The sequence below is a fragment of the Methyloprofundus sedimenti genome (assembly GCF_002072955.1).
GTDB lineage: Bacteria > Pseudomonadota > Gammaproteobacteria > Methylococcales > Methylomonadaceae > Methyloprofundus > Methyloprofundus sedimenti.
The window spans coordinates 1,363,772-1,479,114 of sequence record NZ_LPUF01000001.1; the positions used below are offsets into that span (position 1 = coordinate 1,363,772).

At 41.3% G+C, this 115,343-nt stretch carries 108 protein-coding genes, 1 tRNA gene, 2 pseudogenes and 1 CRISPR repeat array (2 of these 112 running past the window's edge); of the genes and pseudogenes, 63 read left to right on the plus strand and 48 right to left on the minus strand.

All coding sequences use genetic code 11. From position 1 onward, the window contains the following. The 4 genes in view from AU255_RS06040 to AU255_RS06055 are tightly spaced (at most 6 nt apart) and all read left to right on the plus strand, a layout consistent with a single transcriptional unit that may run on beyond the window. Window positions 1-1,278, plus strand: the 3' portion of a protein-coding gene (locus tag AU255_RS06040) for a RimK family protein (protein WP_080522032.1). Its footprint begins 183 nt before the window's first position; 1,278 of the gene's 1,461 nt are visible here — the last part of the coding sequence; its start codon lies off the left edge, out of view; its stop codon occupies window positions 1,276-1,278. A gap of 6 nt (window positions 1,279-1,284) precedes the next feature. Then, a complete protein-coding gene (locus AU255_RS06045; RefSeq protein WP_080522033.1) occupies window positions 1,285-2,358 on the plus strand; it encodes a DUF2817 domain-containing protein in 1,074 nt (357 codons plus the stop codon). After that, a complete protein-coding gene (locus AU255_RS06050; protein ID WP_080522034.1) occupies window positions 2,351-3,460 on the plus strand; it encodes a GNAT family N-acetyltransferase/peptidase C39 family protein in 1,110 nt (369 codons plus the stop codon). Before AU255_RS06045 ends, AU255_RS06050 begins: the two co-directional genes overlap by 8 nt. Then, window positions 3,457-4,248, plus strand: a complete 792-nt coding sequence (locus AU255_RS06055) for an RMD1 family protein (protein ID WP_080522035.1) — start codon at window positions 3,457-3,459, stop codon at window positions 4,246-4,248. Before AU255_RS06050 ends, AU255_RS06055 begins: the two co-directional genes overlap by 4 nt. Window positions 4,249-4,425: 177 nt before the next feature. Here the strand turns inward: AU255_RS06055 and AU255_RS06060 are convergent, their stop codons facing one another. The 6 genes from AU255_RS06060 to AU255_RS06085 all read right to left on the minus strand — a co-directional run bounded on the left by AU255_RS06060 (window position 4,426) and on the right by AU255_RS06085 (window position 13,040). Continuing rightward, entirely contained in the window at window positions 4,426-5,511 is a 1,086-nt protein-coding gene (locus tag AU255_RS06060; RefSeq protein WP_080522036.1) for a lipocalin family protein, read from the minus strand. A gap of 606 nt (window positions 5,512-6,117) precedes the next feature. After that, window positions 6,118-7,413 (minus strand): alginate export family protein, encoded by a 1,296-nt coding sequence (locus AU255_RS06065; RefSeq protein ID WP_080522037.1) that lies wholly within the window; start codon window positions 7,411-7,413, stop codon window positions 6,118-6,120. 27 nt (window positions 7,414-7,440) lie between these two features. Continuing rightward, window positions 7,441-9,183: an ABC transporter ATP-binding protein gene (locus AU255_RS06070; protein WP_080522038.1), complete on the minus strand. Its 1,743-nt coding sequence runs from the start codon at window positions 9,181-9,183 to the stop codon at window positions 7,441-7,443. A 12-nt stretch (window positions 9,184-9,195) separates the two neighbouring features. Further along, window positions 9,196-10,215 (minus strand): ABC transporter permease, encoded by a 1,020-nt coding sequence (locus tag AU255_RS06075; protein ID WP_080522039.1) that lies wholly within the window; start codon window positions 10,213-10,215, stop codon window positions 9,196-9,198. A 149-nt stretch (window positions 10,216-10,364) separates the two neighbouring features. Further along, on the minus strand, window positions 10,365-11,765 hold the full coding sequence (locus AU255_RS06080) for a CmpA/NrtA family ABC transporter substrate-binding protein (RefSeq protein WP_080522040.1): 1,401 nt from the start codon (window positions 11,763-11,765) through the stop codon (window positions 10,365-10,367). A gap of 351 nt (window positions 11,766-12,116) precedes the next feature. Further along, window positions 12,117-13,040, minus strand: a complete 924-nt coding sequence (locus AU255_RS06085) for a GAF domain-containing protein (protein ID WP_080522041.1) — start codon at window positions 13,038-13,040, stop codon at window positions 12,117-12,119. A 758-nt stretch (window positions 13,041-13,798) separates the two neighbouring features. Between AU255_RS06085 and AU255_RS06090 the strand changes: the two genes are divergently transcribed. The 7 genes from AU255_RS06090 to AU255_RS06120 all read left to right on the plus strand — a co-directional run bounded on the left by AU255_RS06090 (window position 13,799) and on the right by AU255_RS06120 (window position 20,472). Beyond that, complete coding sequence (locus AU255_RS06090; protein ID WP_233144567.1) at window positions 13,799-14,776, plus strand: PDC sensor domain-containing protein; 978 nt, start codon at window positions 13,799-13,801, stop codon at window positions 14,774-14,776. 69 nt (window positions 14,777-14,845) lie between these two features. Then, the gene (locus AU255_RS06095; RefSeq protein WP_080522042.1) at window positions 14,846-16,006 is read left to right on the plus strand and encodes an EAL domain-containing protein; all 1,161 of its coding nucleotides are present in this window, start codon (window positions 14,846-14,848) and stop codon (window positions 16,004-16,006) included. A gap of 47 nt (window positions 16,007-16,053) precedes the next feature. Continuing rightward, window positions 16,054-16,446, plus strand: a complete 393-nt coding sequence (locus AU255_RS06100; RefSeq protein WP_080522043.1) for a DUF2721 domain-containing protein — start codon at window positions 16,054-16,056, stop codon at window positions 16,444-16,446. Further along, window positions 16,418-17,260, plus strand: coding sequence for an HAD-IIB family hydrolase (locus AU255_RS06105; protein ID WP_143735864.1), 843 nt, complete (start codon window positions 16,418-16,420; stop codon window positions 17,258-17,260). The genes AU255_RS06100 and AU255_RS06105 overlap by 29 nt, the downstream gene beginning before the upstream one ends. Then, window positions 17,253-18,464, plus strand: a complete 1,212-nt coding sequence (locus AU255_RS06110; RefSeq protein WP_080522045.1) for a glycosyltransferase family protein — start codon at window positions 17,253-17,255, stop codon at window positions 18,462-18,464. The genes AU255_RS06105 and AU255_RS06110 overlap by 8 nt, the downstream gene beginning before the upstream one ends. Before the next feature lie 210 nt (window positions 18,465-18,674). Then, entirely contained in the window at window positions 18,675-19,193 is a 519-nt protein-coding gene (locus tag AU255_RS06115; protein WP_080522046.1) for a lipocalin family protein, read from the plus strand. A gap of 658 nt (window positions 19,194-19,851) precedes the next feature. Further along, complete coding sequence (locus AU255_RS06120; protein ID WP_269844799.1) at window positions 19,852-20,472, plus strand: EAL domain-containing protein; 621 nt, start codon at window positions 19,852-19,854, stop codon at window positions 20,470-20,472. Window positions 20,473-20,915: 443 nt separating this feature from the next. On the opposite strand, the gene AU255_RS06125 is transcribed toward AU255_RS06120, so the two are convergent. Together AU255_RS06125 and AU255_RS06130 are read right to left on the minus strand one after the other, a co-directional pair. Then, window positions 20,916-22,676 carry an alpha-amylase family glycosyl hydrolase gene (locus AU255_RS06125; RefSeq protein ID WP_080522048.1) on the minus strand — a complete coding sequence of 587 codons (1,761 nt, stop codon included), beginning with the start codon at window positions 22,674-22,676 and terminating at the stop codon, window positions 20,916-20,918. 98 nt (window positions 22,677-22,774) lie between these two features. After that, window positions 22,775-23,356: an ANTAR domain-containing response regulator gene (locus tag AU255_RS06130; protein WP_080522049.1), complete on the minus strand. Its 582-nt coding sequence runs from the start codon at window positions 23,354-23,356 to the stop codon at window positions 22,775-22,777. 449 nt (window positions 23,357-23,805) lie between these two features. Between AU255_RS06130 and AU255_RS06135 the strand changes: the two genes are divergently transcribed. Continuing rightward, complete coding sequence (locus AU255_RS06135) at window positions 23,806-25,284, plus strand: NarK family nitrate/nitrite MFS transporter (protein ID WP_080522050.1); 1,479 nt, start codon at window positions 23,806-23,808, stop codon at window positions 25,282-25,284. 461 nt (window positions 25,285-25,745) lie between these two features. Then, on the plus strand, window positions 25,746-27,479 hold the full coding sequence (locus AU255_RS06140) for a bifunctional protein-serine/threonine kinase/phosphatase (protein WP_080522051.1): 1,734 nt from the start codon (window positions 25,746-25,748) through the stop codon (window positions 27,477-27,479). Window positions 27,480-27,523: 44 nt separating this feature from the next. Here AU255_RS06140 and AU255_RS06145 read toward each other — a convergent pair whose 3' ends face one another. Further along, window positions 27,524-27,727: a hypothetical protein gene (locus AU255_RS06145; RefSeq protein WP_080522052.1), complete on the minus strand. Its 204-nt coding sequence runs from the start codon at window positions 27,725-27,727 to the stop codon at window positions 27,524-27,526. Between the two features lie 641 nt (window positions 27,728-28,368). Here AU255_RS06145 and AU255_RS06150 point away from each other — a divergent pair. Continuing rightward, window positions 28,369-30,444, plus strand: coding sequence for a DNA topoisomerase III (locus AU255_RS06150; protein WP_080522053.1), 2,076 nt, complete (start codon window positions 28,369-28,371; stop codon window positions 30,442-30,444). 294 nt (window positions 30,445-30,738) lie between these two features. Here AU255_RS06150 and AU255_RS06155 read toward each other — a convergent pair whose 3' ends face one another. Further along, window positions 30,739-31,134 (minus strand): ATP-binding domain-containing protein, encoded by a 396-nt coding sequence (locus AU255_RS06155; protein WP_198942547.1) that lies wholly within the window; start codon window positions 31,132-31,134, stop codon window positions 30,739-30,741. 347 nt (window positions 31,135-31,481) lie between these two features. Here AU255_RS06155 and AU255_RS06160 point away from each other — a divergent pair, with 347 nt between their 5' ends. The 3 genes from AU255_RS06160 (at window position 31,482) to AU255_RS06170 (ending at window position 33,568) form a co-directional block, all read left to right on the plus strand. Further along, window positions 31,482-32,087: a 3'-5' exonuclease gene (locus AU255_RS06160; RefSeq protein WP_198942548.1), complete on the plus strand. Its 606-nt coding sequence runs from the start codon at window positions 31,482-31,484 to the stop codon at window positions 32,085-32,087. Between the two features lie 102 nt (window positions 32,088-32,189). After that, entirely contained in the window at window positions 32,190-32,657 is a 468-nt protein-coding gene (locus AU255_RS06165) for a ribonuclease HI (protein ID WP_198942549.1), read from the plus strand. Window positions 32,658-32,761: 104 nt separating this feature from the next. Beyond that, window positions 32,762-33,568 (plus strand): hypothetical protein, encoded by an 807-nt coding sequence (locus AU255_RS06170; RefSeq protein WP_080522057.1) that lies wholly within the window; start codon window positions 32,762-32,764, stop codon window positions 33,566-33,568. A 681-nt stretch (window positions 33,569-34,249) separates the two neighbouring features. Here AU255_RS06170 and AU255_RS06175 read toward each other — a convergent pair. The 5 genes and pseudogenes from AU255_RS06175 to AU255_RS21325 all read right to left on the minus strand — a co-directional run. Next, window positions 34,250-34,528 (minus strand): PqqD family protein, encoded by a 279-nt coding sequence (locus AU255_RS06175; RefSeq protein WP_080522058.1) that lies wholly within the window; start codon window positions 34,526-34,528, stop codon window positions 34,250-34,252. A gap of 87 nt (window positions 34,529-34,615) precedes the next feature. Beyond that, window positions 34,616-34,846 (minus strand): glycerol-3-phosphate acyltransferase, encoded by a 231-nt coding sequence (locus AU255_RS21320; RefSeq protein WP_408606472.1) that lies wholly within the window; start codon window positions 34,844-34,846, stop codon window positions 34,616-34,618. Next, entirely contained in the window at window positions 34,847-35,464 is a 618-nt protein-coding gene (locus AU255_RS06185; RefSeq protein ID WP_332889048.1) for an IS630 family transposase, read from the minus strand. Continuing rightward, on the minus strand, window positions 35,427-35,798 hold the full coding sequence (locus AU255_RS06190; RefSeq protein ID WP_158083035.1) for a helix-turn-helix domain-containing protein: 372 nt from the start codon (window positions 35,796-35,798) through the stop codon (window positions 35,427-35,429). The genes AU255_RS06185 and AU255_RS06190 overlap by 38 nt, the downstream gene beginning before the upstream one ends. Before the next feature lie 76 nt (window positions 35,799-35,874). After that, window positions 35,875-36,188 (minus strand): annotated as a pseudogene (locus AU255_RS21325) (glycerol-3-phosphate acyltransferase); the annotation flags it as partial. A 540-nt stretch (window positions 36,189-36,728) separates the two neighbouring features. On the opposite strand from AU255_RS21325, the gene AU255_RS06200 reads away from it, so the two are divergent. Together AU255_RS06200 and AU255_RS06205 are read left to right on the plus strand one after the other, a co-directional pair. Further along, window positions 36,729-37,076, plus strand: a complete 348-nt coding sequence (locus tag AU255_RS06200; RefSeq protein WP_080522061.1) for an IPTL-CTERM sorting domain-containing protein — start codon at window positions 36,729-36,731, stop codon at window positions 37,074-37,076. Window positions 37,077-37,185: 109 nt separating this feature from the next. After that, window positions 37,186-38,328, plus strand: a complete 1,143-nt coding sequence (locus tag AU255_RS06205) for a glycosyltransferase family 2 protein (protein WP_080522062.1) — start codon at window positions 37,186-37,188, stop codon at window positions 38,326-38,328. A gap of 18 nt (window positions 38,329-38,346) precedes the next feature. Here AU255_RS06205 and AU255_RS06210 read toward each other — a convergent pair whose 3' ends face one another. Together AU255_RS06210 and AU255_RS06215 are read right to left on the minus strand one after the other, a co-directional pair. Next, window positions 38,347-39,093 (minus strand): glycosyltransferase family protein, encoded by a 747-nt coding sequence (locus tag AU255_RS06210; protein WP_080522063.1) that lies wholly within the window; start codon window positions 39,091-39,093, stop codon window positions 38,347-38,349. Continuing rightward, entirely contained in the window at window positions 39,090-40,178 is a 1,089-nt protein-coding gene (locus tag AU255_RS06215) for a glycosyltransferase (protein ID WP_080522064.1), read from the minus strand. The genes AU255_RS06210 and AU255_RS06215 overlap by 4 nt, the downstream gene beginning before the upstream one ends. A gap of 52 nt (window positions 40,179-40,230) precedes the next feature. Between AU255_RS06215 and AU255_RS06220 the strand changes: the two genes are divergently transcribed. Further along, window positions 40,231-41,514 (plus strand): glycosyltransferase, encoded by a 1,284-nt coding sequence (locus AU255_RS06220; protein ID WP_080522065.1) that lies wholly within the window; start codon window positions 40,231-40,233, stop codon window positions 41,512-41,514. Here the strand turns inward: AU255_RS06220 and AU255_RS06225 are convergent. Beyond that, window positions 41,511-42,650: a glycosyltransferase family protein gene (locus AU255_RS06225; protein ID WP_080522066.1), complete on the minus strand. Its 1,140-nt coding sequence runs from the start codon at window positions 42,648-42,650 to the stop codon at window positions 41,511-41,513. The two genes, AU255_RS06220 and AU255_RS06225, sit on opposite strands and share 4 nt — an antisense overlap. Before the next feature lie 640 nt (window positions 42,651-43,290). Here AU255_RS06225 and AU255_RS06230 point away from each other — a divergent pair. The 5 genes from AU255_RS06230 to AU255_RS06250 all read left to right on the plus strand — a co-directional run bounded on the left by AU255_RS06230 (window position 43,291) and on the right by AU255_RS06250 (window position 50,664). After that, window positions 43,291-43,560 carry a hypothetical protein gene (locus AU255_RS06230; RefSeq protein WP_143735866.1) on the plus strand — a complete coding sequence of 90 codons (270 nt, stop codon included), beginning with the start codon at window positions 43,291-43,293 and terminating at the stop codon, window positions 43,558-43,560. Between the two features lie 281 nt (window positions 43,561-43,841). Beyond that, entirely contained in the window at window positions 43,842-44,201 is a 360-nt protein-coding gene (locus tag AU255_RS06235; protein WP_080522068.1) for a nuclear transport factor 2 family protein, read from the plus strand. Window positions 44,202-44,464: 263 nt separating this feature from the next. Further along, a complete protein-coding gene (locus AU255_RS06240) occupies window positions 44,465-46,588 on the plus strand; it encodes a molybdopterin-containing oxidoreductase family protein (RefSeq protein ID WP_080522069.1) in 2,124 nt (707 codons plus the stop codon). Window positions 46,589-47,039: 451 nt separating this feature from the next. Continuing rightward, window positions 47,040-47,489 carry an HMA2 domain-containing protein gene (locus AU255_RS06245; protein ID WP_080522070.1) on the plus strand — a complete coding sequence of 150 codons (450 nt, stop codon included), beginning with the start codon at window positions 47,040-47,042 and terminating at the stop codon, window positions 47,487-47,489. A gap of 595 nt (window positions 47,490-48,084) precedes the next feature. Next, a complete protein-coding gene (locus tag AU255_RS06250) occupies window positions 48,085-50,664 on the plus strand; it encodes a PKD domain-containing protein (protein WP_080522071.1) in 2,580 nt (859 codons plus the stop codon). A gap of 188 nt (window positions 50,665-50,852) precedes the next feature. Here AU255_RS06250 and AU255_RS06255 read toward each other — a convergent pair whose 3' ends face one another. Beyond that, window positions 50,853-51,086: a hypothetical protein gene (locus AU255_RS06255; protein ID WP_143735867.1), complete on the minus strand. Its 234-nt coding sequence runs from the start codon at window positions 51,084-51,086 to the stop codon at window positions 50,853-50,855. 382 nt (window positions 51,087-51,468) lie between these two features. Here AU255_RS06255 and AU255_RS06260 point away from each other — a divergent pair, with 382 nt between their 5' ends. Continuing rightward, complete coding sequence (locus AU255_RS06260; protein WP_080522073.1) at window positions 51,469-52,743, plus strand: alpha/beta hydrolase; 1,275 nt, start codon at window positions 51,469-51,471, stop codon at window positions 52,741-52,743. On the opposite strand, the gene AU255_RS06265 is transcribed toward AU255_RS06260, so the two are convergent. Further along, entirely contained in the window at window positions 52,722-53,342 is a 621-nt protein-coding gene (locus AU255_RS06265; RefSeq protein ID WP_080522074.1) for a TetR/AcrR family transcriptional regulator, read from the minus strand. The two genes, AU255_RS06260 and AU255_RS06265, sit on opposite strands and share 22 nt — an antisense overlap. Window positions 53,343-53,384: 42 nt before the next feature. Beyond that, entirely contained in the window at window positions 53,385-53,768 is a 384-nt protein-coding gene (locus AU255_RS19705; protein ID WP_143735868.1) for a hypothetical protein, read from the minus strand. A 98-nt stretch (window positions 53,769-53,866) separates the two neighbouring features. Here AU255_RS19705 and AU255_RS06275 point away from each other — a divergent pair, with 98 nt between their 5' ends. From AU255_RS06275 to AU255_RS06310, 9 genes are all read left to right on the plus strand, one after another. Beyond that, the gene (locus AU255_RS06275) at window positions 53,867-55,447 is read left to right on the plus strand and encodes an IS66 family transposase (protein ID WP_080522076.1); all 1,581 of its coding nucleotides are present in this window, start codon (window positions 53,867-53,869) and stop codon (window positions 55,445-55,447) included. Between the two features lie 303 nt (window positions 55,448-55,750). Then, complete coding sequence (locus AU255_RS20295; RefSeq protein ID WP_198942550.1) at window positions 55,751-55,912, plus strand: SRPBCC family protein; 162 nt, start codon at window positions 55,751-55,753, stop codon at window positions 55,910-55,912. A gap of 50 nt (window positions 55,913-55,962) precedes the next feature. Further along, a complete protein-coding gene (locus tag AU255_RS20300) occupies window positions 55,963-56,172 on the plus strand; it encodes an SRPBCC family protein (protein ID WP_198942551.1) in 210 nt (69 codons plus the stop codon). 4 nt (window positions 56,173-56,176) lie between these two features. Further along, on the plus strand, window positions 56,177-56,581 hold the full coding sequence (locus AU255_RS06285) for a hypothetical protein (RefSeq protein ID WP_080522077.1): 405 nt from the start codon (window positions 56,177-56,179) through the stop codon (window positions 56,579-56,581). A 255-nt stretch (window positions 56,582-56,836) separates the two neighbouring features. Next, window positions 56,837-58,477, plus strand: coding sequence for an acetolactate synthase large subunit (locus AU255_RS06290; protein WP_080522078.1), 1,641 nt, complete (start codon window positions 56,837-56,839; stop codon window positions 58,475-58,477). 15 nt (window positions 58,478-58,492) lie between these two features. Next, complete coding sequence (locus tag AU255_RS06295) at window positions 58,493-59,923, plus strand: aldehyde dehydrogenase family protein (RefSeq protein WP_080522079.1); 1,431 nt, start codon at window positions 58,493-58,495, stop codon at window positions 59,921-59,923. A 57-nt stretch (window positions 59,924-59,980) separates the two neighbouring features. Then, entirely contained in the window at window positions 59,981-60,355 is a 375-nt protein-coding gene (locus AU255_RS06300) for a DUF3179 domain-containing (seleno)protein (RefSeq protein ID WP_080522080.1), read from the plus strand. A 113-nt stretch (window positions 60,356-60,468) separates the two neighbouring features. After that, window positions 60,469-61,356 (plus strand): DMT family transporter, encoded by an 888-nt coding sequence (locus AU255_RS06305; RefSeq protein WP_080522081.1) that lies wholly within the window; start codon window positions 60,469-60,471, stop codon window positions 61,354-61,356. A gap of 102 nt (window positions 61,357-61,458) precedes the next feature. Beyond that, window positions 61,459-61,806, plus strand: coding sequence for a methyltransferase domain-containing protein (locus AU255_RS06310; protein ID WP_080522082.1), 348 nt, complete (start codon window positions 61,459-61,461; stop codon window positions 61,804-61,806). Window positions 61,807-61,875: 69 nt separating this feature from the next. Here the strand turns inward: AU255_RS06310 and AU255_RS06315 are convergent, their stop codons facing one another. Continuing rightward, a complete protein-coding gene (locus AU255_RS06315; protein ID WP_158083066.1) occupies window positions 61,876-63,618 on the minus strand; it encodes a reprolysin-like metallopeptidase in 1,743 nt (580 codons plus the stop codon). Between the two features lie 204 nt (window positions 63,619-63,822). Between AU255_RS06315 and tnpA the strand changes: the two are divergent. Both tnpA and AU255_RS21330 read left to right on the plus strand, forming a co-directional pair. Continuing rightward, window positions 63,823-64,098 (plus strand): annotated as a pseudogene (tnpA, locus tag AU255_RS06320) (IS200/IS605 family transposase); the annotation flags it as partial. Next, window positions 64,031-64,225, plus strand: a complete 195-nt coding sequence (locus tag AU255_RS21330; protein WP_408606473.1) for a hypothetical protein — start codon at window positions 64,031-64,033, stop codon at window positions 64,223-64,225. The pseudogene tnpA and the gene AU255_RS21330, both read left to right, overlap by 68 nt. Before the next feature lie 136 nt (window positions 64,226-64,361). Here AU255_RS21330 and AU255_RS06325 read toward each other — a convergent pair whose 3' ends face one another. From AU255_RS06325 to AU255_RS06345, 4 genes are all read right to left on the minus strand, one after another. Next, window positions 64,362-65,912 carry an FMN-binding glutamate synthase family protein gene (locus AU255_RS06325; protein WP_198942552.1) on the minus strand — a complete coding sequence of 517 codons (1,551 nt, stop codon included), beginning with the start codon at window positions 65,910-65,912 and terminating at the stop codon, window positions 64,362-64,364. Between the two features lie 572 nt (window positions 65,913-66,484). Next, window positions 66,485-66,724: a hypothetical protein gene (locus AU255_RS06335; protein WP_080522086.1), complete on the minus strand. Its 240-nt coding sequence runs from the start codon at window positions 66,722-66,724 to the stop codon at window positions 66,485-66,487. A 69-nt stretch (window positions 66,725-66,793) separates the two neighbouring features. Beyond that, a complete protein-coding gene (locus AU255_RS06340) occupies window positions 66,794-67,228 on the minus strand; it encodes a hypothetical protein (RefSeq protein ID WP_080522087.1) in 435 nt (144 codons plus the stop codon). 66 nt (window positions 67,229-67,294) lie between these two features. Beyond that, the gene (locus tag AU255_RS06345) at window positions 67,295-67,741 is read right to left on the minus strand and encodes a DUF6789 family protein (protein WP_080522088.1); all 447 of its coding nucleotides are present in this window, start codon (window positions 67,739-67,741) and stop codon (window positions 67,295-67,297) included. A gap of 193 nt (window positions 67,742-67,934) precedes the next feature. On the opposite strand from AU255_RS06345, the gene AU255_RS06350 reads away from it, so the two are divergent. The 10 genes from AU255_RS06350 (at window position 67,935) to AU255_RS21060 (ending at window position 76,132) form a co-directional block, all read left to right on the plus strand. Further along, window positions 67,935-69,071 carry an ABC transporter permease gene (locus AU255_RS06350; RefSeq protein WP_080522089.1) on the plus strand — a complete coding sequence of 379 codons (1,137 nt, stop codon included), beginning with the start codon at window positions 67,935-67,937 and terminating at the stop codon, window positions 69,069-69,071. Continuing rightward, complete coding sequence (locus AU255_RS06355; protein ID WP_080522090.1) at window positions 69,068-69,850, plus strand: ABC transporter ATP-binding protein; 783 nt, start codon at window positions 69,068-69,070, stop codon at window positions 69,848-69,850. The genes AU255_RS06350 and AU255_RS06355 overlap by 4 nt, the downstream gene beginning before the upstream one ends. Beyond that, entirely contained in the window at window positions 69,843-70,769 is a 927-nt protein-coding gene (locus tag AU255_RS06360) for an MlaD family protein (protein ID WP_158083068.1), read from the plus strand. The genes AU255_RS06355 and AU255_RS06360 overlap by 8 nt, the downstream gene beginning before the upstream one ends. Beyond that, on the plus strand, window positions 70,766-71,323 hold the full coding sequence (locus tag AU255_RS06365; RefSeq protein ID WP_080522092.1) for an ABC-type transport auxiliary lipoprotein family protein: 558 nt from the start codon (window positions 70,766-70,768) through the stop codon (window positions 71,321-71,323). Before AU255_RS06360 ends, AU255_RS06365 begins: the two co-directional genes overlap by 4 nt. Before the next feature lie 124 nt (window positions 71,324-71,447). Then, on the plus strand, window positions 71,448-72,191 hold the full coding sequence (locus AU255_RS06370) for a DUF547 domain-containing protein (protein ID WP_080522093.1): 744 nt from the start codon (window positions 71,448-71,450) through the stop codon (window positions 72,189-72,191). Between the two features lie 60 nt (window positions 72,192-72,251). Beyond that, complete coding sequence (locus AU255_RS21205; protein ID WP_332889030.1) at window positions 72,252-72,935, plus strand: TVP38/TMEM64 family protein; 684 nt, start codon at window positions 72,252-72,254, stop codon at window positions 72,933-72,935. After that, complete coding sequence (locus AU255_RS06375; RefSeq protein WP_332889031.1) at window positions 72,928-74,400, plus strand: dihydrolipoyl dehydrogenase family protein; 1,473 nt, start codon at window positions 72,928-72,930, stop codon at window positions 74,398-74,400. The genes AU255_RS21205 and AU255_RS06375 overlap by 8 nt, the downstream gene beginning before the upstream one ends. Window positions 74,401-74,478: 78 nt before the next feature. After that, window positions 74,479-75,048 carry a sigma-70 family RNA polymerase sigma factor gene (locus AU255_RS06380; protein WP_158083069.1) on the plus strand — a complete coding sequence of 190 codons (570 nt, stop codon included), beginning with the start codon at window positions 74,479-74,481 and terminating at the stop codon, window positions 75,046-75,048. 3 nt (window positions 75,049-75,051) lie between these two features. After that, on the plus strand, window positions 75,052-75,306 hold the full coding sequence (locus tag AU255_RS06385; protein WP_080522095.1) for an anti-sigma factor family protein: 255 nt from the start codon (window positions 75,052-75,054) through the stop codon (window positions 75,304-75,306). 430 nt (window positions 75,307-75,736) lie between these two features. After that, window positions 75,737-76,132, plus strand: a complete 396-nt coding sequence (locus AU255_RS21060) for an IS1/IS1595 family N-terminal zinc-binding domain-containing protein (RefSeq protein ID WP_080522096.1) — start codon at window positions 75,737-75,739, stop codon at window positions 76,130-76,132. A gap of 460 nt (window positions 76,133-76,592) precedes the next feature. Here the strand turns inward: AU255_RS21060 and AU255_RS06395 are convergent, their stop codons facing one another. The 4 genes from AU255_RS06395 to AU255_RS06410 all read right to left on the minus strand — a co-directional run bounded on the left by AU255_RS06395 (window position 76,593) and on the right by AU255_RS06410 (window position 79,511). Further along, window positions 76,593-77,651 (minus strand): type II toxin-antitoxin system HipA family toxin, encoded by a 1,059-nt coding sequence (locus AU255_RS06395; protein ID WP_080522097.1) that lies wholly within the window; start codon window positions 77,649-77,651, stop codon window positions 76,593-76,595. Window positions 77,652-77,669: 18 nt separating this feature from the next. Further along, the gene (locus tag AU255_RS06400; protein WP_080522098.1) at window positions 77,670-78,671 is read right to left on the minus strand and encodes an IS110 family RNA-guided transposase; all 1,002 of its coding nucleotides are present in this window, start codon (window positions 78,669-78,671) and stop codon (window positions 77,670-77,672) included. Between the two features lie 247 nt (window positions 78,672-78,918). Beyond that, the gene (locus AU255_RS06405; protein ID WP_080522099.1) at window positions 78,919-79,185 is read right to left on the minus strand and encodes a hypothetical protein; all 267 of its coding nucleotides are present in this window, start codon (window positions 79,183-79,185) and stop codon (window positions 78,919-78,921) included. Beyond that, window positions 79,182-79,511: a helix-turn-helix transcriptional regulator gene (locus tag AU255_RS06410; RefSeq protein WP_080522100.1), complete on the minus strand. Its 330-nt coding sequence runs from the start codon at window positions 79,509-79,511 to the stop codon at window positions 79,182-79,184. Before AU255_RS06410 ends, AU255_RS06405 begins: the two co-directional genes overlap by 4 nt. A gap of 531 nt (window positions 79,512-80,042) precedes the next feature. Here AU255_RS06410 and mtgA point away from each other — a divergent pair. Together mtgA and AU255_RS06420 are read left to right on the plus strand one after the other, a co-directional pair. Continuing rightward, the gene (gene mtgA, locus AU255_RS06415; protein WP_080522101.1) at window positions 80,043-80,741 is read left to right on the plus strand and encodes a monofunctional biosynthetic peptidoglycan transglycosylase; all 699 of its coding nucleotides are present in this window, start codon (window positions 80,043-80,045) and stop codon (window positions 80,739-80,741) included. A 117-nt stretch (window positions 80,742-80,858) separates the two neighbouring features. Beyond that, the gene (locus AU255_RS06420; RefSeq protein ID WP_080522102.1) at window positions 80,859-81,617 is read left to right on the plus strand and encodes an IS1 family transposase; all 759 of its coding nucleotides are present in this window, start codon (window positions 80,859-80,861) and stop codon (window positions 81,615-81,617) included. A 417-nt stretch (window positions 81,618-82,034) separates the two neighbouring features. On the opposite strand, the gene AU255_RS06425 is transcribed toward AU255_RS06420, so the two are convergent. After that, window positions 82,035-82,110: transfer RNA gene (locus tag AU255_RS06425), tRNA-Phe, on the minus strand. A 363-nt stretch (window positions 82,111-82,473) separates the two neighbouring features. Between AU255_RS06425 and AU255_RS06430 the strand changes: the two genes are divergently transcribed. Together AU255_RS06430 and AU255_RS06435 are read left to right on the plus strand one after the other, a co-directional pair. Beyond that, window positions 82,474-83,685 (plus strand): argininosuccinate synthase, encoded by a 1,212-nt coding sequence (locus AU255_RS06430; protein ID WP_080522103.1) that lies wholly within the window; start codon window positions 82,474-82,476, stop codon window positions 83,683-83,685. Between the two features lie 106 nt (window positions 83,686-83,791). Continuing rightward, window positions 83,792-84,421, plus strand: coding sequence for a hypothetical protein (locus AU255_RS06435; protein ID WP_080522104.1), 630 nt, complete (start codon window positions 83,792-83,794; stop codon window positions 84,419-84,421). 121 nt (window positions 84,422-84,542) lie between these two features. Here AU255_RS06435 and AU255_RS06440 read toward each other — a convergent pair whose 3' ends face one another. Then, entirely contained in the window at window positions 84,543-84,878 is a 336-nt protein-coding gene (locus AU255_RS06440) for a cytochrome c (RefSeq protein ID WP_080523294.1), read from the minus strand. Between the two features lie 207 nt (window positions 84,879-85,085). Next, window positions 85,086-86,492 carry a siroheme synthase CysG gene (gene cysG / locus AU255_RS06445; RefSeq protein ID WP_080522105.1) on the minus strand — a complete coding sequence of 469 codons (1,407 nt, stop codon included), beginning with the start codon at window positions 86,490-86,492 and terminating at the stop codon, window positions 85,086-85,088. 100 nt (window positions 86,493-86,592) lie between these two features. On the opposite strand from cysG, the gene AU255_RS06450 reads away from it, so the two are divergent. From AU255_RS06450 to AU255_RS06460, 3 genes are all read left to right on the plus strand, one after another. Then, window positions 86,593-86,823: a sulfurtransferase TusA family protein gene (locus AU255_RS06450; protein ID WP_080522106.1), complete on the plus strand. Its 231-nt coding sequence runs from the start codon at window positions 86,593-86,595 to the stop codon at window positions 86,821-86,823. Between the two features lie 251 nt (window positions 86,824-87,074). After that, window positions 87,075-88,817, plus strand: a complete 1,743-nt coding sequence (locus AU255_RS06455; RefSeq protein WP_080522107.1) for an ABC transporter ATP-binding protein — start codon at window positions 87,075-87,077, stop codon at window positions 88,815-88,817. Between the two features lie 161 nt (window positions 88,818-88,978). Continuing rightward, window positions 88,979-89,548 carry a heme-binding beta-barrel domain-containing protein gene (locus AU255_RS06460; RefSeq protein WP_080522108.1) on the plus strand — a complete coding sequence of 190 codons (570 nt, stop codon included), beginning with the start codon at window positions 88,979-88,981 and terminating at the stop codon, window positions 89,546-89,548. A 65-nt stretch (window positions 89,549-89,613) separates the two neighbouring features. Here AU255_RS06460 and AU255_RS06465 read toward each other — a convergent pair whose 3' ends face one another. The 3 genes from AU255_RS06465 to AU255_RS06475 all read right to left on the minus strand — a co-directional run bounded on the left by AU255_RS06465 (window position 89,614) and on the right by AU255_RS06475 (window position 92,407). Then, window positions 89,614-90,396 carry a ceramidase domain-containing protein gene (locus AU255_RS06465; protein WP_080522109.1) on the minus strand — a complete coding sequence of 261 codons (783 nt, stop codon included), beginning with the start codon at window positions 90,394-90,396 and terminating at the stop codon, window positions 89,614-89,616. A gap of 138 nt (window positions 90,397-90,534) precedes the next feature. Further along, complete coding sequence (locus tag AU255_RS06470; RefSeq protein WP_080522110.1) at window positions 90,535-91,383, minus strand: hypothetical protein; 849 nt, start codon at window positions 91,381-91,383, stop codon at window positions 90,535-90,537. Between the two features lie 7 nt (window positions 91,384-91,390). Next, entirely contained in the window at window positions 91,391-92,407 is a 1,017-nt protein-coding gene (locus AU255_RS06475) for a hypothetical protein (RefSeq protein ID WP_080522111.1), read from the minus strand. A gap of 433 nt (window positions 92,408-92,840) precedes the next feature. Here AU255_RS06475 and AU255_RS06480 point away from each other — a divergent pair, with 433 nt between their 5' ends. Next, window positions 92,841-95,201, plus strand: a complete 2,361-nt coding sequence (locus tag AU255_RS06480; protein WP_080522112.1) for a thioredoxin domain-containing protein — start codon at window positions 92,841-92,843, stop codon at window positions 95,199-95,201. A gap of 65 nt (window positions 95,202-95,266) precedes the next feature. Beyond that, a complete protein-coding gene (gene dbpA, locus AU255_RS06485) occupies window positions 95,267-96,658 on the plus strand; it encodes an ATP-dependent RNA helicase DbpA (protein WP_080522113.1) in 1,392 nt (463 codons plus the stop codon). A 367-nt stretch (window positions 96,659-97,025) separates the two neighbouring features. Here dbpA and AU255_RS20305 read toward each other — a convergent pair whose 3' ends face one another. The 11 genes from AU255_RS20305 to AU255_RS06530 all read right to left on the minus strand — a co-directional run bounded on the left by AU255_RS20305 (window position 97,026) and on the right by AU255_RS06530 (window position 110,133). Beyond that, on the minus strand, window positions 97,026-97,193 hold the full coding sequence (locus AU255_RS20305; protein ID WP_198942554.1) for a hypothetical protein: 168 nt from the start codon (window positions 97,191-97,193) through the stop codon (window positions 97,026-97,028). Window positions 97,194-97,420: 227 nt separating this feature from the next. Next, window positions 97,421-100,832: a CRISPR direct-repeat array (repeat unit 32 nt; unit sequence GTTTCAATCCACGCGCCCACGCGGGACGCGAC). Between the two features lie 175 nt (window positions 100,833-101,007). Further along, a complete protein-coding gene (gene cas2 / locus AU255_RS06490; RefSeq protein WP_080522114.1) occupies window positions 101,008-101,298 on the minus strand; it encodes a CRISPR-associated endonuclease Cas2 in 291 nt (96 codons plus the stop codon). Between the two features lie 12 nt (window positions 101,299-101,310). Then, window positions 101,311-102,345 (minus strand): type I-C CRISPR-associated endonuclease Cas1c, encoded by a 1,035-nt coding sequence (gene cas1c, locus AU255_RS06495; RefSeq protein WP_080522115.1) that lies wholly within the window; start codon window positions 102,343-102,345, stop codon window positions 101,311-101,313. 2 nt (window positions 102,346-102,347) lie between these two features. After that, a complete protein-coding gene (gene cas4 / locus AU255_RS06500; RefSeq protein ID WP_143735869.1) occupies window positions 102,348-102,974 on the minus strand; it encodes a CRISPR-associated protein Cas4 in 627 nt (208 codons plus the stop codon). Next, complete coding sequence (gene cas7c / locus AU255_RS06505) at window positions 102,961-103,833, minus strand: type I-C CRISPR-associated protein Cas7/Csd2 (protein ID WP_080522117.1); 873 nt, start codon at window positions 103,831-103,833, stop codon at window positions 102,961-102,963. The genes cas4 and cas7c overlap by 14 nt, the downstream gene beginning before the upstream one ends. A gap of 28 nt (window positions 103,834-103,861) precedes the next feature. Further along, window positions 103,862-105,769 carry a type I-C CRISPR-associated protein Cas8c/Csd1 gene (cas8c, locus tag AU255_RS06510; protein WP_080522118.1) on the minus strand — a complete coding sequence of 636 codons (1,908 nt, stop codon included), beginning with the start codon at window positions 105,767-105,769 and terminating at the stop codon, window positions 103,862-103,864. Beyond that, window positions 105,766-106,440, minus strand: a complete 675-nt coding sequence (gene cas5c, locus AU255_RS06515; protein ID WP_080522119.1) for a type I-C CRISPR-associated protein Cas5c — start codon at window positions 106,438-106,440, stop codon at window positions 105,766-105,768. Before cas5c ends, cas8c begins: the two co-directional genes overlap by 4 nt. A 282-nt stretch (window positions 106,441-106,722) precedes the next feature. Then, window positions 106,723-109,029 carry a CRISPR-associated helicase Cas3' gene (gene cas3, locus AU255_RS06520; protein ID WP_233144571.1) on the minus strand — a complete coding sequence of 769 codons (2,307 nt, stop codon included), beginning with the start codon at window positions 109,027-109,029 and terminating at the stop codon, window positions 106,723-106,725. A 14-nt stretch (window positions 109,030-109,043) separates the two neighbouring features. Further along, a complete protein-coding gene (locus AU255_RS21335) occupies window positions 109,044-109,145 on the minus strand; it encodes a hypothetical protein (RefSeq protein ID WP_143735946.1) in 102 nt (33 codons plus the stop codon). Between the two features lie 508 nt (window positions 109,146-109,653). Further along, entirely contained in the window at window positions 109,654-109,803 is a 150-nt protein-coding gene (locus tag AU255_RS20710) for a WGR domain-containing protein (RefSeq protein WP_233144572.1), read from the minus strand. Next, window positions 109,804-110,133 carry a tyrosine-type recombinase/integrase gene (locus AU255_RS06530; RefSeq protein ID WP_233144573.1) on the minus strand — a complete coding sequence of 110 codons (330 nt, stop codon included), beginning with the start codon at window positions 110,131-110,133 and terminating at the stop codon, window positions 109,804-109,806. A 252-nt stretch (window positions 110,134-110,385) separates the two neighbouring features. On the opposite strand from AU255_RS06530, the gene AU255_RS20050 reads away from it, so the two are divergent. The 3 genes from AU255_RS20050 to AU255_RS21210 are packed head-to-tail and all read left to right on the plus strand — an operon-like array spanning window position 110,386 to window position 111,241. Further along, window positions 110,386-110,532, plus strand: coding sequence for a hypothetical protein (locus AU255_RS20050; RefSeq protein ID WP_158083070.1), 147 nt, complete (start codon window positions 110,386-110,388; stop codon window positions 110,530-110,532). Between the two features lie 45 nt (window positions 110,533-110,577). Further along, window positions 110,578-110,964, plus strand: coding sequence for a hypothetical protein (locus AU255_RS06535; RefSeq protein WP_080522120.1), 387 nt, complete (start codon window positions 110,578-110,580; stop codon window positions 110,962-110,964). A gap of 43 nt (window positions 110,965-111,007) precedes the next feature. Then, window positions 111,008-111,241: a DUF6794 domain-containing protein gene (locus AU255_RS21210; protein ID WP_332889049.1), complete on the plus strand. Its 234-nt coding sequence runs from the start codon at window positions 111,008-111,010 to the stop codon at window positions 111,239-111,241. On the opposite strand, the gene AU255_RS06545 is transcribed toward AU255_RS21210, so the two are convergent. Beyond that, complete coding sequence (locus AU255_RS06545; protein WP_080522122.1) at window positions 111,224-111,685, minus strand: hypothetical protein; 462 nt, start codon at window positions 111,683-111,685, stop codon at window positions 111,224-111,226. The two genes, AU255_RS21210 and AU255_RS06545, sit on opposite strands and share 18 nt — an antisense overlap. Window positions 111,686-111,921: 236 nt before the next feature. On the opposite strand from AU255_RS06545, the gene dusA reads away from it, so the two are divergent. The 4 genes from dusA to AU255_RS06565 all read left to right on the plus strand — a co-directional run. Further along, window positions 111,922-112,908, plus strand: coding sequence for a tRNA dihydrouridine(20/20a) synthase DusA (gene dusA / locus AU255_RS06550; protein WP_080522123.1), 987 nt, complete (start codon window positions 111,922-111,924; stop codon window positions 112,906-112,908). A gap of 37 nt (window positions 112,909-112,945) precedes the next feature. Continuing rightward, a complete protein-coding gene (folE, locus tag AU255_RS06555) occupies window positions 112,946-113,488 on the plus strand; it encodes a GTP cyclohydrolase I FolE (protein WP_080522124.1) in 543 nt (180 codons plus the stop codon). Between the two features lie 15 nt (window positions 113,489-113,503). Continuing rightward, window positions 113,504-114,478: a ferrochelatase gene (gene hemH, locus AU255_RS06560; RefSeq protein ID WP_080522125.1), complete on the plus strand. Its 975-nt coding sequence runs from the start codon at window positions 113,504-113,506 to the stop codon at window positions 114,476-114,478. Between the two features lie 118 nt (window positions 114,479-114,596). Further along, window positions 114,597-115,343 carry the 5' end (the start) of a MutS-related protein gene (locus AU255_RS06565; protein WP_143735870.1) on the plus strand. It continues 831 nt past the right edge of the window, so only the first 747 of its 1,578 coding nucleotides appear in the window; its start codon is at window positions 114,597-114,599; its stop codon lies off the right edge, out of view.

Below are 115,343 nucleotides of genomic sequence, written 5' to 3' on the forward strand. Positions count from 1 at the left end.
GCAGAAGCCAGAGGGCAGCGAGTCATTCCCTCAATACGCAGTATCACCGATTTGAGTAATCATCACTTTTATCAACTATATGATGAGATGGATGAACCTTTAAATAAGTATTTACAACAGGATAATCATGCCTTGATGACCAAAATATTTTTTGGTCAAACGAGCATTCCGGCACTGGAAAAAATTGCCCGGCAATTATTTGAATTATATCCCTGCCCAATTCTTGAAGTCAGTTTTGCGCATCCTGTCAAATGGCAAATTGAGACTATTATGCCTGGTAGTCTGGTACAGTTAAATGAAGCCGAGCAAAGCGAGTTTGCTTCGGCAATTGATCAGTACAGCCGTCAAATATGGCGTAAACCCCGGTCAAAAAAACGCTATCGTTTCGAGTTGGCCATATTATGTAATTCTCAGGAAAAATTACCGCCGAGTGACAATAAAGCGATTAAAAACTTTATCCGTGCCGGTAATGAATTAGGGATTGATGTTGATTTGATTGATGCCAATGATTATGCGCGTTTACTGGAATATGATGCTTTATTTATCCGCGAGACCACAGCAATAGATCACCATACATACCGCTTTGCAAAACGTGCCGAAAGCAAAGGTCTGGTAGTATTGGATGATCCCGATTCTATTTTAAAATGTACCAATAAAGTCTTTCTCGCGGATTTGCTTAATGCCAATGGTGTACCTACACCAAAAACTGAATTACTGCTCAGAGATAGTGAGTTTGATTATGCCTATTTAGAACAGCAAATCAGCTACCCTGGTGTGCTGAAAATTCCTGATGGTTCATTTTCTATCGGGGTGGTTAAAGTAGCGAGTCGTGAAGAATTACAGCAGCAATGCGCAGAACTATTTAAAAAATCCGCAATTTTACTTTATCAGGAATATGTAAAAACAGATTTTGACTGGCGCATCGGCTTTTTAAATAACAAGCCAATTTATGCCTGTAAATACTTTATGGCGCGTGATCACTGGCAAATTTATAACCATGGCAATACCGGTACCAGTAAAAGCGGAGGCTTTGAGTCCATGCCTGTGCACCAGGTACCTAAAGAAGTGATCAAGGTTGCCAGTAAAGCCGTTAAATTGATTGGTGATGGCCTGTATGGCGTTGATTTGAAGCAATTACCTGATCGAAATGTGATTATTGAAGTAAATGATAATCCCAGCGTAGATAGCGGTGTTGAGGACCAGTATATGGGCTATGATTTGTATTTAACCATTATGGGGGAATTTTTACGTCGACTTGAGCGTCAGCACATAGCGTGAGGATTTATGTATATTCCAGTTGATTGTTTTGCAAAAAAGTACACAGAAGCCAGAGACAAGTTTTTAGGCGCGTGTCAGGCAATAAAGGGTGAGTTGTTATCGTATGAAAACAACATTGACGATGTTAACCGCGCCTTGGTGACGGATATTTTCTACTTAGGTTCTAAAAAGGCGCGTAATCTATTAGTGCTTATAAGTGGTACGCACGGTGTTGAAGGTTATTGTGGCTCGGCGGCACAAGTTGATTTTTTGCGTTATGTACCGAAAATGGACGCTGATAGTGCTGTGCTTTTAATCCATGCCTTGAATCCCTATGGTTTTGCTTTTGACCGTCGCGTTAATGAAGATAATATCGATTTAAATCGTAATTGTGTCGATTTTGCAAACAAGCCGATCAATAAAGATTATCAGACTTTAATGCCGGATTTAAATCTGCAGGACTTAGATGATGATAGTTTGGCGCATAGCCAGAAAAAATTAGAGCATTATCGTCTGGAATGGGGAGACAGGGTATATGAGCAGGCAGTGAGTGGTGGTCAATATACTGATGCAACCGGTCTGTTTTATGGTGGCAAAGGCCCTAGCTGGTCCCATCAGCTTACTCAGCAATTGATTGATGAATACACTGTTTCTGAGCGGCAAAAAGTTATCGTGCTGGATATTCATTCCGGGTTAGGGCCTTATGGCTATGGTGAAGTGATTAGTGATCACCCACCCGAGAGTGAAGGTGCAAAATGGGCACGGCATTGTTTTGCTGTTAATATGACCGAGCCGGCTGCAGGGACCTCGAGTTCAGTACCGAAGCACGGGTTGATGGATTATTTATGGCATATGCATTTACCCGACAAAGGTTGTTATGTCACGCTGGAGTTTGGTACCTTTGCCGTGGATAAAATGTTTGCATTATTACAACAGGAAAATTATTGCTGGCATAATCCTGTTGCCCTGGAAAAAAGACTGGTGATACAACAGCAATTACGTGAATATTTCTATCCCGAGTATCAGGATTGGCAGGAAATGGTGTTATTTCGTTGTCAGCAGATTATTGCTATGTCCTTGCAAAAATTAGCCCATGAGTAACTCTGACGTCAATTTTCGTTTGGCCACTAAAGCCGATATAAGTCAGTTGGTACTGATTGAAAACAGCTGTTTTACGCAGGATAAAATGACGCAGCGCAATTTTTTATGGATGCTGGATAAAGCACATGCGGATCTTATTCTGCTGGAAGTTGATGGGAAAATAACCGGCTATGGTTTGCTGTTATACAGGCGCGGTACTTCTCTGGTCAGACTTTATTCACTGGCAATTTTACCTGATCAGCAAAGTAGCGGATTGGGTAAGGCCCTGATGCTGGCACTGGAAAAAGCGGCACAACAACGCGATTGTGTTTATTTGCGGCTAGAAGTCAGGCGAGATAACGAGCGCGCTATAGCACTCTACCAGCGTTTGAATTATCGCCAGTTTGACCGTAAGCTGGATTATTATGAAGATCACAGCGAAGCCTTGTGTTTTGAAAAGCGGATTATCTATCCACAGCCGGAAACGCGCCTGCAAGTCCCTTATTATCCACAAACAACTGAATTTACCTGTGGTCCGGCATCATTGATTATGGCCATGTCGGCCATAGATAGTCGGATTGAACAATCTATGGCGCATGAATTGCAATTATGGCGTGAATCGACCACTATTTTTATGACAGCAGGTCATGGTGGTTGCGGTCCGCATGGTCTAGCTCTTGCAGCCTGGCGACGCGGGTTTCTGGTGGATATGTATCTTAGTCAGCAAGATACATTATTTTTCAATACCGTCAGAAGTAAAGAAAAACAGGCTATTATTTCTCTGGTACAACAGGATTTTCTGCGCCAACTGGAGCCAACATCTGTCAGCATACATTATCAAAATATAGAAATGGATGCATTGATCGCACAGCTAGATGCTGGGAATATTCCTTTAATTCTTATTAGTACTTATCGGATTAATCGCAACAAAGCGCCGCACTGGGTGGTTTTAACTGCACATGATGAGCACTTTATTTACTTGCATGATCCTGATGTCGATGATGAAAAACATGCCAGTGTGACAGACAATTTTTTTGTGCCTGTGCCTAAATCAGATTTTCAAACCATGGCAAAATTTGGCCGTAGCCAACTACAAGCCGCATTAATAATAGCAAAACCATGACCGATAAAACGCTCCACTGTATTACGCTTTGCTTGGCTAACTCTTTTGATTTTCCAACCCTTTGTAAAAATTTTCTTGCTAATAATCGAGCTGTCTTATTAAAGGATGTTTTGCTCATTGAACATAATCAAGCTTATTCGGTGATCTTTCCCTATGGCGTCGTTGTTCATTGGAACGTTACATTAGATGAACGGCGCAAGTTACACACTCAACTGTGTAGATTTGCAATTGGGATTCATGAGGAAATTCAGGAAGATGATTTTCGCTACATAACTAATGCCCTGGAGAACCGTATTAAGTTTGACTGTATTGAAATCAAAGCGGGCGATGACACTAATAACCTGATTGCTGTTGCTCATGCTATGGCCCAGTCTATTAATCTTTCTTCATTTGAACAACATGCACAGGAAACTATTGAAAAGACCAAACATTTACCTGAATCATTAGCTAAAACGGGGCACATTAATTTATCTAAAAAAGCACTGGCAAAAATTCGTGGTCAACTATTTCTGACCAATAGCGATATAGTGCTGAAGTTTGATTTACTGGATATTCCAGAGTTTTTTTGGGAGCATCCAGAGTATCAGGCTTTATATATGCAAATGGCTAATTATCTGGAGTTGCAACAGCGCACAGATATATTATCCAAAAAACTGGACACCATTCATGATTTGTTAGGGATGCTGGCTGACGAACAAAAACATCAGCATTCATCTACGCTGGAATGGATCATTATTGTTTTGATTATGGTGGAAATTGTGATTACTCTGGTTGAGAAACTGATGTAACTTTGCTTTCTACTGAAACCGTTGCAAGAGGGATATATGCAAGGGGAATTAAGTGTATTTCCTGTGTTTTTGAATTGCCGAACGAATAAGGATTGATTGTGTGAGCAAGAAGCAAGGCATCTTGGCAAAGCTCTATTTTGCGCAGAATGGCTAACAAGCTGCTTTCAGTAATATATATTATTTATTTGCAGAACCATAGCCCTGTAATTCCATAAAACCCTGACCAGTATGGCTTCCTTCAACATTCACAGCTCCTTCCCAGTAAGTAAGGTAAGTGGTTAATCTGGCATCAACTTCACTGTCGTTAATAATACTGCTAATATTTAAATCAATTTTTTTGCCGGGTATTTTTAACTTCCAAAATATAGGATAACTGTTGCCTGTTTTTTTACTGTGCCATTCTCGACCGGGTGTCAGGGTAAATTCTGCTTGATCTAATATTTCTGTGGTTCCATTTTTGGCAACAGTAACAAAATAACGTACTGGATTCCCTTGTTTATCACGCATCTGGTAGATCATTAGGTCAACGCCATTATCGAGTTGCAGGCTAAACCAGTCCCAGGATAATTTAGCGGGTAAAAAATCTCCCCATTGGTGGTCAAACCATGAAATGCCAGTAACATGTTCTTTTATACCAGCAACTTCGAGTGTTCCAGTTACATTCATTCGGGTACGGGAATAGTAATAGCTGTCTCCAGCAATATCTAAAGAAATAATGCCATCTACGCCATGATTTACAACAGGTTCCAGGTCTTCTAATTGCAGATCAAATGCAAACTGATCATTGGCTACTTTGAGTTGGTCATGACCATTTTCACCGTGCATAAACCAGTTCTGATATTTAAACAGGAAGCTATTTTTTACGCCGACCGATGGATTGCCGGCGGTTCTACTTTGGTCGGTATAATGCCGCTTTTTCGTGTGATCACCTAAAGAGCTGTGGAATACGGTGTGGGTCATTAAGTTATTAACGAGAAAGGTTGTAAAATGAAAACTATACTCTTTTCCACTCTCTGTTATTAAGCGGCCATTGTAATACCACCACTCCATTGTATTAGCATGGTAGCCATCGTCTCTGGGTAATATAATATTTTGCTTGGCCTTTGCCCGGCTATCAAACCATTGTGTTGCCACTTTTGGTTTAGTGAGTTCATAAAACGCCCAGCTACTAACAGCCAGGGTAAAAATAACCACCACCAAAATCATGATGTAATTTTTACTTTTCTTTTTATATTTTTTTTTTACCCGAACTTTGGTCTTCATAATGATTGCTTGTTACTGTAATCTGAATGTATTGTTTTTTGTCAGTTGAAGGATTTTGCTGTAATGGCGCTCAGACAGTTAACAATATACACAAACAGGCAACAGTAAAAAAGCTTTAGTTTTTTCTAGTGAAATTAACAGGTAAAGCTATCCGGTTCCTTTATTGTTAAAGGCGGGTTATGAATGAGTATTTATGGCAATATTACCAGGTGAAATGTAAATTCAGGAGATACTGTGCAGCCGCTGTAATATTGAAACGCATTTTGGGTATCGGTGAGTAGTTTCTTTTCCTGAAACTGCTGTAGTTCTTTAGCTTATTTACGCGGGTTGTGATGCCTCAGTAAGATAATGCTTGGCGCGGCCACATATGCGGTTTTCTAGCGGCCGATTTTAGCCGATAGCCGCGTGTTGCTGAAACAGTTGCGTAGCTTGAGCTTGCTATGCGTCTGTTTCAGCGCCTTGCTCTGAACTAAAATCAACTCGCTATACAACCGTATCCGTGACCGTGCGCAGTATAGTATGAAAGAGAGAAATAGGTAGATTAATGGCGCACAGATAATAATCGCAGAGACAAGAAAACTTCTGTCTCTGGAAGATTTAAAGACCTTAGAAGATGATGCTGCCTTGTAGCCAGAACTTGTTGGTATCTTTAGTTAATGCCGGGTCATATGCCACGTTGCCATTTACATCGGCTGCATCATAAAAAGCATATTTGGCGAGTAGTTGATAATGTTTGCCAAATTTTTTGGTGATTAAGAAATCATATTCATTACCATAGTTGATACTGTTAGTGACACTCTGGAAATTATGATAAACAAACGCCATTTTGATGCCCAGAGGTTCGGCACCCAATGTTGTATTAATATCACGTACACCATCTTTAGGCGTGACCAGGAACTTATCTGCCCAGCCCTGGAATTTATGATTGGTACCAAAAGGCGTCTGGAAAGCACTGATACCATTGGCGCCTAGCTCTTCTACAGCGCCTTTGAGGGTAACCCCCATAAAGCTGGCTCCTCCCATAATACTGTAACGCCCCAAAGTAAAGCTATTCGGGTTATTGGCTAAATTAGTCTGGAAACTGTATTCAGCCCGGTAATGCAGTTTTATATCTTTGGTAATTTTGGGTGAGCCAGTTACACTTAGGCCATATGACTGAGCTGATCGGGCAGCTTGTCCCTTATCATAATCTGAAATCCAAAAACCATAACCAGTCACACTGGCAATGTCTTTAAATTTATAGTTAGCGTTAGCAAACGGGAATTGAACTTTATCTTTTTGAGACCAGATATTTAGTACCTGACCAATATAGCCAGTTTTCAAGGTCAAATTGTCTATAGATTTATTGGTGACGAAAACTGAGTCATAGGTTTGCTCCATTTGACGCCAACCAACATTACCGATGAAACGTGAGTCGTCAATAATGATTCGCTGTCTACCACCAATAATTGCTGTATCTGGAATACCTTTATAGCTTACCCATAACTGATTTAATTCACTTGCCTGAGGATCAGCAACAACTTCACGGTTCGGATCAAAGCTAGGACTTGCAAGGGGGGCAAAGTAATCTTTTTGTAAGGCAAGGTCGCCTTCAAATTCAGCAAAAGCTTGAAAACTTTTGAATGCAGGCGTCAAATAACCAAGGCGTAAACGTATTGTATTGGCATACGCTGTCTCCCGGCCATTGTCGGCAACATCGGCCAATTCAAAACGGTAGCGTAAATCAACTTTAAACTGGCCGTATTTTGCATCATCCTGATTAAGTTTTAAGGCACTTTCGACAGATTTATCGAAATCATAAGCAACAGCAGGTTGTATATCAAGGGCTGCCAGGATGACAGAGGACAAAGCTGTTTGAATTAAACGCTTAGGTTTCAGGGTATTGTTTAGTTGTGCAGGCATAAGAGTACTCTCCTAAGGTAATTAAAATCAATGTGCTTTATCGCATTCAGCCAGGAAGGTTAATAAACTTTCTCGGTATTTATAATAATCTGGATGCGCTAATAAATTTTTTCGTGTTCTGGGTCTAGGTAAATCAATTTCTTCGATTTTACCGACTTTGGCATTAGGTCCATTACTCATCATGACCACGCGGTCGGCTAATAAGATAGCTTCATCGACATCATGAGTGACCATAATCGCAGTCACCCGGGTGCGTTGCCACACTTCCATTAACACTTCCTGTAATTCCCAGCGCGTTAATGAGTCAAGCATGCCAAAGGGTTCATCGAGTAATAATAATTTTGGTGACAGGGCAAAGGCACGTGCAATCCCGACGCGTTGACGCATGCCATTAGATAGTTCGCCAGCTTTTTTAAATAAAGAATCACCTAATCCCACACGGGTAATATAGTATTCGACGATATCATTGCGTTCTGATTTGGTCGCATGGGGATAGACTTTGTCTACACCTAATAAAACGTTTTCAAAAGCCGTCAGCCAGGGGAACAAACTGGGGGCTTGAAAAACTACACCACGGTCAGGACCTGCGCCAGAGACTTCTTTATTGTCCAGAATAATCCCGCCCTCGGAGACCTCATTTAAACCTGCTGTCATAGAGAGTACAGTCGATTTTCCACAACCTGAATGGCCAATAATAGAAATAAACTCGCCTTTTTTTATGCTGAGTTCAAAACCATCGACTACTTTAACGGTGCTGTTGCCATCGGGGGTAGGGTATATTTTCGATAACTGGGAAAATTCCAGGTATTTAGGCTTGCCGATATCATCTTTTGTAGGTTTTAGTGCTGAATGATCATGCTGCCAGTCATTACTGGTATTGGGACGGACATTAGGCAGAATAATTTTATCACCACCTTCCTGACTGGATTTTTCAATCCCGATATCCATCAAGTATTTAGTAATTTCAGCACGTAGACGTTTAAATTCTTCGTTGTGATTCAGTGCCGTTCTGTCTCTAGGACGTGGAAGATTAATATGGAAATCAGGCCCCAGTGTTGCGTCAGGTCCAGGGTTTAACGGTATAACGCGATCCGCCATATAAATAGCTTCATCGACATCATTAGTTATTAAAACAACAGTTTTCTTTTCTTTTTCCCAGATACTGATGATTTCATCTTGCAAATTACCTCGGGTTAAGGCATCCAGGGCACTGAGAGGTTCATCTAATAATAAAATATCAGGGTTTGCCGCCAGGGCGCGTGCCACGTTAACTCGTTGACGCATACCACCTGACAGTTCAGCAGGCTTTTTATCCATGGCATGGCCTAAGCTGACCATTTCTATGTATTTTTTGCTATGCGTGGCACGTTTTTCAGATGACCAATGTTTAAAAATTTCGTCGACAGCCAGAGCGACATTTTCAAAAACAGTCAGCCAGGGCATGAGTGAGTAATTTTGAAAAACCACACCTCTGTCAGGGCCTGGAGAGGTGATAGGCTCTCCATGTTTTAATAAATCTCCCGTGCTCGGTTGAATGAGTCCGGCAATGGCAGAAATCAATGTGGTTTTGCCGCTACCGGAAAAACCAACAATGGCGATAAATTCTCCGTCTCTAACATCTAAATTAATGTTTTTTAAGATAGATGTTTTTGCTTTGCCTTCACCATAGGATTTACAAACATTTTTTAATTCTAATAAGGGTTTGACTGCATCATTTGATGCAATTAGTTTTGCGTTGTCGCGCATAATATCTTTTTCTAGTGCTGACATATTTGACTCCGATTAGAGATTGTTACCATCAAAAGAAAAGATATTTTGTAAAGACTGCATAATGCGGTCCAGAATAAAACCGATAATACCGATGGTGAACACAGCCACCATAATTCTACCCAGGGAATGCGAGCTGCCATTCTGAAATTCATCCCAGACGAATTTACCTAAGCCCGGGTTTTGCGCCAGCATTTCGGCTGCAATTAAAACCATCCAGCCCACACCTAATGACAAGCGCATACCAGTGAAAATATAGGGCAGGGCAGAAGGCAAAATGATTTTTCTGATTTGTGTGTACCAGTTAAGGCGTAACACTTTACCAACGTTAACCAGATCCTTATCAATGGAAGCAACACCGACCGCAGTATTAATTAAAGTTGGCCATAAAGAGCATAAGGTCACAGTGATTGCCGAGGTTAAAAATGATTTTTCAAACCAGGAATCATCGGTGGTGACGTAAAGCGCACTGACAATCAAGGTAACAATAGGCAGCCAGGCTAGCGGGGAAACCGGTTTAAAAATCTGTATTAAAGGGTTAATAGCAGTATTAAACAGTGGACTCATGCCGCAAATAATACCGACGGGTACAGCAATAATAGTGGCAATAAAAAAACCGGCAAATACAGTATATAAGCTGGTAATAATCTGATCCCAGTAAGTTGCTTTTCCTGTATAAGGACGCTTTTTTATTTCAGCGTCAGGGTTTTTGGCTAACTTCTTTGCATTGCGGGCTTCCTGGCGCTGGTGAAAAGCGACTTCTTTTAGGCGTTCTTCCTTATGATCAGCTACTAAACCGCCTACTTCATGCCAAACAGCGGAGGGGCCAGGGATTGTTCCTAAGCTGGTATGAATTTGCGTTGCGGAGGCACTCCACAATCCGAGGAATATGATAAAGGCTATAATGGGCACGCCCATGATTAACCAGAGTTGCTTGACTTGCTGTGTCGGGTTTTCGCCGGCAGCTATTTTAACGAAAGGTACAAACCACGTAAGTCCCGTTATATTAAAGAATTTGATCAGTTGATTGGTCATTGTTGGATACCTGTTTTGCGGCATTGCATAAATAATCGATTGTCTTTATATTTTTTTAACAAGAGAGATACATCCTTGTATCAAAAAACTTCCTTATTAAAAGTAGCTTACAACTATCCTACATAGGGGGAAGGAAGGCTTGGCTCAAGTTAGTCTATGATTTTTCCACCCACAACTTTTTGATTACCTTTTAGACCAATCGAGAATTTGGATAAATAGGCATTAGGGTGTGAGCCATCGTAGATAATATTATCGATAAAGTCTTTTTGTGGTGGTTTGAAGCCTGATTCGTTATCAAGCGGGAAATCAATTGCATTGGCTTTGCCCTCAGCAATCAATTCTTTAGCTGCTTTCATATAGATGTCTGGACGGTAAACTTTTTTCGCAATTTCCATAAACCAGGCATCTGATTTAGGTTCGTTGATTTGTCCCCAGCGACGCATTTGTGTCAAATACCAGATGGCGTCGCTGTAATACGGGTAAGTCGCTTTGTTTCTAAAGAATGTATTAAAATCAGGCATCGGGCGTTTGTCGCCTTTTTCATACTCAAAAGTACCGGTCATGCTATTCGCGATAACATCGTAGTCAGCGCCTACATATTTACTTTCAGATAAGATCTTGACTGCTTCCGGACGGTTTTTGTTATTGTCCGCATCGAGCCAGATTGCCGCACGAATAAGCGCTTTAATAACAGCAAGGTGAGTATTTGGATTTTTATCTGCCCAGGCTTTACTGACACCAAAAACTTTTTCAGGATTATCTTTCCAGATTTCATAATCGGTAATAACGGGAACACCGATCCCCTTAAATACAGCTTGTTGATTCCATGGCTCACCTACACAATATCCATAAATAGTATCTGCTTCCATCGTTGCAGGCATTTGTGGTGGAGGCGTAACTGACAACAGGACATCTGCATCAATTTTTCCGCTGGTATCTTGTGGTGGTGCATAATAACCAGGGTTAAGACCGCCAGCCGCTAGCCAGTAGCGTAATTCGTAATTATGTGTAGATACAGGGAATACCATGCCCATATTAAACGGCTTACCTTCACTTTTATATTTTTCGACGACTGGCTTTAATGAACTGGCTTTAATAGGATGGATCGGTTTACTAGCTTCCATAGGGACATGAGCTTTCATTTGAGCCCAGATGTTATTGGAAACGGTAATTGCATTGCCGTTTAAATCCATGCTGAAAGCCGTGATAATATCGGCTTTAGTTCCAAAACCAATGGTCGCTCCCAGCGGCTGACCAGCGAGCATGTGTGCACCATCAAGTTCGCCGTTAATAACGCGGTCTAATAATACTTTCCAGTTGGCTTGTGCTTCTACCTGGACAAATAAGCCTTCATCTTCGAAGTAACCCTTTTCGTAGGCAATGGCTAAAGGTGCCATATCGGTTAATTTAATAAAACCAAATTTAAGGTCTTCTTTTTCAAGGTTTTCAACTGCATTAGCAGCAGAACAAATTGTCAGAGTTGTTGCTGTCAAAGCAACTGATAGTGCTGAGGTTAATTTTCTTAAAGTAAACATAGTCGTTTCTTTCATGGATATCCTCGGTGAGAACAATAATTTTTTACAAAAAAAAAGCGTCTACAAACTGAATGCATAACTGGGGGGGGAAATGCATTCCGATTGAAGACGCCTTTGTCTGGTTGGCTCAGCTTTGAGCCCTTATTTAAACCCCGCCGTTGGAGTTATATGTTTATGTCTATGCATTTGGCATGCCAAAATGTAAGGGTAAAAATATATTACTTAAAAAATCGTTTTAATTCAGTTGTTTATGTTGTTATATTTCAATTAGACAAGCTGGTGGCAGTTGTTTTAACGAGATCATATTGCACTAAAACAGGGCTTTATTTCGTACTTGCGCACAAAAAAGAGAGCGTGGAGCATATTTTAAAAAAGAAAAGTGACGACAGCTGTGAGTGCACCTTTATCAATCACAGGCACTGCAAGCAAAGAGCTAATGGCTGCCGGGTCGGATGTTGCACCATTGATATTGCTTTTACCAATAACGGGAACCCCGGTAAGCCAGGCTCGACCAACTGAACCTTCGCCTTTAGCGATGGTTTTACTTTCAAAGATACTGGCCAAGGCGTTATTTTCTTTTCCGTAAGCCGTCTGGCAGAGTAATTTTTTATGTTCTTTATCTGGTAACCATATTTGCATACGCTTGGCTATGGGGGTGGATTTGGCTGATAAGAAAGTCATGATGTAGACTTGCTCCTGATGGATGGCAACGGGTATGCCGATGCCTTTGGTGATTTCTGCCTTTTTGGCATCCCTGCTTCTAATAAACACAGGGCTGTTGCCTATATCTTCCATGATAATAGGGCACTCTTTTTCCCAGACAATGCCGGGTAAGCCACTGCCTTTTAGCAATGTGGTTTTACGGGAAATTTTTTCAAAATAGTCTAAGGTTCCGTAGTACCCATCTATGACATTGAGCTCATTATTGTGCTCAGGAGTGTTGGCCCAGACTTCGATTGCGCCCATATGATTTTCATCCCCTCCGCATAGAAACACAATGACAGCCATTAAAAACTCGCCTGCCATGACTGGCATACCTATTGCGCAGGTTAGTCCCGCTTTTTGCGCGGCCTCTGTTCGTTCATAATATGGGCTTTCTAATTCGGTAATAATAATAGGATGTCCTGCTGCCCAGACATTGCCAGGGAGGCCCTGTTGATAGGCAAATTGTTTGCGCGCACTGATTTCGCCAAATTCCTTGAACTTTCCATAAATACCATCGGCTAATTCAAGATGAGTGCGTTGTTTATTAGGAATCCAGATTTCAGTAATTTTAATAAATGTTTTCATCAAGTTAATTTTGTTTATGGTTCTATGCTCGATATACAACTATAGAAAGCATTAATAGTCATTTCCAGTCTTGCTGACTTTATACAGAATATAGGCTTTGTTACTCAATGGAATTCTAGCTAAGTGGGCTGCTATATTCTAGTCTGATGGCTGCATATTATTTCCTGATTACCCATAACCCTCAGCCATATTCAAGCTCGCTCGTCATTCCTGCATGTTGTTAGCAGGAATCTATAGGCCTAAGCAATAGATTCCCGATAAAAGACTTCAGGAATGACGAAGTCGGTTTTTTATAAAAAACTGATATTAAGGCTTTTTTCATAATGGTTGAGCCTTGTACGTAATCAAGTATTATTTTATAACGCTTATTTGAGGCATCAAGATGCTGTTATATGCATACATTATACCGGTGATAAAACAATACAAAAATAATTGGCATTTGTCGTGCCAAGCTGCTTGAAATCTTTTATTTATTGAGTAATTTATCTATATTTCAATAGGATATGTATACCATTCTGGTTTTGTGCAATAAATAATATTTACCATGTTGAGTTACGCGCATTGAGATGGTGCGTATGTGTTGGCATATGCGCTATTATGGTGATTACGGTGTGTAGTAGGCGAATCCTCTGTCGCTAAGTGATTGATTATCCATTTGCCCGCGCTTAGGATATTTTACTTTTAGGGTCAGGCTAGATTTTAAAGTGGTATAAAACCTGCTTGATAATATATGACTATTTATATAAGGAAAAAATAATATGTCCAAAATGAGTCATATCAGTGTTATTGAAAAGTATGATGAGCACCATAATGAAATTCATAGCATGCTATCTTCTATTTTGACCTGTTTCTCCGATGAAAAAGTGTTTGAACTAAATCAAAAAGACTTAAAAGAGATGCTTAATTCTTTATGTAGCTATTATCCTTTTATTAGCCTGTTGTACCTACTGGATGAATCTGGCAAGCAAATAAGTATGAATGTTCCGGGGATGAATTTTAAAAATCAGCCCAAAATCGGGCGTGGTTTAGATAGAAGTAAACGTCCTTATTATTTATTAGCAATGAAGTCTGATTCGGTTGCTGTCACAGAGCCATATTTATCCAGTATCAAAAGGGAGCTATGCCTTTCAACCAGTATTAAAGTGTGTGATAACAGTGGACAGCTTCTCGGTTTTATCGTCCTGGATATTGATTTGTCGGCAATCTTGTCCTTTTTAACCGGGGATAGTAAGCGTAAACATTTTGAGCCCTATTTTAAAGCAATGTACTCGTTGATTGTTCTCGGCCTATTTGCTGTTTCACTGATTTTATTGTATGCGGCACTGAGGGAATGTATGCAAGTGCTACATATTTTAATATATCAACCCGGTGAGATTGTTATGCCATTTGGTGTAGTAATTTATTTAACCCTGGCACTGGCCATTTTTGATTTAGCCAAGACCACTCTGGAAGAAGAGGTACTCTTATATAAGGATATATTGCGCCATAGTTCAACTCGGCGAACGATTACCCGTTTTGTTGCAGCGATTATTATTGCAGTCTCAATTGAAGCATTATTAATGATTTTTAAATCTGCCTTACATGATGGCGAGCATATGCTGGATGCAGTCTGGGTAATGTTGGCATCGGCCATGCTACTACTGGCGCTGGGAGTTTATATCTATCTCGGTAGTAAGGCGGAAGTCATGTTGGTTAAGGGGCGCAATAAAGTAAATACAGGCGACAGAAGTGGATAATTGATTTTTATTAGCAGAATAAAGATACAAAATAATAATTAATCTATACACAGGATTTTACACAGACAAATGCAAACAGTTTTTCCATATTTTCAACCTATCATCAGCGTCGCAAGCGGGAGAATTGTCGGTTATGAAGTAATAGCAAGACACATTGATAATCAGCCGCCGCTTGTTTCTGAAGCAGCAATTGCAGTACAAAGCACAGCTTCAGAGGAGCAGGCGAGGGAGCTTGACCGACAGGTACGTTGGCTGGCGTTGCAAAAATTCTCAGCATTGGAGGATAAAACCAGTTACTTAACACTTAATATATCGGCGACGAACATTGATTGTCTAAATAATGTCAAACAATTGCCTACGATTGAGATGCTGGAGAAATTAAAGATAGATAGAAGCCGGGTGATTATAGAGATTACTGATGGCGCGGCTGAAATAGCTAAATTGAAAGAGGCAGTTAAATTATATCGCCGACAGGGCTTGAGAGTAGCAGTGGATCATTACGGTTCGGGCTATTCACAGCTGGATCGAGTCATTGCGCTTAATCCTGATATTATCAAAATTGATATGCGTTTATTCAAGCAGGCGGCAAAAGGAGGGGCTGCTAGTGAGGCCGTGCAACTGCTGACTCGCTTTGGTAAGCGTCAGGGCTATCAAATTATTTGCGAAGGCGTCGAGAGCATGCATGAATTTTTCTTTGGTCTGAGTTGCGGAGCGCAATATATGCAAGGCCGTTTGTTCTCAGCTGCAGAGCTGGAGTTTAAATCTCCCGATTATTATCAACAACATATCTCATCCTTGAGAAATAAGTTCTTGATAAGAAATCTGGCGGATGAACAGAAAAAACTTGATAGATTCAATAAAGTTGAATGTTTAGCCTACAAATTAAAAGAGGCTTTGCAGGATGATTTTAATTTGAATGAATTATCCAGCTGGGGTTTTGAGGATCTTGGCGTGCTTAAGTTTTATTTATGCAATTGCAGTGGTGAGCAAATTTCCCCAGACTTTAACTTCAAGAACAAGCACTGGTACAGCGATGCAAAAAAAATAGGCCACAATTGGTCGTGGCGGTCCTATTGCTATGAAACAATTGCTCTGAATAATTGTGGCATAAATAATCAAGTAGTGATTTCTGACAGTTACCGGGATTATGAAAGTGGCGTTTTGTGCCAGACTTTATCTTTGTATCTGGACAGTGAGAGAATGTTAATGATCGATATGAAATTGAGGTAAATTACATCGACCCCTTATTAGTAAATACAATACCCGTCGGAACATATATGCAAATAAGTATTACCACGCCGGCATTACTGTTTCCAGCTATTTCGGTCTTATTTCTAGCTTATGCAAACCGCTATTTAGCTATTTCGAAAAGAACCCGAGAGTTGCATGGCTTATATAATAAAACACAAAGTTTTTATGCAAAGAAACAGGTTGAAAGCTTAAGAAAGCGCATTCGCCTGATAATTATTATGCAGCTGTTGGCAGTGATGGGTATTATTAGTTGTGTGCTCACCATGGGCCTGATTTTTTTCGGTTTACAAAAAATCGCCAACTACTGTTTTTTAACGGGGATGATCTTGATTGTTTTTTCTTTATTGGTGTCCATGTGGGAATTATTGATTTCAACCCAGGCATTGAATATTGAACTACAGAAAATTGAAGGAGAATGAATTGAATAGCTGGATGATCTTTACTGATCTGGATGGAACTTTACTGGATCATGATGATTACAGTTTTACTCAGGCATTGCCGGCATTAGAAAAAATCAGGCAATTGCAAATTCCTTTGATTATCAACTCCAGCAAAACCTATGCAGAAATAAAAGACATACGTAGAGAACTGGATAATCACTGGGCATTTGCTGTAGAAAATGGCGCTGCTGTTTTTTTGCCTCAGGGCAATTTATCAGGCTATGACAATAACATGCAGCAGATCATTTTAGGTTCACCTCTTGAAGACATTTTGAAAGTCATCAATAGCCTACGTGAACAATATGGATTTTTATTTAAAGGATTTTCTGATTACAGTGTGCAGGCCTTAATGCTTGAAACGGGGTTGACTGAAATTCAGGCGCAGCAGGCAAAGCAGCGATTAGCCAGTGAGCCGGTGAAATGGCTGGATACTCAGGAAAATTTAAACCTGTTTAAACAGGCTTTGCAAAAGCAGGGCTTACAATTAATTAAGGGTGGACGTTTTCAGCATGTGATAGGACAAAATGACAAAAGCCAGGCGATGGCCTGGATGATAAATAAGTTTAGGCTACACCATGTTCATACTATTGCTTTGGGTGATAGTATGAATGATTCCAGAATGTTGGATCTCGCTGATTATGCAGTGGTTATCAGTCAATTAGATGGTAAGCATCTGCAATTGAATAAACGTTCACAGCGGGTTATTTATACGCAACATCCTGCCCCGCTAGGATGGCAGGAGGCAATGACTCAATTAATTACTAATACAATTTTAGGAGAAAGGAATGAGTGATTTTTTTCAGAATGGTACGATTACTACGTTGCATAAATTGAATAAAGATCGGGTAACTGATATGGAAGCCGAACTACAATCATTTGCTGAGCAAAGGCCAATGGGCCTAGTGTTACCTTCCTTATTCTCAGAACTAGAAGGGCCGGCACTGGAATCAATTATTAAAGAGATCAGTCAGGTTCCTTATTTGAATGAAATCATTATTGGGCTTGATAATGCCAATGCTAATGAATTTGCTTATGCCCGGGAATTTTTTAGTGCCTTACCGCAACGGCATAGAATCTTATGGAATGAAGGACCTAGATTACGCAAACTGAATGTGCAATTGATAGAAAAAGGCATAGCGCCCAAAGAGTTGGGTAAGGGGCGTAATGTCTGGTACTGCTATGGATATGCAATTGCTTCAGGACGTTCTGAGGCGATAGCAATACATGATTGCGATATCCTGACCTATAACCGGGGTATGTTAGCGAGTCTGTTTTACCCGGTTGCTAATCCGGCATTTAATTTTGAATTCTGCAAAGGCTATTATTATCGCATGGCAGACGCCAAAATAAATGGCCGCGTTTGCCGTTTGCTAGTGACTCCTTTGCTAAGAACGCTTAAAAAAATATTAGGCCCAATGGATTATCTGGATTATCTGGATAGTTTTCGCTATGCACTGTCGGGTGAATTTGCTACACGCATGGATACTATCAAGGAAATTCGGATTCCCAGTGATTGGGGGCTGGAAATCGGTGTGTTATCCGAAATGTATCGCAATCAATCACGCAAACATATTTGTCAGGTAGAAATAGCCGATGCCTATGATCATAAGCATCAGGAATTATCCCCTGAATATGTAGATGCCGGACTATCCAAGATGAGTATTGATATTGCCAAATCAATTTTTCGCAAGCTGGCAACCGAGGGTGTGGTTTTAAGTAAGGAGGTTTTTAGAACAGTGAAGGCGACATATTATCGTGAAGCACTGGATACAGTTGAAGCCTATTATAATGATGCCTGTTTTAATGGCTTAACATTTGACCGGCATCAGGAAGAAAAAACTGTGGAATTATTTTCTCAGAATATTATTCGAGCGGGTGATACTTTTCTGGAACGACCAAGTGAAACGCCTTTTATTCCCAGCTGGAATCGAGTAGTCAGCGCCATACCGGATATTCTGGATCGGTTGCAGGATGCAGTTGAAGAGGATAATGCGTAGAGCAGGGACTATATCCGGATAGAGTGCCATGGACGGCATTATTTACATCCATCTGTCTGGATTCATGTTGTGCATCCCCCGCACATCCCCTTTCAGGTAAATGCTAATCTACTCCCGGCAGATTAGTCCGGCCTTTCTGCCAAATCGTTAAAAATGTTCTCATATTGATGAGATATAATGCAAATTGTTGTTAGTTTGTAGGGGAATTTTGTGAAAGTTATCTTGATGATCTTGGCCGCTGTTATGAGTACGAGTTGTGCAACTACAGAATTTTCAAAAACAGTTGATTATGTCGATATAAATCGCTTCATGAAAAAATGGTATGTGATCGCAGGTCGATTAACTTTTATGGAGTCAGGTGCATACAACGCTGTTGAGGTATACACTTGGAACAATCAAGAAGATCGAATTGATATTGATTTCACTCTGATTAAAGACTCTTTTGAGGGAAAGAAAAAATCTATTCCTCAAAAAGGATGGATTGAAAATACTCAAACGAATGCGCACTGGAAGGTAAGTCCCTTTTGGCCTTTGAAGTTTAATTACCTCGTTATTGACTTGGCAGAGGATTATTCATGGACTGTCATTGGTGTTCCAGGACAAGAGTGGATATGGATCATGTCAGCAGATTGGAAAATGAATGATGAAACATTGAATATGATAATTAAGCGGGTCTCTGAGATGGGCTATTCTGTAGAGAATATTAAGCGAGTTCCTCAACAGTGGTAGACATAGGGACTCACATACGCTCAACCGGAATGCAGTTAAAATACTACTTTATTTTTCAGCTTTCCGGCCCACGCCGGTTAGCTCTAGGTTATTCCTGTTACTTTTGACTGACGGCAGTGGGCCGGTTACCGATCATTGAGCATAGCCCTATAATTAGCTTAAAACTACGAATCTGGATGGGAGCTTGTCAGCCAACTACGGTCATTCAAAAAACAGCTAGAGTTTATATATTTAAAGATTATTTTTAGTAGATAAACTTTGCTTAAGAATAACAACTTGTTTGGAAATTCAAACATTGAATGTTATCTATATCTGGTTATCTTGCATAAAATACATATTACCTCGTTAAGAGTTACAAGCCTTAAGTATTTTCAATGACGTAGAAATAGCGCTAGAGTGTAAAATAGCCAGACCGAGACAATATAACTTGTTGAAACGTTCTATTTAGCAGGGAGAAGCAGATGAAAACACTATCAATAGTAAACCAGCGCCAGCCACCATTTTCAGCGTGAGCATCGTATGATAAGTATTGATGATATGCGAGCGGGCAGCATGGACAAGGGGGAGTTTTTACTGGAGTACCTGCCTACTATTTCCCTGTCTGACGGCCGTTGTATAGGCGCGGAAGCACTCATCCGGTGGAGGCCGGGAGGCATGTATCGTTCAGCCCGATGACTTTATCCCAGTGATGGAGAACACCCCGCTTTCCGGTCTGCTCACATACTGGGTGATCGAAACGTTGGCGGACGAAATAATAGACTGGTTACGTGCCAACCCAGAGGCCCACATCAGCTTCAATGTACCGCCAGAAATATTGGGTCGCGGCGGTTTGGAGCATGTGGCAAAAAAGTCCGGTTTATTCGAGCTGGCCTCTCAAATCATTATGGAGGTCACTGAGCGGGGAGTGCCAGACTTACTTGGACTCGAGTCGATCAACAACGCCTGGAGGCTGGGCGTCCGGGTCGCTTTAGACGATGTTGCTCTCGTTGGCGGGACCAATCTTGCAATACTGGCACGGTGCAATTTTGACATAACTAAACTCGATAAATCCTTGGCGAACCAGATCAGCCCGCAATGCCCCTCTCCGGAATGGCTCGGAGGTATTACAGCGTTGTTAGGATCGTCGCAGCTGGTGGTAATAGCCGAAGGTGTTGAGACGGAACAGCAGTTAATTGCACTTCGGTCGGCGAACATACAGGCGGCACAAGGTTTCTACTTCTCGCGTCCAATCCCTGCGGAAGATTTTTTTGTTTATTATAAAAGGACAAGATCCATTTAATTTAACCATTGATTATTAAAGCACACAAAACGGCATAGCTGATTTGCGGATAATGGCTCAGAGCCCTTTATACTTTGTACAGTCATAAAACAAGGCGCTCGTTCGGATGAAAACTACGCTACGCTTCGTTTGCACCGCACAGCTTGGTCGTTAAACCTTTTGGAGTGAAAACATTTGGTTATTATTTCTTCGATACTTAATTTTAATCTGACCTCTGACCCCTGACCCAAAATATTGGGGTCTGTTTTTTTTTGTACAATCTGGATAGGAACAAAAAGGGGTCGTAGCCGTTTACAGAAAATAATTTACAGCCTCTTTACTGAGAAAATTCAACGGCAGCTATGGGTCGATAACGGCCTATCTAATGATATTAAACAGACTGGTGCCATATAACTTATGTTACTACCCAGGTTCTACGTTACCAGCGTATTGCAACTACCGTATTAATCCAGTGCCTCCAGCCATGTACATTGGTAAGGGTATAATTTGATCTCTTGAGTACTTTTACTTAGAGCAGTACGCTCAATTAAATCCCGCCAGACACCGGAGTCTGCAATCGTGGGATGAGCGGGTAGAGGTATTGTTTGTGTCTCGTTACTGATATTACTGATAACCAGAATGCGCTGATGCTGGTCGAGGCTAGTCCGCCAAAATGCAAATACTTTATCATTTAATGAAAGTGTTTCCTGATCTGCATTAGGATGAAATGCAGCTTGCTTGCTACGTATATTTAATAGCCGTTTTAATTCATGAAAAATGTCTGCGTGCGGGAGCTCGGGATTGTTTAGTAACTCGAGTAATTCATCATATTGCCATTTACGACGGTTAATTGAACGGGTACGACCCGATTGTTCTACGCCATGATGATCATTCATTGTTGCTGTCAGGCTGTGAATATACAATGCCGGAATACCTTGCAGCGCTATCATAATGGCATGCGCACAGATAAATCTTGATGCCTGATAGTTATCAAGGCCTTGATTGGTGCCTTTGAGTGCATCAAACAGCGCGATATTAATTTCGTAGGGTGATTCCTTGCCGAACTGGTCGGTACGCATACTGACATAGCCATTATATTCATGCATGGCATCGACTAATGTTTGTACTTCTTGTTGTGGCAAAATCCCTTCAGCAGGTCGCAAACCGATACCGTCATGAGATGCCAGAAAATTCAGGTAGGTACAGTTTTTGGGCGAGCGTGGGGTGTCTTTGGTCCACTTGCTTAAATAATGGCTGTTACCATGATGCAGTGCATGCAGTAATAAAGGTGGCAGGGTAAATTGATAGACCATATGCGCTTCATCACTGTTACCGAAATAACTAATGTTTTCACCATTAGGCACATTGGTTTCGGTAATCAGTATCGTTCCTGGCGCAATCACATCGACAATATCTCGGAGTAGTTTCACCACTTCATGCGTTTCACGTAAATTGATACAGCGAGTCCCTGATTTTTTCCATAAAAAGGCTACTGCGTCAAGGCGTATAAAGCGTGAACCTTTAGAAATATACAATAATAAAATATCAATAAATTCAAATAATACATCAGGATTGGCAAAGTTGACATCGATCTGGTCTTCGCCGAATGTTGCCCAGACATGCTTTACACCGTCGAGGGTGCGCACAGGCATTAATACAGGCGTGCTTCGCGGACGTACTACCATTGAGGTATCAGTCTCTTCAGGTTTCTCGATAAAGTAATCACTGCCAGGTTGTTGCTTGCTCAGGTATTGAATAAACCAGAGATTGTCGCGGGACACATGATTAATGACCAGATCAGTCATTAAGCAAAAGTCCTTATCAATGCGCTCTATATCGGACCAGTCTCCAAGAGCCGGATTTACGGTTTTATAATCAATAACTGAAAACCCGTCGTCTGAGCTATACGGAAAGTAGGGCAGTATATGTACGCTATTAATGCTGCCTCTTAAATGCAGGGAGAGAAACTCATACAGAGTTTGCAATGGCCTTTCATTCGCCTGTTGAATACTATCGCCATAAGTAATAAGGATAATATCCTTCTCACTCCAGAGATTTCCAGTGTGTGTTTCAGGATTTTTGGCTTGTTCAATTTTCAAACGGCTGATCAGGCGTTCCATTAACTGTTCAACCAGATGTTCACCATAGAGTAAGTGTAAGCGAGATTCTGCCTTCTGGGTAAACCAGTGGGGCAATTCGTTTTGCTCTGATTTTATTTTAGACATGAATTATATTCCTGATCATTGGGCACTCAGTCGTTAGAAAATAGGTATAAGGTATATCTTCAGCTATATCTGGTCATTTGCTGGTGTTAGCAGCAAATTTAGAGTTCAAGTAATTCAGACATTGCAATAACATTTTTTGCCATTTCTGCTAATGCGATATTTCTATCCATCGCTAATTTGCGAATTGTGTGGTATGCCTCGTCTTCTGAAAATCCGCGTGTTTTAATTAAAATTCCCTTGGCGCGATCAACCAGTTTTCGCTCTTCCAGTTTATCCCTGGTTTTTTCCAGTTCAGCTTTCAGTTGTTGCTGTTCTTTAAAGCGTGCTGCAGCAATGTCAATAATGTTTTTGATACGCTTGCTTTCCAATCCGTTAACGATGTAGGCGCTGATTCCGGCTTGTATTACTTTATTTACCGACTTGCTATCAGAGTCTTCTGAAAAAAGAATAGTGGGGCGAGCATAAACCAGATTCAGTTCTTTAATAAACTGGATCATCTTATCAGTGACTTTTTCACTGTTGAATACTATGACTTCAGGCATTATTTCATTAGAAATTTTATTGATATCAAGTGATTCAGAAAACAGGGTAATGGCCTGAAAATCTAGTTTATTTAGCATCGTTTCAAGTTCTTTACTTTTAGAAAGATACTCAATAACTAAAATTTTGTAAGGGCTCATTATTATGGCTAGGTTGTTTATTCAAAAAGTGTCATTGCAAGTTTATTCGTAATAATAATGAAAAGCATAAAATATGCCATTATATATATCTATTGATAATTAGTGAACAGCATAAAAACTGCAAGTTAGCTGCAATCTTCGAGGATTACTACGCTGTTAAAACTACATTTTGGAAGATCTCATTCCCATGGTCAACGTGGAAATGCGTACGGAAAGCTCATCTTCTCGTGATGCAAAGCGCAGGAGCGATTGGCAATGCACTGTTTTAGTGCTTTTAAATTTTAAGTAACGCACTGAAAGTGGTCGTTTGGCTGCACATCGTTGTCCAAAATTGTAAATTTGAATATTTAAAAGGAAAATGCAAAAAAAAATCATATAAATCAATATGATAACTTTATGGCATGTGTTGTGCTATTGCTATAGTCAATATTACTATTTTGGATTTGATTATGAGCGCACAAGCATTAAACTTTTTTTCATTTTCGGGCAGGATGAAGATTCTGCATACGACCTGGATTGCATTTTTTATCTCATTTGTCGTCTGGTTTAGTCATGCGCCCTTAATGCTGGTGATTGCAGATTCATTAGGTATGAGCAAAGCTGAAATCAAGACTATCCTGATTTTAAATGTCGCTCTGACTATTCCTGCAAGAATAATTATTGGGATTTTAGTTGATAAATTTGGTCCTAAGCGGACGTATTCTATTTTATTGGCTTTGGGTAGTTTGCCTACCTTTATGTTTGCTTTTGCAAATAGCTTTGAGCAACTCGCATTAGCACGATTTTTATCGGGTTTTGTAGGCGCAGGGTTTGTGATTGGCATACGCATGGTAGGCGAGTGGTTCCCTGCTAAACAAGTTGGCATTGCCGAAGGTATCTATGGTGGTTGGGGGAACTTTGGTTCATCTGCAGCAGCGATGACCTTACCCACTTTGGCACTGGTATTTGGTGGACCTGATGGCTGGCGTTATGCGATTGCCACTACCGGTTTGATTGCTTTGGTTTATTCGCTTATTTATTTTTTCAGTGTTAGCGACACACCGAAAGGATCTACCTATTTTAAACCGAAAAAAGCAGGTGCAATGGAAGTCACCAGTATAAGGGACTTATTTTTCTATATTCTAATGACCATTCCCTTATATGCAACGCTGACTTTATTAACCTGGAAATTATCGCCTGCAGGTGTCAGTTTATTAAGCGATTTTTCTGCCTTATTAATTTATATCGGTATCTGGCTATTATTCATTTATAACGTGTATAAAATTGTTCATGTGAATGAAGATCACCTTGCCCAACCCATAGACGACATTCATAAATATAAGTTTAAGCAAGTAGCTATTTTAGATTTAGCTTATTTGATTACCTTCGGTTCGGAATTGGCGATTGTCTCAATGCTACCGATATTCTTTTATGAAACATTTCATGAATCACAAGGGATTACACTGGTGCAAGCGGGTCTTTCTGCATCGGGATTTGCATTTATGAATTTAATTGCACGTCCTGGCGGCGGCTGGATCAGTGATAAGTTTGGGCGTAAATTATCCTTATCAATTTTTATTATTGGTTTGACGTTCGGCTATTATGTCATGTCATTAATTACCCCCGACTGGCCTATATATGCGGTTATTATTTTAACCATGTGTTGTTCATTCTTTGTTCAGGCAGGTGAGGGTGCTGTGTTTGCCATGGTTCCGTTAATTAAACGTCGTATGACGGGACAGATAGCCGGTATGGTTGGTGCTTATGGTAATGTGGGGGCCGTATTATTTTTAACGGTACTCTCGTTTGTTTCTCCATCTATATTCTTTTTAGTCATTGCTAGCGGTGCTTTGATTGTTCTGGTCGCAGTACAGTTTATTGAAGAACCTAAAGGCCATATGGTTGAAGTTCAGGAAGATGGTTCGGTTGAAATGATTGAACTGGATTAGGTTTGTACAATTCAAAGGGTGGGCAGCGCCTTTATTACCCACCGATCATTAGCGTATTTGGCTATTTTTATTTTGCATTCATAAGGTTAGAACCTTAGCCTTTTAGGCGAACAGATTTATCTCGCATAGTCATTATGAGAAATAGAAACTTGTAGGATAGGCAAAGGGCTTTTTCGTGCCCATCTTTTACGGTATTAGTGATGGGCACGGGATAAAGCCCCTTTGCCCATCCTACGGCTGCTCAAGTTTAAGTAGTAAGCTTACATAGTAAGTACTAAATATAGGCAACAGGGCTATTGGCTTTGTATCACCACTTCCAGTCGTCAAACTTTCTAACCCCTCCGTCTTTTAGTGGGTGGTTGTTTAGTTTGTCGGGCAAAAAAAACGCTGCCTACCTTGCATTCTATATGTAAACTGGAAAAATACAGGATGGCTGAAGATCAGCATAAACAAAAGCAATTATGACCGGACAAACACTTAAAATATCTATAGCTTCAGCGAGTGACAAAGGAATTAAAGCCAGGAATGAAGATTTTTTAGGGGCCACAATTCCCGCAGGTGCGCAACTCACACATAAAGGTATTGCCGTCGCCATCGCTGATGGTATGAGTGGCAGTGATGCAGGCCATGAGGCTAGCCATTGTTGCGTAGACAGTTTCTTAAGTGATTATTACAGTACGCCCGATTCCTGGTCTGTTAAACAGGCAGGGCAGAAAATTCTTTCCGCTACCAATTCCTGGCTATATAGCCAGGGTCAACAACGCTACGATTCTGTTAAAGGAATGGTCAGTACCTTAAGTATATTGGTGCTTAAGTCCAACACCGCACATATTTTTCATATAGGTGACTCCAGAATATACCGTCTACGTAAGGGTAATTTAGAGCAGATGACGCGAGATCATCGTGTCTGGATCTCCGATAAAAAAAATTATTTAAATCGCGCTATGGGAATAGAGCCTCGTTTAGAAGTCGACTACAAGGCGTTTCCGCTGGAACAAGGTGATCTGTTTTTTACCAGCACTGATGGCGTGCATGATTTTATTGCCGAAAAAGCGCTTAAGTCATTGTTACAATCCGGGGATGATTTAGAGCACATTGCACAGCGTATTGTGCACCAGGCAAGTGATAATAAAAGTGATGATAACCTAAGCTGTCAGGTGCTTAGGGTAGATGAGATACCGCTTGCTAAAGAAGATGAGGTATTGCGCCGCTATGCAAATTTGCCTTTTCCACCGCCCTTAGACGTGGGCATGGTATTAGATGGTTATAAAATTCAAGCAGAATTGCATGCCAGTAAACGTACTCAGATTTATCGTGCGTTAGACACAAAAACAGGCACACAGGTTATTTTAAAAACACCGTCTGTTTTATATGAAGATGATACTTTCTATATAGAACATTTCTTGCATGAAGAATGGGCCGGGAAACGTATTAACCATGAAAATGTATTAAAAGTATTGGGTACAGACAGGGTGAAAACGTGTATCTATTATGCAACTGAATTTATTGATGGAATAACGCTAAGAGAATGGATTGATAATCATCCGAAGCCCTATATACGAGAAGTGAGGCAAATAGTTGAACAGATTGCCAAAGGCTTGCGAGCATTTCATCGTATGGAAATGTTACATCAGGATTTAAAGCCGGAGAATATCATGCTTGATAAGCAGGGCACGGTAAAAATTATTGATTTTGGGTCAGTAAAAATAGCAGGGATTGCTGAAATGACCCCGTTCGAGAATCAAGAAAATGAGAATGTCTTAGGTACACTTAATTATACAGCGCCTGAATATCATTTGGGTCAGCGCGGTACTGTAAAATCTGATCTCTATTCTTTAGGCGTGATTAGCTATGAAATGATCAATGGCGCTCTGCCTTTTGGTGTCGATATGCCGGAAAAGCCCAATAAAATTAACCTGGCAAAACTCGCTTATGTGCCGAGTTTTCATAAAAATGCTATGGTGCCTATATGGATAGATGGCGCTTTAAAAAAAGCGACGTCTATTTATTCGCAAGTGCGCTATGAGGAAGTCTCTGAATTTATTTATGATTTGTCGACCCCCAATCCGCTGTTTTTAAAAGAGGCAGAGAGGAGTAAGCCGCTTATAGAACGTAACCCGATTACTTTCTGGAAAGTCCTGAGCAGCATATTGTTGCTAATAAATCTGGTTTTGTTTTATTTTGTTTTAAAATGAAAGGTGGTTTTACAAGGCAATCTTAATATTCATAAGCATGCTTTTTATAGCTCTTCCTCATCAATATCCTGTTCTGCAAAATCCGGCAATAAATGCTGCATTCTCACAGGCCAATCCGACCGTTCTTTGATCGTCAAGAAAATCCTGACTTCTTCGGGAGTAAGGCCCAGTTGTGCAAAGGAATGCATGCCAACTATCGCTAAACGTGAGCTAATCAAGGTGGCGCTAAGGGAGTTAGTTTGATTCATGGGTTCGGTTTTAAATTTAAAGGTTCTCAGATAATAAATTTCTATTTTAAATCTTTATAGCCCTTATGACTCTGATAGTTTGTTTGGCTGTGGAAGTTACTTACGCATAGGTAGCCTATCTGAAAATCTATTGCTCCTGCGCTATGACAAAGTGAAATCACTGGGATCTTTAAACCGAGGAACCGCAGTTGACCGCTATAAAACATTATAAGTGATTGAATATAAAATATAATGATCGTAAAGGCTTGTCACCTGTTGGGTAACTATACACTGCTTCACGGTTTTGTGGATAAATCTGCGCACGAAATACTGCGTTATAGCTCTTGCCAAGGGCTACGGCCATTGCCTGCGAGCCGTGCCTTATCTTTCACACTCAGATTTTGCAGAAAATTCGTGCTCAACTGTGGTTTCTAGGTTTAATACTTCCATTGTAAATTTTTACATATTTCAGTCTGTCGATATTAGACAGCTCCTCTGAAATTAGCTGAACCTTTTTAACATTAATTGCCTTGGATATTTTTTCTTTGCAGATCATAGCAAGCACTGGTATCACAGAAGGGGTTCGTAAAAAAGGTATAATAACTGATTAAATAAACACCTCAAGGCGAGTCAGCCTTGATCACTTTCGAGATCATTCTACCTTGGTTAAAAGAGCAAACAACACATTTGAACTTTACCTTTGTGAAAAGCCCTCACAAGGGCGTGATATCGCACGTATTCTGGGTGCTAATCAACGTAATGATGGCTATCTTCAGGGCGATAAAGTGGTTGTTAGCTGGTGTATTGGCCATTTGCTGGAAATGATTCCACCCGATGAATACGATCCCAAGTATAAGCGCTGGTCATTAGACACTTTGCCGATTTTGCCTCAGGACTGGAAAATGTCGGCAAAAAAGTCGACGAGCAAACAATTAACGGTTTTAAAAAAGCTGTTAAAACGTAGCCATAGTGTGGTGATTGCAACCGATGCGGATCGTGAAGGGGAAACGATTGCCCGAGAGGTCCTGGATTATTTTAAATATACCGGTGCAACGCGTCGCTTATGGTTATCGGCTCTGGATACAGTGAGTGTGCAACGTGCACTGAAAGCGATCAGGCCGAGTATAGAAACCGAACCTTTATATCATTCAGGCTTGGCTAGAGGGCGTGCTGACTGGTTAATCGGCATGAATCTCACCCGGGCTTTTACGCTGTTAGTGAATGATCGACAAGTGCGATCAGTCGGTCGAGTGCAAACGCCTACATTAGCATTGATAGTCAATCGGGGTCGTGAAATCTCAAATTTCAAACCAGTCCCTTATTATGAAATTTCAGCTTATTTTAAAACCCATAATGGGATAGCGGGTGAATTGCTGGAAACAAAATGGCAGTTTCCAGAACAAATATCAACAGGGCAGGGCGACGAGCAAAAAAGATGTCTGGACAAGCATGTTGCACAGTCTGTTATTGATCGATGTCAAAATCAACAAGGCCTTGTCACAACTGCAACAACCGCAAGAAAGAAACAGCCACCACCCTTACTTTATAATTTGTCAGGATTGCAGCAAGAGGCTTCGCGTCGCTGGGGATATGGAGCTCTGGAAGTACTGAATCTAGCACAATCTCTTTATGAAACTCATAAACTGACTTCATACCCTAGAAGTGATTGTGAATATTTGCCGCTCAGTCAATTTAATGATGTCAGTACCATATTGCAAGCGCTGTGTAAAAATGATGCGAGTCTTTGTGATCTCATTGCACAGGCTAATAAAGCACAGAAATCCCGAGTCTGGAATGATAAAAAAGTCACGGCTCACCATGCCATTATTCCCACGCAGGCGACACCTGGTATTACTCGTCTCAATGTCAAAGAGTTGAATATCTACAATTTAATTCGACGCCGTTATATTGCGCAGTTTTTTGCTGATTTTGAATACGATCAAAGCACCATCATCGTCACGATTGATACAGACCAGTTTCAAACCAGCGGGCGTATAGCTCGCGTTAAAGGCTGGAAGCAAGCAATTGAAACAGAGAGCAGACAGAGTTTTTCTAAGCCAGCTGGAGAAGATAATAAGCAGGAACTTCCAGCGGTAACAAAAGGCGAACAACTACTTTGTGATCATCTCAAACTGTTAGATAAATTAACCCAGCCACCCAAGCATTATACCGAAGGCACATTGATAAAATCCATGGAAACGATTGGTACTCAGGTGACCGATAAGGTCATGAAAAAGATATTGAGAGAAACAGCGGGATTGGGAACGCAGGCCACCCGAGCCAATATTATTCAAACACTGTTCCAGCGTAAATTTATTATTGCAGAAAAGAAATTGCTCAAAGCAACACAGCTTGGATTTGATTTGATAGATGCGGTCCCTGACACGATCAAAGACCCAGTATTAACCGCGCAATGGGAACAGCAGTTAGATGATATTGCCAATAACAAGGGGCAGGATATTAATGGTTTTTTGCAGCAACAAATTTTGTTGCTCAATGCTATTGTTACGCAGGTTAAAAAGCCACAAACAAAGTATCAATCATCGCCTGTTTCTTCTAACAGCGTAACACCAGCAAGTGCTCATCCAGCCAAACAATACCAGGCAGGTGACCCTTGTCCAGAATGCAGTCATACACTTGAAGTGCGTACTGCTATCCGAGGCAAGAAAATTGGCCAGAATTATATAGGCTGCAGTCATTTTCCAGACTGCCGGTTTTATGCGTGGCCTAGCCTTTAATCAAGGTAAGTCGCAAAATAATAATATAACGCCTAGTTCCCATGCTCTGCGTGGGAATTCATACAGGAACGCTCTGCGTTCCGTGACGCAGAGCGTCACAAACTGCATTCCCACGCAGAGCATGGGAACGAGGTTTTTTTGGGAGGGAGATTTTTGCGAGTTACCTTAATATTATTGCCAGCATATATTTTCCGACGATCTTCTGAGGTAAAGGCGTGCTTCAAATTTATTGTGCCGGACAGGCTCTTATCCAGCCAAACAATACCAGGCAGGTGATTCTTGCCCAGAATGCAGTCATACACTTGAAGTGCGTACTGCTATTCGAGGCAAAAAAAATTGGCCAGAATTATATAGGCTGTAGTCATTTTCCAGACTGCCGGTTCTATGCGTGGTCTGACCTTTAATCAAGAGTTTTACAGTAGTCTGTCTCTGACTAACATTCTGTTGCTGTATGGCCATAGATAAGGCTCTTCTAGCGCCCACAAAAACCGCCAGATCTTTTGCCCGGGTTAATCCCGTATAAATCAGATTACGATACAGCATCTTGAAATGCTGGGTAAGAATAGGAATAATCACCGCCTTAACTGCACTACCCTGAGACTTATATATGGTAATTGCATAAGCCAGATCGAGCTCCATAATATTTTCTTGCTTATAATGCACTTCTCGGTTATCTGGGTAAAAAGACACCAAATATGAGGTTTAGGCTTTGTTATTCTTCATACAAAAATATACCTGACATTGTGCGATTGATATTGTTCTTTTACAATCTATTGTTTGGTTATCATTTTAACACGGGACATATTGAAAACTGTAGGGCGCGGCTTCAGCCCGCCAATGCCAAAGATCATTTAAAGGCGGGCTGAAGCCGCGCCCTACAAGTCTATTGAATGTCCCGTCTTAAGTTTGTAGCCTATTATTTCATGCATTATTCTAAATAAGGGATAATCAGTAAAAAACAGCAATGATTAAAATCCGTGAGCATCTTCTGCAAAATAGAAAATTTGAAAAGGAATGAGGGACATCTATAAATGTCTATGGCAAATACTGTAATAATTCTGGATTTTGAAACTACTGGGCTCTCACCTGATATGGGAGACCGTGCTATTGAAATAGGCGCGGTGTGTATTGAGAATGGGGAAATAAAAGATCATTTCCAGGCGCTGATGAACCCTGGTCGACGTATTGACAGTTTTATTGAAGGATATACGGGGATTACTAATAAAATGCTGGCGGATGCTCCACCCTGCGAGGAAGTAATGCTTGAATTTGCTGACTTCATGGGTGATTATAACCTTGTGGCGCATAACGCTTCATTTGATAAGCGTTTTCTGGATGCAGAGTTAGCCAGAATATCAAGACCATACTCAGGTAAATTCGCCTGTTCAATGCTTGTGTCACGAAGAATTTATCAAGATGCGCCAAATCATAAGTTAGGAACCTTGATCAAGCATGCAAATATTCCTGTCGATGGCGTTTTTCATAGAGCATTATATGACTACCAAATGACCACAAAACTATGGATGGCAATGCTAGGCAATATAAATCAACATTATGATATACATGATATTCCATTTAATTTGCTGCAGAAGCTGGCTAAAACCCCAAAAAAGCATGTACGCAACTTTCTGCAGAATTGGTGAATGCCGATTCACCCGCAAATAAGGTGTTGCAGTCGATACCGTATATTGACCAGCAAACACCTTGTCAACTAGCTTAGGGCTTAGTTATTTATGGATGAACTCATGTTGTTTACAGATGGAAGTGTGAATACCCGATCAAAAATTGGCTATGGAGCTTACCTCGCTGTGTCTGATCCAGATTTAGCACTGGAATCGTTGCGCAAAAACATAAAAGTGCAGCGATTTGAAAATACGTCTTCAACGAAACTGGAATTACAAACTTTACTCTGGGCGTTAAGCGATATCCAGAATACAGGACGTAATGTGCTTGTCTATACGGACTCGCAAAATATTATAGGCTTACCCGATAGGCGGGAGCGTTTAGAGAAAAGTGATTATTACTCGAAGAATAATAAGCGTCTTAACAATTACGAGCTGTATAAGGATTTTTACAGAATAACAGATCAAATTGATGTTGAACTGGTAAAAGTACGTGGACATCAAGCGACCAGGCACAAAGATGAAATTGATAGGCTTTTTACACTGGTAGATAGAGCCTCAAGGAATGCGCTAAGAAATGAAAATGGCTAATCTATTTGTTCCAAAAAAATTACAGATGCGCCTCTTCCTTGACAGAAGTTTGACGCTGGAGAGTAAACTATACAATTCTGATACAAATAAGGCAAAAAACACGAATGAGTAATGAAGTAATAAACCAGGCACCCTCAGTAGAACGGGCTAAAGAATTAGAGCAGCAAGCAAAAGAGGGCCTGAATCAGTTAAAGGCAGGGCAGGATAAGGCAATCATTGCCTGCCATAAAATGCGAGATACCAAAGCATACAGCGCTCTGGGGTTTGATTCCTACTATGCCTGGGGAGAAAGCACGCTTAATTTGAAAAAATCCAGACTAAATGAGCTTGCCCTGGCCGGTGAAGTTCAGCAGGAATTATTAACGGGAGTTGCTGCTACAGTAAAACTTCCTGATACACCGGATTCATTTGGAAACCCCAATACATCAGAAAACAATGCACCTGATATTACTTTTACAGACTCTGAATCAGAAGAGGAAGTAAATCAAAAAAAAGCTTCAGATAGTTTAAGTCATCAACCCGTTAAACCTGTCTTTAGCTCTTCTGATTTATCCGATATTAGTACCCCTCAATTAGTCGCCTTAGCAAAGGCCCCGAAAGGAGAGCGATTAGCCGTACTGGATAAAGCGGCAGTTGAGGCTAAAGCAGAAGATAAACCAATCACAACAAGTACCATTAAAGAGGCTGTAAAGGCTTTGGCTAAACCCGTTGAGCTATCTATTGACGAGCAAGCCGCAGCCATTAAAAAACACCATATATCAGCAATGGGCAAGGCTAGTAAATTAGGCGAGACATTAAGAGGGCTCGATACTACACATATTAGCAGCGAGGAAGTAATCAGCTGGAAGGCCTACCTGGATGATGTTAAAGAATCTATTCAGGTACTTGAAAAGGAGCTTGGTTATGAATGAGCTGGTAGCATCTTGATGATTTGTATTAGTCGGAACTTGATCAAACAGACACTGCCAAACTTGATAAAAACTAATGACCGGTATTCCTTAAAGAGCAGTCAGCCGTGAATAGGATAATGACAGGTAGGTTAAGACCCATAAGAGACATAAGAGACATAGGATAAATTATTTATGACACAGAATATCATTTAAATAACCAGCTTTTCTGATTGATTATTTTATTAATATAAAATAAGGGAAAGACTATCTTAGCTATTTAAGGAATTGGTCTGGACGATGGGGAGCATCATATTATTTGGTTATGGCGGGTGCGACACTTCATGAGGCGGCAGATTTTAGAGCACAAATCTGAACAAACCACGAAACGTTAAGCTCATCTAAGTACAAATCATTAAATCAGTATTAGCTGAGCGTGTAATGAGTCAAGTATTTAACGGGTAAGTTATAATTCAAATTAACCCGTCCAGGCTTGGCGGCTGAAATTAAGAATTCATCCCCCTTATTAACTGGTTCCACTCAGGAATGATGACACATAGAATGGCGTGTTTATGAGTAATGATTTAGAAAAATATAATGGAGTAGAAGAGTTTACATTATCTGATTGGTTCCTTCAGTTTAAGCAGAAGGATTGGTTTTAAAACCTTTCTTAAAACGTTATGCTTACAGCCCCTAGAAGCCTTATTAGGCGCTAGTAGTAACGTTCAATACTATCAATCCCTCATCAACGAATTGATTGAGTAGTGCGTCGACATCATCTATAGGTGCTTCGGGTAAATCATATTGTTGTTGCAATAATTTAGGAATATCCTCATTAGAGTTTTTACCATCACACAACAATAAAACCAACGTTGCGATATGGTTCAAATAATGTACTCGATCAGTATCTTGAAAATAAATCAAAAAACCGTCATCGGCTGGCGATGGCTCTAGTCCATCAATCTGTTTGGGATAAACAATCATTCTATAATCAAACCTTGTTTTAAAGAGAATAGTTAGTGTCAGTATTAATCTTCTTCGCTCTTTATGAGTCGAGCAATATTACCACGATTACGCCAATTCGATAATATGGCCAGTACGCTGGTGACGACAATATATGCCCTGATCGATGCTTAACCAAGTATAGACCGGCATCAGTATAGCGGAAACCAGCGCCGATAATGAAGAAATGTTGGTTTTCTTGAAGCATGCCAGCCACGTTAATGCCACCGCCACCGCTAAACCCAGTGCCCAGTACAAGCCATATAACACGTCACAGCCTGTTGCTATTACATATCCCACTTAAATAGCGAACTTCATTGAGTGATTAACAAAGCTTTGAGCATTATCTGTACTGATGCATTTCAACCCTTCGGCATAAGCTTGATATAACGCTTCAACGGTTCGTGGTCTTTGTTTGCGTAAGTACTGTTTAATTTTATTCCATGCTAATTCAATCGGGTTAAGGTCAGGTGAGTAAGGCGGTAGGTAAATAAGCTTTGCTCCTGTCTTTTGAATAAGATCCTTAATTTCATCTACTTTATGAACTGAGGCATTATCCATCACAACATAGTCACCTTCAGCGAGTAAGGGGCAAAGAAAATGCTTCAAAAAGTAGAGGAATACAAGTCCTGTCATGGTTCCTTCAAAATTTAAGGCGGTTTTCATACCGGCTGATGTCATTGCCCCGACCATACTTATACGCTGCCCTTTAGCAACCGGCGCTTCATCATAAACACGCTGATCTGACGGTGCTCGCCCATAAAGAGGTGAGAGATTCAGTCCTGCGCCCATTTCATCAAGAAAAATGAGCTTATCGAGCGATATATCGGCGATTTCAGTGCAATAGTCTATTTTTAGCTTTTTAGTTCGGTCACAATATTTAGCTGGATCGTACGGACTTTTTTTTATATCGAATATTCATACGCTTAAGAGCTCTATCCATTGAACTTTTCCCCATGCTAATACCAAAGTGTTCAGCATATCGGTCACAAAGATCATTTAGTGTCAAATCAGGCTTTTTTATTAGCCATTCTTTTATCTCAAGAGCACCCGCTTCATCTACTTTTGGTGCAACATGCCCGCCTACTTTTTTGGCTGCAATCATGCCAGTTTCCTGGTAATGTTGCCATAAGGTATAAACAAAAGAATAAGAAACAGCGAAACGTTTAGCTATATCAGGTTTACTTTGTTTGTCTATCTCAATAGCATTGAGCACTTTTTTTCGAATATCGACTGAGTAAGGGGCTGGCACAAAAATATGATTGATAACGGAGAACTGGGAAAGCTATAGTACATTAAAATTCAGTTCATTAATACGGGAAATGTAATATACCTTTGCCGTCTTTAAACTCGAAAAAGATCGGATAAATATTACCCATAAATATCACCAAGACCGTGAGTACGGCCATGGTATCTGAACTAAGGTATCGTGCCAGCGCAACTAAAATAATGCCTGAGTACATCAATAGCTAAAGTGATGATGGCCGGTTTTTTACCAGCAATACGCATCACGTTAGTTGCACCTAAATTACCTGAGCCCTGAACCCGTGGGTCAGGCAACCCCCTTAACTTTACAAACAATGACTGCACTTGAAATTGAACCGATCATATATGCGGCCGGTACGATCAACCATTCAATCATGAATAATTCTTTACAATAAGCAGGTTAAAAAAGAGAGTAGCCTTTCTTGCATATTCTTAGCAGGGGTGTATTATCCAGCAATAGATCCCTGCTAAGAGCATACAGGGATGAAATATATATTTTTTCAAACAACGCTATCATTTTACTTCACTTGTAATCACCCCCATTTTGACTATAAATCGTTGCGTAAGTTCTCGCATGAACTTTTATGGTTAGTTCGCAATTGAAGTATCGTTTATACTGCGAATACTTATGCAAACTATTACCTGATTACCCAGAAGCCTCCGCCAAATTAGGGTAAAGTGGCTGTAACACTCTATATAGCGCGTCATTCCCGAGGTCTTTTATCGGGAATCTATTCCTTGTTGGTTAGATTCCTGCTAAGAGCATGCAGGAATGACGTACTCAGTAGTTGGTTGTTTTAACATGGCGGAAACTCATGGGTAATCAGGAACTATTAATACCTTTAAATAATTACACTATATATGTGTTATAATTTTACGTGGAAAATCATATTAACCTTGCCTTAGGTGACTAATCATGACTGATAAACCAACAAAAAACCCAGATACCGAATCCCCCTTAGAACAAAATGTCGACGAAAGTCGCCGCAAACTTATCAAAATGGCCTTAGGCGGTGCGGCTATTTATAGTTTACCGCTGATGACTTCCTTTTCTATGGAAGGACTTAATTTAGGTGGCGATGCATTTGCTGATAGCTTTGGCAGTAATATGTGTATCGGGGGCAATATGACTCAGGTCGGTAATCAAACGTGTGATTTCGATTCCACACCGGAAAAAATTCCAGTGCTAAGTGTATGGTCGCTGGGATTATTAAGCCTGATGCTAGGCTTTGTTGGCCGTATTAAAGGGCGGTTTAGTCGATAACAACTAATAAGCAATTAAAACGATCTAAATGAGGCGAACCTGTGTCGCCTCATTTATTTTGGGTGCTTTATAATTCAGCTTTCAAATAAAACAAAGAGTAAAGTGGTATATGGCAGAAGCTTTTAGTCGTCAACCTACGCAGAATTTCCCCTCCCCCCTTATTTCCGCTGCTCTTATTGTTCGCAATGAAGAACAGCATTTAGACGCCTGCCTTAATTCAATACAGCATTTCACCGATGAAATCGTCATTGTCGATACCGGCTCTACCGATACTACCGTATCAATAGCTCAGCATTACACCGATAAGATTTTTACTCTGAAATGGCAGGATGATTTTGCTTCGGCGCGTAATTTTGCACTAAATCATTGTCAAGGACAATGGATTCTCTACATTGATGCCGATGAACGATTACGCCAACAAGATTTTTCTGAGGTGCGCCAACAATTAACCGAGTCCGAGCTTATTGGTTGTTATCTGTGGCTACATCCCACACCACGACATACCGCTTATCGTGAGATGAGACTGTTTCGCAATCAGCCGCAGGTTCTCTTTGAAGGCTGTATTCATGAAAACATTTGGCCCGCGCTTAAACGCTATCAAAAAATCAGTAATGGCAAAATCAGCTACTGTGAACTAACGTTAGACCATGTCGGTTATGAAGGCGACCAGCAGCATAAATATCAACGCAATCTACCCCTATTATTAGATAAATTAGTCGACGATCCCGATCATACCTTTTCCTGGTGGCATTTAGGTTCTGTCTATTGGGGTTTGCAACAAACCGAAGAAGCCATTCAAGCCTGGCAATCAGGTATAGAAAGTGCGCGTAAACAAACGGGGCGTAATTGGGTAAACTCCTTAAGCTTTATCAGTATGATTGATGCTAATTTCAGTAACTCTGAAATTACTGATCCCTTACTGAATGAAACACTGCAACGCTATCCTGATCATCCGCACTTGACCTGGTTACAAGCCCGAATAAAAATGCGCGATCAGCAGTACCTACAAGCGATTGAACATTGGCACGAAATTGTTAATTGGCAGACCAGGCCACATTTGAGCGATGGCTTTATTGCCGTGGATAGTCGCTTATTTGATTTACTCGCCTTCGATGGTTTAGCAACGTGTTATTTTCGTTTAAAAGAATTTGATCAGGCTAAACATTATTACCAATTAGCCGGAGAACATGCGCCAGATAAAATGGAATACTCGGTTAAACAGCAATTGTGTCAACGACTGATGACTAATTAAGGCATTTTGCTTTATGCATTACTTATGCTTGATCTCTAAATTTGGCATACCCCATAAATATTGCCCCATATCTCTAGCCATTAAACCAAGTCCTTCTGTTTCAATGAACAAGGTATCATTAGGTAATTTAATGGGACTAGAAGGTCGGTAACGGAAAGGGGGAAATATCAAGCCATCCCTGTGCAGATCAGCGGCAATCAACAGCATTGTGCCTCCTACACTATCAAGTTTTACTAGTGGCCCTTCATCGCGTAACTGACTTAGAAACTGCTTATTCTGACCTCGCCAAGCATTTTGATCAAAACTTAAGCCACCGTATTCCAAAACACAATTCGGATGCACAATATTTTTTTTGGTCGCTAACAATTGCTCAATAATATCAGCTGGGTATTCAATGATATCAACATCAAGCCAAAGCACCCATTGTTGCTCCTGTAAGGCTTTAGAAAGTAAATAATTGCGACTACGAGCCAAAATGTTGCGTCGCATAGGTTGAATACTTGGCTGCCATCGCGGTATGGTATCTGATACGTGATAACCATAATTTTTCTGCCAGATGCCAACATTACTAAAATGTTTAATTAATTCAGGCTTTCTTTGTAACACCATTTGATAACTATCATCACGACTGTCACCTTCCAGAATACCTAATGAAATATGTGCATTTGGATAGCTTAATTTTAGCAGGTTAGTAAAATAAGTTTCCAAATGGTTTGCAGCATTTTTAATGGGAGTAAGAATTAATATTTCAGGAGCTGTGTTCATAATAACTTGTCGTCTTGCAAATATTGCATAGCAATGCTTGCTGCTTGATCCCAACGCCAATACCTCATCGCATCAATACGCGCATTGAGACCCTTTGCTTTAGCTGCATCAGGATTATCGACAACATAACGCATCAAATAAGCTAAGTGCTCTAAATCCGGTTGCGCCCACTCACCCCAATCCATATTTGACGGAAAAACAGCTGGATCCATGGCTTTACACATGTTTTTTACGCGTATTAAATAACTGTTGTTATGGTTGGCGAAAACCCGATGACCACTGTAGTCCGTAACTATACAGGGCAAGCCACATGCCATGGCTTCTAAAATCGGCAAGCCCCAACCTTCGGCACGGGTGGGTAACACAAAGGCATCGCATTGCTGCATTAAAGCAATTAGCTCACCCAAAGGCTTAGGATTACTGATGACGATCCGTGCATTTTGTTGTCCGTGTTGATGACATATCTGCTTAATTTTTGCCGCAATATTGAGCTGAGGTAAGGATAAATTAAAGCCATGAATAATGAGTTCTATCGGTTCCTGATGTTTGAATTCACGACAAAAGGTTTTGATTAAATCGGCTATACCTTTACGTTGCTCCCATTTACCGATGCATAAAAAACGAAATACCTTGTTGTTGACTGCTGCATCGACGGGTTTAAAGCGGTCACTGTCCACACCTTCTGGCACCACTCTGATGCGGTTCGCATTTACCCCATTCTCAATAAAAATTGATTTGCCCCATTCTGTCGGCAACCAAATCTGGTCAACAGAATCAAGATAACGTAAATAAGGTTCAGGTATCTTAGTGGTTTCCCAAACGGTGTAGGCAATTTGAGTATTCCCTGGTATTTTGCGTTGCGCATCAATGGTTGATAAACAAATAGCTGGAGCGCTTAGATCCCAGAGTCTAGGTTTGGGCAAGGGATAGCCTTCCATATGCATTTGTGCAGGAGGACGAAAAAAATATAAGGGCGATACCTGTGCATACGTTTTTAAAACCATTGCAAAACTGCGTGCATGTCGGCCAACACCACCTTGGGCATGAAAATGTGCACCTAAATTGATTACGGGTTTTGTAGTCAAATTATGTTTGCCTCGTTATCATAGGGTTTAAACGATAAAAAGAAGTAGCCATATGATACCTGATAAAGCCTTAGATCATCGGCCCAAAATTTTATTTATTAGCCCGATTATGCCAAGTGATAGCGGCAACGGGCCGGCAATGCGTGCCGCTTTATTTGTGCGCGCATTGGCAAAAAATTATCAAGTTTATCTTCATGTTATTCCCGTTTTAGGCACCGTACCTGACGCTTTAAATACCTTGAATCTTGATGATTTTTGCAGACAAGTGACAGTACAAAAATTACAGCAAGATCCCGTTTATGAATTTATAAATAACATTAGTTTAGATCGACATCGCTTGGCGGCATTAGCTGAATATCATCAAGTTGCACTCAGCCGTTTTGCAACGCCAGAAGCACGTAGTCAAATTCAGAGCCTTTATGCATCGGTTGAATTCGCAGCTATCCATGTTTTTCGTTTGTATATGGTGGCCTTTATCCAAGCTTATTTTGATGGTAACAAAATTCCTATTATTTTGGATATGGATGATTACGAATCTGTTACGCATCATCGTTTTGCCGAATTATATAGGCGCAGACAAATGCCTGCCCATGCATTCTTAGAACATGCAGAAGCCGTTAAATATACACATATGGAGCAGCACTGGATACCTTGCTTTAAGCATGTGTATCTTAGTAATGAGCAAGATTATTCAGGTCTTGTTAAGCGCTTCCCAAAAACTAAATTTCGGACTCTGGCTAATGCCGTATCGATACCCAAAACAATGCCGAAGCCAGAGCCAGGTAAGCCTTTCACCCTGCTATACATTGGGACCATGAACTATTTTCCTAATCAAGATGCCGTTATGTATTTTTGTACAGATATTTTACCTGCATTGCGTCAAGCACTCGCCTGTGAAGTGAACCTAGTGATTGCCGGTGCCAATCCAAGTCAAAATGTTCTGGCTTTAAGCAAACAACCAGGCGTTCAAGTGACTGGGCGAGTTAGCGATTTGGCTCCGCTGTATCATCAAGCCGATATAGTGGTTGCGCCCATACGTGCTGGTGGTGGTACACGCATTAAAATTCTGGAAGCCTTTGCCTACCAACGTCCGGTAATAGCCACCACTTTGGCATTGGAAGGGATTGCAGCAATCCACGAAACACATGTATTAATTGCTGAAAACAGCGAAGCATTTATCAAAGCGTGTATCAGTTTAATTGGTCAAGCTGATCAGGCAAAAAAATTATCGGATAATGCTTACAAGCTTGTATGTCTAAACTACAGCCAGGAAATCATCATGAAACAAATTCAGTTGTCCATGGCACGTGTATTACTTGATGACAAACCCAATTAAATATCATTAACAATTTCTAATAAGCGCTGAGCCGCAAGCGTCCAGTTTAGTTGACGATTTAAGCGTTGACGTATATCTGCTTGCGGCTGGTCAGTTCCAGCTATTGCCTGCTGAATAGCTGCCGCGGCTGCCTCTTCGTCAGCTTGCCACCACTGGGCATTTTGGAATAAGGAGCGGATATTTTTATCTATCTTGTTTGGGTCTATAGAGACTTCTCGACACGGCAGTAAGCATGCGACACTGCTATCAAGATAACTTTGATAAGCGGTATGATCGGGAGCAATCAAACGCAAACCGCTGGCACCCGCTTCAGTCATCGGTTGATCCCAACCTTCGCCAAACGACATACTCCAATAATGGGTAGCCGTAGTATATAGTGCCGGCATTTGCGCATCAGTAAGCACTTGATCGGTGAATAAAATGCTCGCCGCTTGACTGCGATCTTTACCGATAGCTTTTTCCATCAGGGTTAGATCTCGCAAAAATTTAAGCAACGATGCTGGGCTATGATTGAGCTTGATAATTAGTATGGCATCATCATCTTGATGGGTAGCTTGAATCCATACGCGAAGTAATGATAATAAATTTTTACGGGTAACAATTTCTGAAATATTCAAAACACGTACTCGGTATTCGCTAACCGCTTTGCCATTTTTATCGGTTAAGTTCAAAGGGACAACAGTCGGTCGAAAGCGTTGGCTATCAACACCAAGCGGGCAAATGCGAATACGTTGTTCTGGAAATCCAGAATCACACCAGAAGCGTTTAGAAGATTTGGTCGGGACGATGACCAAATCATGCTGTTGATTTTGCCGTAGCCAAAACTCAGGAATACGACTGGCTTCAAACATAGTGAAATTAACGTTAGCTTTATCGACCAAAACCTTAACTTGATGAGGCATGCAAAAATGTAAGGCAATGTTCGATTCTATCGGTTTTTCAAATTGATCAAACCATGAATCTCGTTGATCCGTCGTTAGTTTTGCTGGCGACCAATGCGCAAGATCCTGCAAATTTATACGTGCCCCAGCTTTAACAAGGTAGCGCACAAAACTGCGTACGGTACAATCATGACCACTATAGCCCTTGTAAGGTCCACGAACTAACAATGGTAACGACTTAGCATCTGGTTTCATAAAGAGTTCGACTTTGTCGATAATTAGGTTTGGAATAAGAATATTCTACTATAAATTGATTGCCTTACTGATGCCAGTATTGACCATGATCAATGCGATATTGATCTATAAGTCAATCGGTTCCATTGCCTAAAGCTTGTGCTTAAACATCGCGTCGATACCACACCTGATGAAGTATTGGAGTGCGTGCTGAATACGGAGGCATTATGGTAGAGACAAACAAAATAACGAAAATCTAGACACTATAAACTGAATAGTCATATTGCGACGTCGCACGTTAAAGATTCTATTCAATAACTGGGGTGTGCGGCCGAGCAATGTCGATAATTTCAGCAGGTGAAAGTCCAGCTCTGGCAAGATAGGTCAACAACCAGATAGTAAACATCGGGCAGGCGGAGGTGACTCCAAATGTCAAGCACGATGGGCGTAAGCCAGCAGGCCGTATGCGCAAGTTGAAGTGGTTTAGCCTCGAAATGATTTTACACAAACAGGACGACAGAGTACCCCTTTTGAAGTCCCCATTCTATGACGCGCATGAAAAGTACCATAGGGCTGCTTCGGGGTTGTAAAGCATGGCATGCTGGAGACTGGAAATAATCGGCAAAAGCGACTCAGGAAGTCGGATGTTGGCATAGTACCAATGAAAGTGTGTAATGCGACTGGAGGGAAGACCAATAAAGAGGCTGTAAAGGCTTTGGCTAAACCCGTTGAGTTATCTATTGACGAGCAAGCCGCAGCCATTAAAAAACACCATATATCAGCAATGGGCAAGGCTAGTAAATTAGGTGAGACATTAAGAGGGCTCGATACTACACATATTAGTAGCGAGGAAGTAGTCAGCTGGAAGACCTATCTGGATGATGTTAAAGAATCTATTCTGGTACTTGAAAAGGAACTTGGTTATGAATGAGCTGATAGCGCTGTAGCTAGTTATTATGGTGGAGGAAAATAAGTGGTAGATTGTTTTCATTGATTGACTCCTTGTCGGTCAATAGGAGAAGCCATTCAGTATATGCAATATGTTATCCAGATTAGTGAAATAAGGTTTACCTTATATTGCTTCTAAATTGAGAAAGGACAAAGGTAAGATAAACAAACCAAACCCAGATAATAGCTTGTATGATAAATATTCCTTGTTAGGTGACATGACCATCCATTTTAATAATTTCAATTCAAATACAGGAAAGACAAATGAGTAATGATGATATCCGGTTAATTGAATCGACAATCCAGTACTATATAAATGGCGCTAAATCTGGTAAGGGCGATGATATGAAGCCTGTATTTCATAAAGATGCAACCATTTTTGGCTACATCGGAAGTGATTTGTTTGCAGGGCCAATTAAAAAACTTTATGATTGGAATGATGAAAACGGCCCCGCCACTGATATCGTGGCAAATATTGCAAACATTGATATTGAAGGTTTAATCGCGACAGTAAGATTAGAATCAGATAATTGGACAGGTCATAAATTCACTGATTTTTTTACACTACTAAAAGTTGATGGTGAGTGGAAAATTATGAACAAGGTATTTTACCTCCATGGTTGATGGTCATTTTTAGCAAATGTCACCCTACAAGCCGCGCGTCATAGAGAAACGTTATATCTTTAGCGAGGAAATTTGGTTGAAAAACAGTAATATTGAAAAACGCTGAGATTGATGGCGGTGATCAAGCGTTTAACTGAAGAAAAATACGCTTGGAAGCTGGAAAAATAGAAACAGATGTAAATTGCTATTCGCACTATTGTTTAAAGCAATCACCTGAATATATTGCAGAGAATTAAAAAAAATATAATAAAGAGGTATTAACGATGTCCGCTCAAATAAAAAAAACTGCACATGGTGGTTGCCCACATGACTGTCCTGATACCTGTTCAATGGTCTATGAAGTTGAGGATGGAAAGCTGGTGGGTGTTAAAGGCAACCCTGATCACCCTATGACTCGCGGTGGTTTATGTGTCAAATTAAAAGATTACGAAAAAAGGCATTACCATCCAGACCGTCTGCTATACCCACTACGTCGTACAGGTCCAAAAGGCAGCAAACAGTTCGAAAGGATTAGCTGGGATGAAGCGCTGGATGAAATCACCACTAAATGGAAAGCGATTATCGACGAGCATGGACCGCATGCGATTATGCCTAATAGTTATCTTGGCAACCAGGGTCTGGTGCATGGCTTAAATGGCGGAGATGCCTTTTTTAATCGTATGGGCGCAACGGTTACCGAACGTACATTTTGTGGTGAAGGTTCTTGTACGGCCTGGTTGTTGACTGTCGGCCCTACGGCGGGTGTTGACCCCGAAAGTTTTATTCACTCTAAATACATCGTAATTTGGGCCTGTAATTCAGTCAGTACCAATTTACATCATTGGCATACCGTTAAAGAAGCGCAGAAAAAAGGGGCGAAAGTCATTGTTATAGATTCTTTTGCTTCAAAAACGGCCAAAGAAGCCGACTGGCATATTGCGCCCAAGCCAGGCACAGATGGGGCCCTGGCGATGGCCGTAATTCACACTCTTATTGAAGAAGGTTTGGTCGATCAGGATTATGTGGATAATTATACGGTTGGTTATGCTGATTTAGCCGAACGTGCTAAAGCACGAACACCAGAATGGGCGGAACAAATTACCGGTATCCCAGCTGATGATATACGTAAGTTTGCCAGAGAATATGCCACGACTCCGCCAGCCGCCATTCGTCTGGGTGTCGCCTTAGAAAGAAGCTATGGCGGCGGCCAGGCTATTCGTGCGGTGGCTTGTCTTCCTGCTTTAATTGGTGCCTGGCGTCATGTCGGTGGCGGTGCATTACAATTCCCCGTATGGGAACATCCGTATAAGTTTGATGTTATCTGTCGCGCCGACTTAATTCCAGAAGGTACGCCTGTGGTTAATAATCTTCAACTCGGTCGCGTGCTAACAGGTGAGACAAAGCTTGATACGCCGATTAAATCAATGATGTGCTGGAATACCAATCCAGTGACACAGGCACCTGAAACTGACAAGATTATCGAGGGATTGAAACGCGAAGATCTGTTTATGGTATCCGCCGAACATTTTATTTCTGATACCGCTGCGTATGCCGATATTGTACTACCTGCATCGATGGGCGCTGAAATGGAAGATATGGTTCTCTCCTGGGGACATCTGTATCTGACATATAATGAAAAATGTGTCGAATCCCCAGGCGAAGCTATCCCGAATAATGAGATTTTCCGTCGATTAGCGCAGCGCATGGGATATGAAGAAGAAAATTTCAAATGGTCAGATAGTGAATGTTTAGAAAACTATGTGGACTGGGAGTCACCTGCCTGCGCAGGCATTGATCTGAATTACATGCGAGAACATGGCTTTGCACGGTTGAATGTCGGTACTAAAGATGATCGTGCGCCGCATAAAGAAGGCAACTTTCCAACACCTTCGGGTAAATGTGAATTTAAACTCGATGGTGCAACCAACTTTGTTGCAGGACCCTTTCGCCAAATGTATGAAGGTTTTCAAGCGGGTGAATTATTGGATAGTCTGCCTGATTATGTTGCTTCCAGAGAAACGGCTGAGACTAATCCAGAGTTATTTAAAAAATATCCTTTGAATATTCTTTCACCTAAAAGCCATGGCTTTCTAAATTCCTGCTATGCCAACATGGATCATAAAATTAAAGGACAAGGTGAACAATTTGTTTTAATTCATGTTATTGATGCTGATGCTCGAGGCATTAAGGAAAATAATAAGGTACGTGTGTTTAATGGTCGAGGTGCATTTGAAGGCGATGCCAGAATTACCGATGATGTGAGTGCCGGTATTATTGTTGCAACATTGGGTTATTGGAGGCAGTTAAACAAAGGGACGGTTAACTGCATTAGTTCCGCCGAATTTGTTGATATGGGCCATGCACCGACATTTTCAGATAACTTGGTTCAGATTGAATTGGTAAGCTGAGTCGATTTATAAATTCACAGGCTTTATGTCAGTAGAAAATTCAAAACATAACAAGTGACAAGGGTTAAGAAAAAGTCGTTCTCTTTTTAAGCTCAACCTTTATTGGTTTAATATTAGATGAAACAGGATGCTTGCTCTGATTTTTTGAGTGACTGCTGTGAGTTGGGTATTGACCACATTGAGCTTATACTTATAATTTACCTATAACTACGAATCTGAATGGTCGCTTGATAGCCAGAAACCTAATAAACAGGGAGAGCTGCCAACAGTATTGGAGGTTTGTTTTTATCGGACTAATTGGAGTGATTTATTGGGTTTATCTAAGTGCCAAGTCTCATCTAGTTTAACAATCTAAGCATTTCCCTAGTATCAACAATGTGAAGCATATCGGTCGAGACCGATGTAAAATATCATTGAAAGAATATTTAACCATCAAATGTAAGCCAAGAAAATGAGCAGAATCATATCATCGGTGCCGGGCCGCATAAGGCTTCGCGACAAAATTTTGCGCGATCCAATCAAACTAAACGAATTGAAAAAAGCGCTATCTCAAATAGCCGTTATTACTTCGTTACAAGGCAATGCCCGTACCGGCAGCCTTTTGTTGTACTTCGACCGAAATTCTATTGCGCTTTCGACCATGGAAGCGAATATTGACTCCACTGTTGAACAAATAATTGGTCAAGCTCCGAAACCACAGTTTTTGCTGTCGAAAAAGAACTTTACCCGTTATAACAAAATGGCAATGTTAGCGAGTTTAGGAGCGTCGTTAATAGCACTCCGTATAGAGCGCAGGAAATCTCGGATACGCTGGCATCAACTGACAGGTTATTTATTTATTGCAAATCTGGGCGTGCATTTATTTTTCTATCGCAGAGCCTTACGTCGCACTTTTCGTTGAGAACACCATCAATTTGTTCGGTAAATTCACTACCCAAAAATATTTCATAGTGTCTCTAAATTGAGACGCTATGAAAAAGATTAAATTAAGTCATCTCATTAATTAATAAACCCTTATATTCCAATATATTATATTCATTTAGTATTGTGTTTTTAATAGGATAATTCTACAGAAACAAATAAAACCATAATTTTTGTCTGGTAATGGGGACGATATCAAGTAGTCAGCCATAAAATGATAGTAATTAAGACGTGCTTCACTATTGTTTTTATGTAATTGCCCCCTAACCACTTAAAGATTTTTGTTTTGATTATAAAGTTTGTTACTGGTTCAAAGTCTATGTATAGAGGGCGTTATCAGAGCTAATTGGATGCCTTTTATACAGGTATATTTTAATTACGATTAAATAGGCATAATTATTGCTTTGATAATAAAGGAGAGTTTTTCAGCCCCATTCCATCCTCGTATACAATGAAAGCATCAGCTTCAATGGTTACTCGTTATCAAAAGTGGATATAAGTTTGGGGTATCCTAAGTGAAAATCCTGCTGATATAGCGTTTAATTTAGCTTATAACATAACCATAAGAGGATCATATGCTAAATAGACTAACCCAAGTTTTCTTGCCGCAATTTCTTTGTATCATTATTATCAGCCTGGTAGGCTCTAATTTAGCTTTAGCTGATAAAAAAAGGTCGCATGAAGAAGTATCTCAGGCATTAATAGAGATTAAAATTGATGATGCAAAATATGAGGACAACCGCCTTACTGTAAAAGGTGAGTTATCGCGATCCACTGGTGAATCAATCGCGCTGTATGATGATCAAACCGGAGAAATACTTTCTACACGGAACAGAAGTGAAGACTCAAGGCACTTCAGTTTTAGAGTAAAGGATCTAAAAACCATTCCTTGTCGGATTAAAGTGAAGACAGGTGAGGTTAGTGCTAGCAAAGAGGTTGAACATGCTCCGGATGATTGCTCATCTCCGCAACCTCCACCCCCACCTGATAATCAAAGTCCGCTTTGTTCAATCATCAGTCCAAATAGCAGTCTTATCAATATTGCATTAGGTGATTCAATTAACTTTAGAGGTCAAGCCAGTGATCCTGAGGGCGGTATATTAACATACGAATGGGATTTTAATGGCGGTGCAGATGCTCGCCCTAGCGTATTATCTCCAGGTAATATCTTATTTGATGTTAATAATGGCAGTTTTCTAGTTCATTTCATAGTAACCGATGATCATAATACACGTTGTACAGCGGATATGACTGTGGTTGTTGGTACGGATGTTCCTAACCCACCGATTGATATGGTTCCTCAACAACCTGCACCTAATACCACTGGCGCAGGCGATGGCAACCATGTAGTTTTACCGGCGAATGATTTAGGCATGCACTGTGCTGACTTGGGTTCATACCCGCTAAATATCTTGCCACCTTTTAATACCGTTAATGCACATACCATTTTAAAAGGATCGACTGGAGCCAATAGACCGCTTATTTTAGATGCTAGTTCAGTCACTCTAAAATACTCGGCTGCTTCCAACCCTAACGATCCGGCAGGCTCTGGGTCAATTAACTCGACCAGTCAGAATTACCCGGTAGGCAGTAAAATTGCAGATGCGGAAATCAAAAAATCTGACTTTTGGGATGAGCTAAGAGATACAGGACAGACGATTGCTTCCTTTTTATTTCCAGATTTAAATCCTGTCCCCGATGAAGGACTTGCCACCATTGATAATATGAGTCTGGGGCGAGGGCTTTATATGCCGGGAATAGTCGATCCTTATATGTCTAATGATCCACAAGGGTTCAGCACGTTTTTAGAAGAAAAACGCTGGTTTACAGCCCAAGGTATTCCATTGACATCGGTTGATGATACTGGGCGTTTAAATTCTTACCCAATGATGCGTATTCAGGCCATTGATAATAATACCGGATTGACAGTAGCAACGACTGATGTGGTTACGCCTGTCTCTGGTGAAGTTGACTGCCGGGATTGTCATACAGCAGGAAAAGTGGGGGCAGATTCTGCTGCACGCACCATTCCTAATAATGCAGGTGTGCCTGCTCCGGTGTTTGTACAGCCGCTATCGAATGACCGGCTGGACGTAGAAACAGCAGCGAAAAAGAATATCTTAATGCTGCATGACTATAAGCATGGCACGCACTTTATTGCTCAAGATAAACCTGTGTTGTGTGCGGGTTGTCATAAATCCAATGCGCTGGCTTCAGTCGGTGGCCCTGCTGGTGATCCGACACTCGACAATATGTCAAACGTAATGCACGGGTTTCATGGGCGATTAAAGGTAGATGCCGCTAGCGTGTTATTGCGTAATTTTCAAGGTGATCCGGATTTAATCGATCCGCAAAATCAGGCTAACGATGTTTCATTGATACCTTTTGGCGATAACGTACCCATGGAAGAAAATTGCTTTCAATGTCACCCGGGTAAAATCACACAATGTTTCCGAGGCGCAATGTATACCGCTGGACAAAAGTGTGATGACTGTCATGGTGGTCTGTTGGCAATGGGCGGTGAATTTACCAGGGCAGACGGTTCGGTACGTGAACCCTGGGCAGAGGAACCAACCTGTGGGGCATGTCATAGTGGTATTGGCAGTGAAGCTGTGGCTAATTTAGCCTATGACCCTAATGATCCATCAGCAGAGCCTTTACCTGCTAAGACAACGCGTTTTGCAGAAAATGACCTGACTTTATACCGGAATAGTCTTGACGGCCATGCCAGTTTAGGTTGTGAATCCTGTCACGGCAGTCCTCATGCCATCTGGCCAAACCGAAACCCGGATGCTAACGATAATGTCACGGCTATACAACTGCAAGGGCACGCTGGAACGATATCTGACTGTACCGTTTGTCATGAGGATAACAGCTTTCCTAGGGGCACATTAAATGGACCTCATGGTATGCATCCGGTGAATGATCCAAACTGGATGGATGAGGACAGTCACGGAGATTTTGCTAAAAATAGCCGGAATGGTGATCGTTGCGCTGATTGTCATGGTGCAGATCATTTAGGTACTCGATTATCTAAAGTACCAGTAGATAGAGTACTAAAATCTAGTGAAGGTAAAACGCTTGCAACATTAAAGGCAGGCGATGAAGTGGCATGTAACTTATGTCATAGCTTAAGTAAAAGTTTTGATGACTAAAAAAATGAGGCTCCACTTGTTGAAGTTTCTCAAAAAGTGGAGCTAATTAAAATGGCTAATAAATTGTTAAACCAAGTGGAACCAGAACAATCTTAATCAGGTCTGTTTTTACTTTTCCTAAATAAACCCTATAAGAAGTCGCGAATTCAAGCAATTAATGCAACACTCTGTGATTTATTTAGGTGAATTCAAGTTACAAGTGCAACACTTTTCATGGTGTCGCTTTCCCAATCACCAAAACGAACTCTGTCTGCCACTATTTTAGGTTGTTCAGTAATGGATATTCGAACCTCAAATAACCTTTTTTTACTGCTCCGGCGCTGTTTCCTTCGCTTTTTATGATGCCTGACTAAGGAAAGAAAAAAATCACCACCTTGCTGCGCATCAGTAAATATCCATTGGTAGATGGTTTCGTGACTCACCTGCATTTTCTGACTACGATATTCTCTTTCTAATGGGTCAGAAATAAATTCGGGCGATTAACCTTGCCGGATATTTTTTTCGACTAAATCATAGAGTGGTTTATAAGCTTTTCTTTTTCCTGATCTTGGTTTTGATTTACGTTCTTGACTGATATCTTCGGCGGTTTCGTACCAATACACTGAATGATGGGGTTTGTTTCTTTTTAGTTCTCGACTAATCGTGCTAGGCGAGGGGGATAATTACTCTGCAATCGTGCGTTCCTGATTTTAAATTGTGGTAACTTAGATCTATCAGATTCTCACGATGCATTTTCAAGTTTGTAAGTGTTGCACTTGTAACTTGAATTCACCAAATTCTTACCCAATGTAGGTGCCTAAGATAATGACAGCAATATTAATACGTACTATCCCTTGTTTATTAGTGAGTATGGCTTTTCTTGCTGGCTGCTCATCAAGTCATAAGCTCATGCCGACACCAAACATTTATTTACAGGAAAATTCTTATCCAGCGAACCGAGTGCCACCAGATTTGCAAGAAAGTTCGGTAGATCTTCTCTATGTAACTGATCGTGCTCCTGAGCATAATGACCTAAATGAACTGAGCTATGGTGCAAAACGATCAGCATCAATGGCATTTGGTTCTGCTGTGGTTGAGATTGGGGACTATTTATCATGGGCTGATCTGGTTAAGAAGAGCGAGTCAGAGCAGCGCGATTCTTCTTCGCAACTTAATGTCATATCCAGAACGGAGCAAGGGAGATTTCCAGAAACGCCTTATCCTTTTTCTATTGTCGATGGCATATTGCTTAACGATGAGAAGGTCGAAGCTGAGCATAAGCGTATCGCAACAGAATTTAGAAAAGAACTCAATCGTCGCTTAATGATGAGTGATGATAAAACTGTTCTGGTATTTGTGCACGGGTTTAATAACACATTCGATTTTGCGGCTTCATCATTGGCTGAGGTATGGCATTTTTTAGGTAGGCAGGGTGTACCAATACTTTATACCTGGCCTGCAGCCAGCGGGGGGCTTTTTGGATATTTTACGGATCGTGAATCGGGCGAGTTTACTATCTACCATCTTAAGCAATTACTAAGACTGCTGGCATCTTACCCCGAGGTTAAAGCGATTAATATTATTGCCCATAGTCGCGGGACTGATGTGACAACAACAGCACTGAGAGAACTTGTCATTGAAGCCTGGGCTTCCGGACATCATCCATCTCAGAGATTGCGTATAAAAAACCTTGTGCTGGCTGCCCCTGATTTAGATCTTGGTGTTGTCCAGCAACGTCTTATGGCTGAAAAATTTGGGCCCGCTATTGGTCAAATAACTATTTACACCACTCAGGCTGATCAAGCCTTGGGTGTTTCTGAAGCATTAATGAGCGGTGTGCGATTTGGACGCATGAAACCCACAGACCTCGGTCAACGAGCTGAGAATATTTTTAAAGAAGTGACCAATGTGAGCTTTATCGATGTGGGAGAAGTCAAAGGCTTTGGGCATGCATACTTTCGTAGTAGTCCAGCAACAAGCTCAGATCTTATACGTACTTTATTAACTGATGACCGACCTGGAGAATTAGGCCGCCCCCTGCAACATAGGCAGGGAAATTTCTGGAAGATTCCGAAGGATTATTTATTGCAGTTCAGGTAATTTATTTGCGACTTATTGATTTGAACTGAAGATAATAGATGCTTAACAATCGCTTTAAGGCTATCAGAATCAGGCTGTGTTTTATTAAAAAGGCGTAGTCCGAAAATACCAGTGACTAAAAATTTTGCCAGTGTTTCCGGATCTTGATGTTCACCTATGTGGCCTATCGTTTGTGCCTCGATTAATAGTTGCTGTAGTTCCTGCTCTACCTCGGCGAACATGGCCTGTAAACGTGTATTGATTTCTACATCGTTAACCGGAATTTCAGATAAGGTATTTATCAGCAAGCAGCCTTTACGATCAGGGTCACAATACGACTCTTGAACTAGCTGATTGAAAAACTTCGTGAGGCGCTCGATAGGTGGTTTATTATTATGCAATACTGCAAATAGATTAAGTTTCATGGCCTCGAAATACTGGTCAAGTGCCGCAAGAAACACTCCACGTTTGTCACCGAAAGCAGCATAAAGGCTGCCTGGTTGAAGCCCTGTCGCCTCTACCAGATTTTTGATTGAAGTATTGCGATAGCCTTGCAGCCAAAATAACTGGATGGTTTGTTGTAATACATCATGACGGTCAAAGGTAGTGGGTCTGGCCATAAGCTTAAGAATACGTAGTTGTTTTGTTTGAGTCTGTGTTGGTTATTTTTTTAAATAATTTGCCCGTTCTGGCGGGAATTTCTTTAATAGGAACCATTTCTTCACATTGTCCCATTGCAACAACTTTTTTTCTATAGAAGCGTGCAAATGGTGCGGCGCCAAGGCCGTGTGCAATAATTCTAAAACTAATCGTGACTCATGTTTGGTGGAAATAATGCCGGAATGCGCTATCTGCTCCTGCTTTAAGATGAGTAATAGAAACAAAATAGTAGCTGGGCCCCTGGGTCCAAACCAGCTGAGAAAAAAGTACTTAATAGATTTTGTTGGCCCGAGTAAGGACAATGCAACGGAAAGCATACGGATAAGGATTAAACTTAACAAACGCATAAATATAAGAGCGATAATGATAATGCTTAAATATTCCATGGCTGGCTTTGTTACTGTGATCAGTGGCTTAGGAACGAGAATTGAAACTTCTCATTATCCACGGGAAAATATTAAAAAGTTGCTTTACAATATATTCTATGAACTCGCCTAAACCTGAATTACCAGAGATAAACAAAGAAGATCGCACACCGCTAGTCGATGTGTTATTGGAAATGCTTGCCTGGCAACAAAAGCAGATTGATGAGTTAGCACAAGAGATACTCAAGCTTAAAGGTGAAACCACAAAGCCTAAAATCAAACCGAGTACAATGGATAAGGAGGGTGCCCCAGGAAGTGATGACTCCTCATCAAAAAGGAAAAAAGGCCCAAGGCGCAGTAAAAAAGGCAACCTCAAAATAGATGAAACCCAAATTATTCAGCCGAATGAAATCCCAGAGGGTTCACGCTTTAAAGGGTATCAGGATCGTGTTATTCAGGATATTACCTTTCAAACTCATAACATTCGTTATCGTTTAGCAGAATATATAACGCCAGAGGGTCTTACGATTTTAGGTCAGCTTCCTGAAGACATTCAGGGAGGTAGTTTTGGTAAAAGCCTTATTGCCTTTATTCTCTATCAATACCATCACCAACATGTCACACAGCCATTACTACTGGAACAAATTCGTGATTTAGGCGTCGATATTTCGAGCGGTAAGCTCAGTTATATACTAACAGAAGATCTGGACGATTTTCATGCCGAAAAAGATGAATTACTGAAGACGGGATTATCCGTTTCTAAATATATTCATACAGATGATACTGGCGCACGGCATAAAGGGCAAAATGGCTATTGCACACATATTGGCAATGATTTTTTTGCCTGGTTCAGTAGTACAGAAAGTAAAAGCAGAATCAATTTTTTAAACTGTCTATCACAAGGCAAAACAACGCTTTATACATTGAACACAGGTGCCATTGAATACATGGCACAAAATAAGCTGTCTGTTGTAATCTTGGCGACACTGGAAAATATCAGTGTCTGCATTAACACGGCACCTGACTGGTGCGAATGGCTGGATCAGCAAGGCATCGTTAAACCTCGGCACAGAAAAATAGTCACGGAAGGTGCTTTGATGGGAGGGCTGCTAGACCAAGGCATTTCCTCTGACTTTTCAATTATCAGTGATGATGCAGGGCAGTTTAACGTCTTTGATCATGCCTTGTGCTGGATCCATGCCGAACGAGTGATTAATCGCCTGATTCCTTTAAATGACAGCCATACCAAGGCAGTAGATGACGCACGCGACCAGCTTTGGTCGATTTACCATGACCTGAAAGCTTATAAACTTAATCCTGTTACCGAACAGGCGAGCAGTATCAGGCAGCGCTTTCAAATCCTATGCAGTACCAAAACCTGTTACGAAACGCTTAACCAGGCCCTCGGGCGAATGGGGAAAAATCAACATGAACTCCTCCGTGTACTCGACAAACCCTACCTCCCACTTCATAACAATTTAAGCGAACGGGATATAAGGGATTACGTCAAGAAACGAAAAATCAGCGGGAGTACACGAAGTGATGCAGGGCGGAAAGCCCGTGATACTTTTGCCAGTCTCAAGAAGACCTGCCGAAAGCACGGCATGTCATTTTGGGGTTATTTAAAAAGTCGCTTACTGAAGTTAGAAGGGATTCCTCCGTTATCGGAAGTCATTCGTGCGGCCGCTGCCAGTGGATAATGAGAAGTTACCGAGAATTCAATAATACCCGAGTCTGACTCGTCTTTTGACTTCACAGCCGCGCTAGAAAACCAGTTGCGTAGCCTGCTATGCGCCTGTTTTCCTAGCGCGGCTGTGAAGCCAAAATCCTGCGCCATATTTTCGGGTATTATTAAACCCTCGCTCCTTAGAGAAATCAGTTAGTCAGTGTGTAGACAAATCCTGTCAAGCGCATAATTATTATTGAACAATCACTCAACAAAAGATATGATGCATTTTAATATTGAATGAATATTCAATAACTATTCTATTTAGGAGATTATCATGCCACAGTGTTACCAATCCATCATCGTTCATGCACCGATTGAACAAGTATGGGAAACCCTTAAAAATTTCCATGATATGTCATGGGCGAGTCCTGTGATTGAGCAGTGTGAAGCAGTTGAGAGATTAGTGGAACTGAGGTCGGAGCAAGACGCATACTGAACGGCGTTTTTCATGAAACTTTGCTGGAGTGTAATGATCATGAACACAGAATGCGTTACTCCATTGATGACGGACCTTCTCCTGTTTCTGCGAGTGAAGTGAACAATTATATTGGCCGAGTGCAACTTAAACCGGTGACTTTATCGGGTGATACCTTCGTGGAATGGAAATCAACGTGGGAGTCAAATTCTGAAGACGCACGCGATTTTTGTCATCAAATTTATGTTGCCTTATTAAAGGCTTTAGCAGAGCAGGCATAGAGAAATGAGTCACTCTGCAAGTTTAAGATTGTCATTATTGTTAATGCGCATCAGTATTTTTACGGTCATGTTGATGTGGGCGCTGGATAAATTTATTAACCCTAGCCATTCTGCCAAGGTTTTTGAAAAATTCTATTTTATGGCAGGGCTAGAAAGTTCCATTATGGCTATTATCGCAAGTATAGAACTGGTGATATTGGCTGGTTTTATTTTGGGGATATATAAACGGCTTTGCTATGCTGTGGTGCTGATTCTCCAAACAGTCTCTACATTATCGTCGTATCAACAATACCTCTCCCCATTTGACGGCTCTCATTTGTTGTTTTTTGCTGCCTGGCCCATGTTAGCAGGCTGTTTGATGCTTTATTTGTTACGCGAAGACGATCGTTTGTTGTCGCTGAATAAATAATAAGAGAGTAACGTAGTCGTACTCGTTATCTCACTTTAGCTTAAAATTTCCACCAGTTCTTTTAAACAACTAATTGTACCTCTTGTTTGTAAGTATTCCCCATTTCAAGCGACTGAATAGTTAATCAATAATCAAACGCTCTCACTCTGTTTGAATATTTCAGATTATTGTGTGCCTGCCATCTTTCGTAAAGTTATGTCAGCTCGAAAAGCACTAGCAGCATGATTTATATACGTATAAATAAGGAGAATTATAATGCAAGTATCGGCAGAATTGTTTGTTAAATGCCTGGAAAATGAAGGTGTTGAATTTATTTTTGGTATTCCTGGTGAGGAAAATCTGCATGTAATGGATGCCTTACTGAATAGTTCTATTCAGTTTATTACGGTACGGCACGAGCAAGGTGCGGCATTTATGGCCGATGTCTATGGGCGTTTAACGGGGCGTGCGGGTGTTTGTCTGGCAACATTAGGACCTGGAGCGACTAACCTGATTACAGGTTTTGCTGACGCTAATATGGATAGAGCGCCTATTGTTGCAATTGCGGGGCAGGGCGCTACAACTAGATTACATAAGGAAAGTCATCAGATCCTGGATTTGGTGAGTTTGTTCAAGCCGATATCGCGTTACAGTACTATGGTGATGGAGCCGGAAAACATACCTGAAATTATTCGTAAGGCATTTCAAGAGGCTCAAGGTGATAATCCAGGTGGTGTTTTCGTGTGTTTACCCGAAAACATAGCGGGAGTTAAGATTGCTAAAGACGCGAGTCCTTTGCAAGTTCATAACCTCGTATCACCTCATGCTACCGATGTAAGCATTGAATGTGCGGCTAAATTAATTTCAGCTGCACAATCGCCAATAATTATGGCAGGCAACGGTGTTATCAGAGGTCATGCATGTAAAGATTTATTGCGCTTTGCCAAACATCTTAATATTCCTGTTGCACAAACTTTCATGGCCAAAGGAGCAATTCCTTTTTCCCATGATTTGTCTTTAGGAACAGTCGGCTTACAAGCACATGATTATGTTGCTTGTGGATTTGATCAGGCAGACCTTGTTATTTGCATTGGTTTCGATATGGTTGAGTATCATCCTAATCTTTGGCATCCGCGACGCGATAAAAAAATTATTCATATACATAAAACGTCCCCTGAAATTGATGCACATTATGCTGTTGAATCTGCAGTCGTAGGCGATATTGCTAACTCATTAATGAAAATTGCTCGGTTGACCCACCCACAAGCACTAAAAAGGACTGACTCTCTTAGGGAAATAATTATTCATGAACTTGATGGCTATGCTGAAGAGAATAGTTTTCCTGTCAAGCCACAGCGTATTTTATACGACACACGCAAGGCATTAGATGATGAAGACATCTTGATCTCAGATGTTGGCGCACATAAAATGTGGATTGCTCGTCTGTATCGTTGTGAAGCACCTAATACCTGTATTATTTCTAACGGCTTTGCGTCCATGGGTATTGGTGTGCCGGGCGCTATTGCTGCTAAACTGGTCTATCCGGATCGTAAGGTTTTAACAATTACCGGTGATGGTGGGTTCATGATGAATTCACAGGAAATAGAAACGGCCTTACGTTATCAGATTCCCATAGTGATTATGATCTGGAACGACAGTGAATACGGATTGATCAAGTGGCATCAACAACGCCGTTTTGGGCGTACCGGTTTTACTGGGTTTACCAACCCTGATTTTGTTAAATATGCTGAATCATTTGGTGCCAAAGGGTATCGGGTAAATACAGCAGATGAGTTGTTACCTACGCTACAGCAGGCTTTTGCCGATAATACAGTGGTTGTGATTGATGTGCCCGTTGATTATTCTGAAAATATGCGCCTTACCGAAAAACTCGGTAAACTACTTTTGAACTCTTAATGAAAGGAACTTGATATGCATTTTTCAATAAAAGTACCGGGGGCTAAGCAGGAAGGTACCCTTTTAGTGACATCACCTTTCGATGGCTCTGAAGTCGGCAGTGTTGCAACTGTTGGACTCTCTGGTGTAGACCAAGCACTAAGCAATTGTGAGACACTATTTCATAGTCGCTCTACCTGGCTGTCAGCAGAGCAGCGCGCAGATATTCTGGAAGATGCGGCTAGATTAATGGCAAGTCGTTACGAACAACTCATTTCTGTCGCAATCGCTGAAGGGGGGAAGCCTTACCGGGATACTGAAGCAGAGTTAAGCAGAGCGATTGATGGCTTAAAGAGCTGTAGAGAATGCATTCGTTCTCATCAGGGTAGTGAAATCCCCATGCAGCTTAATAAGGCTTCCTTAAATAGGCTAGCATTCACACATCGTGAACCGATTGGTCCGGTAGTTGCAATAAGTGCTTTTAATCATCCGATCAATTTAATCATCCATCAGGTTGGGCCAGCTATTGCATCTGGCTGTCCGGTGATTATCAAGCCGGCTGAAAAAACACCTTTATCTGCATTCCTGCTGGTTGATATTTTGCGTGAAGCAGGCTTGCCTGATGTGTGGTGTCAACCCTTATTGACTGAAGATCTGGATGTGGCTGAAGCACTAGTGACGGATCCCAGAGTTGCTTTTTTTAGTTTTATTGGCAGTGCTAAAGTTGGCTGGCACTTGCGCTCTAGGCTTGCTCCAGGTGTCCGTTGCGCTTTAGAGCATGGTGGTTCAGCACCTGTTGTAGTAGCAGAAGATGCGGATCTGGATGCAATGTTACCATTATTGATTAAAGGCAGTTTTTATCATGCAGGGCAAGTGTGTGTCTCTGTGCAACGTATTTATGCTCATCGATCGATTGCCAGAAAACTAGCAGAAGGACTGATTCAATTAGCAGATGCTTTAATTGTGGGTAACCCGGCTAATTTAGATACCGAAGTGGGGCCTTTGATTCGTCCACAAGAAGTTGATCGTGTTTCGAGCTGGGTTAGTGAAGCTATAACTGAAGGGGCCGAATTACTAACAGGTGGCAAAATAATATCGGAGTCACTGTATTCGCCAACGGTCTTATTTAATCCCGCTGAGAAAAGTAAAGTCAGTCAGCAGGAAATATTCGGCCCTGTCGTTTGTATCTATGAATTTGATGAGATAGAGGATGCGATCACACGGGCGAATGCTCTACCTTATGCGTTTCAGGCCGCTGTGATGACGCGCAGTATTGATACCGCTTTTTTTGCATTCAAACACATTCAGGCTTCAGTCGTTATGATTAATGATCATACCGCGTTCCGTGTGGACTGGATGCCGTTCGGGGGTCTTAAGCAATCGGGTTACGGAACTGGAGGCATTCCTTATACATATCGGGATATGCAAATAGAAAAGATGGCTGTTTTTCATTCCTCAACTTTATAAATTGCCATTTTAGTGTGAAAATATATCAATGATTAAAAATTTGATGATGGTGTCATTATGGCTACTGTTTTTTTAGCTAACAGGTGTTTTACGCAAAGTAAAAACGGGTTCAATCCTGAAAGCGCTTTGCTGCCAGTAGGTCATATTCTAAGTGGTGGACCGGGTAAAAATAGCGTTACCGCTATCGATAAGCCAGCATTCGTTTCAACAGATAAGGCTTATCCGATAAATATTCTTAATTGGCACGAGATTGTTAATGATCAGTTTAATGGAAAGCCAGTCGTTATTACTTTTTGTCCATTATGCGGTAGTGGAATGACCTTTTTGTCTTACATCAATGGCAAGGCACTCACTTTTGGTGTACCAGAGCTTTTATATAACAGTGATGTATTGCAATACGACCGGCAAATCCTGTCGTTGTGGTCTCATTAATGACGCAAGCAATTAGTGAGAGACAGAAAGGGCAGAGCCTTGTATGACTGTCAGTGCTGCATACAACTTGGCAGGATTGGAAGTCAAAATACCCGGATCTCGTTTAGATTAATATGGATTCAAATCATAGCGTAGTAAAAACGATATTTTATACTAGCCTTGCATTATTAGCCTTTGCGGCTAATTCGGTGCTGTGTCGATTAGCATTGGGAGCAGGGGCTATTGATGCCGCGAGCTTCACTGTCATACGCTTACTCTCTGGAGTGATAATTCTCTTAGTCATTATTAAAATGGCTAATCATAAAACGAGTTCTCCCCTACAAAATGGTAGCTGGTTTGCCAGCCTGATGCTATTTTTGTATGCCACTGCTTTTTCTTTCGCCTATATTACTCTGGATACAGCAACAGGTGCGCTCATCTTATTTGGATCGGTGCAAATAACCATGGTATTGCTATCACTTATTTCAGGAAACAGATTACATATTTCTGAGTGGTTAGGTGTATTCATTGCTTTTGCTGGCTTTGTATATTTGATGCTACCAGAGATTACGATGCCATCTATAAACGGTTTTTTGCTGATGAGTCTGGCTGGTATTGCATGGGGTATTTATACGCTTATAGGACGAGGGGCAAACAATCCCTTAATAGACACGGGCGATAACTTTATTAGGACGATTCCCCTGGTTTTAATTTTGTTAGTGATCACCGTTAAAAATGCAAATTATTCTTCAGAAGGAATTTTATTAGCTGTCTTATCAGGCGGTATTGCATCAGGGATGGGTTATACCGTATGGTATCTTGCTCTTAGAGGTCTTTCAGCCACACAGGCTGCGGCTGTTCAGTTGTTAGTACCCGTTATTGCAGCACTGGGTGGCGTTATATTTATATCAGAAACAATCACGCTTCGTTTGATGGTTTCAGCTTCTATAATGTTAGGCGGTATTTTTCTGATGATATTAGGGCGATATAAGTTTTTCTCAAAATATAAATTTTTTAAATGATTGTAAGGAGTCCTGTATCTTTACGACTCATTTTCTAATTTTTCATAAAAAACGTGCTTTCAAAAAGATTTCGGTCGCGTCACTACTTATTCCGAAGCTTACATGAACGACACAGCAATCAGTGAATCAGTACAAAACTATTATGGACAGGTCTTGCAATCCAGTCAGGACTTGAAAACCAGCGCTTGCTGTACATTAGACTCTGTCCCTGTACACTTACGCCCTTTATTATCTGACTTGCACCCTGAAGTCGTTGCCCGTTATTACGGTTGCGGAACGCCTTTATCACCTGCTTTAGAAGGCGCTACGGTCCTGGATCTTGGTTGTGGCACGGGCCGTGATTGTTATTTATTGTCACGTTTAGTCGGTGAGTCAGGTCATGTAATGGGTATTGATATGACTGAAGAGCAACTGGCTATGGATAACAAGTACAGTGTATCTAGCTATTAGGTCAGATAGCAAACACAACATAAAATCCTGTTGCGGGGACGAAGTGAAGAGATGGAGGGGGTAAAATAATTAATTCTCGGAGTTAAATAATTCTAATGGTTTTTTCTTATTGGTTTCGAATAATGAGTCAGAATGGACAGATTGCATAAACCCGGCAACGGCTGTTGCAGCGTAGTTTAAAGATAGAGCATTGTCGGCTGGGTTTTCTTGTTCTACATCAACCCCACAGGGTTGGTCTAGACAGGTGATGCCTGGGTTAGAAAAAAGACCAAGCTCAGCAGCCGAGTAACTCATGATTGTTCCATATTGTCCGTCAACATTATGACCGTAGGAATAAGGAAATATGCCTTGATAACTTGCATTTTCCCGGTCATGAGAACTGCCCATATTATGACTGAGTTCATGAACAAAAGTATAATCCGTACAATAGTGAAAATCGTCAATACCATTACTGACAACTGAATAAGCCTCAGCAGAATTAAACTTGCGTCCTCCTGCACCACCGATCCAGGCAAGGCCACAGCCTTTGTGTATTTCAGCGTCAAAGGGTCTAATAAAGCTAACCAGGTCAGCACCATGAGTTATGCGTAAAGCATCAAAGCCGGTTAAGGTTTTTCGCCCAAAACTCAAGTCGTAAAGCGCAGTCTCATTTGAGGTAGGATAGGGGTAATAAACACGTTGTGTATGCACCAGGCGTAATTGGATTTGCACATGACTGTCTTTAAATGCCTGATTAGATATCTCAATCAGGTTTTTGATTCGAGCTGTCTCCAGTCCTTCCGTAAATAGTACCATGATATCAATTGTTACTATTTTTGCTGGTATACTCTTTGCAGCGATTGGCAGGGATTGCTTGTTTGCATGCGTTACCGTTGTAGATTTTTTTAAATCCTTGGCTGTAATGTTGGTGTTAACAACATAAGAAGTAGGCTGTTGAATTTTCAAAGGATTGATATTATTGGTTAATTCTGTATCAGTACCAGACTGTTCCGCGACAGGAAGTTGATTCACAATCGTATCTTCCTGTAGAGGTTCAGGATTCAAGCCTGCACCTTCAACGTCCACCAGCCAGTCTACACCGGCACTGGTTTCTACACGGAACACGCCATAAGGCGTTTGAATTCTCCCAAAACTATGATTATTGTCAAAGGTTAGTATGACCCTGCTTTTAGGGAATGCCCCTTCAATATAGCCAATCCAGGTAAAATCACCGTTTTTATCAGACACGAAATTATCATGAATGACATTAAACTGCCCTATGGGTAATGATAAGGGAAGTGCATCGCCCAGAACCATATTTTTTAGCATTGATTTATTGAAATTAATCCTGATAACTGACCCGTCAGGCAGTTTTTTTAGATGATCAGGTATTTTCTGCAACACATTGTTTTCTGAATAGTTGAAAAGGTCTTCAGGTGAGGTAATGGAATCACTGCCATTACCGTTTATTCCGGTCACTAGAATTCGACTAGTCCGTCCATATTTATCAATAAATCCAGCCCGGTTATAATTATTTAATAACTGGGCTATTGCGTTTTCCCAGCTACTAGCATGGATATCAGCAGTGATCAGTTTATTTTGCAGAAAGGGTACTATTTGAATCTTGATATTGCTTTGTTGTTCAATTGAAGTGGCAATTTCAGAAAAAGGTTTGTTAGTAAACTTTATAATGATAGGCTGTGTATCATCAGGGAGTGAGCTAACCTTAGCTTTGGATGCAGGCGAGGGTAGCGTTGCCTGGACTTCAAATGAGATTTGTAAGAGCATTCCGCATATTAAAAAGGTATAGAGTCTATTTTCTTGAAAAATCATTATATTCATCCTACTAAAGAGAAGGTTAAGCTAAGATTGTTAATTAAATAAGGTAAACCACCAGCTATGCTGGGGAGACTCTCATAGGTTTTACCGTTATCGGTAGTATCGCAGTATCTTTGAATTTCGACCAAGAAATTTAAGGATATGATAATGAAAGACTATAAGAGTTTGTTGCATACTAAGTGGGATTGCAAATAGCATATTGTATTTATTCCGAAAAAAAGAAAGAAAGTCATCTATGGCAATTTACGAAACTACCTTGGAGAGATACTTCATGAGCTTGCAAAGCAAAAGGGTATTGAAATATTAGAAGGTCATTTGATGAGAGACCATGTGCATATTTGTTTGAGTATCCCACCTAAATTTGCAGTATCAAATGTAGTGGGTTATATAAAAGGGAAAAGTGCCTTTGCGATTGCACGTAAATTTAGAGGAAAGCAAAGGAATTTTACGGGAGAGAACTTTTGGGCAAGAGGGTAACTTAATTTACGAAGCAGGGAGTGAAGGCCCAAAGGCTGCTGATGAGCTATTGGCGCGTAATGGCCACCAATGGCGGTTACTAGGCAAAAAAGATAGCGGCACTGAGCAAACAGGGACAAAATAATCATCATGACAAACAATTCAACAACACGTACGTAAACGAAACACTTTTGGGTGAAATGAGAAAATCAAGATTTTCCTTACCTGGAATACCGGAAATATAGTCCACAACTCCGGATTCCAAAGCTTTAATTAAGAGATCAGGCGTTTTCATTTTTTAATTCCATCTGGTCGTTGGTATGAATGCAGGGCTCAATTGCCTGAAATTCGTCATCCAACCGGGTTAAACAATGCGTTGGCATAAAGCTGGTTGATGTTGCTTCCTGAACATAAAGAGCAAATGCTTCAGGCAGGTCTTCTGATAACAGTTGTTTTGGCTTCATATAAGGAAATATTTGATCATAACGCTGAATCTGGTTTTGGCTGACACGGCGATAAATATGCGTTCGATTTAGTTCGCTGGTATGACTCAGACCTGCTGAAGTAATAAGATCAACTGCCGCATGCACGGTCTTTTCGTGAAACTGTGCAACCCGTTTAGCCTTGTCAGTCACCACCAGACCCCGATAAAGTTCTGGATTTTGTGTGGCAACGCCGGTTGGACAATGATCACTGTTGCAGGTGAGTGATTGCACACAACCGAGAGCAAACATCATACCCCGGGCACTATTACAAAGATCAGCACCTAAAGCCAGGTTTTTAACCAGATGAAAGGCAGTAAGCACTTTTCCTGAAGCAATGATGCGGATATGTTGTCTCAGTCCGAAACCGATCAGTGCATCATCGACAAATGCCAGCGCCTCACGTAATGGCATCCCTACCGAATTGGTATATTCCAATGGCGCCGCGCCGGTACCCCCTTCACCGCCATCGATAGTAATAAAATCAGCGACAATGCCTGTTTCGACCATGGCTTTGCAAATGGCAATGAATTCACTTTCTCTACCAATGCAGAGTTTGAAACCTATCGGTTTACCTTCTGCGAGATCACGCAGTTGTGCAATAAATTTCATTAGACCGAGCGGCGAATCAAATGCGCTGTGCGTGGGTGGTGAGATAATATCAGTGGCGGCCGTTACGCCTCTGATTTTGGCTATCTCCGGAGTATTTTTATCCGCTGGTAAAATACCACCATGACCGGGCTTGGCACCCTGCGACAGTTTAATCTCAATCATGCGTACAGAATTCAGTTTGGCTTTTTCAGCAAAAAGTTCAGGCGAAAAATGACCGTGTTTATCCCGACAGCTAAAATAGCCGGTTCCTATCTGCCAGACTAGGTCGCCATCATTTTTTAAATGGTGCTCACTCAGACCACCTTCCCCGGTATTGTGATAAAAACCGCCTTTTTTCGCACCGCTATTAAGCGCCATAATGGCATTGCGACTTAAAGCGCCAAAACTCATCGCTGAAATATTGAATATGCTTGCCAGATAAGGTTGCTTACAATCGGGTCCACCTATGCATACGCGCAGGTCAGGATCCAATGTTTCTACATCTATGGCAGAAAGGGAGTGTCCAATCCATTCATACCCGGTACGATAGGTATCTACCCGCGTACCGAAAGGCACAGTTTCCCGGGCATTTTTGGCCCTTTGGTAAACAATTGAGCGGAACATCCGGTTAATCGGACTGCCGTCAATATCGGATTCAATAAAATACTGGCGGATATAGGGCCTGATTGCCTCCATAATCCAACGACTACGACTGAACAGTGGAAAGTTTCTCCGTAGCGAATGGCGGGACTGAAACATATCATGGAGACCCAAAAGCACTAGCGGGACTACAATGAGGAGTGACCACAGCACAGGAGGCCAAACAAATTTAATTGCCAGGATAAAAGCGAGAATACAAACTGAGATTAAAATAAAGCGAATACGCATGATACAGGTTACCTCTATATTGTTTGTTGTAAATACTTGAGTTGATAAAAGCTACAAGATTATTATTTATCCGATCTTTTTACTTTTTTATTTTCCTTTTTCAATTTCATCCGGGGCTGACATTGTGTGAATGCGCCTTTTGCACCGGAGTATGCTGAAACGCAAAATGGCACAAAAAAATCGAGTAAAAATTGTTCCAATTGACACCTGTTTCCTTCACATTAAACGAAGCTTGTCCCTGTCGAATTAGATGAAATATAGCTTGTCCAAACGCATATAATGTCTGCCCGTTATTGATAAGATTCAAGAGTAAACCGACTACCAGCGCAGTTTTAATCGAATCATATAAAATGGGTGGCGATAGGGCTTTTCTTATAAAAGAAAAAGAACGTTTCATAGGTTTAAGTTTATGATTTCATGTGTTTGTAAATTCGGTTATTAGTTTAGTTTTTTACTTCAAGTAAGTTTGCTACTAACCTAGTCCATCCGGTTTGATACGATGTTCCGACACCGCATCCATTGTCACCATGAAAATATTCATGAAACAGAACATAATCTTTAAAATGCGGGTCCGTTTGCAGCTTTTCATTAGCGCCAAATACGGGTAGTTGTCCCGATTTATCACGCCAGAACAATCTTGTTAAGCGTACGGCCAGTTCATCGGCGATTTTATTGAGAGTCAAGTACTGTCCAGAATGGGTGGGACATTCGATTTTAAAATCTTCACCATAATAAGTGGCGTAGCGTTTTAGCTAGGTAATCAGTAAGTCGTTAACTGGAAACCAGACAGGACCACGCCAGTTGGAATTGCCTCCAAAAATACCAGATTCGGATTCGCCTAGCTGGTATTGCACCGACACAAGATGATCACAGCAGTTGAAAACGTAGGGCGTATCCAAATGAGACCGTGATAACGAACGGATGCCATAGTCGGATAAAAATTCAGTTTCATCCAGCATACGCAGCAATAATTTCTTCATGCGATGTCCGCGCAACAGCGATAATAAACGCCGATTGCCATGACCTGGCTCAGTCCAGTGTGATACCAAACCTGCGAGGTCGGGTCGATAGTTTAAAAACCATTTTAGCCGTCGTTTGAAGCCTGGTAGTTTTTCCAGTATTTCCGGCTTTATGATAAGCGCACTCTGCAACCAGCTCTCGATATGTATCTGGGTTAACCGCTTCAATATAAGTATCTTGAGGTAAATTAGTGTTAGTCAGGTTTTTTCCTGTTTCGATTGATTTGAGCTAATTCAGTCTTTATCTGCATTTGCGCAATAACTATTTTTTCCTATAACAACACCGAGCAACCCACCATAAACGAGATGCCCCATCAATGCTGCCATAGCCGCTTTGATACCGCCTATTTCAGACATAAAAAACCCTGCGCCAGCCATTGGCATGATGACTGTTGCAGCCATCAACCATAAAATAGTGCCAAACAACATACCTTTTATAACCGGTGCTCCCGGTAGAAAGCGCAAGAATAAAAAAGCATAGATCAATGGAAAAACCACAATGCCAAGCATCATATGGGCAGCCATGCCTAAGGCATATACTCCGCCCATCATATTGCCCAGCATGGCGGCTATATCCATTGGGTGCCCGATTAACATTGGTGCTGCAAATTTCATCATAAGTGACATCATCAGAGTACCGACAAAGCCACCTAGAATAGTTTTTGTAATATTTGATTTCATAACGAATACCTCATTTAAGTATTTAAGTGAAAGTTTGAATATTAAATTCACTGATTAGTCATTCGATTGCCGTATTCCTTACAAAATTAATTCAACGAGGTTAAACGCTGCAAACTGAATTTTTTATCTTCAGTAAGGTTTTGTTGTGACTGGCGACTAATAAGCCAATAGTAACGATCTGGATAAGCATTTCATGACTAACAATAACTTACATAGTGCTACTACACCGGGCATGATCTTTCCAGAGGAGGGCAATGGAAATCTGATTATGCTAGAAGGGCAATGGACTTTGCGCACACTGGCAGAGTCGATAAAGTTGCGCCAGGCGATTAAAAAACTGGGTACTCGTAAAGATAAACAGTGGGATATAAGTCAGGTAGATCGACTGGATAGTGCTGCGGCCTTTCTGCTCTGGCAGGCCTGGGGTAAACAACTGCCAAGTAATTTACATATGCGTGAGGAACATCGACGCTTATTCGAGCAATGGCACGGGCGCAAAATCCCAGAGCCACAAATGATGCTACCTGATCTGTCCATGGTATTGCATTTCTGGGAGGCAATGTTTTTAGGATTTTATCAACATATTTGCGCCTGGCTTACCTTATTTGGCCGCTTGACGCTTGATATGATTTATTTGTTAGGCCATCCACGTGCTATTCCTTTTAAGGAGATCTCCTTAACGATATATAAAGCAGGTGTCAGTGCCCTGGGCATTACCGCACTGGTGGGTTTATTAGTGGGTGTCTCAATGAGCTATCTGTCTTCGCTACAACTACAACGCTTTGGCGCAGAAATTTATATTATTGATTTACTGGGGCTGAGTATTATTCGAGAGCTGGGACCTATGCTTGCAGCAATTATTATTGCCGGACGTTCTGGTTCCTCAATGACAGCTGAAATTGGCATTATGCGCGTGACTCAGGAGCTGGATGCGCTATCTGCTTTAGGTATTTCCCATTCGCTACGCCTGGTTTTGCCTAAAGTAGTTGCCTTATCTTTGGTTATGCCCTTATTAATAGTCTGGACCGATGTGATTGCCTTGATGGGCGGTATGGCTTCGGCTCAATTAGCACTGGATATTTCTTATCAGCAATTTTTTGAGCAATTGCCTAAATCGGTGCCTGTGGTTAATGTTTATATAGGTCTGGCCAAAGGCGTTATGTTTGGCATGATGATTGCGATGATTGCCTGTCATTTCGGATTTCTGATTAAACCTAATACTGAGAGTCTGGGTAGTGAAACGACACATGCGGTAGTTGCTAGCATTACGGCAGTGATTATGGTTGATACTGTTTTTTCCATTGTCTTTAGAAATGTGGGGTTTCCATGAACAAACCGCATGCAGTAGAGCTAGAACATATCTGGACTTATTTTGCTGATCAATTGGTGCATCAAGATATTAGTTTATGTCTTGAAGAAGGTGAAATACTTGGGCTAGTGGGGGCGTCAGGTAGCGGAAAAACCACACTGATGCGTGAGATCATTGGTTTGGAAACACCTAGCAAAGGGACGCTTAAAGTATTGGGTGAGCAGGTGCAGGAATCGTGTGCTACAGAATGTAGAAAGCGGCGCAATCAAACCGGCGTGTTATTTCAAAACGGTGCGCTGTTTAGTGCTCTGAGTGTGTTTGACAATATTGCCTTTCCTTTGCGGGAGTTAGGTATCAACGATGAAACATTGGTAAAACAAATGGTGTGTATGAAATTGGCTATGGTGGGCTTAGATTCTCAAGCTGCGATGCGTAGTCCCTCTGAATTATCCGGCGGAATGGTCAAGCGAGCTGCTTTAGCCCGCGCATTGATTCTGGAGCCAGAATTATTATTACTGGATGAGCCCACTTCTGGCCTTGACCCGATTGCCAGTGAGGATTTTGTAACCCTGCTGCGCCAATTGCATCAGGAATTGAATTTTACAGTGGTGATGATTACCCACGATTTACATATTTTACGGGATCTTTGCAGTAAAGTTGCAGTATTGGCTGATCATCAGCTGATTGCCTTCGATACTTTAGAAAAGGTGCTTAGCTGCGAGCATCCTTTTATCAAACTTTTTTTTCACAACCACCGCGCTGAGCGGGTTTTTAATGCATTGGAGGTTAATCATGGGTAAAGATAGCTTCGCGTTGGTGACTGGCTTGTTTATGACTATTTTGATCGCAGGTGTTGTGATTATCAGTATCTGGCTGGGAGGTGTGCAGCATCAAACGCAAACGTATATAGCCGAAACACGATCATCTGTGACCGGACTTAAGGCCGGTTCCACTATCTATTATCGTGGCATCGAAGTCGGTAGAGTCAAAAGCATAGCTTTCGATCCGGATAATCCCGCACTTATTGTTGTCCCTATGGAAATAAACAAGGGAGTTCAGTTTACTCGGGGTATTTATGCCACTCTGGATATGAAAGGTGTGACAGGCTTAACACAAATCGCACTGAAGGATAATGGCGATAACCCGGAACTGCTGCCAAGCGGCAGCCAGCCTGGCAATCGTATTCCAATCAAGCCTTCACTTATTGAGCGCTTGACAGTGTCGGGCGAAGAAATGCTAAGCCAGACACATGAACTGATGATCCGATTGAATCGTTTGTTGAATGACAAAAATACTCAGCATGTGGAACAGATTCTGGTGAATGTTGAAACGGCCACTGATAAATTCAATCATTTACAAGATAACGCTGAAAAAGTACTCGCCCAAGTCCCTGTATTAACGGCAGATGCACATCATTCTTTGAATAAAATGAATCATTTGACTGATGAATTTACACGATTGAGTCAACAACTGCGCAAAGAGTTGGCTACCTTATCCAGACAATCTAGCGAACTAATACTCACGGGCACAGCAGTAGGTCAGCAGTTGCTACAGACCACTTTGCCTAAGGCAAATACTCTGATTATGCAATTGCAAGCAACTACTCGTCGTTTCGATCGCGTAGGCACCCTGATAGAAACCGAACCGCAAATGTTCTTATTTGGCGCTGAGCCGCTACAACTTGCACCTGGTGAACCAGGATTTAAGGAGGCACTATGAAACGCATCATAAATAAAATGTTAGCCCTATCGCTTTTGGGAATAGTGACGGCCTGCAGTGTCGGCTCCCATCCTGCTATACCGGTCAGTCATGATCTTGGACCAATAGTCTTAGCTAAGGCTGACAGTATTCCGGTAACGTTGAGTGCCCCTGTCTGGTTGTGGAGTGAGCGTATTCGCTATCGTTTGCTTTATAAAGATGCGACGGCTGTTGCCTATTACAATCTGGATCGTTGGGAAGCACCATTGCCTGCTTTATTAGAGCGCCGGATAAAAGTGACTGGAAAGCAGCCAGCGCTTAAATTACAGATTCGATTAACTGAATTTGAGCAGCAATTTGAATCGATAAATAACGCGCAAGTTGTGATGACATTTACGGTCAGTGCTTTTTCAGGTGATAGCAACAGTTTACTTGCTAAGCGCTCGTTTACATTGTCGCATAAGACGGCTACAGCTGATGCAAATGGCGCTATTGCAGGTTTTGTGGTTTTGACGGAGCAGGCTAATAAAGAAATTGCAGTGTGGTTAACGTCTCTAGCCAAAACGAAAAAATAAATACAGCCATTGTTCTTGCTAAGGAAATGTCGCTTATGGACAAAATATCAGAAAAAAACAGTAAGGTTTCGGCTATTGCCACGACCTATCATTACTAATTATTGTGTTATAAGTAAGGTGTTTTATGAAAAATTCAGCGTTAAAAGTGATTGCGGGTTTATTGTTAGCAAACAATGTTGCAGCAGTAGAACCAGACTGGAAAGATTATACCAGCGTGTTGAGTGCTGTTAAGCAAGGTGAAAAGCATGGCACGCCATTAGCCTTGGTTGATTACGCTGCTTTGAAGAAAAATGGTCTGGTAGACAAAGTTTATCAGCAGATTTCTGCGTTTCCTGTGGAGTCATTGAGCGGTAGAGATGAAACGTTAGCGTTCTATATTAATACTTATAATATTTTAGCGTTAAAAACCGTGGTTGATCACTGGCCTGTAGAGAGTATTAAAGATGTCGGTAGTATTTTTAGTCCTGTCTGGGGAAAAGAAGCGGGAATGATTGGCGGCAAAAGCGTTTCTTTAGATGATGTCGAGAATAATCTTATTCGACCTATGGGTGAACCGCGTATTCATTTAGCGATCGTATGCGCATCAGTGAGTTGCCCTGATTTAAGAAACGAGCCCTATACGGCAGCGAAACTCAATAATCAGCTTGATGAGCAAGCGAATGCCTTCTTGCGTAATGATAAAAAAGGATTGTATATCGCTAAGGATGAAGTCGTGGTTTCTAAAATATTTAAATGGTTTAAGCAGGATTTCGATAAAGTAGGGGGCGTAGAGTCTTTTATTCGCAGGTATCGTACTGATTTGCCGGTATCATACCCTTTTGATGCGGACATTGATTATGACTGGTCGATTAACGCTGTCAGTAAATAAACTAAGTTACTAGAGTGCCACACGACTCATACTAAAATAATTTATTCCAACAAAAATACTATGACATCTTCACGCATTATTTTACTGATTTTTATCGCTGCCTTTATAGGGGCTTTTTTTTACTTTGACTTAGGAAGTTACTTAACTTTAGAAGCCTTGAAAGCGCAGCAATCAGCAATAGAAAACTATCGAGCCGCACATCCTTCATTAGCCATTGCTATTTATGCACTGATTTATATCGCTGTAACCGGTTTATCTCTCCCGGGAGCAACAATTTTAACCTTGGCGGGCGGTGCTGTTTTCGGTGTGTTATGGGGAACTTTAATTGTTTCTTTTGCTTCGACTATCGGTGCAACCCTGGCCTTTCTGGCGGCACGGTTTTTATTCCGTGATAGCGTTACAGAAAAATTCGGCGATTCCCTTAAAGACATTAATGAAGGGGTGGAGCGCGAAGGCGGGTTTTACCTGTTTTCTTTACGCTTAGTCCCGCTGTTTCCTTTCTTTATGATTAACCTGTTAATGGGCTTAACCAATATGAAAACCTGGACTTTTTATATGGTAAGTCAGATAGGTATGTTGGCTGGTACCGTGGTTTATGTCAATGCAGGGACTGAATTAGGTAAAGTTAAATCTCTGGCTGGTGTTTTATCACCTGCATTACTTGGCTCTTTCATATTATTAGGACTTTTTCCTCTGCTTGCCAAAAAAATTGTCACAGCAATCAGGAGCAAAGAAAATGGATAAGAAATGGCAAAAACCTAAAAAATTCGCTAACAATATTGTTGTCATTGGTGGTGGATCGGCGGGGCTGGTGACCTCTTATATCGCAGCGGCGGTTAAGGCGAAAGTGACTTTAATCGAAAAACATAAAATGGGCGGGGATTGTTTGAATACCGGTTGTGTGCCTTCTAAAGCCTTGCTCAAATCCAGCAAATTATTATCCCTGTTAAAGCGCTCAAAAGAATTTGGCATTAATGAAATTAAAGCGGATTTTAAGTTCAGCGACGTTATGGAGCGTGTACAAGGGGTTATACAAACGGTTGCTCCCCATGATTCGGTGGAACGCTATACTGAATTAGGCGTTGATGTCGTTATTGGTGAAGCAAACATTATTTCACCGTGGGAAGTTGAAGTTAAGACCGCAGAAGGTACGAAAACTATCACCACACGCTCTATCGTCATTGCCGCTGGTGCTCGTCCGCTTGTACCACCGATACCTGGGCTGGATAAAATAGATTATTTAACGTCGGATAACGTCTGGAACTTACGTGTACAGCCTAAACGTATGCTGGTATTAGGCGGTGGACCGATTGGTAGCGAGTTAGCACAGGCATTTGCCCGTTTAGGTGTTAATGTGACACAGGTTGAAATGGCACCGCGTTTGCTGATCCGCGAAGATATTGAAGTTTCGGAAGCCGTCGCGGCCAGGTTTATCAAAGAAGGTATTGACGTCAGACTGGGGCATACTGCTAAAGAGTTTATGATCGAAAAGGGCGAAAAAATTCTGCTGGCAGAACATAAAGGTGAGCAAGTACGTATTCCTTTTGATCAAGTATTATTAGCCATTGGGCGTGTTGCCAATACTACCGGCTATGGTCTGGAAGAATTAGGCGTGCAATTATCCGATCGACGTACCGTACAAATTAATGATTTTCAGGAAACCAATTTTCCAAATATTTACGCCTGTGGTGATGTTTCAGGGCCTTATCAGTTTACCCATACGGCAGCACATCAAGCCTGGTATGCCTCGGTCAATGCTTTATTCGGTGCATTTAAAAAGTTTAAAACTGATTATTCAGTGATTCCGTGGGCCACTTTTACTGATCCTGAAGTAGCGCGTGTCGGCCTCAATGAACAAGACGCAAAAGAGCAGGGCATTGCCTATGAAACCAGTGTCTATGGGATAGATGATTTAGACCGTGCAATTGCCGACGGTGAAGCGGATGGTTTTGTTAAGGTCTTGACCGTGCCTGGAAAAGACAAAATATTAGGGGTAACCATAGTCGGGGAACATTCAGGCGATTTAATTGCCGAATTCGTTCTAGCGATGAAATATAAACTGGGCCTGAATAAAGTTCTGGGTACGATTCATATCTACCCCACCATGGCAGAAGCCAATAAATATGTCGCGGGTGTGTGGAAAAAGAATCATCAGCCCGAGAAATTATTGCAGTGGGTTGCCAGATTCCATGCCTGGAAGCGAGGATAGCTATATCGAATAACAAGGGGATGATAGATGCGTATCATTTATAATTAATGCTACTCATCTATTTGAATGGATATTCTTATGACTCAGACAGACACATCACCTGAAAACTGGCTTAACGACTATGGTGATATTCTGTATCGTTACGCGTTAATACGGGTACGTTCAGAAGCGACGGCAGAAGATTTGGTACAAGAAACCCTGCTTGCAGGACTACAGGCCGTTGATCGGTTTTCAGGTCAATCCACAGTAAGAACCTGGTTAGTCGGGATTTTAAAGCACAAAATCATTGATCATTTTAGAAAAAACCGGCATGAAATCACAACCTTAAATGATGATGAAACAGCTGAGAATGTATTAGCCTATCAATTTGACCAACAGGGACACTGGAAAATTAATCTGATTGAATGGGGGACGCCCGAAAAAAGCATGCACGATGAACAGTTCTGGGTCGCGTTTAATGACTGCCTTTCGCGTTTACCACAACGTATGGCAGATCTGTTGTTATTGCGTACCGTTGATGGCCTGGAAACAGAAGAATGCTGCGCTTTATTAGGCTTTGAAACAGATAACCAGCTATGGGTGACTTTATCACGTACCCGCGTAAAACTAAGACTATGTCTGGAAACAAACTGGTTTAGTAAGGAATAACTTATGTATAAATGTAAAGAAATAATAGAACTGACATCACAGAATATGGATACCACGCTACCCTGGGCGACACGAATGGAACTGAAATTGCATTATCTGATATGCAAAACCTGTCTTCGCTATGCACGGCAATTGGGTATGATACAAAAGGCGTTAGGCGATATGGACGGACATACTGTCTCTTGTCAGTTACCTGAAGCGGCAAAGCAACGTATAGCAAAGAAACTGCAGCAAGCTAAAGAAACATCTGAGTCATGAGGCTGTGATGTAGTCTTGTTTTCTGTAAGGATATGATCTTATATACGTTAAAAATATCCTTAAGAAAAGCAAATGTTACCGGTTTGTTGTGGGAGCAATTAGACATGTAGCGTCAATGCGCTTGGGTTCATGCAGATGAAGCCAAGGCAAAAAAAACATTACAGTTCTGCTGAATGCCGATGCTAAGGAACATGCACGAAATAATATGAGCAACTTGTAGGATGGGCAAAGGTCTTTTTCGTGCCCATCTTTATATAGTATAGCCATCAGTCTATCTAGGGTAGCTGTGGTGGCAAAGGGCTATTGGGGTTGATTAGCTTTTATTGACTAAAACATAGAGCTATAAAAATCAGAAAGTGCGGTCGTTAAGTGTGGAATTTTATATAGCAAGAGCGTATAAATTAATTTAGCGCTAATATAGGGGGTAGTTATGAGAGCCACTGAGTTTTTAGAGTTAATTTCTAATATATATCACTTAGATCATATTCAACGTACCAAATTGATTACGACATTGGATGAATTGCCAGGTGAGCCTGAGGTTTATGAAGTGATTGACACTGCCTTTGCTGCAAATAGAATATGCCCTTACTGTTCGCATACAGAAATGTTTCGGCATGGCTTAAGTAATGGGCTCCAGCGTTATCGGTGTAAGGAGTGTAAGAAAACATTTAATGCATTAACGGGTACGCCTCTTGCCCATCTTCGACAGAAGTCTAAGTGGCTTGATTACCTAAATGCCTTAAATCAATCTTCGACTGTTCGTAAGGCCGCATCCAATCTTAATGTTCACCCTAATACTATTCTCCGTTGGAGACATCGGCTCTAAGTCTGAGTTGAATAAATTTGATTGTGGTCGCTAAGGTTGTTTGGAAAATTTTTCACCAACCCGATCGGAGATCGACAGGAAAATATTTCAGACATAAAAAAGGCCCGGTAAGAATAATCTTATCAGGCCTTGATTTATTTGGCTTTAGCATGGTGCCCAGGGGCGGAATCGAACCGTCGACACGAGGATTTTTAGTACCCTACTAAATTTATAAATACCAATAAATCAATTCCTTGCAGGAATCGCCCAACCAATTCCTACTACACTGATGCTACACCAAACGTCACTTAAATTTTAACCGTGTGACAATTCTACTACAGATCAAAAAATACTTTCTTTGTTAAGTCTACCTAAACACAAGTTAGGTTAGTCTCTATTATTATAGAAGTTCAGTAGTAGGCTTGCTTTTCAATTCAGCATAAATCAACTCCGCTAGAAACTCTGTAAAAGGAGCTTTATTTTAAACTTCAATCCGAAAATCAGCTTGAAGTTTAAGCCAGTGTGCTTTTAGTTTGTTTTTATGCTCTTCTTCCATCGGCAAATTTTTCAGAGCTTCAGGCCATAATGTTCGCACCTTTTCCATAGTGTCATCAATATGCGGTTTGAGCGCACGCCATGGAATACCAGACTTATTAGCCCAATATTGGAAATTGTCTTCCGTCACTGTAAACCACTCTTTCGTTTTACCAAGATTCAGGGCAAATTGAGTTTCATTGTCGAAATAAACGCTGGTGGTTACGATATCGTATGCGGGAGACAGTCTTGGTGTAACTTGATCTTGATACAGAAGGCTCCAGTTTTTTAGATGAGCATCGCCATTAGCCAGCAAAATATTTACTAGTAAGCGCCTGGCAAATTGTTGTGCATCAGATAGTCCATCGCCGGAAAAATCGTAAATCACCTTGCCAATTTGCTCATAATTAGCGGAATCGTATTTTTTATGCGGATATTTCACTAAGACTTGGGCAAAGTCTTCCATATGAATTCTTGTATTGCCATCACGATCAAAACGCTTGATTGCAAAAGCAAGCTTTTCATCGGGTAGATTAATTTGTGGTAACTTATCCAGTTTATTCAACTCAATGAGCCTGATATCTGGGATATCAACACTGGCCAAAGCGGCAAGGGACATTGCGGTGAATTCGTTTAAAGGCACATTTTTATGTTTGGTGGATGGAGTTTTGATAATCCAGTCACCTAGCTCGCCATTTTTAGCCAGGTTATAGCGTCCATCCTTTTCCTTCATGGAAAACTTCATCTGAATGCCTGCCAGGGAAAATTTATTTTCTTGGTTGCTGTCTTCGAATTGTATGGCTTTAGCCTGGCCGTGGGTGGTCAGTACACTCATCGGTACATCTTTGGGTTCCATCGGTGTGGCAAGCAATGCGCCTGGTAAGTCTTGACCCAGATAAGAGAACATCTGAAACTCATTGTCGATATGGGTTTTTAAGCCCTGGGCGATTAATTCCCGTAATGCACCTTCTGGGAGTAGATACTCTATTAAAACGCAAGCGTGAATGCATAAAAATTTATATTTTTATGCATTTATAGTGATAGGTAACGTATAAAAACGAGCCCCATCGAATTTTTTGTTAGTACGTAACATGCCATGGATGGCGTGTAATAATTTACGCATCACAGCACAGACCGCTTGTACTTTCTTTAAGCCATTATCCTCAATCAAGTGATGATAATAGCCTTGAATATTCGGCTCGAATCGGCTGGCAACCAAAGCTGGCATATACAAGGCCTGACGAATATATTTATTACCCACTTTGCTAATGCGTGGCTTTTTAGATACGCTACTACCTGAATCAAATATCCTTGGATCCAACCCTGCATGAGCAACCCACTGCCGCGCAGTCATATCCTTAGGCAAGATCATCAGTTCACTCAGTATTTGTACCGCTGAGGCTTGTGCAATCCCTTTGATGCCGGTGATTAATGAATGAGCCTGCTTCAGATCTTCATTTTGATGAATGATATTAAGTGCACTGTCGCGCAAGGTTTTAATTTGTGCGTCTAAAATATCAATCAACTGCTCTGTCTGTTCAATCACTAGCACGGGTGTTTCCACTGTTGATTCCAAAGCATGAAGCTGGTTTTTAGTTTGTGTTTTTTGCTTACTTAAGGCGGCAATACGACGCGCAGTCGCTCTTAAGCTAATACATTCATCGGCTGGACGCTCCCAGGCTTCAAAAGGCATTCTTTCAGCATAAATCGCTAAATTCTCTGCATCAATCGCATCGGTTTTGCTGCGCGTCATTAAGGCTTTAGCAAAGTTGTGTGCAGCTTTGGGGTTAATCACCATCACTTCAATACCGTCTGCTCGACTAAGAGCGACAGCTAAATCAAAATGATAGATGCCTGTTGCCTCGATGCAAACCTTTGTTTCTCCTTTAAGTTTTGTTAAAGACTGAATAATTGATTGATGACCTAAAGGGGTATTATCAAAGGATTTCGCTTTACGTGCCTTACCATTAACCATGACGACAACAACTAATTCCTTGCAACTCACATCAATTCCGACAGTATTCATTTTTTATCCCATATTAAGTATTATAATGATCACTGGTTTCCCAACCCTGACACTTCACCTACCGTCCTTGTGAATGCAGACTCAGAAGCATAGCTTACAGGTCTCAGATACTCCACGGCATGGATGACGAGGGTGGGGAGCCAATCTACGAGCAAGCTCAAAGCTTAAGGTTGGGCCGGCTTCCCCAGAAAATCAGTTATTACTATAATTGTTTTGTGTTAAATAATCTTGTGTTTAAGAGATATGTTTAATATACAAGGTTGGATAAAACGGGGTGTAGTCTCTGGTTGTTTACCCATGGCTGTGACATGAGCTTTACAGAATTAGGAAAGTTCGGGTGCGTAATCAGGCTGAATGTGGGGCGGAAAGGGTCATCCTTAAATTCAGCAGCAAAGCTCAAAACATTACGACCGCTTTGAAAGCCAGCCAAATATCCTACGAGCTTGCCATGCAAAGTCAATTTAAGAACATTAATTTCATCTATTTGATCACTTTCTTGATTATGAGGACTCATTCTTCACCCCCCAGCAAATTCTTCCATGGATCATTTGCAAGTGTGCTTGCCTCACTTTGTTTAGAGGCTGTATTTTTTAATGTTGGAGATGATAATGTTTCATTCTCCAGAATTTCTTTTACAAGGTTCAGTTTTTCTGTAGGGATCAATATCAACTCACTTTTCAGCCCTTTGGCAATGAGTTCAAGGGTGTTTAGTCTAGGGTTGCCCTTGGACTCTAAATGCTGATACTGTTGGCGTGATACGCCGATGCGAAGCATCATGTCTTTTTGCTTTAAGCCAAGGGCTAGTCTGCGTTTTTTTAGTTGTTCAAGTAATGGCTTCATCGTAGGAAACTAAACTGTTGCTTTTTAGATATAAGAAATATATTAGTTTCTTTTTTATTGAAAAGCAATATATGTATTGCTATATATGTTTTCATGAAAATAGCCTGTATGATAAAATCTGCTGAAGGGCAACAAAGCGGCCAAGAGCAGACACATTAAGTTCTTTTTTTAAAAAATTATCATCTCGACTAGGGGGAGCTATATATTAATATCATAAGATTTCTCGCTTACGCTCATAATGATTGATTCAAGCTATTGATCATACTTAGACTGTAAAATTGTTAGCCCATCTTCGCAGCTTTTAATTCTATAAGTCATTGATCTGTTGTTCATTGCTTTTTTGTCAAAAAATCCTTGATAATAGAAAGTGATATTGATGTTAAGAAAATATTTGTCTAAATTCAACGATTTGCTAAAAAATACAAAATTTGTAGTGCCAACTGTACGCTTTTTTAAAAATTCAAGATATTGATTTATAAGGATAGAGGATCCAAAAGTGACGAAGGTGGGTTAGGAGCAACAGTCAAACTTATGCTTATAAAACTTAGAAAGACCTTTCTCAAAGGGGTAAAGCGGTTATTGCTGTTTCTTATAGTTGCCTTCGTTGCTTCATCATTATTACTGATTGGTGTTTTCCGGTATTTACCGGTGCCAGTAACGACTTTTATGTTTTATCGGCAGATGACAGGCTTTCAGGAAGGTAATAATTTTAAGGCTATTAATCATCACTGGGTAGACAGCGACAAGATTTCCAAACACGCCTTTGCAGCGGTTATTGCAGCCGAAGACCAGTGGTTTTATCAACACCATGGTTATGATACCGCCTCGATGATATCAGCGATCGAAACCTGGTTGGATGGAGGCCGCCTTAGAGGTGCGAGTACCATCAGTCAGCAAGTGGCAAAGAATCTTTTCTTAGTACCCACACGAAGCTTTTGGCGCAAAGGTTTTGAGGCCTGGTTTACGGTATTGATTGAGGCATTCTGGAGTAAAGAACGTATACTCGAAGTCTATCTGAATAGTGTTGAGTTCGGTGATCATTTATTTGGCATTGAAGCCGCTAGTCAGCATTATTTTGGTATTTCATCCATGCGCCTATCTAGAAAACAGGCTGCATTACTAGCAGCATCGTTACCAAATCCTATAAAATTTAATACAGCTAAACCTTCAGCCTATATGCTTCGACGCCAGTCATGGATACTGCTACAAATGAATAATTTGGGTTATTGAAAATAGGGTTGATTTGTCGATTGAAAATCATACTTGTTTTTCAAGTGGGTGGTGGGTCAAATCTGTGATTTGTCCCATACATTAGGTTAGCGACTGAATTGATAGCATAATATTTAAATGACATGCTATCAAGAAATTATCTGCCCGAATTGTAGTTGTAACATTATCATGAAATCTGGGAAAAACGCGTACAATACTCAGCGATATCGCTGCCAGAATAATGAGTGTGCCACCCAAACTTTCATGCTCAAGTACCGCTATAAAGGATGCGAATCAGGAATTAAGAAAATAGTCGTTGAAATGGCAATCAACAGTAGTGGTATCCGAGATACGTCACGGGTTCTTGGAATTCACAAAAATACCGTCATCAGTATTCTAAAAAGCAAAGAAGATAGCCTAGTACAGGTAAATCCTCTTTTCCTACAGACACATACAGACACACCACTGGATGTCAGGTTTGAATTGGTCTGCGATGAAGCAGAGGTAGATGAACAATGGTCATTTGTAGGAAAGAAATCAAACCAGCGATGGTTATGGCATGCCGTTGATCATGCAACCAATACGGTGATTGCTTATGTCTTTGGGAAACGTAAAGATACTGTTTTTCAAAAACTAAAATCCTTACTTTCTCCTTTCAATATTAGTCGCTACTATACCGACGATTGGGGCGCTTATGAGCGACATTTGAATGCAGAAGAGCATGAAATAGGAAAAAGAAACACACAAAAAATTGAGCGGAAAAATCTAAAGTTTAGAACATGGGTTAAGCATTTAACACGCAGAACTATTTGTTTTTCAAAGTTAGAAAAAATACATGACACTGTGATCGGATTATTAATCAATAAAGTAGAGTTTGGCCGAGACATCCATGCTTAGTAACAGATTTGACCCGCCACCCGTATAACAAGGCGCTGCTGTCGGACAAATTCCCCAAAGTGACTCTTGTTGATTTCCCGTTGCTTTTTTTTCGCAAATGAAGGATTTAGTGGTTGCGCTAACTCGAGTGCCGAATCGGTTGAGTTGGGAATTTCAATAGAATTTTTGTCCCTTCTCAGAATGGGGGGGGGTTCGAACAAACTGATTTGTGAGGTTGAATTTTGGCATAAGTGTTTAGAGAATTTTTTATTGTCAATATTCACTTATAGTCAGGTTTTGCTTAAATGGTTCTACCGCACGATAAAAACCAATGTTTCTTTGATTTTGCGCATACTATAGGCATACTAATTATTTCAGACATAAAAAAGGCCCGGTAAGAATAATCTTATCAAGCCTTTATTTATTTGGCTTTAGCAATGGTGCCCAGGGGCGGAATCGAACCGTCGACACGAGGATTTTCAGTCCTCTGCTCTACCGACTGAGCTACCTGGGCTTGCTAAAGAGACGCCATTATTCCAGTTATCCTTTTTGTCGTCAACCTTTTTTTAAGTATAATTTGTTAAATATTATCTATCTTGTTGATTAATTGTACGTTTCATATAAATTATTTTTTTAGCGTATATAGGACGTGGAACATGTTTATTTTTGTTTCTTATAAAAAAGCCAGATGGGTTTTGATGGTCATTAAGGAATCCTCGTATAGACATGTCATTGTAGGGTTGATATTAATATATCTAATGGAGTGCCTGGACACGGGTTCGAGTAAATCAATGGTTTTTGAGACTAATTTTTAAAATGAAGCCGGTAGTATTTATAGTATAATTAAGAAATTTTCATTTATTAGAGTTAGGGCACAATGTCAGATACCAAAAAGGTAGTTTTAGCTTATTCAGGTGGTTTGGATACTTCGGTGATTCTGAAGTGGTTGCAAGATGAGTATGCTTGTGAAGTGGTTACATTTACAGCGGATTTAGGGCAGGGCGAGGAAGTTGAGCCGGCGCGGGAAAAGGCAAAGTCTTTAGGCATTAAAGAAATTTATATTGATGATTTACGCGAAGAATTTGTGCGTGATTATGTGTTTCCTATGTTTCGAGCCAACGCTATTTACGAAGGCGAGTATTTATTAGGCACTTCGATTGCACGTCCCTTAATTGCCAAACGCTTAATTCAAATTGCTAATGAGACGGGTGCAGATGCAGTTTCTCATGGTGCGACGGGTAAAGGTAATGATCAGGTGCGTTTTGAGTTAGGTGCTTATGCTTTACGTCCGGATATCAAGATTATTGCGCCATGGCGTGAGTGGGATTTGAATTCCAGACAGAAGTTATTAGCTTACGCCGAAAAGCATGGTATTCCGGTGGAAATGAAGAAAGGCAAGGCTTCACCTTATTCTATGGATGCTAATTTATTACATATTTCCTATGAAGGGGGTATTTTAGAAGACCCTTGGAGCGAACCTGAAGACGATATGTGGCGCTGGAGTGTGTCACCTGAAGCTGCACCGGATCAAGCGACTTATATAGAGTTGACTTATGTTAAAGGTGATATTGTTGCTATTGATGGCGTGCCGCGTTCGCCTGCTGAGGTACTGACTCAATTAAACAAGGTCGGTGGTGATAATGGTATTGGCCGTTTAGATATCGTGGAAAATCGTTATGTGGGCATGAAGTCACGCGGTTGTTATGAAACGCCTGGTGGTACGATTATGCTGCGTGCGCATAGAGCGATTGAGTCATTGACTTTGGATCGTGAAGTTGCGCATTTAAAAGATGAGTTAATGCCACGCTATGCAACGCTGATTTATAATGGTTATTGGTGGAGTCCTGAACGTGAATTGCTACAGACTATGATTGATCAGTCGCAGTTGAGCGTTAATGGTAAAGTCAAATTGAAGCTTTATAAAGGTAATGTCGATGTTGTCGGCCGTATGTCTGATACGGATAGTTTATTTGATGAAGCGATTGCTACTTTTGAGGATGATGAAGGCGCTTATAACCAGAAAGATGCTGAGGGATTTATTAAGCTAAATGCTTTAAGAATGCGGATTGCAGCCAAGCGGCTAAAATAGTTTTGCAATAAATCCCGTTCTCTGCCAAAGTGAACGGGATTTTTTTTGTTAAACTTGTATAATGAATGAGCTTGGGATTGTTTATAGGGGATGAGGTTTAGGTTTAATGAGCGACTTACGCAAAAATAATAAGAATAATAAACCAGTGCGTAATTTGGCCGTTTTAAATTCAGCGACAGAGCTTAGTGTGCTGAAGATGAACCGGCTGGTATTAGCTCTGCTTGTCGGTTTGATGGCAATGGTTGTTTTTATGGGTATGTTACTGATGCCTGCAGGAAATACTATCAAGCAAGCTGCTGAGGCTGCGAAGGCAGCTGAGTTGTATGAAGTGCAGATGAATCCGGTTTTATCCGCAGAGGTGGATGCTTTAAAATCTCAATTGGTTGGCTTGGTTAGTGGTTCTATTGAAAGCAAGCTTAAGGTTTTAGAAGAATCACTGCACAGTGGAACAATTTCCGAGACGGGTCTGGATACAATTCATGCTTTACAGAATGATTTGGTGGTTTTGAAAACCTACTCTGAAACAGGAGCGGGACGTTTAATTGCTCAGAAATATTTACCCCAGCCAAAAAATATTGAAACTGTCGCTTTAGCTGAGCAGGTCTCGCAGCTCAAAGGGCTGGTAAATTTTCTGATTACTTCGTGTGGTTTGATGTTTGCTGTTATTGGTGGAGTCTGGGTGCGTAAACGCTATGCGCTGGAAGATCATTCCAGTGATCAGAAAAAAATATCATAGCAGATTTCTGCTGACTGCAAATAGCTAAAGCGATTGTATTCTTAAGTAGCAAGACAAAAAAAAGCCGTTCCAGGGCAAACCCTGGAACGGCTTTTTTTATGGATATTACTTCTTTACACGCTTACTGTGCTAAGAAACTCCATACAGCATCGATAGCCTGTTGTTCAGTATATCCAGCTTTTTTTACAGGTCCAACAGCCATAATCGCATCTACTGCTTTTGGCATGCCGTTTTTACCTTCTTTCAAAGTTGTAGTAAAGCTGGCTTTCGTTAGGTCGCCAGATTTGATCAATGCAACTAATTGTGGGTTTGAGGCAATATCATGACAAGCGCCACAACCACGACCGAAAGCACGGTCATAGATTTTTTTACCTATTTTAATCTCTTCGCTTGCAGAAGCTTGCGCGCCTAAGCCTAGTAGAGCAACTGTAGAAACAGCTAATAATATTTTTTTCATTTTGACCTCTTCCTCTTTTAGTAATAATAAAATAACCATGTTTTTTTTATTGAATGTTATTCATAAAAACACAGTTTAGAAAAAAATTGACTAGTAAATGATAGATAATTTAGACAATTTTTTCAACTACTATTGTCAGTTTCCTCAGTAGCATCTGTAAATAGCAGCATTCTCCACGCAATATACTCTGGATTACATAGTGCTAGTTTATTCACGGTGATTATTTTCTGGATGGAACCATTTTAATGAGTCGTGCAAGGAAACAACGGTGCCTATAATAAATAAGGTTGGCGCCTGAATACCCTGGCCTTTAAGCTTTTCTGGTAAAGTGCCCAGCGTTCCGGTAATCACTCTCTGTCTATGCGTCGTACCTTGTTGTATTAATGCAATCGGTAAATCAGAGGAAGCTCCATGCTGAATCATGGATTGGCAGATTATCTCCAGTCCTACAAGCCCCATATAAATTACGATTGTTTGGTTTGGAGCAGATAGCTGTTGCCAATTTAAATTAACGGAATTATTTTTTAAATGACCGGTAATAAAGGTACATGATTGGGCGTGGTCTCTGTGAGTAAGGGGAATGCCTGCATAGGTTGCACAGCCAGATGCTGCTGTGATACCGGGGACTACCTGGAAGTTGATATTTTGCTCGACCAGTGTTTCAATTTCTTCACCACCGCGACCAAAAATAAAAGGGTCTCCCCCTTTTAAGCGCACAACGCGTTTGCCTTTTTTTGCCAGGCGGGCCAGTAATTCATTAATCGATTCCTGAGCCAGGCTATGATTGTCACGTTGTTTTCCAACATATATTTTTTCTGCATCACGACGAACCAGCTGCAGAATCTCCTCAGAAACCAGGCGATCATAAACAACCACATCGGCTTGCTGCATCAAACGTAAAGCGCGAAAGGTCAGTAAATCAGGGTCGCCAGGCCCAGCGCCAACTAGATAAACTTCACCTGTATTGTCCAGGTTCTCAGGGTTTTCAAGTATTGCATTTTTTAAGCGTGCTTCTGCTTCGGCCTCTTTGCCTGAGTAAAATAGCTCGGCAATTGAACCTTGCAATACGTTTTCCCAGAATATGCGTCGTTGTGCGGGGGGATTAATGTGCTCTTTAACTAATGCCCTGTATTTTTCAGCAAGTTTAGCCATTCTGCCAAAAGCAGGCGGGATAAGGCTTTCCAGTTTTGCGCGTAATAAACGGGCGAGTACTGGTGATGCACCTCCTGAGGAAACGGCTGCAACTATCGGTGAGCGGTCAATAATTGCCGGAACAATAAAGCTACACAGGGCAGGGTTATCCACAACATTGACGGGTATATTGTGTGCATCAGCCGTTGCTGCAACCAATATATTAATATCGGCTTGATTAGTTGCTGAAATAATCAGACGTTGTTGAGTAATGTCATCAGGACTGAATTTTTTCAGCTGTATTTTTATATCTGGATTATTTGCCGCTAACTGATAAACACTATCACTTATTTCTGGCGCAATCACTGAAATAATCGCCCCTGCTTTGGCAAGTAATTCAATTTTTCGTGCAGCAATATCACCCGCACCAATAACCAGGCAGTTTTTGTTTTTTAAATCGATAAAAAGTGGAAAATAGTCCATGTAATGATAATAAATCTATAAGTTCATTGTTCAGGAAAAGTCTTGTGATGCTATTATATATGCTCTTTATAAAGCATGATTGAGAAAATTTAAAATCAGAATGATTGAATTTAATATTGAAGTAGATGCCGCTGGTTTACATTGTCCTTTACCCTTATTGCGCTTAAAAAAAGCCTTGAAAGGTATGCTCTCAGGTGAAATTGTGCGGGTTATTGCTACTGATCCCGCTGCACATCTGGATTTTGGTGTTTATAGTGAGCAAACGGGCCATGAAATTATCGAATATATCCGTGAAGAGGAGCAGCAAATTTTTTATGTGCAGAAAAAATAGTCGATGGTTACTGGCTAAAACTAACGAAAGGCAGGCTAAATTTCTTTTCAATCGATAAGTATTTTCCTGTGACCTTGTTTAGTTTAAAACTTAGCGTTTACTTTTCCTGTTCAAATGACAATATGAGTGACGGGCTCGTTATTCCTGCATGTTGTTAGCAGGCATCCAGGTGGCTATTGACTAGATTCTCGTTGAAGGATCTCGCGACTGACAGGGTGATGATTTATTGATGCAGGAAAAATAACATAAGTATGCAGATTATATTTAAAGAATACAGCAAGGTCATCTGGCAGAAAAAATGGTATTTCCTGTTGTGTCTTCTCGGCTTAAGCAGCGCGACGATACTGGATTTTTATGTGCCTGTTTTATATAAAAACATTGCCAATGGGCTGGCCTCGGAATATTCCGCTGCTACTCATGCGATGATGCTGCATAATCTGGTCCTGATTGCAGTGTTCTATGCTGGTATCTGGTTATCTTGGCGGGTTCTGGAATTTGGCATTATACCGGTTGATGGCGGTGGTGTAAGCCTGCTGGAAAAACGCTGTTTTGATGTGTTGAAAAAACAGAAGTATATTTTCTTCGAAAACAGCTTTTCTGGCAGTCTGATTAAACAGGCGAACCGGTTTTCACGGTCTTTTGAAATTATTATGGACTGGTGTTTGTTTCAGTTATTTCAAAACATCCTGGCTATCAGCATAGCTTTTGTTATTTTCTATCAGCAACAACCTCGGTTCGCCCTATATTTTCTTGCCTGGGTCGTTGTCTATCTAGCATGGAATATAGGTTTTTCATGGTGGAAGCTAAGATTTGACGAGGCCGTTGCTAAAGCGGATTCGAAAGTAGGGGGTGTGTACTCAGATGCTATCAGCAACATCTTTATCGTCAAGAGTTTTGTACTCGAAAATATCGAACAGCAGCGTGTTGATCAGGCTGCTGATGAAGTGTATCAACGCAAAAAAATTGCGTGGATCTTGATGTTTATTTCTTTTGCCGTTCAAGGTTTGATGATCTTTGCTATAGAGCTGTTATTGATGTATTTAATGATCAGTAAATGGCAGACAAGTAATTTCCAGGTAGGTGAGTTTGTTTTATTCCAGTCGATTCTGCTGATGTTGATACAGCGACTGTGGGAGTTTGGACGCAATTTGCGTAATTTCTTTACCGCACTGGCCGATGCGACGGAAATGAGTGCAGTGTTTAAAAATACTGATCTGGAACTGGATAGTCCTCAGGCAAAAATGCAGAAAATTTCCCGAGGGCAGGTTAGTTTTAATAATATTAGCTTTGCCTATGCCGGTCGTCAGCCTTTATTTCAGGATTTCTCTTTGCACATAAAAGCTGGCGAGAAAGTTGCGCTGGTAGGGCACTCAGGTTCTGGTAAGTCGTCATTGACGCGTTTATTATTCAGGTTTGTTGATGCGCAAAGCGGGACAATTCAGTTCGATGGTATAAATAGCAGGGATTTTACTTTGGCGTCATTGCGCCAGCAAATAACCCTGATCCCACAGCAACCGGAGTTATTTCATCGCTCAGTACGTGATAATATCACGATGGGTACGGAGGTGTCTGATATTGAATTGCACGAGATTGCGGCAAAGGCTCATAGTCTGGATTTTATTCGGCAATTGCCGCAGCAATTTGAGACTAAAGTGGGTGAGCGGGGTGTCAAGTTATCGGGTGGAGAAAAACAACGTATAGCTATTGCCCGTGCCTTTCTGGAAGACGCACCGATCGTGGTTTTAGATGAAGCGACGAGTGCGCTGGATTCACTAACTGAGCAACAAGTTCAAGTGGCCATTTTTGAATTACTGAAACATAAAACCGCTCTGGTTATTGCACATCGTTTGTCTACTATTCTACGTATGGACAGAATTATCGTACTGGAACACGGGCAGATAATAGAGCAGGGAACTCACCAGCAATTATTAGCACATCAGGGACGTTATTTTCAAATGTGGCAGCACCAGCAAGGTGAATTTCTGGGCGAATAGTTAACTTGCATTTCCTTGCCAAATAAGATATTTCTGTATTCTGCGGGTTCGTCAGAGCAATGTACTTACTTGATAATAAATGAAATAATGCGGTAAATGCAAAAGTATAGCTGAAAAGAGTATTATTGCATTCACGACATCAAAAAAAGCAAGGATAAGATATGAGTGAATTAACTGAGGTAGATTACGGACCATTACAAGACTTGATCGGAATTTGGCAGGGAGATAAAGGACTTGATATTGCCCCTGATCCAGAGGGTTCAGAAAACAGCCCTTATTATGAAAGCATTAATTACTCAGCCTGTGGTGATGTGACTAATGCTGAAACTCAGGTTTTAGCAGCAATTTATTATCGCCAGATCGTTAAACGTAAATCCGATAATAGTGTATTTCACGACCAAACGGGATACTGGATGTGGGATGCTGCAAGGCAGCTTGTTATGCATTCTCTAGCCATACCGCGCGCTGTATGTGTGCTTGCGGGTGGGCAGTATACTGGACGCAAGGCGCCGGATGGGAGCGTCATCATAGAGGTGGCCGCTTATGCTGATAATCCGGACTGGGCAATTATTCAGTCGCCCTTTATGCAGGAAAATGCGCGAACCACAACTTTTAGTCACAGCATTACGCTAGGCAATGGCAAGTTATCCTATGCGCAAACCATGATGATTGATATTTATGGTAAAACCTTCGAGCATACTGACAAGAATGAATTGTTGCTTGTAGCATAATACCGTAGGGCGGCGCTTTAGCCCGCTGTCTGGGTATGCTGGCGGGCTAAAGCACCGCCCTACGATTAATAAGGTTGACGTTTTTTTAGCATCAAATAAATACAATAAGTTGCAGCAGCGGCAAACAAATGTTTTGCTGTATGTCCGCTAATTATTCCGGCACTAAGCTCAAAGATACCTCTGTCATTGAGTTCTAAAATCTTGGCAAGAATGTAAAATACTAATCCATACAGCAGGTAATGGCGAAGTGTGTACTGGCTTTTATATAGAAACAGTATCAGTGGTATGGCTACTAAAGTGCCGAATTGAATAATAGCGTAAAATCGTAAATCCCCTGTGAAATGCCAATAGATAACACACGAAGCACCTGTTAACAGGCTTGCGGGCAAGAGAGGTTTTTCCAGTCGCTGAGAAACATTATCGACCAGTAATGCGCTAAACAGACTCATAAAACAAATCGTTATCGGCAAACGATCCCAGACTAGAGTTTGATTATTGGGGTTCCAGTGATAATAGCCAGAACCTGCTGCGACAAGAATCAGGCCGATAAAGTAAACCTGCCATGAAAGGGATATGTGCGTATTTTTTCTTAAACAATATAATAGTCCGGCCAATCCAAAAAGCGCAAAGGGTAGATTGCTGATGACATCAGCAGCGTTGGGGATAAATAACCAGGGTCTGGTATCAGCGAGTATGTGATAACTGGATTTTTGTAATACCGGGTCGGTGACGAGTAAAGTAACGCTGAGCAGAATAAAAAAGCTTATAAAAATACGAAAAAGCCACTTGTGCTTTGGGTGGTTTGCTAATGCTTGAATAAATTTAAAAGCCTGTGAGTATTCTTTCATGCTATGAATCTTATTATGTTTAACACAGCAAGGGAATGAGCAGAGAAGACTCGATGATCTGGGGAGCAGGAGTTTATTTCGCTTTGAAAGATACAGGCCGTAGCCTGTATCTCAGGAGAGATGCTTTAATCCAGATTATTAAAGTTCTCCGAAAATAAAGCTGACAGTGGCACCGATAGACCAGGTAGGCCCCAGGTCAGGCGTAACAACATTATAATACCCTTGTACTCGTGTATCTATGGCATTTTCGCCAACAGCAAATAGTTTACCAACACCGGCGCCGATTGGCACTGTCCAGCGTTGATCAGAAGGGGATCGCCAGTTGGCAATTACTTCCATATTTGATAGCAGGTACCAGCCATCTGGCAAATTATAATTAACAGTCGGCTTAAGTATCATTTGACTGACAGCTTCTCTTTCCGAACTACCAAAGACTGACCAGATTTGTTGCGCCTGGAAAGCCAGTGTCCAGTCTGTTGGAGTCTGGTAAACGAACATAGCAGCCGGCCCCATACTGAATTTACCACTACCCAGTTCACGCGATGGCTCATCAGTCGGAAAAACAAATGTGGGTCCAATACCGAAGGAAATTTCATCATTAATGTCTGGCGAAATATAACTGGTAAAGAAGGTATCGGCTAAACCAGCCGCATAACCATCGCTTCCTCCATGTCCATTACCTGTATAAGGCTCTGGCAATCCTCTAATTCCAGTTATGTCCCCTGGTGTCCCCATAACATTCAAGGTTAGCTGGTTAATAATATTCCAGCCATCGAACTTGATTGGCATGATCGGTGCAAAACTGCCTATATTCACGCCGCCATCAGGAGCTCCACCATGATACTTGTATTCGATCGGTAAGCTAAAATTAGGACTTAATGGATTTTGTGCCGCTCTTTGCCACTCGGATAGAGTAGGTGGAATATCATCATATGCCAGAGCAGAAAATGATATCAGGGAGGCGGAAATAAGGATGAAATAACGCATGGTGAAATTAATCTTTTGTAAAGTGGCTATGGGCTAGCTCATTAAAAATAAAGTCATCACTGACTGGTTCTATCTGAAAAATACGATTGGGCATCCTGGTATTAAAGGTTCTCTCCTGACCATTCTGATTGCGTTCGCGTAAGTTAAACGAATTACAATCGGCAATTAAATGCGAGCCAGAGGGGAGCTCAATGGCATCCTGTACCCATTTCACCGGAAATAATGGACTGGTGCCGGCAATCACCTCCAGCAATTGAAAATCACGGTCATAGACACGGGCCTCACCCTTACGCGAGTTTGCCAGGATATACCCTTTGGAATGCGGCCGTATATGATGCGCACCGTTCAGGTTTTCAATAACTATATCTAATTCCAGTGTCTCCCGGTCAATGCGAGCTACTTTACCTTGATAAAACAGGATGGTAAGAATTTTGCTTTCATCATAAGGATCAACGATAGCAGAATTTAAATGAGTCGTTTGTAAACGGCCTGGATAGCACAAATTGCGATGATCAATGTTATGATCAATTGTGCGTTCGCCACCACCATATCGGGTCGAATAACCTTGTTCGGTACCAAACCAGGACCAGATGATTTCACCTTGTAAATCAACTTCCAGAATCGCATCAATACCACTGGAGGTGATTAATAAACCATTTTTAGTGCGCCGCAGTGAACGTAGCTGAGAAAATAAAGGGTGCTTTATTTCCAGGTCTATTTCACCTTGATCATTCAGGCGGAGTATATGTTCATCACCTGGAGTGCCATCAACACAGCAGGGCAGGCCAGTTAAGAAGTACAAGCCTTCGCCAGCAACATATTCCATGCCAAAAGGTTTCGTCGGGTAAATTTCATCTACTAAGCGAAACTTTCCTAAAGGCTCGAGTTGTTCCAGTAATTGAATTTTTCCACCTGGAGAACCTGTAAATACATCACTAGATTTGTCTTTGCCTTTGATGATGCGATTTAAGCGAAATTTGGCATAATCCCAATTGGTTTGTGGGTAGGAAATTAAAAAACGCATATAAAGGATTCTCCGAATATCTAATATGTTTACTTGAGTAATCGAGTAAAAAGTAATGTAATATAAATAAAGGTATTTATCAGGGGTAAGCAAATCAATTATTACAGTCAGGAAAGCACATCACCAGGCAGGTGATGAGTGCTTTTTAATATAATTATAGTTTGATTGTGCTGTAACAATGCCTATAAATGAGTGTTAAACTCAACGCATGATTATAGCGTAAAACGTGTGTTAAGGAGTGCAGATATTCATAATATCAGAAAGTTTATATTCAAAATCTAATAATTTAATGTATGGGGCGCATGGAATACAGGAAGTGTTTTGTCGTCGCATCCGGTATTTCAAAAGTGCCATAGGGGCTACAAATCGCTTTGGATTTTAGAGAAATTAAGGATAAGGTGCCAGAGTAAAAGAAATTCAAAGGATTTAAGTCATGTTTTCTTTCAAGCATAAACTCAGCATTTTTATTTTAGTTGGCAGTATATACAGCACGGGAGCAGTCGCTAAAATGCAATATTTTCCACCTGAAATGCAATCAGAACTACATGCAGCTTATATTGCCAAAGGTAAAGACTATCAGCCTCGTTCGGCTAATCTTTTAGATAATGGACAGCCTGCTTATATTAATCAACTTATTCTTCAGGATTCGCCCTACTTAATTCAACATGCGCATAACCCGGTACATTGGTATCCCTGGGGAGAAGACGCATTTGCCCGGGCTAAACGCGAAAATAAACCTGTGTTTTTATCCATAGGCTACTCTACCTGTCACTGGTGTCATGTGATGGAAGAAGAGAGTTTTGATAATCCGGCGATTGCTGCGGTTTTAAACCAGCATTTCATTGCAATCAAGGTCGACAGAGAATGCCGCCCAGATATTGATACAGTTTATATGCAGGCAATTACCCTGTTAACTGGACGGGGTGGCTGGCCTATGTCGAGTTTTTTAACTCCCGAAGGTAAAACCTTTCTGGGTGATAGTTATTTCCCGCCAGAACCGTTTAAAGAATTATTACTGCGTGTCAATGACGCGTGGCAGCAGCAACAAGCTTTAGTCTTGCAACGTGCGGATGCAATCGCAAAAGCGGTCGCCAGTACTCAGGAAAATAATCAACAAAGCCAGACACTTGATAGTGCTTTGTTCAAGCAAACAGCAGAAAATTTATTTAGCGTACAAGACCGGAAATATGGGGGTTTCGGTCAGAATATGAAATTTCCAAATGAGACACTGTTAATGTATTTGTGCGATGATTATCAACGCTATGATAATAAACAATCGCTGGCGGTTGTTGAGGCCAGTATACAGGCAATGGCTCAGGGCGGGATTTATGATCAGGTGGGTGGCGGTTTTCATCGTTACGCTACCGACAGGCAGTGGCAGGTTCCGCATTTTGAGAAGATGTTATACAACCAGGCTCAGTTGGCGCAAGTCTATTTGCTCGCCTATCAACTGACGGGCAAAGCAGAGTATGCGCGTATTGCTCAGCAAACTCTGGATTATGTACTCAATGATATGCGTGCAAAAGAAGGTGGTTTTTATTCTGCTACAGATGCTGATAGTAATGGTGTGGAAGGCGAGTTTTTTGTCTGGACTCCTGAGCAAATTAAGAAAGCTTTGAGTCCAGAGCTTGCTGAAAGAGCAATTGATGTATACGCCATCACCTCACAAGGTAATTTTGAGGGGCATAATATTTTACATTTACCTCTTAGCCTGGAAAGCTACGCCGAGAAAAATGATCTTTCCCTACCTTTGTTACTTCTTGAAATTGAACAAATCAGGCAGGGATTAAAACAAAAACGTCAACAACGTATCGCGCCATTACGTGATGATAAAATTGTCACCGCCTGGAATGCAATGATGATCGAAAGCCTGGCTCTGGCTGCCGAAGTATTACAGCAACCAGAATATCTTATTGCAGCTGAAAAAGCAGCTAACTGGCTATGGCAAAACAACCGACAATCTAGCGGCAAATTTTGGCGGATCCATTGGCAAGGGAGTTCTTCAGTCAATGCTAATCAGCAAGACTATGCGTTTTTTGTCAGTGCTTTAATTAAATTATATGATCAAACCGGCGACCAGCAATGGTTTGACAAAGCCGAACAATTGACTGATATTATGATCAAACAGTTCTGGGATAAAAAGGACTACGGTTTTTTTATGAATAGCGGGGCTGAAACTCAATCCATGATGTTGCGTCCTAAAGATATTCAAGATAATGCATTGCCATCAGCGAATGCTGTTGCCGTGCATGTGCTAGCGCAATTATCTAAGCGCACCCCAAATCCTGAATATCCTGATAAGGCGGCCGCCGCTCTGGCTGCTTTTTCTGCAAAAGTCACTGCGGAGCCAACCAGTTATACCCGGTTACTGAGTGCGGCGGCTGGATTGAATTATGCACAGGTGGGGAGTATACAATATGCGGCTAAAGGCGCAGTGACACTTCGCGCCAAACGTATGGCAGATAATCAACTGCAAGTGATTCTATCTGTAAAACCCGGCTGGCATATTAATGCCCAGAAACCACTGCAAGACTACCTGATTCCAACAAAAATTAGTTTACCTAATAATGAACTGGATAAAGTGATTTATCCGCCTGCCATCTTGAAAAAACTAAGTTTTGGGCAGCAAAAATTAGCCCTCTATGAAAATCAGCTAACTGTGCAGGCCACATTACCCGAGACACTTAAAGATAATCCTTATATACATATTCAAATTCAGTTGCAGGCTTGTAATGATAAGCATTGTTTGGCTCCTGAAATATTAACACTTGGTGTGGCAAGGTTTATAAACTGATTCTATTCTAATGTGCTATTTTCAGCTCTGGTATAATTGCTTGATTTAATAACGGTAGCAAAAATATGACCAGCGACAGCTTTTCTTCTCTTCCCATTTCTAGCGCGCAAATTGCTAATCTGGATTCGCTAGGTTATAAACAAATGACCGCTATTCAAGCCCAGGGCTTGCCTCATGTATTAGAAGGTAAGGACCTGATCGCCAAGGCAAAAACGGGCAGTGGTAAAACAGCGACTTTTGGCATAGGTTTATTAGAGCGGATTAATCCACGGTTCTTTGGTGCTCAGGCACTGGTTTTGTGCCCCACACGAGAGCTGGCTGATCAAGTTGGCAAAGAATTGCGTAAGCTGGCTCGCAGCACACCTAATATCAAACTGGTTTTACTCTGTGGCGGTAAACCCTTTGCAGCTCAAAAAGGCTCGCTAGAACATGGGGCACATATAATCGTGGGTACGCCAGGGCGTATTCAGGATCATTTAAGCAGAGGAACCTTGACCTTGGCGGGTGTGCAGACATTAGTGCTGGATGAAGCCGACAGAATGCTGGATATGGGGTTTGCTGATGTTATAAACGAGATTATTGAACAAACACCGAAAACGCGTCAGACACTCCTGTTTTCTGCGACCTACCCGGGCACCATTAAAAAGATGTGTGCCTCTATCCTGAATGATCCGGTAACGGTTTCTGTCGAGTCTGAACACGCCGAAAGCGTCATAGAACAAACCTTTTATCAAGTCAAAGATCATCAGCGTAATAAAGCTCTATTAAGTCTGTTTGAACACTACCAGCCTGAGACCACAGTGGTGTTTTGTCATACTAAAATACAATGCGATGAAGTTGCCCGGTTTCTGCATAATCACCACATTGAGGCCCTGGCTATTCATGGCGATCTGGAGCAGCGTGAGCGTGATCAGGTACTGGTCCGCTTTGCTAACCATAGCTGCTCGGTGCTGGTTGCCACCGATGTTGCAGCGCGGGGTCTGGATATTAAAGCATTGCAGGCTGTCATTAACTTCGAATTGCCGCGTGATCCCGATATCTATGTACACCGGATTGGTCGTACCGGTCGGGCAGGGGAAACAGGTATTGCGCTGAGCCTGTTTACAGAGCAAGAACATCTACGTGTTAAGGCGATTGAAAGCTATCAAAATAAACCTTGTGTCTGTGCACAGCTAGAATTTTTGCAAGCGAATCCCGGCCTTACCTTGCAGTCACCTATGGTGACTATTCAGCTTGATGCCGGGCGAAAAAATAAAATTCGTCCGGGTGATCTTTTGGGTGCCTTGACCGGTGATGCAGGATTATCAGGCTCTCAGATAGGAAAAATCGATATATTTGATATTTCCAGCTATGTTGCAGTAGAGCGATCAGCTTTAAACAAGGTGCTCAATTATTTTGCAAATGGCAAGGTAAAAGGACGCAGTGTTCGCGCTCGACAGGTGACTGATAGTATCTAGATCATGCCTGGCAAGATTTGATACCGTTTGGAAGTGGGGCAGTAAGGCAGAAATGATAGTGATGTGTGCGACTATTGTTTTCTGTATTGGTTTGTATCCGGTTAGTAATTTAGGTTTACGAGGTGGGCTACATCAAATTCTGCGTAACGTTGAAATTGCTCATGATGAATATGTGAAGATCAAGGGGGAGGTTGTGGTGCAGTTTTGGTTAAAACCTGGTGGAGTTGAATTTTTCTAGTAGTGGTGCTGCTGATTCTATGCCTGATGTTTTAAACGACTTGTAAGCCATAAAAAAAGGCTTCCAAGACATAAGTCTGTAGAAGCCTTTTGGTTGCAAGGTTTAACCGTACAAAGACGGTTGGTAACATCATGCGATGCTTCCTGTTTTACCTCGTTTACTGTTCACATTTACGTTACTAGCAATAGCCGCAGTGGCGAATAAAGCAGATGAGATGATAAATTCACCGGAAAGAAAGCCAAGCAGGCCAACCATAAATACTAATCCAGTTAAAATATCTTTGTATAAATCATTCATGAGTAAGTCCTCTTAAAATTAAAAAATGGGTGTAGTTAAACTACGTATATAATTATATGGGGTTATTATAAGTTTACAATGACACTGCAGTTTAACAAATTGTTTCCTGATTGGATTTAATTGATTTATGGGTTTGTCATGTAAACCGAGTACAGGGCTGGGGAATTAGCTGGTTATTTGATTAGGTTGGCTATTCGTGGGTGGGGGGGCAGTCTATCGACGATGTAGTTTCAATCCACGCGCCCACGCGGGACGCGACCTATCAATAAGTTACATGGCAAAATCAAGCAAGTTTCAATCCACGCGCCCACGCGGGACGCGACACTACCACAGTAGCAGTCCCTATCACAAAAACAGTTTCAATCCACGCGCCCACGCGGGACGCGACCTGATCTCTATGCAGCAAACATTCGCTGATATGTTTCAATCCACGCGCCCACGCGGGACGCGACTAAAGGCGGTAAATAAAGCAAAGCCTAGTAGTAGTTTCAATCCACGCGCCCACGCGGGACGCGACAAAATAGAATTGCTTGATTTAATATGAGTTAAAGTTTCAATCCACGCGCCCACGCGGGACGCGACCGGGCGAATCATCCAAAGACAAGCAAGTGTAAGTTTCAATCCACGCGCCCACGCGGGACGCGACCGGTTTTAATGATGCATTAAATAGCATATGTGGTTTCAATCCACGCGCCCACGCGGGACGCGACGCACGGATAGCAATATGGCATCTTCTGTGCCATCGTTTCAATCCACGCGCCCACGCGGGACGCGACGAATATAATAAGTCTAGCCCTTCCAGATAACCTAGTTTCAATCCACGCGCCCACGCGGGACGCGACTAAGTATCGGGATAACCGATACATATTATACAAAGTTTCAATCCACGCGCCCACGCGGGACGCGACCTCGGCGGGTTAGTTAGTAACTAACTTGATATCGTTTCAATCCACGCGCCCACGCGGGACGCGACATAACGGGTATCCAGCTCGTTATGATTTACTCGTTTCAATCCACGCGCCCACGCGGGACGCGACCAGTTGCAATACCTAATGGATTTCATACTAACGGTTTCAATCCACGCGCCCACGCGGGACGCGACAGTCTGTCATGAGCGATGCAATAAGTATTTCGGTTTCAATCCACGCGCCCACGCGGGACGCGACCTATAACAATTGACATCAACAGATCTTCCGGAAGTTTCAATCCACGCGCCCACGCGGGACGCGACCTACGCCAGGCGCATTACAGTACGGTTTTCGTGTTTCAATCCACGCGCCCACGCGGGACGCGACGTATCAGCTATTTAATGATGACATTGTTATCGCTAGTTTCAATCCACGCGCCCACGCGGGACGCGACGGATCTACTTCTGTAGATGCAGTTAACAATATACGTTTCAATCCACGCGCCCACGCGGGACGCGACATAAATGGCCGGCATAACAAATAAATTAAAAGAGTTTCAATCCACGCGCCCACGCGGGACGCGACGGAGAGTATAGGTGTTTGTAAATGCAGAAAGAGTTTCAATCCACGCGCCCACGCGGGACGCGACAAAGAGATATTCGAGTTAGTTAGAGCATACATGTTTCAATCCACGCGCCCACGCGGGACGCGACAAATGGATTACAAGGACGGCAATCAATTAGACGCTGTTTCAATCCACGCGCCCACGCGGGACGCGACTGACGGTAATTCGATTGAGACAGGCGATACATTAGTTTCAATCCACGCGCCCACGCGGGACGCGACCCCAGACGATGCGGACTTTGAAGAGGACATTAAGTTTCAATCCACGCGCCCACGCGGGACGCGACGCCTCTTCATCATGGTAAGGATCATTTATATTGTTTCAATCCACGCGCCCACGCGGGACGCGACAACTATTCGAGCTTTATCTAGATGCTTTACCTGTTTCAATCCACGCGCCCACGCGGGACGCGACCAGGTCACGCTTGGGCTGTAAATGCTAATGTTGTTTCAATCCACGCGCCCACGCGGGACGCGACATTACCAAGATATTATGCCAGTGATACTGAAAGTTTCAATCCACGCGCCCACGCGGGACGCGACAATTAGCACCTTCTGACTTTAACGATGACCACATGTTTCAATCCACGCGCCCACGCGGGACGCGACGACTTTGCCTTTGGTGTAGGTGCGTTCCATGCTTGTTTCAATCCACGCGCCCACGCGGGACGCGACCTATATGTGGCTTATAATAAGTCTATAGCCGATGTTTCAATCCACGCGCCCACGCGGGACGCGACACATGACATATCGCATACTGTTCTAACTTCTTGTTTCAATCCACGCGCCCACGCGGGACGCGACTCTAATGTCTTATTTTTATGGTTTGTATGGGTGTTTCAATCCACGCGCCCACGCGGGACGCGACGACTTACTAGCTAGTATCTCGACAGTATTTTTCTGTTTCAATCCACGCGCCCACGCGGGACGCGACATAAGTATAAGGATACTAGATACATTTTATATAAAGTTTCAATCCACGCGCCCACGCGGGACGCGACGTCCATACATTAGTCTTACGACCCTCAGAACAAGTTTCAATCCACGCGCCCACGCGGGACGCGACACACTCAAAGTTTTGCCCGTTGATAAGATTAATGAGTTTCAATCCACGCGCCCACGCGGGACGCGACGAGCCGCAATAGCTTCGCACTTGACTATTATGGTTTCAATCCACGCGCCCACGCGGGACGCGACCGGCTCTTATCGCTGCCCTTGTACCATCTTTTATGTTTCAATCCACGCGCCCACGCGGGACGCGACTGGAGAGAGTTGGGTATCAGTTATACAGAGGCTAGTTTCAATCCACGCGCCCACGCGGGACGCGACCTATACTTCCATAAGGCATAGAACTAGCGTAATGTTTCAATCCACGCGCCCACGCGGGACGCGACCTGATACATGATATAAATATAATTTGGGTATAAGTTTCAATCCACGCGCCCACGCGGGACGCGACCCGCAAAGCCAAAGTCTGGAGCACTACACTCGCGGTTTCAATCCACGCGCCCACGCGGGACGCGACTCTTGCGAACGGGACATTATCACTAGCCTTCTCTGTTTCAATCCACGCGCCCACGCGGGACGCGACATATCTATAGTCGATCATCTTCTTAGTGCAAGTGTTTCAATCCACGCGCCCACGCGGGACGCGACACTTCACCTTGCAAGGTGATAAAGTACTATATGTTTCAATCCACGCGCCCACGCGGGACGCGACCGGACTGTTTAAATATATACTGTTGAGTGGATTGTTTCAATCCACGCGCCCACGCGGGACGCGACGGCACTTGACTACTATCGTATAGAGTATAAAAGTTTCAATCCACGCGCCCACGCGGGACGCGACAATATAATTACTATATATATATATAAATATAAGTTTCAATCCACGCGCCCACGCGGGACGCGACGACTTTAAAAGTTGCTGTAGAATCTTCAGTTGAGTTTCAATCCACGCGCCCACGCGGGACGCGACAAGATAGAATGATACTGTTTTCCTTTATAAAAGTTTCAATCCACGCGCCCACGCGGGACGCGACCTACTATTACTAATTGATGCTAAAGGATTTTTAGTTTCAATCCACGCGCCCACGCGGGACGCGACAGCCTATGCTTAACCGATTGAAATTGAAAGCTAATAAAGCTATTAATTGCGAACCTATTAAAGCATCTGCCAAAAACATTATAAATCATTCTTCTCATTAATAAAAAATTCATAACAATCAATCAACTAAGCACATAGCGAGAATTAATATTTTTATGTTCGCTTATAGTTCGCATTACAGTAATAACAAACCATTTAAATCTAATACCTCTTTAGCACCAATATGCTCAACTCGACGTTCCCAATTATTACCCAAATAATAAATTCTTAAACTATCTACTGATTCATCCATAACCGTTATTAATTCATTTTTTAGTTTTGTCCATTGCGCCATATCCACCTCAATTTCAAATACAGAATATTGAACTCGTTGTCCATATTTAAGACATAATTTGGCCATTCTACGCAGGCGATTTGGCCCTGAATCATTTTTAAAACTAACATCGTAAGTGACTAAAATCATCATGCTAAATACTCTCTATTTCCACAAAAATGGCACATAACTATCGCAATCACCTCTCAAAAACCGTGCTAACACTTGAGCCTGCAACCAAGGTAATAAACCTATCGGTACAGTTTCTTCAAACCACGGATGTAGCAAGGTATCCTGTTTACGATCTTGCCATGCTGCTAATAATGTTCTGCGAGGTTCTTCTTTTAACGTAACTGATCCATTAGGTAAAGTTTCAAAATCCTTAATGAACAGTTGCTTTCTATTAATCAACGACAAGACAAACCGGTCAACCATCGGTCTAAACTCTTCTGCTAGATCTAATGCTAAAGAAGGACGACCACTGCGTAATTGATGTAAAAACCCACTGGCAGGATCAAGTCCTGTTGTTTCCAATGCAGAACGGCAGTCATGTGTCAGCAATGTGTAACAAAATGATAATAAAGCATTAACAGGATCAGTGGGTGGCCTTCGTCTTCTAGTATCAAATTCAAAGTCAGGTTGACGTATCAGATGCTTAAAAACGCCAAAATACACTTGCGCGGCTTCTCCTTCACGCCCCATTAAGGTATCTATGCCTTTGCAATCGCTTAATTGTGTTAAACAACGAGTGAGTCGTTTTTCTGCTGTTTGCAATTGAGCCAAAACGTTTTTATCACTTATTTGTTCCCCATAATCACGACAATATCGCCTAATAACATAACGTTGGTTATATAGTTTTCCTGTCAGCATCGTTTGAGCAATGGCAACGCTTTTCTCTATACTATGACCCGTTAAATGTTGTGTTCTGCGTAACAACACATTGCCACTAACCGGCCCCTCAACTCTCGCTAAATATTTACCAAACATATTTAAAAAGGTAATAGTGATACCGTTTTCGGCACAGTGCGCCATGAGATAAGGTGAAATGGTGACTTGGCCAAAACAGACTAAACCTTGTAATTTATGAATGGGTACACGCGCTTTAGTTTCCTTTTCTACTTTTAAGACCAGATTGTCATTGTCTTTGTGTAACCAAGAGTTTTGCGTTTGAATATAAATGACGTTGCGTAAAGGTCGCATTTTTAATCCTCTTTGATCTGTTCAGCTAACCATGCCGCCGCTGATTTATGAAAACCTTTTGGATGGCATTGATCAATTAGCGAGCAACGGCTACATTTTTTTGACTTATAGATGGCTTTAGGTGTGAGCTTAGTTTGTACAATCATTCGACAAGCCGCGATGGTTTCTTGTGTTAAGTTACGTAATTCAGTATCAAAAACCACAGCGGTGCGGCGACGTACTTCACCATAAAACAAGGCTCCATCGGGTACAGTTATGCCGTGCATTTCTTCCAAACAGAGCGCTTGAGCGCATAATTGCACTTCATCGGCTCGGTGTGTCTTTGGCTTGCCGCGTTTATATTCAATCGGATAGGGTATTTCTGTGCCGTTTTCTTGTTTGTGATATTCCACGACATCGGCAATACCTTCAATTCCCAGTTCTTCGTTTGCCAAACGTAACGCCCACGCGGTACGAATCGCACCGCGTTTTTGTTGGTCTGGCTGATTGACTTTTTTGTGCAACACTTGCCCTTCTGCCGTCCATTGGTTTTCTGCCCAAACGCCTTCAAGTTCGATCAGGGCGAACTGTCTTGGACAGAACAGGTAGTGTTGGAGGCGTGAGAGAAAAATAGGCTCAAACGTTTGCATAATCTATGATTTCAACACCGTTGATTGATACATTTTCAGGATTAATTTCAACGTTGTAGTCACTAAAATGGCGGGCTGGAACGTCTGGGTTTTTAGCCGTCACTTTGATTAGGTCAAACAGTTTATGCGCTGGTGCACTGCCCAATTTATCCGCGTGTTTGAAGATGATGAGTTTTTGACTTGCCATCTCGCCGCGTGCCGCAGAATGGTCGTGTTCAAACATTTCAGTCAATGATTTCCATAACAACTCTAAATCTTCTTCACTAAAACCTGTTTTTTCAGCCAATGCTGCTGAAATAAATCCGTGAACACGATACAAGCCATAAGGAATAATATGTTTGCGCCCCATCGTGCGTTCTTTTTCAACGTCTTTTTCGTTGGTGACTGCCATGCGAGTGATGGAAATTTCTTGTGGAAACACAGGGTCAATGGAACGCGCGAATGCAATTTGAACTGCGCCTCGTACTGTGCCTGTATTGACTTCGGTACTCATTACTGCGCCAAAGGTACGGACATCAAAAAACTGGTCACACATGAATTTTGTTAAAGACTGAGCTTGCTCCGCCTTATTTGGCAATTTTTTTGCGACATGCTTTAAACCTTGTGCTTCATAAGCCAGTTTATTCTGATTATTCAAAACGGCTTTTTCTTGCATATAAATTGCGTAACCTGCATTGTCACCTTGCGTCAGTTCCACATAATTGCGAATTTTGCGTTTTAAACATACATCGGTAACTAGCCCTTGATTGGTCTCAGGGTCTAAACGCGGCATATTGCCCGCGTCCGGGTCGCCATTGGGATTGCCATCTTTAATATCAAACAATAAAACAAATTCGTAGCGGTTGTTGAGTGCGGTCATGGTGTGGTTTCCTTAAATTAAAAAACAATTATGCTGGTACGTCAGTATTTTGCGCTGGAACTTCGCTATCTCCAGTGACAGGATTATCAATTTCTTCACCCGTTTTCGTTTTTATTTTGCGCGTGAAACGTTGATGATAATAGCCAATCGCAAACCGCCCTTGGTCTTGCAAATTCAAATTTTTAGGATAGGAGGTTTCCATTCCTTCCTTAATTTGCCCGATTTGCCAATCCAGAGAATTGGCTAACTTTTGCCCCGTTATTTTTTTATCTTTACCGTAGGGATAAGAATCTGTTTTTCGGATTTTGGACAGATGATTCATCATATTACGTTCTAACATCGGAAAAACCAGCGCGGGCGTGGCTGAAGCCGCCCCCCAATAACGGTCGCGAATCGTGGCTTTAATTTCTTCCCCTAATGCTTTTTTTTGCATCTCTTCAATCACGGCAAACAACCGCCCCATACGGTAAGCTGGATTTTTTTCTTCAATATCTAAACTCATGGGTATCTCCTGATGGTTTTTTTTACTCAAACGAATGTCACGGTTAATCACCGCTTTACAAAGTGAAACGCGAATTGAACTCACTATGCCATCTAAGCGAATTCGCACTAACACTTGTGATAACAGACTTTGCGGATAAAGTTGTCCTGTAAAAATGGCACGCGCAAGATTGCCCGCCAATTGTGGTGAAATTTTCTCTGCATCCGTTTTTTGTTTGCCGTTGTCGGTATAAATAGGTGCAGTCGCATAAGTGAGCTTCCAAATTTCAGGTAAGCCATTACCGAATTGCGGTTCAAGGTGTAAATCTTGGTAATGCAGCCCAATATGTCGTGCCATTTCGTCTAAAGTTGTGGCATACCAAAAGCGAATCGCAAGACGAGCAGCATTGGGTGAAATACCTAAAACATAAAATTTAGTCGCGGGGTTAAGGTCAGGGCGAAGTTTTTGTAAAGGAATGCCTTGTGCGACTTGCTGTAATACCGTGGCTAAACTTTGGGTTTCTTGTCCATCGGTAGGGCTGGCGGTTTCTTCGGAAGTAGAATTAATTAGATTACCTAAAAAATCTTCTTCGGCTTCTACTTCAGTTTGTTTATTAGCGGATTCTGCCCAAAAAACTGTTATTGTATCGCCAATTTTTAAACGTTGTTTGTTATGTTCGCCTCGACGCAATAGATGATTTAGCGCGGTCACATATTTAAAAGCTGCTATTGTGCCGACACTGGCATTTTTACCACTTTTTAATCCATAAGACTCGAAAGAACTTTTGTTAAATGAAACAATAAAAGCGCCTGAAGATTGTGCTTTATCAACCCCTTTGATAGTTTTATGTGAATTGGCGATCTGTGCCATTTTACCCTCAATCAAGCACTGTCCACTCGAAAGATCTCCCATATAGAGATCAAGAATACTCTGCCATTGTTTTTTAAATTCATCACAATCATGAACAAACTGATTGCCTAAACTCAACACCCGAAAAATAATGTTCTTCTCGAAAAAATCTTTGGTATTCCAATCGGCATACTCTTGTTTATGAATATCCCAAAAAGCAGGGAATTTTTGTAGCACTTGTAACGCTTTAGAATGTGTAGCATCAAGCTCCTGCACTTGCTTCCAAAAAAGTTGATATTTTTCATCCAATTTATTGGGCTTTTCAGAAACACCTAAAACGTAAGCTGTGTTATCCCAGCTATAATTAGCTTTGACCCCTGATGTTTTACCTTCAGGAAAGGCAGGCACAATAAGTGACAGCGGTTGATAAGTCGTTTTATTTTTAACCTGCTGTGCAAGGCGTATATCATCAATGTGATGAATAGAACCATCATCATTTAACACAATGCAATAGCTTATTTGCTCTGCACTCCAACCGTAAGCGGGAAGCACATTGTCCTTCTTGGTAAGCCGTTCATAATAATTAACTAACGCTTGAAGAATCATAAAATAATCTCCTTCTGGCTAGGTATGGTGATAATGCCGTTGGTCATGCTGGCACGAAAAAAATGAGGGGTCATGCCATTTTTAAAATCAATATCCCAGAGCATCCAACCTAAATCTTTTTCGCCGTTAAGCTGTTCATGACAGCGCGGAATTGCGGTGCGGTCTTCAATTAATTCAAAATTAGCTGTAAATTCGCGCGTCCCTAGATAGGGCTGATAAAAACATTGTCCGTTTCTGGCTCTGCGCCTAAACATATCAATGTGTTTGCCTTCGTTATCGGATGCTTCAGCATGTTCTGTGAGTTCAAAATGTGCTTCAATCACATAACAGACATTTTTTAAAATTACCGCCGCGCGTTGTTGCCGATTTTTACCATCATCAACATGATAAATTAACTCGGAAAGATTGCCTCTATTCATAGCTTGTTTCACTTTATCTTGGCTTATCATGTCTGCCACTTCATTACGGCGGATGTTTTCAAAACAAATCGGATTTAAAACATGAATGCGGTCGATAATCCACCGAATCGCAGGTTTCCAATGAATTGCCTCTACAATACCGCGTGCGGCGGAAGGAGTTATGACATCGTAAGAAACACGCTCTACTTTCATTTCAGGCCGGGTAAAACAGGCATTATCGCCCCAGACCTTTAAAATAATGCCTTTGCTCATATTGTCTCCTTTTTAATGTGTAAATCCACATCACCGATGTTTAGTCGGTGATGACTTTCTTTCTCAAACATTTGTAGTTTCAACCCACGCTATCTTTTTCAGATAGCGACATTCACTAACATGAAGCTAGCGAATATAATGCTGTAATGCTTCAAAAATAGTAAAATCATCACTTTTTTCTTCAACCTTGAACAAAACCCGCTTCATATTTTTCTCGCTAAATTTAAGAAGAAAACACCGTATCACAAATAAAATCTTCTATAAATGTTTAGTAAAAATGCTTTACAAAATGCACTCTTCGCCATTTATCAACAACGGATTCGCTTCAGAATTAAAGCCGATATTTTTGTCATACATATTACCGCTTTCCAAAACCAAGAATTGGTCGCCAAAGCGTTCAGGCTGAACATATTGCAATGCTTTAATTTTAATTAATTCACCAGTTAAATGTTGCGGAACAGAAATCGTATAAACTTGTAAGTTTCGCGCTAATTTCCCAACACTTTCCCATTCAGGCAAGTTTTTCAATTGTTCAATGCAATCTTTAGCAACATCGTCATATGGCACAATGACGGTTTTCATCGTCGTGCTAATCATTTTGAATTTTTGTGCCATCCAATCAAATGGTAAGTTTTTAATATTGCTGTCCTGAAGTGTTTTTAAAATATTATGTTTATCTAATTCACTGTTCTGCCCGGTTTCTTTTTGCCAATAAACACGAGAGAAATACTCTTTAATTGCTGATATCCCTAATAGGTCGTCCTTAAATTCCGCTATATCCATGACTTCTTTCATTTTACTGGCATAAGTTTCTAATTCATTCGGTGGCTTATGATCTTTTGCGGTAAAAATCCAAACGTGACTGTCTTCTTTTTTATTTTTACCTTCACGATTACAACGCCCCGCGGCTTGTGCAATCGAATCTAAACCCGCATCAGAACGCATGACGAGTGGAAAATCCACATCCACGCCTGCTTCAATTAAGGAGGTTGAAACCACGCGGCAAGGTTTGCCTGCATCTAAAGCCTCACGAATTATTTTTAAAACAGCTTTACGATGCACCGCACACATATAGGTTGATAAATGAAATGAACCTTCTAAATCAACTATGCCCTGATAAAGCAATTGCGCTTGCCTCCTTGTGTTGACGATACAGAGAATTTGTTCTTCGTTGCGCAAGCATTGAATAATTGCCGCATCATCTAACTCACCGATATGTGACACAGAAACACGCTGAAAATCTTTGTAGAGCTGCTCTGGATTAATACTGTCCGATTGAGCTAATTCGCGCACATTTTGAAAACCGCCTTTGAAGCCGTCTTCCTTCTCTAGCAAAGCAGGCTGTGTCGCAGTACATAACACAATTGAACAAGCATAATTTTTAGCCAGTTCATCAATCGCTGCCATACAAGGGCGTAATAAGTCTAAAGGCAAGGTTTGCGCTTCGTCTAAAATTATGACGCTATTGGCAATGCGGTGTAATTTACGGCACTCACTGGGACGATTAGAAAATAACGATTCCATAAATTGAACCGCCGTTGTGACAATAATCGGCGCGTCCCAATTCTCCATTGCCATTTTTAACTTGGTTCTGCTGTCGGGATTTTTAATGTCAACGTCATTAAATGCACTGTGATGTTCAATAATGGCGTGCTGATGGTTTTCTCCAAACTGCTTACGAAAAACCTCCGCGTTTTGTTCAATAATGCTGGTAAATGGAATGACATAAATAATGCGCCTTTTTTGATAGGTTTCGGCATGATCAAGGGCGAATGCCATTGAAGTCAACGTTTTGCCGCCGCCTGTTGGCACAGTTAAACTGAATAAACCTGATGAACTTGGATTAAACGTTTTGGCATTGTGTCGCACAGTGGATAAAATGGCGCTACGTTTTTGATTTATATCGATGTCATTTTGCTGGAAAGCATTGAGAGACTGGTCAAATTGAGTTTTTAATTCCGTAATACTTGGGTATTGTCCTCGTGCTGACAACGGTTTATTTTCTGCAATTTGGCAAAATTTTTCAGTGTCGAGTCTATCAGCATCCACCAAGCACGAAAAGATCATGCGGAATAAAAAAGACACTTGAAAATAATTTTTGATTTTTAAAGGTGGAGTGGATAGTTTTTGAGGTAACAACGGATCAATTTCAGTTTGCCATACTGAATTTAAAATAGGCAAATTAGGATTATCACAGCGTTGTTTTAATGGCGTAAGTTTTTTATCTTCACGATAATCACCATTGGCAAGCCCCGCATGATGCCCAGCTATAGAATAAGCCATGAAATAGCCACCATTACCGTATTTATCAAGTGCAATTTTTGCACCCCATGTAGCATGGTCAACGCGTGGATGTTTACCTTCAAGCCGCTGCTGAAACTCTACTGTATATTTCCCTAAATCATGCAACAGCCCCGCTATTTTGCCATATTCTGCGCAATTAAAAGCGGCTGCAAATCCTTCTGTAAGTTCACCTACATTCACGAGATGTTGCTTTAACGGTTGCCAATCATTTTTATCACTTCGTTCGGTAGAGTGTGCATAAAAAATATTTTTGATTTCTTCATTATCGGCAAGTTGATTCATCATTTTTTCTACTTTCCTTAATTTGATGCAACTGCACTATATTTACCAAAATCATGCAAAAGTCCTATGAGCTCTCCCGCTTCTGGGACATTAATTTTAGTGGCTAATTTCTTAGCAATGCCAGCGACTTCTTGTAAATGGGTTGCTACTGTTTGTCTACTTTTGTCTACTTTTGTCTATGTTTCTAACATGAGCGATATAGTGAGCGCTTGAGTGAGTTATTGTCATCAATATTTTATTTTGGTATTCATTTAGTGGCAAAGATAGCGTTAAAGTAGCTTGGATATGCAATTCAATAAAACTGAAAACATTTGTAATCTTTTTAGCGAGTTTTATTCTAATCTTTAGGTTGATTACACTAAACGTCGTTATAGTAATTCAAGTAAGTAAATATCCGCCACTAATTTACTTAACCTCTCCTGACCAGCTACATATAAATCTTAGTTATCATCAAGCATGACTGGGAATACGCGTAACATGCCAATCCCTGAGTTATGATTCAAACCAAAATTCCAGGTCCATCCAGGCATAATTTGGTTATAACAAAACAATCGTTTCATACCCTTTTTTCTGCTTACTATCAATTATCTTTTGTCCCGCAGTAACAGCCTGTTCTTCAGTATCAAATCAATCTTTACGAACGGTTCCAGGAGATCCGACTCTTCCCCATTCTCGTATTAATGACCATTCATTAAACAGACCTGGTGTAACATGCATTTGATAAAACCGATGCATGTTTTTGTCGTTATCGTATTGCTCCAGGTACGCGCGGTTCATTTATATATCCGCCACCAACTTACTCAACCGCTCCTGCCCAGCATGCGTATAAATCTGCGTGGTGGCAATACTTTCATGCCCCAACAAAGCCTGAATATCGATCAGATGTACATCTTTTTCCAGCAATCTCGTGGCATAAGTATGCCTTAATTTATGTGCTGTGATTTTTTTATCGATACCGGCTTTATCCACGAGCTTCTTTAAATAAGCCCGTGCTGCGTGCTGGCCAACAAGTTTGCCGCCAGTTTTTTTAGCAAACAAATATTCTTCGCGGTATTTATCAGCTATAGCGATAGCTAGTATCCGGCCAAAAGACTCTGGAAGTGGCAAAACGTAAAAATCTAGTTTTCACGCAAAAAAAGCCTATTAAGGACGACAAAAACACACAGTTACAATATCCTAAACATTAAAATTACGTAAAACAAATATTTTAGTAATTTTAGTTGCGTTTTTTGGCTATTTTCTCCTAAAACAGACAAAACTTTAATTTTGTATTAACATAAATATTAATGTGTAAAACAGTTAGCTCTAACTGTTATTAAGTTAGTTCTAACCAATTGTTAAGTTATGGGTATTTGAAAAATGGCTATTCCCAATACAGAAAAACAGCAGGGTTATTCAGCTGTGATCAGTCAGGCATTAAAAGAGCTGGAAATCAGTCTCCCCCCTGCCTCGCAACGGGAAATTATTAGGTATGGTTTGCGGATTATGCAGAACCATAGACAGTAGGAAGATAGTTCAATAAATCGTGGTATACATTATTAATTTTGAAACATGAGTCTAAAATCTGAGCGCAATAAAAAGAAAATAGCCAATAAAGTACGTAAAGGTTTTAGAGGCTATCCTACCGCTACTATTGCATACTATGGTCCAACCGATAAGAAAGCCACGAAAGTTGTGGTTGGTATTGTTGCAAGCGAAAATGCTGCTCCGGAACCTATGAAAACCTGGCTGTCTACTGAAGATGTCAGAAAAGACCCTCTAATACTGGAAGGAATATTAGAATTCATCGATTTATATAGTGTTAAATCCATTGCTATGGTTGATGCTATCATCGGTTGTCCACATCAAGAAGGTATAGATTATCCAGATGGTGAAGAATGCCAAGAATGTTCTTTTTGGAAAGGGCGAGATAGGTGGTCAGGTAAAAGAATACATTAGCCATAATTTATGAAAAAATGACCTGGTCACTACATAACATAACATCACTAAGACACCCGAAACTGTAACTGATGCAGTGGAATTGCTTCTATCTATTTTGAATAATGAGCAGAAATTAAATATTGCAGCTATGAAGGAAGATGGTCTAATTGATCTGCACTTCGGCTTAGGTATGCGTAACTGGGGGCAGCGTAAACTTAAATTTCAGATGTTTCCAGAATTTAACTTTAGTTATTTTTGCCCCAGTTATTTAAGCTATTCAGTTATTTGCCGGTAAGGGTTCAGGGATAATCGGATCGGTTGGTGCAATAGGGAAATTATCAGGGGGGTTAACTGGCGCAATAGGGAAATACGGGCGTTGGTTTTGATTGCGTATTTGTTCAGTTTGACGTGCATTTTGTAATACTTGTGCTGTATTTGCCCTGGCGTTCTGAGCGGCAGCGTCGGCTTTTTCTTCCTGGGCGCGAATCAGGCGCTCTTTATCATCGGCTTCCTGCTGTTGTTGCTTTTGCTCGGCTTGAATGGCTATTTCTCTGTCGAGTTTCTCTATCGCGGCTTTCTGCTGTTCCGGGCTAATATCTTTTGGCGGTATAAATTCCGTACCACCCTCTTTGCAGGGAAATTGTTGATAACTTATTATGCCATTTTCTTCACATTTATAAATTTCTGCATATACAGGTGAAATAGCAAGTATCAGTATGAGTGTAGAGATGATTTTCATGGTTAGTATTCTCTGTGTACAATAACGCGATGCTATTGATTATGAAAGATAGTCCTATTAAATTGAACTGTACTTCGCGGGATTACTGTTGGCTTAATTATATGCCTAATAATTGCTCAAAGTAATGCTATTTTCTGCACAGTCATAATTTCCTGTTTTCAATATCTTGACTGATACTTAGCTGTGTTCGTCACAGGCAATGTCATTTTAAAAATAAACTAAATTTAACGCGAAGTATGGCACATAATACATCTTTATTTGCAACGCATAAATTCTGCGTTGCCCCTATGCTGGACTGGTCAGACAGGCACTGCCGCTATTTTCATCGCTTAATATCTAAGCATGCTGTCTTATATACGGAAATGGTTACGACAGGCGCTTTATTAAATGGTGATATAGAGCGTCATCTTGACTTTACTCAGCAAGAGCGTCCAGTGGCTTTACAATTAGGTGGAAGTGCTGCAAAGGATTTAGCTGTTTGCAGCAAAATGGCACAGGACTATGGGTATGATGAAGTTAATTTAAATGTCGGTTGTCCAAGTGATCGCGTACAAAATGGATTGTTTGGCGCCTGTTTAATGGCTAAACCCGAGTTGGTCGCAGAGTGTGTTGCTGCCATGCGAAACGCTGTGACTATCCCAGTTAGCGTTAAGTCCCGCATTGGAATTGATGATCAAGATTCTTATGAGGCGTTAGTTCATTTTATTGGCAGCGTAGCGGCCAGTGGCTGTCATACCTTTATTATTCATGCACGCAAAGCATGGTTATCAGGGCTTTCTCCTAAACAGAACAGGGAGGTTCCGCCTTTACGTTATGATATGGTAAAGCGGCTTAAGCAGGACTTTCCTGATCTGGAAATAATTATTAATGGCGGAATTACCAGTTTAGAACAATCAACTGACTTATTACAGAGTGTTGATGGCGTCATGATTGGCCGTGAAGCGTATCATAATCCTTATCTTTTAGCCGATGTAGATGGTGTGATTTATCAGCAGTCTGGCAAACTTAAAACACGTCATGAAATAGTGGGTGCAATGCTGCCTTATATACAGCAACAATTAGCAGCCGGCGTCCGGTTACATAGTATAACGCGGCATATGCTGGGTTTGTTTCACGGAATTAAAGGCGCAAGAGCATGGCGCCGTCATCTAAGTGAACAGGGGCCTAAGATAGGGGCAGATGAGAATGTTATTTTGCGGGCATTAGAATTAGTACAACTATGATGTATACTAGCAGGCTATTAATTTTTAGAGGCGGATGATGGAAGAGTATTACAGCAAAATTATTGAAGCAATTGGTGAGGATGTGACGCGTGAGGGGTTAGTTGACACTCCTAAACGAGCTGCTAAAGCCTTTCGGTTTTTAAATAATGGCTATGAAAAAACCCTTGAAGAAGTATTAAATGGCGCGATTTTTGAAGCCGATACTGAAGATATGGTGATTGTCAAAGATATTGAGCTGTATTCCTTATGTGAGCATCATTTGTTGCCTTTTGTGGGAAAATGTCATATTGCTTACTTACCCCAAGGCCATGTGTTAGGCTTATCTAAGCTGGCTAGAATTGTCGATATGTATGCCCGACGTTTGCAGATTCAGGAACGGCTAACCAAACAGATTGCCGATGCAGTTGAAACGGCGGTTCAAGCTAAAGGGGTTGCTGTGGTGGTTGAGGCTAAACATATGTGCATGATGATGCGCGGCGTTGAAAAGCAGAATTCGGTCATGACCACCTCTGTAATGACCGGAATTTTTCGTGATGAAATGAGCACCAGAGCCGAGTTTTTAAGTTTAATTAATCGCTAATCAGGAAGGTGGCATGTGGTGAGTAAAAAAAAAGCTATTTTAATTGTTAATTTAGGTTCTCCTGAACAGTTAACGGTAAGAGCTGTCAGACGTTTTTTACGTCAGTTCTTGAGTGATCCGCGTGTGGTCAATTTACCACGCTCGCTTTGGTGGCTTATTTTAAATTTTTTTGTATTGCCATTTAGACCTCGTCAATCAGTCAAAGCGTATGCTGAAGTTTGGACTGACCGAGGCTCGCCACTGATTTATTTAACTCAGGACCTGATAGATAAAGTGGCGGGTCATTTTCAGCAAGATCCGCATGTTTCAGTGGTAATGGCGATGAGTTACGGGCCTCCATCGCTGACGTCGCAATTGCGCAAATTACAAAAAGCGCAGTGTGAGCAGCTGACTGTTATCCCCTTGTATCCGCAATATTCGTCTACCACTACAGCCAGTGTATTTGATGCAGTGGCCACTGAATTAATGCAGTGGCGTTATATTCCTGAATTAAACTTTATCAGTGATTATCACCGTCATCCTATATATATCAGCGCGATTGCAGATTCTGTGCAACAAGCATGGGCAGTGCAGGGGCGTGGTGAGCTATTATTGATGTCATTTCATGGTCTACCTGACTTATTAACCCAAAAAGGGGACCCTTATTATTATCAATGCCTTAATACAGCAGAATTAATTGCTGAACAGCTTAATCTAAAAGATGGACAGTGGCGTGTCGTGTTTCAGTCGCGATTTGGTAAAGCGAAATGGTTACAACCTTATTGCATAGAAACCTTAAAGGCACTACCTGATGAAGGTTTGAAAAATATTGATATTATTTGCCCGGGTTTTGCGATTGATTGCCTGGAAACTCTGGAAGAAATTAATATGACTAATAAAAATATTTTTCTTGAAGCAGGCGGTGAGCAGTATCGATACATTGCAGCTTTAAATGATTCCGATGCCAATGTTAAACTGATGCTGGATTTAATAACTAATAGAGGCAGTTAATCTGTTGAGAGTTATGGATTCACATATTTATCAGACGTATTGAAACCAGGTGTATTTGTTTGGGAATAGTGGCCCCGGTCATTATTGTGTTGAGGTTATTTAGAAAATAATAAGAAGAATTTACATGACTTTACTACAGATGTGGCAAGAACAATGGCCTGATATTCGTGTTAGCAAACCGGCAGAAACAGGTGCAGGTGTACTTGATTCGGGAGCATTTAAAAGCATAGAAGTTGATAGTGTTTTTGATACTATTAATCATGCGCAAACGGTCATAGGGCAAGCGGTTCTATTTCGTTCACTGGCGCAGCCTTCGGATCAGCTGCAAGAGATTTCAGAAAAGCAGCAAGCAGTACAGGAAATCCTGGCAACCCCGGAATTAAAAAACGCATTACAGCATTTGCTGCTGAATGCTCAGAAAAATGAAAAGTCTTTTTATCAATTACTCTTCGCAAAATTTCTGGGATCAGGGGGGACTGCTCGAGATGATGCAGAAATAGAGGGGTATGGTTATCAACAGTACAGGCGTGGAATACGCTTTATATTAGGTTTTGTTGATGGCGTGTTGCAGTTAAATAAACCAAAATGCCGCTATCTTGATGCGCTTTTTAGTGAGTTAGAAGCGTTTACTAAATCGCGCGTGTATTCGTTAATGTCCGGGCCGGTATACATCACGGAAAAAGGCATACAAAGCAAGATAGATAGACGTCGCTTTAGTCCTGCGATTATTTTTAAGCCACGTATTTTTAAGCCACTATTAATTGCTAGTATTTTTGCGGCTCTGGTATTGGTTAATCTATTTGTCCCTATTGGCTTGTTAAGCTTTTCTCCAATGTTTGCTATTTTTTTAGTGCCCTTGATGCTT

What these genes read in the sequence shown, in the direction of transcription:
- AU255_RS06100 (WP_080522043.1), top strand. Translation starts at nt 16,054, where the DNA reads ATGCAAATAAGTATTACCACGCCGGCATTACTGTTTCCAGCTATTTCG.
- AU255_RS20300 (WP_198942551.1), top strand. Translation starts at nt 55,963, where the DNA reads ATGCGTTACTCCATTGATGACGGACCTTCTCCTGTTTCTGCGAGTGAA.
- AU255_RS06060 (WP_080522036.1), bottom strand. Translation starts at nt 5,511, where the DNA reads ATGAAGACCAAAGTTCGGGTAAAAAAAAAATATAAAAAGAAAAGTAAA.
- AU255_RS06200 (WP_080522061.1), top strand. Translation starts at nt 36,729, where the DNA reads ATGACTGATAAACCAACAAAAAACCCAGATACCGAATCCCCCTTAGAA.
- dbpA (WP_080522113.1), top strand. Translation starts at nt 95,267, where the DNA reads ATGACCAGCGACAGCTTTTCTTCTCTTCCCATTTCTAGCGCGCAAATT.
- AU255_RS06175 (WP_080522058.1), bottom strand. Translation starts at nt 34,528, where the DNA reads ATGATTGTTTATCCCAAACAGATTGATGGACTAGAGCCATCGCCAGCC.
- AU255_RS06205 (WP_080522062.1), top strand. Translation starts at nt 37,186, where the DNA reads ATGGCAGAAGCTTTTAGTCGTCAACCTACGCAGAATTTCCCCTCCCCC.
- AU255_RS06305 (WP_080522081.1), top strand. Translation starts at nt 60,469, where the DNA reads ATGGATTCAAATCATAGCGTAGTAAAAACGATATTTTATACTAGCCTT.
- AU255_RS06240 (WP_080522069.1), top strand. Translation starts at nt 44,465, where the DNA reads ATGTCCGCTCAAATAAAAAAAACTGCACATGGTGGTTGCCCACATGAC.
- AU255_RS06125 (WP_080522048.1), bottom strand. Translation starts at nt 22,676, where the DNA reads ATGTCTAAAATAAAATCAGAGCAAAACGAATTGCCCCACTGGTTTACC.
- cas5c (WP_080522119.1), bottom strand. Translation starts at nt 106,440, where the DNA reads ATGAGCAAAGGCATTATTTTAAAGGTCTGGGGCGATAATGCCTGTTTT.
- AU255_RS06475 (WP_080522111.1), bottom strand. Translation starts at nt 92,407, where the DNA reads ATGCGTTTTTTAATTTCCTACCCACAAACCAATTGGGATTATGCCAAA.
- AU255_RS06470 (WP_080522110.1), bottom strand. Translation starts at nt 91,383, where the DNA reads ATGCGTTATTTCATCCTTATTTCCGCCTCCCTGATATCATTTTCTGCT.
- AU255_RS20050 (WP_158083070.1), top strand. Translation starts at nt 110,386, where the DNA reads ATGGCTATTCCCAATACAGAAAAACAGCAGGGTTATTCAGCTGTGATC.
- AU255_RS06065 (WP_080522037.1), bottom strand. Translation starts at nt 7,413, where the DNA reads ATGCCTGCACAACTAAACAATACCCTGAAACCTAAGCGTTTAATTCAA.
- AU255_RS06310 (WP_080522082.1), top strand. Translation starts at nt 61,459, where the DNA reads ATGAACGACACAGCAATCAGTGAATCAGTACAAAACTATTATGGACAG.
- AU255_RS06275 (WP_080522076.1), top strand. Translation starts at nt 53,867, where the DNA reads ATGAACTCGCCTAAACCTGAATTACCAGAGATAAACAAAGAAGATCGC.
- AU255_RS06535 (WP_080522120.1), top strand. Translation starts at nt 110,578, where the DNA reads ATGAGTCTAAAATCTGAGCGCAATAAAAAGAAAATAGCCAATAAAGTA.
- cas2 (WP_080522114.1), bottom strand. Translation starts at nt 101,298, where the DNA reads ATGATGATTTTAGTCACTTACGATGTTAGTTTTAAAAATGATTCAGGG.
- AU255_RS06350 (WP_080522089.1), top strand. Translation starts at nt 67,935, where the DNA reads ATGACTAACAATAACTTACATAGTGCTACTACACCGGGCATGATCTTT.
- cas3 (WP_233144571.1), bottom strand. Translation starts at nt 109,029, where the DNA reads ATGATGAATCAACTTGCCGATAATGAAGAAATCAAAAATATTTTTTAT.
- AU255_RS06110 (WP_080522045.1), top strand. Translation starts at nt 17,253, where the DNA reads ATGAGTGATTTTTTTCAGAATGGTACGATTACTACGTTGCATAAATTG.
- AU255_RS06440 (WP_080523294.1), bottom strand. Translation starts at nt 84,878, where the DNA reads ATGAAAAAAATATTATTAGCTGTTTCTACAGTTGCTCTACTAGGCTTA.
- AU255_RS06285 (WP_080522077.1), top strand. Translation starts at nt 56,177, where the DNA reads ATGAGTCACTCTGCAAGTTTAAGATTGTCATTATTGTTAATGCGCATC.
- AU255_RS06405 (WP_080522099.1), bottom strand. Translation starts at nt 79,185, where the DNA reads ATGAGTCCTCATAATCAAGAAAGTGATCAAATAGATGAAATTAATGTT.
- AU255_RS06385 (WP_080522095.1), top strand. Translation starts at nt 75,052, where the DNA reads ATGTATAAATGTAAAGAAATAATAGAACTGACATCACAGAATATGGAT.
- AU255_RS06360 (WP_158083068.1), top strand. Translation starts at nt 69,843, where the DNA reads ATGGGTAAAGATAGCTTCGCGTTGGTGACTGGCTTGTTTATGACTATT.
- AU255_RS06260 (WP_080522073.1), top strand. Translation starts at nt 51,469, where the DNA reads ATGACAGCAATATTAATACGTACTATCCCTTGTTTATTAGTGAGTATG.
- folE (WP_080522124.1), top strand. Translation starts at nt 112,946, where the DNA reads ATGGAAGAGTATTACAGCAAAATTATTGAAGCAATTGGTGAGGATGTG.
- AU255_RS06450 (WP_080522106.1), top strand. Translation starts at nt 86,593, where the DNA reads ATGATTGAATTTAATATTGAAGTAGATGCCGCTGGTTTACATTGTCCT.
- AU255_RS06545 (WP_080522122.1), bottom strand. Translation starts at nt 111,685, where the DNA reads ATGAAAATCATCTCTACACTCATACTGATACTTGCTATTTCACCTGTA.
- cysG (WP_080522105.1), bottom strand. Translation starts at nt 86,492, where the DNA reads ATGGACTATTTTCCACTTTTTATCGATTTAAAAAACAAAAACTGCCTG.
- AU255_RS21205 (WP_332889030.1), top strand. Translation starts at nt 72,252, where the DNA reads ATGACATCTTCACGCATTATTTTACTGATTTTTATCGCTGCCTTTATA.
- AU255_RS06050 (WP_080522034.1), top strand. Translation starts at nt 2,351, where the DNA reads ATGAGTAACTCTGACGTCAATTTTCGTTTGGCCACTAAAGCCGATATA.
- AU255_RS21060 (WP_080522096.1), top strand. Translation starts at nt 75,737, where the DNA reads ATGAGAGCCACTGAGTTTTTAGAGTTAATTTCTAATATATATCACTTA.
- AU255_RS06225 (WP_080522066.1), bottom strand. Translation starts at nt 42,650, where the DNA reads ATGAAACCAGATGCTAAGTCGTTACCATTGTTAGTTCGTGGACCTTAC.
- dusA (WP_080522123.1), top strand. Translation starts at nt 111,922, where the DNA reads ATGGCACATAATACATCTTTATTTGCAACGCATAAATTCTGCGTTGCC.
- AU255_RS06325 (WP_198942552.1), bottom strand. Translation starts at nt 65,912, where the DNA reads ATGTTTCAGTCCCGCCATTCGCTACGGAGAAACTTTCCACTGTTCAGT.
- AU255_RS06165 (WP_198942549.1), top strand. Translation starts at nt 32,190, where the DNA reads ATGTTGTTTACAGATGGAAGTGTGAATACCCGATCAAAAATTGGCTAT.
- AU255_RS06375 (WP_332889031.1), top strand. Translation starts at nt 72,928, where the DNA reads ATGGATAAGAAATGGCAAAAACCTAAAAAATTCGCTAACAATATTGTT.
- AU255_RS06210 (WP_080522063.1), bottom strand. Translation starts at nt 39,093, where the DNA reads ATGAACACAGCTCCTGAAATATTAATTCTTACTCCCATTAAAAATGCT.
- mtgA (WP_080522101.1), top strand. Translation starts at nt 80,043, where the DNA reads ATGCTTATAAAACTTAGAAAGACCTTTCTCAAAGGGGTAAAGCGGTTA.
- cas4 (WP_143735869.1), bottom strand. Translation starts at nt 102,974, where the DNA reads ATGCAAACGTTTGAGCCTATTTTTCTCTCACGCCTCCAACACTACCTG.
- AU255_RS06230 (WP_143735866.1), top strand. Translation starts at nt 43,291, where the DNA reads ATGAAAGTGTGTAATGCGACTGGAGGGAAGACCAATAAAGAGGCTGTA.
- AU255_RS06295 (WP_080522079.1), top strand. Translation starts at nt 58,493, where the DNA reads ATGCATTTTTCAATAAAAGTACCGGGGGCTAAGCAGGAAGGTACCCTT.
- AU255_RS06085 (WP_080522041.1), bottom strand. Translation starts at nt 13,040, where the DNA reads ATGAAAACATTTATTAAAATTACTGAAATCTGGATTCCTAATAAACAA.
- AU255_RS06300 (WP_080522080.1), top strand. Translation starts at nt 59,981, where the DNA reads ATGGCTACTGTTTTTTTAGCTAACAGGTGTTTTACGCAAAGTAAAAAC.
- AU255_RS06465 (WP_080522109.1), bottom strand. Translation starts at nt 90,396, where the DNA reads ATGAAAGAATACTCACAGGCTTTTAAATTTATTCAAGCATTAGCAAAC.
- AU255_RS06090 (WP_233144567.1), top strand. Translation starts at nt 13,799, where the DNA reads ATGTCCAAAATGAGTCATATCAGTGTTATTGAAAAGTATGATGAGCAC.
- AU255_RS06250 (WP_080522071.1), top strand. Translation starts at nt 48,085, where the DNA reads ATGCTAAATAGACTAACCCAAGTTTTCTTGCCGCAATTTCTTTGTATC.
- AU255_RS06400 (WP_080522098.1), bottom strand. Translation starts at nt 78,671, where the DNA reads ATGAATACTGTCGGAATTGATGTGAGTTGCAAGGAATTAGTTGTTGTC.
- AU255_RS06145 (WP_080522052.1), bottom strand. Translation starts at nt 27,727, where the DNA reads ATGAATCAAACTAACTCCCTTAGCGCCACCTTGATTAGCTCACGTTTA.
- AU255_RS06265 (WP_080522074.1), bottom strand. Translation starts at nt 53,342, where the DNA reads ATGGCCAGACCCACTACCTTTGACCGTCATGATGTATTACAACAAACC.
- AU255_RS06160 (WP_198942548.1), top strand. Translation starts at nt 31,482, where the DNA reads ATGGCAAATACTGTAATAATTCTGGATTTTGAAACTACTGGGCTCTCA.
- AU255_RS06420 (WP_080522102.1), top strand. Translation starts at nt 80,859, where the DNA reads ATGACATGCTATCAAGAAATTATCTGCCCGAATTGTAGTTGTAACATT.
- AU255_RS20305 (WP_198942554.1), bottom strand. Translation starts at nt 97,193, where the DNA reads ATGAATGATTTATACAAAGATATTTTAACTGGATTAGTATTTATGGTT.
- AU255_RS06080 (WP_080522040.1), bottom strand. Translation starts at nt 11,765, where the DNA reads ATGAAAGAAACGACTATGTTTACTTTAAGAAAATTAACCTCAGCACTA.
- AU255_RS06045 (WP_080522033.1), top strand. Translation starts at nt 1,285, where the DNA reads ATGTATATTCCAGTTGATTGTTTTGCAAAAAAGTACACAGAAGCCAGA.
- AU255_RS06095 (WP_080522042.1), top strand. Translation starts at nt 14,846, where the DNA reads ATGCAAACAGTTTTTCCATATTTTCAACCTATCATCAGCGTCGCAAGC.
- AU255_RS06435 (WP_080522104.1), top strand. Translation starts at nt 83,792, where the DNA reads ATGAGCGACTTACGCAAAAATAATAAGAATAATAAACCAGTGCGTAAT.
- AU255_RS20295 (WP_198942550.1), top strand. Translation starts at nt 55,751, where the DNA reads ATGCCACAGTGTTACCAATCCATCATCGTTCATGCACCGATTGAACAA.
- AU255_RS06460 (WP_080522108.1), top strand. Translation starts at nt 88,979, where the DNA reads ATGAGTGAATTAACTGAGGTAGATTACGGACCATTACAAGACTTGATC.
- AU255_RS06245 (WP_080522070.1), top strand. Translation starts at nt 47,040, where the DNA reads ATGAGCAGAATCATATCATCGGTGCCGGGCCGCATAAGGCTTCGCGAC.
- AU255_RS06365 (WP_080522092.1), top strand. Translation starts at nt 70,766, where the DNA reads ATGAAACGCATCATAAATAAAATGTTAGCCCTATCGCTTTTGGGAATA.
- AU255_RS06140 (WP_080522051.1), top strand. Translation starts at nt 25,746, where the DNA reads ATGACCGGACAAACACTTAAAATATCTATAGCTTCAGCGAGTGACAAA.
- AU255_RS20710 (WP_233144572.1), bottom strand. Translation starts at nt 109,803, where the DNA reads ATGAACCGCGCGTACCTGGAGCAATACGATAACGACAAAAACATGCAT.
- cas8c (WP_080522118.1), bottom strand. Translation starts at nt 105,769, where the DNA reads ATGATTCTTCAAGCGTTAGTTAATTATTATGAACGGCTTACCAAGAAG.
- AU255_RS06410 (WP_080522100.1), bottom strand. Translation starts at nt 79,511, where the DNA reads ATGAAGCCATTACTTGAACAACTAAAAAAACGCAGACTAGCCCTTGGC.
- AU255_RS06135 (WP_080522050.1), top strand. Translation starts at nt 23,806, where the DNA reads ATGAGCGCACAAGCATTAAACTTTTTTTCATTTTCGGGCAGGATGAAG.
- AU255_RS06220 (WP_080522065.1), top strand. Translation starts at nt 40,231, where the DNA reads ATGATACCTGATAAAGCCTTAGATCATCGGCCCAAAATTTTATTTATT.
- AU255_RS06355 (WP_080522090.1), top strand. Translation starts at nt 69,068, where the DNA reads ATGAACAAACCGCATGCAGTAGAGCTAGAACATATCTGGACTTATTTT.
- AU255_RS06075 (WP_080522039.1), bottom strand. Translation starts at nt 10,215, where the DNA reads ATGACCAATCAACTGATCAAATTCTTTAATATAACGGGACTTACGTGG.
- AU255_RS06380 (WP_158083069.1), top strand. Translation starts at nt 74,479, where the DNA reads ATGACTCAGACAGACACATCACCTGAAAACTGGCTTAACGACTATGGT.
- cas1c (WP_080522115.1), bottom strand. Translation starts at nt 102,345, where the DNA reads ATGCGACCTTTACGCAACGTCATTTATATTCAAACGCAAAACTCTTGG.
- AU255_RS06235 (WP_080522068.1), top strand. Translation starts at nt 43,842, where the DNA reads ATGAGTAATGATGATATCCGGTTAATTGAATCGACAATCCAGTACTAT.
- AU255_RS06430 (WP_080522103.1), top strand. Translation starts at nt 82,474, where the DNA reads ATGTCAGATACCAAAAAGGTAGTTTTAGCTTATTCAGGTGGTTTGGAT.
- AU255_RS06170 (WP_080522057.1), top strand. Translation starts at nt 32,762, where the DNA reads ATGAGTAATGAAGTAATAAACCAGGCACCCTCAGTAGAACGGGCTAAA.
- AU255_RS06370 (WP_080522093.1), top strand. Translation starts at nt 71,448, where the DNA reads ATGAAAAATTCAGCGTTAAAAGTGATTGCGGGTTTATTGTTAGCAAAC.
- AU255_RS06455 (WP_080522107.1), top strand. Translation starts at nt 87,075, where the DNA reads ATGCAGATTATATTTAAAGAATACAGCAAGGTCATCTGGCAGAAAAAA.
- AU255_RS06290 (WP_080522078.1), top strand. Translation starts at nt 56,837, where the DNA reads ATGCAAGTATCGGCAGAATTGTTTGTTAAATGCCTGGAAAATGAAGGT.
- AU255_RS06130 (WP_080522049.1), bottom strand. Translation starts at nt 23,356, where the DNA reads ATGAGCCCTTACAAAATTTTAGTTATTGAGTATCTTTCTAAAAGTAAA.
- AU255_RS19705 (WP_143735868.1), bottom strand. Translation starts at nt 53,768, where the DNA reads ATGGAATATTTAAGCATTATCATTATCGCTCTTATATTTATGCGTTTG.
- AU255_RS06055 (WP_080522035.1), top strand. Translation starts at nt 3,457, where the DNA reads ATGACCGATAAAACGCTCCACTGTATTACGCTTTGCTTGGCTAACTCT.
- AU255_RS06345 (WP_080522088.1), bottom strand. Translation starts at nt 67,741, where the DNA reads ATGAAATCAAATATTACAAAAACTATTCTAGGTGGCTTTGTCGGTACT.
- AU255_RS06070 (WP_080522038.1), bottom strand. Translation starts at nt 9,183, where the DNA reads ATGTCAGCACTAGAAAAAGATATTATGCGCGACAACGCAAAACTAATT.
- AU255_RS06315 (WP_158083066.1), bottom strand. Translation starts at nt 63,618, where the DNA reads ATGATTTTTCAAGAAAATAGACTCTATACCTTTTTAATATGCGGAATG.
- AU255_RS06480 (WP_080522112.1), top strand. Translation starts at nt 92,841, where the DNA reads ATGTTTTCTTTCAAGCATAAACTCAGCATTTTTATTTTAGTTGGCAGT.
- cas7c (WP_080522117.1), bottom strand. Translation starts at nt 103,833, where the DNA reads ATGACCGCACTCAACAACCGCTACGAATTTGTTTTATTGTTTGATATT.